This is a genomic window from Streptomyces sp. NPDC001108 (assembly GCF_053598535.1).
The window spans coordinates 56,361-144,452 of record NZ_JBSFKL010000016.1 but is presented as its reverse complement, the minus strand read 5'-3'; the positions used below and the strand labels follow the sequence as shown (position 1 = coordinate 144,452).

The 88,092-nt window shown below is 71.5% G+C and carries 93 protein-coding genes and 1 pseudogene (1 of these 94 cut by a window edge); 56 read left to right on the top strand and 38 right to left on the bottom strand.

The window, feature by feature from the left end:
* Nucleotides 1-116 precede the first annotated feature (116 nt).
* The 8 genes from ACWC97_RS28770 to ACWC97_RS28735 all read left to right on the top strand — a co-directional run bounded on the left by ACWC97_RS28770 (nt 117) and on the right by ACWC97_RS28735 (nt 6,908).
* Nucleotides 117-761: an HAD family hydrolase gene (locus tag ACWC97_RS28770; RefSeq protein WP_352281221.1), complete on the top strand. Its 645-nt coding sequence runs from the start codon at nt 117-119 to the stop codon at nt 759-761.
* A 42-nt stretch (nt 762-803) separates the two neighbouring features.
* Nucleotides 804-2,006, top strand: coding sequence for an MFS transporter (locus ACWC97_RS28765; RefSeq protein ID WP_450652403.1), 1,203 nt, complete (start codon nt 804-806; stop codon nt 2,004-2,006).
* On the top strand, nt 1,975-3,147 hold the full coding sequence (locus ACWC97_RS28760; protein WP_352281224.1) for an acetoin utilization protein AcuC: 1,173 nt from the start codon (nt 1,975-1,977) through the stop codon (nt 3,145-3,147). Before ACWC97_RS28765 ends, ACWC97_RS28760 begins: the two co-directional genes overlap by 32 nt.
* 144 nt (nt 3,148-3,291) lie before the next feature.
* Nucleotides 3,292-4,107, top strand: a complete 816-nt coding sequence (locus ACWC97_RS28755; protein WP_352281226.1) for a phosphatase — start codon at nt 3,292-3,294, stop codon at nt 4,105-4,107.
* Between the two features lie 128 nt (nt 4,108-4,235).
* A complete protein-coding gene (locus tag ACWC97_RS28750) occupies nt 4,236-4,448 on the top strand; it encodes a helix-turn-helix domain-containing protein (protein WP_158070919.1) in 213 nt (70 codons plus the stop codon).
* Nucleotides 4,449-4,558: 110 nt separating this feature from the next.
* Entirely contained in the window at nt 4,559-4,657 is a 99-nt protein-coding gene (locus tag ACWC97_RS28745) for a 30S ribosomal protein bS22 (RefSeq protein WP_003948845.1), read from the top strand.
* Between the two features lie 115 nt (nt 4,658-4,772).
* The gene (locus ACWC97_RS28740) at nt 4,773-5,867 is read left to right on the top strand and encodes an NAD-dependent epimerase/dehydratase family protein (protein ID WP_450652401.1); all 1,095 of its coding nucleotides are present in this window, start codon (nt 4,773-4,775) and stop codon (nt 5,865-5,867) included.
* Nucleotides 5,868-5,882: 15 nt separating this feature from the next.
* Nucleotides 5,883-6,908 (top strand): 1-acyl-sn-glycerol-3-phosphate acyltransferase, encoded by a 1,026-nt coding sequence (locus ACWC97_RS28735; protein WP_450652399.1) that lies wholly within the window; start codon nt 5,883-5,885, stop codon nt 6,906-6,908.
* Nucleotides 6,909-6,994: 86 nt separating this feature from the next.
* Here ACWC97_RS28735 and ACWC97_RS28730 read toward each other — a convergent pair whose 3' ends face one another.
* From ACWC97_RS28730 to ACWC97_RS28720, 3 genes are all read right to left on the bottom strand, one after another.
* Entirely contained in the window at nt 6,995-8,188 is a 1,194-nt protein-coding gene (locus ACWC97_RS28730) for a DUF5667 domain-containing protein (RefSeq protein WP_352278469.1), read from the bottom strand.
* A 251-nt stretch (nt 8,189-8,439) separates the two neighbouring features.
* The gene (locus tag ACWC97_RS28725) at nt 8,440-9,216 is read right to left on the bottom strand and encodes an ECF subfamily RNA polymerase sigma factor, BldN family (RefSeq protein WP_352278471.1); all 777 of its coding nucleotides are present in this window, start codon (nt 9,214-9,216) and stop codon (nt 8,440-8,442) included.
* A 425-nt stretch (nt 9,217-9,641) separates the two neighbouring features.
* On the bottom strand, nt 9,642-10,616 hold the full coding sequence (locus ACWC97_RS28720; RefSeq protein ID WP_450652397.1) for an HAD family hydrolase: 975 nt from the start codon (nt 10,614-10,616) through the stop codon (nt 9,642-9,644).
* A 145-nt stretch (nt 10,617-10,761) separates the two neighbouring features.
* Between ACWC97_RS28720 and ACWC97_RS28715 the strand changes: the two genes are divergently transcribed.
* From ACWC97_RS28715 to hemB, 6 genes are all read left to right on the top strand, one after another.
* The gene (locus ACWC97_RS28715) at nt 10,762-11,037 is read left to right on the top strand and encodes a glutaredoxin family protein (RefSeq protein ID WP_352278473.1); all 276 of its coding nucleotides are present in this window, start codon (nt 10,762-10,764) and stop codon (nt 11,035-11,037) included.
* 271 nt (nt 11,038-11,308) lie between these two features.
* Entirely contained in the window at nt 11,309-12,076 is a 768-nt protein-coding gene (locus tag ACWC97_RS28710) for a redox-sensing transcriptional repressor Rex (RefSeq protein WP_352278474.1), read from the top strand.
* Nucleotides 12,073-13,590 (top strand): glutamyl-tRNA reductase, encoded by a 1,518-nt coding sequence (locus ACWC97_RS28705; protein WP_450652394.1) that lies wholly within the window; start codon nt 12,073-12,075, stop codon nt 13,588-13,590. Before ACWC97_RS28710 ends, ACWC97_RS28705 begins: the two co-directional genes overlap by 4 nt.
* Entirely contained in the window at nt 13,587-14,573 is a 987-nt protein-coding gene (hemC, locus tag ACWC97_RS28700; RefSeq protein WP_352278476.1) for a hydroxymethylbilane synthase, read from the top strand. Before ACWC97_RS28705 ends, hemC begins: the two co-directional genes overlap by 4 nt.
* On the top strand, nt 14,570-16,240 hold the full coding sequence (locus ACWC97_RS28695; protein WP_352278478.1) for a bifunctional uroporphyrinogen-III C-methyltransferase/uroporphyrinogen-III synthase: 1,671 nt from the start codon (nt 14,570-14,572) through the stop codon (nt 16,238-16,240). Before hemC ends, ACWC97_RS28695 begins: the two co-directional genes overlap by 4 nt.
* A gap of 125 nt (nt 16,241-16,365) precedes the next feature.
* Nucleotides 16,366-17,364: a porphobilinogen synthase gene (gene hemB / locus ACWC97_RS28690; RefSeq protein WP_352278480.1), complete on the top strand. Its 999-nt coding sequence runs from the start codon at nt 16,366-16,368 to the stop codon at nt 17,362-17,364.
* A 125-nt stretch (nt 17,365-17,489) separates the two neighbouring features.
* Here the strand turns inward: hemB and ACWC97_RS28685 are convergent, their stop codons facing one another.
* Nucleotides 17,490-18,233, bottom strand: a complete 744-nt coding sequence (locus ACWC97_RS28685) for a helix-turn-helix domain-containing protein (RefSeq protein ID WP_450652413.1) — start codon at nt 18,231-18,233, stop codon at nt 17,490-17,492.
* A gap of 248 nt (nt 18,234-18,481) precedes the next feature.
* Here ACWC97_RS28685 and ACWC97_RS28680 point away from each other — a divergent pair, with 248 nt between their 5' ends.
* Nucleotides 18,482-19,147 (top strand): DUF4097 family beta strand repeat-containing protein, encoded by a 666-nt coding sequence (locus tag ACWC97_RS28680; protein WP_450652392.1) that lies wholly within the window; start codon nt 18,482-18,484, stop codon nt 19,145-19,147.
* 56 nt (nt 19,148-19,203) lie between these two features.
* Nucleotides 19,204-20,082: an alpha/beta fold hydrolase gene (locus ACWC97_RS28675; RefSeq protein WP_450652390.1), complete on the top strand. Its 879-nt coding sequence runs from the start codon at nt 19,204-19,206 to the stop codon at nt 20,080-20,082.
* A 213-nt stretch (nt 20,083-20,295) separates the two neighbouring features.
* Here ACWC97_RS28675 and ACWC97_RS28670 read toward each other — a convergent pair whose 3' ends face one another.
* From ACWC97_RS28670 to ACWC97_RS28655, 4 genes are all read right to left on the bottom strand, one after another.
* On the bottom strand, nt 20,296-20,727 hold the full coding sequence (locus ACWC97_RS28670; protein WP_450652388.1) for a hypothetical protein: 432 nt from the start codon (nt 20,725-20,727) through the stop codon (nt 20,296-20,298).
* 52 nt (nt 20,728-20,779) lie between these two features.
* Complete coding sequence (locus ACWC97_RS28665) at nt 20,780-21,148, bottom strand: hypothetical protein (protein ID WP_450652387.1); 369 nt, start codon at nt 21,146-21,148, stop codon at nt 20,780-20,782.
* Nucleotides 21,149-21,225: 77 nt separating this feature from the next.
* The gene (locus tag ACWC97_RS28660) at nt 21,226-22,017 is read right to left on the bottom strand and encodes a DUF4253 domain-containing protein (RefSeq protein ID WP_450652385.1); all 792 of its coding nucleotides are present in this window, start codon (nt 22,015-22,017) and stop codon (nt 21,226-21,228) included.
* Between the two features lie 93 nt (nt 22,018-22,110).
* Nucleotides 22,111-23,376 (bottom strand): choice-of-anchor A family protein, encoded by a 1,266-nt coding sequence (locus ACWC97_RS28655; RefSeq protein WP_450652384.1) that lies wholly within the window; start codon nt 23,374-23,376, stop codon nt 22,111-22,113.
* A 179-nt stretch (nt 23,377-23,555) separates the two neighbouring features.
* On the opposite strand from ACWC97_RS28655, the gene ACWC97_RS28650 reads away from it, so the two are divergent.
* The gene (locus tag ACWC97_RS28650; protein ID WP_450652382.1) at nt 23,556-24,173 is read left to right on the top strand and encodes a GNAT family N-acetyltransferase; all 618 of its coding nucleotides are present in this window, start codon (nt 23,556-23,558) and stop codon (nt 24,171-24,173) included.
* A gap of 82 nt (nt 24,174-24,255) precedes the next feature.
* On the opposite strand, the gene ACWC97_RS28645 is transcribed toward ACWC97_RS28650, so the two are convergent.
* The 5 genes from ACWC97_RS28645 to ACWC97_RS28625 form a co-directional block, all read right to left on the bottom strand.
* The gene (locus tag ACWC97_RS28645; RefSeq protein ID WP_450652380.1) at nt 24,256-24,930 is read right to left on the bottom strand and encodes a maltokinase N-terminal cap-like domain-containing protein; all 675 of its coding nucleotides are present in this window, start codon (nt 24,928-24,930) and stop codon (nt 24,256-24,258) included.
* A gap of 30 nt (nt 24,931-24,960) precedes the next feature.
* Nucleotides 24,961-25,275: a DUF397 domain-containing protein gene (locus tag ACWC97_RS28640; RefSeq protein ID WP_450652378.1), complete on the bottom strand. Its 315-nt coding sequence runs from the start codon at nt 25,273-25,275 to the stop codon at nt 24,961-24,963.
* Nucleotides 25,272-26,096, bottom strand: a complete 825-nt coding sequence (locus tag ACWC97_RS28635) for a helix-turn-helix domain-containing protein (protein ID WP_450652376.1) — start codon at nt 26,094-26,096, stop codon at nt 25,272-25,274. Before ACWC97_RS28635 ends, ACWC97_RS28640 begins: the two co-directional genes overlap by 4 nt.
* Nucleotides 26,097-26,176: 80 nt before the next feature.
* Nucleotides 26,177-26,977, bottom strand: a complete 801-nt coding sequence (locus ACWC97_RS28630) for a HEAT repeat domain-containing protein (RefSeq protein WP_450652374.1) — start codon at nt 26,975-26,977, stop codon at nt 26,177-26,179.
* A 77-nt stretch (nt 26,978-27,054) separates the two neighbouring features.
* Complete coding sequence (locus tag ACWC97_RS28625) at nt 27,055-27,792, bottom strand: DUF4232 domain-containing protein (RefSeq protein ID WP_352278504.1); 738 nt, start codon at nt 27,790-27,792, stop codon at nt 27,055-27,057.
* A 314-nt stretch (nt 27,793-28,106) separates the two neighbouring features.
* On the opposite strand from ACWC97_RS28625, the gene ACWC97_RS28620 reads away from it, so the two are divergent.
* Nucleotides 28,107-29,471: a helix-turn-helix domain-containing protein gene (locus ACWC97_RS28620; protein ID WP_352278505.1), complete on the top strand. Its 1,365-nt coding sequence runs from the start codon at nt 28,107-28,109 to the stop codon at nt 29,469-29,471.
* 71 nt (nt 29,472-29,542) lie between these two features.
* Here ACWC97_RS28620 and argS read toward each other — a convergent pair whose 3' ends face one another.
* Nucleotides 29,543-31,324, bottom strand: a complete 1,782-nt coding sequence (gene argS, locus ACWC97_RS28615) for an arginine--tRNA ligase (RefSeq protein WP_352278670.1) — start codon at nt 31,322-31,324, stop codon at nt 29,543-29,545.
* 125 nt (nt 31,325-31,449) lie between these two features.
* Here argS and lysS point away from each other — a divergent pair, with 125 nt between their 5' ends.
* Nucleotides 31,450-33,225, top strand: coding sequence for a lysine--tRNA ligase (lysS, locus tag ACWC97_RS28610; protein ID WP_450652372.1), 1,776 nt, complete (start codon nt 31,450-31,452; stop codon nt 33,223-33,225).
* A gap of 106 nt (nt 33,226-33,331) precedes the next feature.
* Here lysS and ACWC97_RS28605 read toward each other — a convergent pair whose 3' ends face one another.
* The 3 genes from ACWC97_RS28605 to ACWC97_RS28595 all read right to left on the bottom strand — a co-directional run bounded on the left by ACWC97_RS28605 (nt 33,332) and on the right by ACWC97_RS28595 (nt 36,796).
* Nucleotides 33,332-34,690: a DUF2637 domain-containing protein gene (locus ACWC97_RS28605; protein WP_352278508.1), complete on the bottom strand. Its 1,359-nt coding sequence runs from the start codon at nt 34,688-34,690 to the stop codon at nt 33,332-33,334.
* 161 nt (nt 34,691-34,851) lie between these two features.
* Nucleotides 34,852-35,751, bottom strand: coding sequence for a DUF3558 domain-containing protein (locus ACWC97_RS28600; protein WP_450652370.1), 900 nt, complete (start codon nt 35,749-35,751; stop codon nt 34,852-34,854).
* Nucleotides 35,752-35,884: 133 nt separating this feature from the next.
* Nucleotides 35,885-36,796 carry a DUF3558 domain-containing protein gene (locus ACWC97_RS28595; RefSeq protein ID WP_450652368.1) on the bottom strand — a complete coding sequence of 304 codons (912 nt, stop codon included), beginning with the start codon at nt 36,794-36,796 and terminating at the stop codon, nt 35,885-35,887.
* Nucleotides 36,797-36,966: 170 nt separating this feature from the next.
* On the opposite strand from ACWC97_RS28595, the gene ACWC97_RS28590 reads away from it, so the two are divergent.
* On the top strand, nt 36,967-38,160 hold the full coding sequence (locus ACWC97_RS28590; protein ID WP_352278513.1) for an RtcB family protein: 1,194 nt from the start codon (nt 36,967-36,969) through the stop codon (nt 38,158-38,160).
* Between the two features lie 245 nt (nt 38,161-38,405).
* On the opposite strand, the gene ACWC97_RS28585 is transcribed toward ACWC97_RS28590, so the two are convergent.
* The 3 genes from ACWC97_RS28585 to ACWC97_RS28575 all read right to left on the bottom strand — a co-directional run bounded on the left by ACWC97_RS28585 (nt 38,406) and on the right by ACWC97_RS28575 (nt 41,354).
* Nucleotides 38,406-39,164: an SDR family NAD(P)-dependent oxidoreductase gene (locus tag ACWC97_RS28585; RefSeq protein ID WP_352278515.1), complete on the bottom strand. Its 759-nt coding sequence runs from the start codon at nt 39,162-39,164 to the stop codon at nt 38,406-38,408.
* A gap of 86 nt (nt 39,165-39,250) precedes the next feature.
* Nucleotides 39,251-39,586: a YnfA family protein gene (locus ACWC97_RS28580; protein ID WP_352278517.1), complete on the bottom strand. Its 336-nt coding sequence runs from the start codon at nt 39,584-39,586 to the stop codon at nt 39,251-39,253.
* 280 nt (nt 39,587-39,866) lie between these two features.
* Nucleotides 39,867-41,354, bottom strand: coding sequence for an FAD-dependent monooxygenase (locus ACWC97_RS28575; protein WP_450652365.1), 1,488 nt, complete (start codon nt 41,352-41,354; stop codon nt 39,867-39,869).
* A gap of 171 nt (nt 41,355-41,525) precedes the next feature.
* On the opposite strand from ACWC97_RS28575, the gene ACWC97_RS28570 reads away from it, so the two are divergent.
* Complete coding sequence (locus tag ACWC97_RS28570; protein ID WP_352278521.1) at nt 41,526-42,098, top strand: TetR/AcrR family transcriptional regulator; 573 nt, start codon at nt 41,526-41,528, stop codon at nt 42,096-42,098.
* 86 nt (nt 42,099-42,184) lie between these two features.
* A complete protein-coding gene (locus ACWC97_RS28565) occupies nt 42,185-42,697 on the top strand; it encodes a MarR family winged helix-turn-helix transcriptional regulator (protein ID WP_450652363.1) in 513 nt (170 codons plus the stop codon).
* A gap of 72 nt (nt 42,698-42,769) precedes the next feature.
* Here the strand turns inward: ACWC97_RS28565 and ACWC97_RS28560 are convergent, their stop codons facing one another.
* The 5 genes from ACWC97_RS28560 to ACWC97_RS28540 all read right to left on the bottom strand — a co-directional run bounded on the left by ACWC97_RS28560 (nt 42,770) and on the right by ACWC97_RS28540 (nt 47,240).
* A complete protein-coding gene (locus ACWC97_RS28560) occupies nt 42,770-43,510 on the bottom strand; it encodes a Mut7-C RNAse domain-containing protein (RefSeq protein WP_352278524.1) in 741 nt (246 codons plus the stop codon).
* Nucleotides 43,511-43,593: 83 nt separating this feature from the next.
* The gene (locus ACWC97_RS28555) at nt 43,594-44,448 is read right to left on the bottom strand and encodes an NAD(P)H-binding protein (protein WP_450652361.1); all 855 of its coding nucleotides are present in this window, start codon (nt 44,446-44,448) and stop codon (nt 43,594-43,596) included.
* A 105-nt stretch (nt 44,449-44,553) separates the two neighbouring features.
* Nucleotides 44,554-45,387 carry a DUF6597 domain-containing transcriptional factor gene (locus ACWC97_RS28550; RefSeq protein ID WP_450652359.1) on the bottom strand — a complete coding sequence of 278 codons (834 nt, stop codon included), beginning with the start codon at nt 45,385-45,387 and terminating at the stop codon, nt 44,554-44,556.
* Between the two features lie 37 nt (nt 45,388-45,424).
* Nucleotides 45,425-46,435: an Acg family FMN-binding oxidoreductase gene (locus ACWC97_RS28545; protein WP_450652358.1), complete on the bottom strand. Its 1,011-nt coding sequence runs from the start codon at nt 46,433-46,435 to the stop codon at nt 45,425-45,427.
* 121 nt (nt 46,436-46,556) lie between these two features.
* Nucleotides 46,557-47,240: a TetR/AcrR family transcriptional regulator gene (locus ACWC97_RS28540; RefSeq protein WP_450652356.1), complete on the bottom strand. Its 684-nt coding sequence runs from the start codon at nt 47,238-47,240 to the stop codon at nt 46,557-46,559.
* 133 nt (nt 47,241-47,373) lie between these two features.
* Between ACWC97_RS28540 and ACWC97_RS28535 the strand changes: the two genes are divergently transcribed.
* On the top strand, nt 47,374-47,928 hold the full coding sequence (locus ACWC97_RS28535; RefSeq protein ID WP_352278532.1) for an NAD(P)H-dependent oxidoreductase: 555 nt from the start codon (nt 47,374-47,376) through the stop codon (nt 47,926-47,928).
* A 129-nt stretch (nt 47,929-48,057) separates the two neighbouring features.
* On the opposite strand, the gene ACWC97_RS28530 is transcribed toward ACWC97_RS28535, so the two are convergent.
* Entirely contained in the window at nt 48,058-48,648 is a 591-nt protein-coding gene (locus tag ACWC97_RS28530; RefSeq protein ID WP_352278533.1) for a hypothetical protein, read from the bottom strand.
* A gap of 146 nt (nt 48,649-48,794) precedes the next feature.
* Here ACWC97_RS28530 and hemL point away from each other — a divergent pair, with 146 nt between their 5' ends.
* From hemL to ACWC97_RS28490, 8 genes are all read left to right on the top strand, one after another.
* Complete coding sequence (gene hemL, locus ACWC97_RS28525) at nt 48,795-50,111, top strand: glutamate-1-semialdehyde 2,1-aminomutase (RefSeq protein WP_450652353.1); 1,317 nt, start codon at nt 48,795-48,797, stop codon at nt 50,109-50,111.
* Complete coding sequence (locus ACWC97_RS28520; protein ID WP_450652351.1) at nt 50,108-50,836, top strand: histidine phosphatase family protein; 729 nt, start codon at nt 50,108-50,110, stop codon at nt 50,834-50,836. Before hemL ends, ACWC97_RS28520 begins: the two co-directional genes overlap by 4 nt.
* Before the next feature lie 312 nt (nt 50,837-51,148).
* A complete protein-coding gene (locus ACWC97_RS28515; protein ID WP_352278537.1) occupies nt 51,149-52,399 on the top strand; it encodes a polysaccharide deacetylase family protein in 1,251 nt (416 codons plus the stop codon).
* 67 nt (nt 52,400-52,466) lie between these two features.
* The gene (locus tag ACWC97_RS28510) at nt 52,467-53,078 is read left to right on the top strand and encodes a TlpA family protein disulfide reductase (RefSeq protein WP_352278539.1); all 612 of its coding nucleotides are present in this window, start codon (nt 52,467-52,469) and stop codon (nt 53,076-53,078) included.
* 4 nt (nt 53,079-53,082) lie between these two features.
* Nucleotides 53,083-53,847 (top strand): cytochrome c biogenesis CcdA family protein, encoded by a 765-nt coding sequence (locus tag ACWC97_RS28505; protein WP_352278540.1) that lies wholly within the window; start codon nt 53,083-53,085, stop codon nt 53,845-53,847.
* Between the two features lie 5 nt (nt 53,848-53,852).
* Nucleotides 53,853-55,661 carry a cytochrome c biogenesis protein ResB gene (resB, locus tag ACWC97_RS28500; RefSeq protein ID WP_450652348.1) on the top strand — a complete coding sequence of 603 codons (1,809 nt, stop codon included), beginning with the start codon at nt 53,853-53,855 and terminating at the stop codon, nt 55,659-55,661.
* Nucleotides 55,658-56,758: a c-type cytochrome biogenesis protein CcsB gene (gene ccsB, locus ACWC97_RS28495; RefSeq protein WP_450652346.1), complete on the top strand. Its 1,101-nt coding sequence runs from the start codon at nt 55,658-55,660 to the stop codon at nt 56,756-56,758. The genes resB and ccsB overlap by 4 nt, the downstream gene beginning before the upstream one ends.
* A gap of 76 nt (nt 56,759-56,834) precedes the next feature.
* Nucleotides 56,835-57,374, top strand: a complete 540-nt coding sequence (locus ACWC97_RS28490) for an SRPBCC domain-containing protein (RefSeq protein ID WP_450652344.1) — start codon at nt 56,835-56,837, stop codon at nt 57,372-57,374.
* Here ACWC97_RS28490 and ACWC97_RS28485 read toward each other — a convergent pair whose 3' ends face one another.
* Entirely contained in the window at nt 57,375-57,770 is a 396-nt protein-coding gene (locus tag ACWC97_RS28485) for a PLD nuclease N-terminal domain-containing protein (protein ID WP_352278546.1), read from the bottom strand. It lies immediately after the preceding gene.
* 201 nt (nt 57,771-57,971) lie between these two features.
* Here ACWC97_RS28485 and ACWC97_RS28480 point away from each other — a divergent pair, with 201 nt between their 5' ends.
* Nucleotides 57,972-59,429: a menaquinone biosynthesis decarboxylase gene (locus ACWC97_RS28480; RefSeq protein ID WP_366297587.1), complete on the top strand. Its 1,458-nt coding sequence runs from the start codon at nt 57,972-57,974 to the stop codon at nt 59,427-59,429.
* On the top strand, nt 59,426-60,343 hold the full coding sequence (gene mqnP / locus ACWC97_RS28475) for a menaquinone biosynthesis prenyltransferase MqnP (protein ID WP_352278555.1): 918 nt from the start codon (nt 59,426-59,428) through the stop codon (nt 60,341-60,343). The genes ACWC97_RS28480 and mqnP overlap by 4 nt, the downstream gene beginning before the upstream one ends.
* A 28-nt stretch (nt 60,344-60,371) precedes the next feature.
* Here the strand turns inward: mqnP and ACWC97_RS28470 are convergent, their stop codons facing one another.
* Complete coding sequence (locus tag ACWC97_RS28470; RefSeq protein ID WP_352278557.1) at nt 60,372-60,965, bottom strand: rhomboid family intramembrane serine protease; 594 nt, start codon at nt 60,963-60,965, stop codon at nt 60,372-60,374.
* Nucleotides 60,966-61,102: 137 nt separating this feature from the next.
* Between ACWC97_RS28470 and ACWC97_RS28465 the strand changes: the two genes are divergently transcribed.
* Complete coding sequence (locus tag ACWC97_RS28465; RefSeq protein WP_352278558.1) at nt 61,103-61,777, top strand: UbiX family flavin prenyltransferase; 675 nt, start codon at nt 61,103-61,105, stop codon at nt 61,775-61,777.
* Nucleotides 61,778-61,794: 17 nt separating this feature from the next.
* Here the strand turns inward: ACWC97_RS28465 and ACWC97_RS28460 are convergent, their stop codons facing one another.
* Nucleotides 61,795-61,929: a hypothetical protein gene (locus tag ACWC97_RS28460; protein ID WP_256260259.1), complete on the bottom strand. Its 135-nt coding sequence runs from the start codon at nt 61,927-61,929 to the stop codon at nt 61,795-61,797.
* 130 nt (nt 61,930-62,059) lie between these two features.
* Between ACWC97_RS28460 and ACWC97_RS28455 the strand changes: the two genes are divergently transcribed.
* The 6 genes from ACWC97_RS28455 (at nt 62,060) to ACWC97_RS28430 (ending at nt 67,474) form a co-directional block, all read left to right on the top strand.
* On the top strand, nt 62,060-62,515 hold the full coding sequence (locus tag ACWC97_RS28455; protein ID WP_352278560.1) for an Lrp/AsnC family transcriptional regulator: 456 nt from the start codon (nt 62,060-62,062) through the stop codon (nt 62,513-62,515).
* A gap of 97 nt (nt 62,516-62,612) precedes the next feature.
* Nucleotides 62,613-63,776, top strand: coding sequence for an aminofutalosine synthase MqnE (mqnE, locus tag ACWC97_RS28450; protein WP_352278562.1), 1,164 nt, complete (start codon nt 62,613-62,615; stop codon nt 63,774-63,776).
* 108 nt (nt 63,777-63,884) lie between these two features.
* The gene (locus ACWC97_RS28445; protein ID WP_352278564.1) at nt 63,885-64,415 is read left to right on the top strand and encodes a GNAT family N-acetyltransferase; all 531 of its coding nucleotides are present in this window, start codon (nt 63,885-63,887) and stop codon (nt 64,413-64,415) included.
* 174 nt (nt 64,416-64,589) lie between these two features.
* On the top strand, nt 64,590-64,844 hold the full coding sequence (locus tag ACWC97_RS28440) for a DUF4229 domain-containing protein (protein WP_385214868.1): 255 nt from the start codon (nt 64,590-64,592) through the stop codon (nt 64,842-64,844).
* Nucleotides 64,845-65,301: 457 nt separating this feature from the next.
* Complete coding sequence (locus tag ACWC97_RS28435) at nt 65,302-66,690, top strand: dicarboxylate/amino acid:cation symporter (RefSeq protein WP_352278566.1); 1,389 nt, start codon at nt 65,302-65,304, stop codon at nt 66,688-66,690.
* Nucleotides 66,691-66,826: 136 nt separating this feature from the next.
* Nucleotides 66,827-67,474 carry a TetR/AcrR family transcriptional regulator gene (locus tag ACWC97_RS28430; RefSeq protein ID WP_450652411.1) on the top strand — a complete coding sequence of 216 codons (648 nt, stop codon included), beginning with the start codon at nt 66,827-66,829 and terminating at the stop codon, nt 67,472-67,474.
* On the opposite strand, the gene ACWC97_RS28425 is transcribed toward ACWC97_RS28430, so the two are convergent.
* Together ACWC97_RS28425 and ACWC97_RS28420 are read right to left on the bottom strand one after the other, a co-directional pair.
* Complete coding sequence (locus ACWC97_RS28425; RefSeq protein WP_450652339.1) at nt 67,410-68,276, bottom strand: MaoC/PaaZ C-terminal domain-containing protein; 867 nt, start codon at nt 68,274-68,276, stop codon at nt 67,410-67,412. The genes ACWC97_RS28430 and ACWC97_RS28425 overlap by 65 nt on opposite strands.
* A 5-nt stretch (nt 68,277-68,281) precedes the next feature.
* Nucleotides 68,282-69,610, bottom strand: coding sequence for a 3-oxoacyl-ACP reductase (locus tag ACWC97_RS28420; RefSeq protein ID WP_352278570.1), 1,329 nt, complete (start codon nt 69,608-69,610; stop codon nt 68,282-68,284).
* A 71-nt stretch (nt 69,611-69,681) separates the two neighbouring features.
* Between ACWC97_RS28420 and ACWC97_RS28415 the strand changes: the two genes are divergently transcribed.
* The gene (locus ACWC97_RS28415) at nt 69,682-70,950 is read left to right on the top strand and encodes an acetyl-CoA C-acetyltransferase (RefSeq protein ID WP_450652337.1); all 1,269 of its coding nucleotides are present in this window, start codon (nt 69,682-69,684) and stop codon (nt 70,948-70,950) included.
* 148 nt (nt 70,951-71,098) lie between these two features.
* Nucleotides 71,099-73,042 carry an AMP-dependent synthetase/ligase gene (locus ACWC97_RS28410; RefSeq protein ID WP_450652335.1) on the top strand — a complete coding sequence of 648 codons (1,944 nt, stop codon included), beginning with the start codon at nt 71,099-71,101 and terminating at the stop codon, nt 73,040-73,042.
* Between the two features lie 54 nt (nt 73,043-73,096).
* Here ACWC97_RS28410 and ACWC97_RS28405 read toward each other — a convergent pair whose 3' ends face one another.
* The gene (locus ACWC97_RS28405; RefSeq protein ID WP_352278574.1) at nt 73,097-73,621 is read right to left on the bottom strand and encodes a hypothetical protein; all 525 of its coding nucleotides are present in this window, start codon (nt 73,619-73,621) and stop codon (nt 73,097-73,099) included.
* 591 nt (nt 73,622-74,212) lie between these two features.
* Between ACWC97_RS28405 and ACWC97_RS28400 the strand changes: the two genes are divergently transcribed.
* Both ACWC97_RS28400 and ACWC97_RS28395 read left to right on the top strand, forming a co-directional pair.
* Complete coding sequence (locus tag ACWC97_RS28400; RefSeq protein WP_352278576.1) at nt 74,213-75,070, top strand: isocitrate lyase/PEP mutase family protein; 858 nt, start codon at nt 74,213-74,215, stop codon at nt 75,068-75,070.
* Between the two features lie 262 nt (nt 75,071-75,332).
* A complete protein-coding gene (locus tag ACWC97_RS28395; protein ID WP_352278577.1) occupies nt 75,333-75,665 on the top strand; it encodes a hypothetical protein in 333 nt (110 codons plus the stop codon).
* A 31-nt stretch (nt 75,666-75,696) separates the two neighbouring features.
* On the opposite strand, the gene ACWC97_RS28390 is transcribed toward ACWC97_RS28395, so the two are convergent.
* Nucleotides 75,697-75,858, bottom strand: a complete 162-nt coding sequence (locus ACWC97_RS28390) for a hypothetical protein (protein ID WP_450652332.1) — start codon at nt 75,856-75,858, stop codon at nt 75,697-75,699.
* Between the two features lie 147 nt (nt 75,859-76,005).
* Between ACWC97_RS28390 and ACWC97_RS28385 the strand changes: the two genes are divergently transcribed.
* Together ACWC97_RS28385 and ACWC97_RS28380 are read left to right on the top strand one after the other, a co-directional pair.
* Nucleotides 76,006-76,479 (top strand): hypothetical protein, encoded by a 474-nt coding sequence (locus tag ACWC97_RS28385; protein ID WP_450652330.1) that lies wholly within the window; start codon nt 76,006-76,008, stop codon nt 76,477-76,479.
* A 168-nt stretch (nt 76,480-76,647) separates the two neighbouring features.
* Nucleotides 76,648-76,911, top strand: a complete 264-nt coding sequence (locus ACWC97_RS28380) for a hypothetical protein (RefSeq protein ID WP_450652329.1) — start codon at nt 76,648-76,650, stop codon at nt 76,909-76,911.
* 14 nt (nt 76,912-76,925) lie between these two features.
* Here ACWC97_RS28380 and ACWC97_RS28375 read toward each other — a convergent pair whose 3' ends face one another.
* Nucleotides 76,926-77,465: a hypothetical protein gene (locus ACWC97_RS28375; RefSeq protein ID WP_352278581.1), complete on the bottom strand. Its 540-nt coding sequence runs from the start codon at nt 77,463-77,465 to the stop codon at nt 76,926-76,928.
* On the bottom strand, nt 77,462-77,878 hold the full coding sequence (locus ACWC97_RS28370; RefSeq protein WP_352278583.1) for an ATP-binding protein: 417 nt from the start codon (nt 77,876-77,878) through the stop codon (nt 77,462-77,464). Before ACWC97_RS28370 ends, ACWC97_RS28375 begins: the two co-directional genes overlap by 4 nt.
* Nucleotides 77,879-78,071: 193 nt before the next feature.
* Between ACWC97_RS28370 and ACWC97_RS28365 the strand changes: the two genes are divergently transcribed.
* The 4 genes and pseudogenes from ACWC97_RS28365 to ACWC97_RS28350 all read left to right on the top strand — a co-directional run.
* Nucleotides 78,072-78,926: a helix-turn-helix domain-containing protein gene (locus tag ACWC97_RS28365; protein ID WP_352278584.1), complete on the top strand. Its 855-nt coding sequence runs from the start codon at nt 78,072-78,074 to the stop codon at nt 78,924-78,926.
* Nucleotides 78,923-79,141, top strand: a complete 219-nt coding sequence (locus tag ACWC97_RS28360) for a DUF397 domain-containing protein (RefSeq protein WP_352278585.1) — start codon at nt 78,923-78,925, stop codon at nt 79,139-79,141. Before ACWC97_RS28365 ends, ACWC97_RS28360 begins: the two co-directional genes overlap by 4 nt.
* 36 nt (nt 79,142-79,177) lie before the next feature.
* On the top strand, nt 79,178-79,843 hold the full coding sequence (locus ACWC97_RS28355; RefSeq protein ID WP_450652326.1) for a nitroreductase: 666 nt from the start codon (nt 79,178-79,180) through the stop codon (nt 79,841-79,843).
* A gap of 482 nt (nt 79,844-80,325) precedes the next feature.
* Nucleotides 80,326-80,727 (top strand): annotated as a pseudogene (locus ACWC97_RS28350) (PP2C family protein-serine/threonine phosphatase); the annotation flags it as partial.
* Nucleotides 80,728-80,754: 27 nt separating this feature from the next.
* Here the strand turns inward: ACWC97_RS28350 and ACWC97_RS28345 are convergent.
* Entirely contained in the window at nt 80,755-81,561 is an 807-nt protein-coding gene (locus tag ACWC97_RS28345) for a hypothetical protein (protein WP_450652324.1), read from the bottom strand.
* A 212-nt stretch (nt 81,562-81,773) separates the two neighbouring features.
* On the opposite strand from ACWC97_RS28345, the gene ACWC97_RS28340 reads away from it, so the two are divergent.
* Nucleotides 81,774-82,142, top strand: coding sequence for a VOC family protein (locus ACWC97_RS28340; protein WP_450652322.1), 369 nt, complete (start codon nt 81,774-81,776; stop codon nt 82,140-82,142).
* 49 nt (nt 82,143-82,191) lie between these two features.
* On the opposite strand, the gene ACWC97_RS28335 is transcribed toward ACWC97_RS28340, so the two are convergent.
* Nucleotides 82,192-82,638: a glutaredoxin domain-containing protein gene (locus tag ACWC97_RS28335; protein WP_352278590.1), complete on the bottom strand. Its 447-nt coding sequence runs from the start codon at nt 82,636-82,638 to the stop codon at nt 82,192-82,194.
* A gap of 53 nt (nt 82,639-82,691) precedes the next feature.
* Between ACWC97_RS28335 and ACWC97_RS28330 the strand changes: the two genes are divergently transcribed.
* Nucleotides 82,692-83,279 carry a hypothetical protein gene (locus ACWC97_RS28330; RefSeq protein ID WP_352278591.1) on the top strand — a complete coding sequence of 196 codons (588 nt, stop codon included), beginning with the start codon at nt 82,692-82,694 and terminating at the stop codon, nt 83,277-83,279.
* Here ACWC97_RS28330 and ACWC97_RS28325 read toward each other — a convergent pair.
* Complete coding sequence (locus tag ACWC97_RS28325; protein ID WP_450652319.1) at nt 83,242-84,408, bottom strand: cytochrome P450; 1,167 nt, start codon at nt 84,406-84,408, stop codon at nt 83,242-83,244. The two genes, ACWC97_RS28330 and ACWC97_RS28325, sit on opposite strands and share 38 nt — an antisense overlap.
* Before the next feature lie 241 nt (nt 84,409-84,649).
* Between ACWC97_RS28325 and ACWC97_RS28320 the strand changes: the two genes are divergently transcribed.
* The 4 genes from ACWC97_RS28320 to ACWC97_RS28305 form a co-directional block, all read left to right on the top strand.
* A complete protein-coding gene (locus ACWC97_RS28320) occupies nt 84,650-85,324 on the top strand; it encodes an NAD(P)H-binding protein (RefSeq protein ID WP_450652317.1) in 675 nt (224 codons plus the stop codon).
* A gap of 396 nt (nt 85,325-85,720) precedes the next feature.
* Nucleotides 85,721-86,665, top strand: a complete 945-nt coding sequence (locus ACWC97_RS28315) for an LLM class F420-dependent oxidoreductase (RefSeq protein ID WP_392280848.1) — start codon at nt 85,721-85,723, stop codon at nt 86,663-86,665.
* Nucleotides 86,666-86,805: 140 nt separating this feature from the next.
* Entirely contained in the window at nt 86,806-87,603 is a 798-nt protein-coding gene (locus ACWC97_RS28310; protein ID WP_352278596.1) for an SDR family NAD(P)-dependent oxidoreductase, read from the top strand.
* A gap of 118 nt (nt 87,604-87,721) precedes the next feature.
* On the top strand, nt 87,722-88,092 hold the start of the coding sequence (locus ACWC97_RS28305; RefSeq protein ID WP_352278597.1) for an LLM class flavin-dependent oxidoreductase. It continues 751 nt past the right edge of the window; only the first 371 of its 1,122 coding nucleotides appear in the window; its start codon is at nt 87,722-87,724; the stop codon falls past the right edge of the window.

Genomic DNA, 88,092 nt, shown 5'->3' with positions numbered 1-88,092 from the left:
CTGCAGGGGGGACCCTGTGGGAGAGTAGGACGCCGCCGAACTTCTTTTACGGGAAAGCCCCGTGTCCTTTGTGGACACGGGGCTTTTCTGCGTTTCCGAGCGTCTAGGCTCGATCCATGCGCTACGAACTGGTCATCTTCGACAACGACGGTGTGCTCGTGGACAGCGAGCCGATCTCCAACACCATCCTGGCCGAGTACCTGACGGAGCTCGGCCACCCCACGTCGTACCAGGAGTGCCTCCGGGACTACATGGGGGCCGCGATGCACCGGGTGCACGAGCTCGTCGAGGAACGGACCGGGGAGAAACTGCCCCCGGACTTCGACGCCGTGTTCCACGAGCGGCTCTTCGCCGCGTACGCGCAGGAGCTGGAACCCGTCGCAGGCGTCGAGGACGTACTGGGGAAGCTGGTCGCCGACGGCGTTCCCTACTGCGTCGCCTCCTCCGGGAGTCACGAGCGGATCCGGGCCGGACACCGCAGGACCGGGCTCGACCAGTGGTTCGAGGAAGAGTGGATCTTCAGCGTGGACGACGTCGAACGGGGAAAGCCGGCCCCCGACCTGTTCCTGCTGGCCGCCGAGCGGATGGGCGTCGCCCCCGAACGGTGCGTCGTCATCGAAGACAGCCCGCTTGGCGTGGAGGCGGCCAGGGCCGCGGGGATGGACGTCTACGGGTTCACGTCGATGATGCCCGCGGACCGGCTCACCGGGGTGACCGGGTACATCTCCGACATGGGACAGCTCCGCGAATTGCTCGCGTGATCCATCTACCCACCGGTAGAAACTGGCCTTACGCTCGCGGCCATGACAAACGGTGGTTTGCGGCACGGCAGGGCCTCCCTCACGCTGAGTTTCTTCGTCCAGGGAGTCACCTTCGCTCTGCTGGTGACGCGGATTCCCGCCATTCAGAACCGGTACGGGATATCCGACGGGCTGCTGCCCGCGTTCCTGGCGGCGGTGCCCATCCTGGCCGGGGTGGGCAGCGTGGTGACCGAGAAGGTGGTCCTGCGGGTACGGCCCAGGATCGTGCTGCGGTGGGCGCAGCCCGTCGTGATGCTCGCGCTGCTCGGCGCCGGCGCCGGGAACGCGATGTGGGAGGCGGCGCTGGCACTCGGGCTGTTCGGGCTCGCCGTCGGGGCGCTCGACGCCTCCATGAACATGATGGGCGTCAGCCTCCAGCGGGCCTACGGGCGCTCCATCATGCTCGGCTTCCACGCCGCGTACAGCCTGGGCGGAATCGCCGGGGCGTCCATGGCGTGGGCCGGGGCGCACTGGGACCTCTCGCTGCTGGTCTCCTACCTCCCGGCGGTCGCCGTCCTGCTGCCGGCCGCGTTCGCCGGAAGCCGGTGGTACTCCGACGGCGCCTCCGCGCAGAGCGGCGCGGAGGACCCGGGCAGGAATGCCGGGTCGGTCTCCTTCAAGCTGCTGATGCCGCTCTGCCTGGTGATGAGCTTCGCGTACATCGGCGACTCCACCGTCTCCAACTGGAGCGCGAAGTACCTCCAGGACGTCCTGGGGAGCTCGGAGCAGATGTCGACCCTGCCGTACAACGTCTACATGGTGACGACGCTGCTCGGACGGGCCGTCGGGGACCTCGGGGTGCGGCGGTTCGGGGCCGTGGCCGTGGTGCGGAGCGGCAGCGTGCTGGCGGCCGCCGGATTCGTGGTGGTGGCGACGGCCGGCGGCGCGTGGACCGGGATGCTCGGGTTCACCCTGCTCGGGCTCGGGCTCTGCGTGATCGTCCCGCAGACCTTCGCCGCCGGCGGGCGACTGTTCCCGGGGGCGAGCGACACCGCGATCGCCCGGCTGAACGTCTTCAACTACGTGGGGTTCCTGGTGGGATCACCGCTGGTCGGTGCGATCGGGGACGCCTGGAGCTACCGGGGCGCGATGCTCGTACCGATGGTGCTGGTGCTCGCGACGCTGGTGTACGCCAAGTCGTTCGGTGCGGAGCCCGCCCGATACGGTGGCGGGCATGAGCGGGCGCGCACAGCTGATGTGGGATGACGCGGTAACGGGATACGACTTCGGGGAGAGCCACCCGATGGACCCCGTCCGGCTGGCCCTGACCATGGGGCTGGTGCGGGCGTTCGGGCTCGACCGTGCGGTGGACGTGGTGGCGGGCAGGCCCGCCGGGGAGTCGACGCTGAGGCTGGTGCACCGCGAGGACTACGTGGCCGCGGTGCGGGCCGCCTCGGCCGATCCGAAGCGGGCCGACCAGCGCTACGGGCTCGGGACGGTGGACGACCCGGCCTTCGCCGGGATGCACGAGGTCTCGACGCTGATCGCCGGCCAGTCGGTGGCGGCGGCCGAGGCCGTGTGGCGCGGGGACACCGCGCACGCGGTGAACTTCACGGGCGGGCTGCACCACGCCATGCCGGGCGGCGCGGCCGGATTCTGCATCTACAACGACCCCGCGCTGGCCATCGCCCGGATGCTGGAGCTGGGCGCCGAGCGGATCGCGTACGTCGATGTGGACGTCCACCACGGCGACGGGGTGCAGGCGGCGTTCTGGGAGGACCCGAGAGTCCTGACGATCTCGCTGCACGAGCACCCGAGGACGCTCTTCCCGCACACCGGCTGGCCCGAGGAGACCGGCTCCGGGGCCGGCGAGGGCGGCGCGGTGAACGTGGGGCTGCCGGCCGGGACCGGGGACGCGGGATGGCTGCGGGCCTTCCACGCGGTGGTGCCCGAGCTGTTGGCGGATTTCCGGCCACAGGTGCTGGTGACCCAGCACGGGGCCGACACGCATTTCGAGGACCCGCTCGCCCATCTCGCGGTCTCGCTGGACGCGCAGCGCGCGGTGATGGCGGCCTGCCACGACCTGGCCCACGCGCATGCGGAGGGCGGTCGGTGGGTGGCGCTCGGCGGGGGCGGTTACGCGGTGGTCGACGTGGTGCCCCGGTCCTGGACGCATCTGGTGGGCATCGCCGCGCACGCCCCGGTGGAGCCGGAGTCGATGATCCCGGAGTCGTGGCGGGCCGAGGTCTACGCCCGTACCCGGCAGTTGGGACCGGCGCGGATGACGGACGGGCGGACGCCGTCCTGGAAGCCGTGGGAGGAGGGGTACGACCCGGCCGACCGGCTCGACCAGGCGGTACTGGCGGCGCGGCGGGCGGCGTTCCCCCTGCGGGGGCTGCTGACCTGACTCCTCGCCAGGAGCCCTCGGGCCCTCCTCGCGTACGGCGGTGTGTGCGCGGGCCCGTGGGCGGTGGCGCGTATTGGTTGCGCCAACGGTGGGGAGTCCTCGGCTTCCGGCCCCCCGTCCGGGCGGGTGGGGCAGCATCGTGGGGTGTTGAGCACCGGAGCGCTGCGCGCGCATCTGCTGGCGGCCCGGCTGGCCGGGCCCGTGGCCACCTCGCGGGAGACGAGTCTGCGGAGTTATCGGCTCTTCGCGGCCGGGGACCCGCGGGTGACGCTCGGTCTGGTCCCCGGCGAGGGCTGGGCGGAGACCGATCTACTGCGGCTGATGGCCGAGAAGTGCGGGGTCTCGGAGGACCCGGCCCATGTCGTGGGACCGGACGTGATCGATCCGGAGCGGACGCTGGCCGGGCTGGACGCCTTCGCGGACCGGCTGTCGTGTGCGGCGGATCGGCGGGCGCCGGTGCTGTTCGGCACGGGCCATCCGCATCGGCTGCTCGGCTTCTACGTCGCGCTGGCAGACGCGATGTCGGCGGCGGGATGCCCCGTACTCACCCCGGCACAGGGGCGACGTATCGACATAACGACCCGGTTCGGCGTACGCACGTGCAGCCTCGACTACGTACGGGGAGTCGCGATGGTGCGTGAGCCCGGCGCGCGCGAGGGCGGTGGTGACACCGGCGCACACACCCATTCCCCGCTGCCGGTCCGGGTCGCCCTGGCGGCGGCCGCGGAGGAGCGCGGGTTGCTTCCGGAACTGGTCGTGGGGGACCACGGCTGGGTCTGCGGGGCAGGTCAGCTGGGCATCGAGGCGATCGGGCTGGCGGACACGGACGATCCCGCGCTGTTCGTCGGGGAGGCCGAGGGACGGGTGTCGGTGGCCGTTCCGGTGGACGACGGGGTGGAGTCGGCCTTCTATCGACCGCTCACTCGATATGTACTCAATCGGGTGTTTCTGTCACGGTAGGCGGTCGATCGTCTCTCCTCTTCCCCACTCGCATCACCCGCCCCTAACCTGGGCAGTGAGCGCACAACGACGAAGAGTCACCGGAGGGGAAGCCGGTGAGCGTCTCGTGCGGAAGGTACAGGTGAGTCATGGCTGCTGACAGCGAGAGGCCTCTCAACGAGGTCAAGTTCCTGACTGTGGCGGAAGTCGCCTCGGTCATGAGAGTGTCGAAGATGACCGTGTACCGCTTGGTGCACAGCGGTCATCTGCCGGCGATCCGGGTGGGCAGGTCTTTCCGGGTACCGGAGCAAGCGGTTCACGAGTATCTCCGCGAGTCCTTCGTGGGGGTGGAGTCCGCCTGAGTTTCACCTCGGATTACGCCCCTCACGCGCTGGCGGGTAGGCTAGGCCGACGTAGGTCGTGTGGGCCCAGACGCCCCGCACCAGTGAAGAAGAAGTGAGCGAGGGTAGTCGTGGGCTCTGTTATCAAGAAGCGGCGTAAGCGGATGGCCAAGAAGAAGCACCGCAAGCTGCTCAAGCGCACGCGCGTTCAGCGTCGCAACAAGAAGTAGGCGAACGCGGTTCGTGTTTCCCGCAGCCCTTCCACCGGTCCGGTGGAAGGGCTGCGGTGCTTTTCACCGGCTACGGTGACGGCCAGGGGAAACCTTTCGACGGAAGGCGCTGATCTTGGGGAAGGTCGTGCTGGTCACGGGAGCGGCCCGGCAGCTGGGGGGCCGTTTCGTGCGGCGGGTCCAGCGGGAGCCGGGCGTGGACCGGGTGATCGCCGTCGACGCGGTCGTGCCGGGGCACGCGCTGGACGAGGCGGTGTTCGTCCGGGCGGACATCCGGCAGCCCGCCATCGCGCGGGTGCTCGCCGAGTACGCGGTGGACACGGTGGTGCATCTGGACGTCTCGGCCAAGGCGGTCGGCACGGGCGGCCGGACGTCGGTCAAGGAGACCAACGTCATCGGCACCATGCAGTTGCTCGGTGCCTGCCAGAAGTCGCCGACCGTGCGGCGGCTGGTGGTGAAGTCCAGTACGAACGTGTACGGCTCGGCGCCGCGCGATCCGGCGGTCTTCACGGAGACCACCCCGCCCAAGTCGCTCCCCAGCGGCGGCTTCGCCAAGGACGTGGTGGAGGTCGAGGGGTACGTGCGCGGGTTCGCGCGCCGGAGGCCGGACGTGGCCGTGTGCGTGCTCCGGTTCGCGAACATCCTGGGGCCCCGGGCCGATTCGCCCCTCGCGGACTATCTGTCGCTGCCGGTGCTGCCGACAGTGTTCGGGTACGACCCGAGGCTCCAGTTCGTGCACGAGGACGATGTCGTCGACGTCCTGGGCGTGGCGTCCGGGGAGCCGGGGCGCGGGACGCTGAACAGCGGCACGTTCAACATCGCCGGGGACGGGGTGCTGCTGCTCTCGCAGTGCTCGCGGCGGCTGGGGCGGCCGACGGCGCCGCTGCTGCTGCCCGCCGTCACCTGGGTCGGCCAGGCGCTGCGCAGGGTCGGGATGACGGATTTCTCGCCGGAGCAGATCCGGCTGCTCACCCACGGCCGGGTGGTCTCGACGGTCCAGATGCGCGAGACGCTGGGCTTCCACCCCCGGTTCAGTACGGCGGAGACGTTCGCGGAGTTCGTCCGCGGCCAGGGGCCGGGGCTGCTGCCGCCCGAGCTGGTGGGTGGCGCGGTCGACCGGCTGGCCGCGCTGCCGTTCGCGCGGGCGGGCGGCGATGTTTCGGGGATCATCGGGGCCGGCGGCACCGCGCCGTCCTCCGGCGGCAGGTAGAGGAGCGCACCGACGATGGCGGATGCCAAGGTCATTCCGTTCGACGACGACCGTTCGCGGGCGGGTGGCGCGGCGCGTCCGGCCCGGCGCCGTGTCCCCGGGGCCGGGCCGGGGCCCGAGGCGGGTACGGCGGCCGTGAGCGCCCTCCCGGGCCGGCAGGGGGCCCCGGAGCCCCGGCCGGAGCCGGAGGACGGGGAGCGCGGCGGCTGGGACCGGCGGATCGCCGGCGGGCTGGCGTTCCTGCGGCGCCGGGTCACTGGTGAGTACGACGTCGACGAGTTCGGGTACGACGAGGAGCTGACCGACCAGGTCCTGATGTCGATGCTCCGGCCGGTGTACGAGAAGTACTTCCGGGTCGAGGTGAAGGGCGTCGAGAACATCCCCGCGGAGGGCGGGGCGCTGATCGTGTCCAACCATTCGGGGACGTTGCCGCTGGACGGGCTGATGCTCCAGGTCGCGGTGCACGACAACCATCCGGCGGGGCGTCATCTGCGGCTGCTCGCCGCCGACCTGGTCTTCATGCTGCCGGTCGTCAACGAGCTGGCCCGCAAGGCCGGGCACACCCTGGCCTGCGCCGAGGACGCGGAGCGGCTGCTGCGGCGGGGTGAGTTGGTGGGGGTGATGCCGGAGGGGTTCAAGGGCATCGGGAAGCCGTTCGGGGAGCGGTACAAGCTCCAGCGGTTCGGGCGGGGCGGTTTCGTGTCCACGGCGCTGCGGGCCGGGGTGCCGATCGTGCCGTGCTCGATCGTGGGGGCGGAGGAGATCTACCCGATGGTCGGCAACTCGAAGACGCTGGCGCGGCTGCTGGGCTTCCCGTACTTCCCGATCACGCCGACGTTCCCCTGGTTGGGGCCGCTCGGGGCGGTGCCGCTGCCGACGAAGTGGACGATCCAGTTCGGCGAGCCGATCTCCACGAGCGGCTATCCGGTGGAGGCGGCGGAGGATCCGATGCTGATGTTCAACCTGACGGATCAGGTGCGGGAGCAGATCCAGCACACGCTGTACCGGCTGCTGGTGCGGCGCAGGTCGGTGTTCTTCTGACGAATTCCGGGCTCTTCGGCAGGCGTACGTGGCCGGGGGGGCGGGCCCGAGTGGGCCCGCCCCCCCGACCACGTGGTCCGCGCGGGTCAGTCGCCCGCGTCCTGGCCGTGCAGGCCCAGGCCGGGGAGGAGACCGGGGAGGATCGGGGGAAGGGTGATGTCCGGGGCGGGCGGGCCGCCCGGCCGGTCGTCGGCGGACGGGGTGGAGCCCGGGGACGGGTCGGAGCCGAGGAGCCCGCCGGTGGAGCCGCCGATCAGGCCGCCCTCGGCCGGGGAGCTGTCCGGCCCCGAGGGGCGGGGTGAGCTCTCGGCCTCGGAGTGGTCCCGGGAGGCTTCGGGGGAGGTGCGTGCCGAGGGGGTGGTGTGCGTGGGGCCGGTGCCCCGCTCCGCGGTGCCGGACCGCCGGGCGCCGTCGCTGTCCGGGGTGCGGGGGAAGAGCGACTGGAGCGGGCCGACCTCTTCGTCTATGGCGTCGAAGACCGAGCTGACCTGGTCGCCGACGTCCGTGAGCTGCAGGGGCAGCCGGTCGCGGAGGCTGCTCCAGGTCTCGCGGTGCGAACGGGAGAAGGAGTCCAGCGTCTGGATGGGGCCGATGGCCCCGTTGCGCTGGTAGGCGGAGCGGAGGAGGCGGTGGCCCTCGCTGGCGTCGTGGCTCATGCCGTTGAGCGTGCGCCGGACCTCGCCGAGCTGTTCGTGGTCCAGGGCGCCGGAGCGGGCACGCTCCAGGAGGCGGCGGGCTTCGCTGAGCCGGGTCGACGCCTGGTCGAGGTATACCTCGCCGCGGTCCGTGTCGCCGCTGGCCAAGCCCAGGTGGATGTCCTCCATGCCGCGTTTGAGCCCGTACAGCGAGTCACCCGGCAGGGCGTCGGAACTGGCAGCGGCCACGCCGCCGAAGGCTCCCGCCGCCACACCGACGGTGAGGCCGCCGGCCGCGAGACCCTTCGTCCACCGTGAACGCGGACGCAACTTCCGGAGCGGGGAGGCCCGGTGGGCCCCCTTGGCGCGCTGCTCGGGCACCGTAGGGCCCACGGACGCGCCGCCCTCGCTGAACATGGCCTCCATGGCGGCGACGAGCTGGGCTCGCTGCGCCACTTTGACCTCGGGGTCCAACTCCGGCCGCGGTACCTCACCGAGGCCGTTCGCCAGGGCCAACAGCGGTCCGTGGTCGGCCGGTCCGGCCGGGTCCTCGGGCTGTCCGGCCGCCGCACCGTGGAGCGACTGCTCCTCCAGGGCCTGGGCGAAGGCGTTCGCCCGCCGGTGTGCCGAAACGTTTGCGATCACTGGCGGCACCTCCTCTCAATCATGACGGTCGACTCCCCTGGGGGTACGGAGGGTTGCACACCTTGAGCGCTTTCACACGATTGAGTGAGTGTCGGCGGACATGGGGTGACTACAGGGGGCCTGCAACCGGCACAACGAGGGGCGCGGCACTTGGGTTACGCACTAAGGATGATCGGACCAGTCCGTGACAGGGACGTCGCGGAGCGTTGCTCCGCACGGGAGTTGGGGACGGGGCGGAGCGGGTCGAGGGGTCAGCGGGCGTCGTCGGGGAGGAGCCGGGCCAGGGTGCGGACGGCGCGGTACTGGAGGGTCTTGATCGCGCCTTCGTTCTTGCCCATGACCCGGGCGGTCTCGGCGACCGAGAGGCCCTGGAGGAAGCGGAGGGTGACGCACTCCTGCTGCTGGGGGTTGAGCCGCCGCACGGCCTGCAGCAGCGCGGCGTTGGAGAGGGATTCCAGGACGGAGTCCTCGGGGCTGCGCTCCACCTCGTTGGCGTCGAGCATCTCGCCGGTGGTCACCTCCAGCCGGAAGCGGCTGGACTTGAAGTGGTCGGCGACCAGGTTGCGGGCGATGGTGACGAGCCAGGCGCCGAAGTCGCGGCCCTGCCAGGTGAAGGTGGAGATGCGGCGCAGGGCGCGCAGGAAGGTCTCGCTGGTGAGGTCCTCCGCGGTCGCCTTGCCGCCCACGCGGTAGTAGATGTACCGGTAGACGGTGTCGCTGTACTGGTCGTAGAGGCGGCCGAAGGCGTCGGCCTCGCCGGCCTGGGCGCGCTCGACGAGCTCCATCATGCGGGCGCTGTCGCTGTCGGCGGTCGGCCGGCGGACGGTGGAGGTGGCGCCCGAGCCGCGGTTGCCGCGTCTTCCGACCGCCGCACTCCGTTCGGCCAGGGCATAGCAGGGGCCGACAGGTGCAGGGGCGGCGAATGCGGGTACGGCGTACGCGGTGGGGACGAAGCCGCGCAAGAGGTCGGTGACCGTTGCGCGCAGCGTAGCCAGGCCCGAGGCGTCAACCCCGACGTGTGGGTACACGGGACTCCCAGAGGCAGAGCTTCCATCACGTTCAGTGCGAAACCTTCACTCGTCGTAGTGAGTGGGGGGTTCCGGAATGCGTCTGAGGAGAATAACGCTTCGTACAGGCGGCACTACGCCCAGTTGCTCAAATCATCGATTACGTCGCTTCTGTGACGACTAGACGACCCATCGAGCAGCAGTTCGTGATCGCTTATTGATCGAATTACTTCGAGATCTGTCTGTCGGGGCGACGAGTTGTGCCCGTGCGAGGGCAGGTCGGCAGGTCGTGCGGGCCTGCGGGTGAGGAGTTCGACCGGTTGTGCGCCACTGGTCGGCCGTACGTCACCGATCGCTTGTGCGGGCGATCGGTTGTGCGAGGCGGCGCGGTCGTTCCGGGCCGGGCGGAGGGGCGTACGGATGTACGGGGCGGCAGCGCCCGCGGGTCAGCGGCGGCGGCGGTGGAGGGCGACGGCGGCGGCGGTGCCGCCCGCGAGCGCGCCGACCCCGGCGGCGGCCGGGATGCCTACGCGGGCGGCCTTGCGGCCGGTGCGGTAGTCCCGCAGCCGCCATTCGCGGGCGCGGGCGTGCTTGCGGAGCTTGGCGTCGGGGTTGATCGCGTACGGGTGCCCGACCAGGGAGAGCATCGGGATGTCGTTGTGCGAGTCGCTGTACGCGGCGCAGCGGTCGAGGTCGAGGCCCTCGGCTGCGGCCAGGGCGCGGACCGCCTCGGCCTTCGCGGGGCCGTGCAGCGGTTCGCCGACCAGGCGGCCGGTGTAGACGCCGCCGACGGACTCGGCGACGGTGCCGAGCGCGCCGGTCAGGCCGAGCCGGCGGGCGATGATGGTGGCGGTCTCGACCGGGGCGGCGGTGACCAGCCAGACGCGCTGGCCCGCGTCGAGGTGGGCCTGGGCGAGGGCGCGGGTGCCGGGCCAGATGCGGTCGGCCATGTACTCGTCGTAGATCTCCTCGCCGATGGACATCAGCTCGGAGACCCGGTGGCCCTTGACGATGGACAGGGCGCTGTCGCGGGCGTCCTGCATGTGGCCGGGGTCCTCGACGCCGGCCAGCCGGAACCACGCCTGCTGCCAGGCGAACCGGACGAGTTCGCGGCGCTGGAAGAACTTCCGCTTGTACAGGCCGCGGCCGAAGTGGAAGAGGGCGGCGCCCTGCATGACGGTGTTGTCCAGGTCGAAGAAGGCGGCGGCCAGGTCGTCGCCGACGACGGGGAACGGGACCTCCTCGGCCTCCGCCGTTTTCGCGGACTCCGAGGTCTCGGAGGATTCCGGGGTCTCTGCGGCTTCCGTGAGGTCGTCGGTGAGGGAGGTCTTGCGCGCTGCCTCGGCTGCCGCCTCGCCGGCCAGCACACTCCGTGCTGTCGCGGGGCGCCTACGGGGGGTGAGCCATCCAAAAGCGGCCATGCGGTGAGCATAGCCAGTCGGCCGGGCCCTTCCCGAGCTGCCGGTATGCCATGGCGTGAACTCTTGACCGGAGGTTTGTCGAACGGGTGAAGCGGCCGCCGGGCCCGCGGGGGGAGCTGGTGTGGGCGCGGCGCAGAATGAGGGCATGAGCCCCTTGTTGCGACGTACGAAGAAGAAGCCCGAGGAGCGGGTGGTGACCCTGGTGGGGAAGCCCGGGTGCCATCTCTGCGACGACGCGAGGCAGGTGGTGCGGGAGGTGTGCGAGGAGACCGGGGCGTCCTGGGAGGAGAAGGACATCACCCTGGACGAGCGGCTGTACCGGGAGTACTGGGAGCAGATCCCGGTCGTGCTCGTCGACGGCGAGCAGCACACGTTCTGGCGGGTGGACGCGGCGCGGTTGCGCGGGGCGCTGCTTTCCTGAGCGAAGCCGGTTACCATCGTGGGCGTTTTGAGTGGTCTCGGGGGAGTGGTTGTGAGGAGTGTGTGCCGCTTTGCCCCCTTCGGGCCTGCAACGGGCTGATGCGGTCCTTGGTTCCGGGATCGCGCGACGAATGTGCGTGACCCCGGTCACTTTGACCGGACAAAACGGACACTATCTTTGTGCACGCGTTCACAAAGACATAGCCTGCATTCGACGGGGCGGTCATGGGAAATACGGCCGCCTGCAGCCCCGCTCATCCCGCAGGAGCACCGTGGCAACTGGCCGAAATCACCGACCGGCGACCCGTAGCCGAGGAATTCCCGAGGCCACCGTCGCCCGTCTTCCGCTGTATCTGCGCGCGTTGACCGCGCTCTCCGAGCGCTCGGTACCCACGGTCTCCTCCGAGGAACTCGCCGCGGCGGCCGGGGTCAATTCCGCGAAGCTGCGGAAGGACTTCAGCTACCTCGGTTCGTACGGGACGCGCGGCGTCGGGTACGACGTCGAGTATCTCGTGTACCAGATCTCCCGCGAACTGGGGCTCACCCAGGACTGGCCGGTCGTGATCGTCGGCATCGGCAACCTCGGCGCCGCGCTCGCCAACTACGGCGGTTTCGCCTCCCGTGGTTTCCGGGTCGCCGCGCTGATCGACGCCGATCCCGCGATGGCCGGGACGCCGGTCGCCGGTATCCCCGTGCAGCACGCCGACGACCTGGAGCGGATCGTCGGGGACAACGGTGTGTCGATCGGTGTCATCTCGACCCCGGCCGGGGCCGCGCAGCAGGTCTGCGACCGGCTCGTCGCCGCGGGCGTCACCTCCATCCTGAACTTCGCGCCGACCGTGCTCTCCGTGCCCGACGGTGTCGACGTCCGCAAGGTCGACCTCTCCATCGAGCTCCAGATCCTCGCCTTCCACGAGCAGCGCAAGGCCGTCGAGGACACCGCCAGCGGCGCCGGGGACCCGGCCGCGCCCCCGGTGCGGGCCGCCGCCACCGACCGCAAGGGACCTGACGGGGACATGCCCGCCGTGATGCCGGCATGAGCCTTCTCGTCGTAGGACTGAGCCACCGCAGCGCTCCGGTGTCCGTGCTGGAGCGTGCCTCGCTGTCCGCCGATACCCGGGACAAGCTGCTCCAGGACACGTTGGCCGCCGAGCCCGCGGCCGAGGCCGCCGTCCTCGCCACCTGCAACCGCATCGAGCTCTACGCCGACGTGGACAAGTTCCACGCGGGCGTCGCCGAGCTGTCCACGCTCCTCGCCCGGCACAGCGGTGTCGGCCTGGACGAGCTGACCCCGTACCTCTACGTGCACTACGAGGACCGGGCCGTCCACCACCTCTTCTCGGTGGCGTGCGGGCTGGACTCGATGGTCGTGGGCGAGGGCCAGATCCTCGGCCAGATCAAGGACACGCTGGCGGTGGGGCAGGAACTGCACACCGCGGGCCGCCTGCTGAACGACCTCTTCCAGCAGGCGCTGCGGGTCGGTAAGCGGGCGCACAGCGAGACCGGGATCGACCGGGCCGGGCAGTCGCTCGTCACCTTCGGGCTCGAACAGCTCGCCGTCGGCGGGGACGTCGCCGACTGGGCCGGGGGCAAGCGCGCCCTGGTGATCGGCGCGGGCTCGATGTCCTCGCTCGCCGCCGCCACCCTGGCCCGTACCGGGGTCGCCGAGATCGTCGTCGCCAACCGGACCCGGGCCCGCGCGGACCGGCTCGTCGAGATCCTGGCCCAGCCCGGGGGCACCGGAGTGGTCGCCCGGGCCGTGGAGATGGCCGATGTCTGCGACGAACTGACACGTGCCGACATCGTCGTGTCGTGCACCGGCGCCACCGGTCTCGTGCTGACCGCCGAGGCCGTCGCCGGCGCGCTCGGCCTGGAGGCCGCGCCCGCCGTGGAGACCCCCGCCGTCGAGATCCCCGCCGTGTCCGTGGTGCCCGCGTCCGCCGACGTCGACCGGCACGCCGCCTGGGTCGAGAACGCCGCGGGGAGCGGTGCCGGAACGGTCCGCCAGGCCGTCCGCCGGGCCACCGTGCCCGCCCAGGGCGCCGGCCCCGTGCGCCTGGCGCTGCTGGACCTCGCCATGCCGCGCGACATCGACGGAGAGGCGGCCCGGCTCGACGGGGTGCGTCTCGTCGACATCGAGTCGCTGGCCGAGGCGTCGGCCGACGCCCCGATGGCCGCCGACGTGGACCAGGTGCGCACCATCGTCTCCGACGAGGTCGCCGCCTTCGGCGCTGCCCAGCGCGCCGCCCACATCACCCCGACCGTCGTCGCGCTGCGCACGATGGCCGCCGGAGTGGTCGCGGGCGAGATCGCGCGGCTCGACGGGCGCCTCCCCGACCTGGACGAGAAGCAGCGCGCGGAGATCACCCAGACCGTGCGCCGCGTCGTCGACAAGCTCCTGCACGCGCCCACCGTGCGGGTCAAGCAGCTCGCCAGCGAGCCCGGCGGCGCCGGGTACGCCGACGCGCTGAGAGAACTCTTCGACCTTGACCCGCAGACGGTCGCCGCCGTCTCCCGGGCAGACCTGAACGACCCGAATCGAGGGCGGTCATGACCGACAACTCATCCCTGGGCACGGCAGCCGACAAGCCGCTGAGGCTGGGTACCCGCCGCAGCCAGCTCGCCATGGCGCAGTCCGGCCATGTGGCGGAGGCGGTGCGCGAGGTGACCGGTCGGGCCGTCGAGCTCGTCGAGATCACCACGTACGGCGACATCTCGCGCGAGCACCTGGCGCAGATCGGCGGCACCGGTGTGTTCGTCGCCGCGCTGCGCGAGGCGCTGCTCCGCGGCGAGGTGGACTTCGCCGTCCACTCGCTGAAGGACCTGCCGACCGCCCAGCCCGAGGGCCTGCTGCTGGCCGCCGTGCCGGTGCGCGAGGACCCGCGCGACGTGCTGGTGGCGCGGGACGGGCTGACCTTCGGGGAGCTGCCGCCCGGCGCCCGCGTCGGCACCGGCTCGCCGCGCCGCATGGCGCAGCTCAACGCGTACGCCCGCAGCCACGGGCTCGACATCGAGACGGTGCCGATCCGGGGCAACGTCGATACGCGTATCGGACTCGTCCGGAGCGGTGAACTGGACGCGGTGGTACTCGCCGCGGCCGGGCTCAGCCGCCTCGGCCGGAGCGGTGAGGTGACCGACTTCCTGTCGGTCGACACCGTTCTGCCCGCTCCCGGCCAGGGAGCACTGGCGATCGAGTGCGCTGCGAGCAGCGCCGACCTCGCCGCCGCGCTCGCCGAGCTCGACGACCCGTACACCCGGGCCGCCGTGACGGCGGAGCGTGCCCTGCTCGCCGCCCTGGAGGCCGGTTGCTCCGCACCTGTGGGTGCGCTGGCCGACCTCCTGGTCGACGGACAGGCTGTCAACGAACTGCGCCTGCGCGGAGTCGTCGGTTCCACCGACGGTTCCTCGCTGGTGCAGCTGTCCACCACCGGTCCCGTTCCCACGTCGCAGGACGACGCGGCGGCGCTCGGTCGCGAGCTCGCGGCCGAGATGCTTGCCAAGGGTGCGGCCGGTCTTATGGGGGAGCGAGCACTTTGAGCCCCACCGGCCCCGCCGCATCCGACTTTCCGGCCCTGTCCGCACAAGGGCACGTCACCTTCCTCGGCGCCGGTCCCGGCGATCCGGGACTGCTGACGCTGCGCGCCGTCGAGGCGCTCGCGAGCGCGGACGTCCTTGTCGCCGAGCCGGACGTCCTCGGCGTCGTTCGCTGCCATGCGCGGGCAGGCGTAAGCACGCCCGAGCTGACGGTTGTTGACGCGCAGTCAGCAGCCGCCGGCGTCCCCGTCCTGAGGGATGCGGTCAATCTTGTCATGGAGGCGGTGAAGGGCGGCAGGCGGGTCGTCCGTGCCGTTTCCGGCGACCCCGGGCTGGACGGGAGCGCGGGCTCCGAGATGCTCGCCTGCGCCGCCGCGGGCATCCCCTTCGAGGTGGTTCCGGGGGTGGCGAACGCGGTGGGCGTGCCGGCGTACGCCGGTGTGCCGCTCCGGGACGAGCAGGGCGCGGACGTCCGGTTCGTCGACGCCCGTACGGCGTCCGACCGGTGCTGGGCGGAGGTCGGGGCGAGCGATGCCACGGCCGTCGTCTCGACGACGCTCGACTCGGTGGCCGCGGCCGCCGGTGAGCTGGTCTCGGCGGGCCGCAAGCCCGACACCCCGCTGACCGTGACGGTCGCGGGGACGACGACCCGCCAGCGGACCTGGACGGCCACGCTGGGGACGATCGCGCAGGTGCTGAAGCAGGCGAAGGTGCTGCCGTCGCCGGAGGGCCACCGCCCCGTCATAGCCGTGGTCGGTGAGCGCACCTCCGCCGCCCGTCGCGACCAGCTCTCGTGGTTCGAGTCCAAGCCGATGTTCGGCTGGAAGGTGCTGGTGCCGCGGACGAAGGAACAGGCGGCGTCGCTCTCCGACCAGCTCCGTTCGTACGGCGCCGTGCCGCACGAGGTCCCCACGATCGCCGTGGAGCCGCCCCGTACGCCCCAGCAGATGGAGCGCGCGGTCAAGGGTCTGGTGACCGGCCGCTACGAGTGGATCGCCTTCACCAGCGTCAACGCCGTGAAGGCCGTCCGGGAGAAGTTCGAGGAGTACGGGCTCGACGCCCGTGCCTTCGCCGGGATCAAGGTCGCGGCGGTCGGCGAGCAGACCGCCGCCGCGCTGGTCGACTTCGGCGTGAAGCCGGACCTGGTGCCGTCCGGTGAGCAGTCCGCCGCCGGTCTGCTGGAGGACTGGCCGCCCTACGACCCGGTCTTCGACCCGATCGACCGGGTGTTCCTGCCGCGCGCCGACATCGCGACGGAGACGCTGGTGGCCGGGCTGATCGAGCTGGGCTGGGAGGTCGACGACGTGACCGCGTACCGCACGGTCCGCGCCTCGCCGCCGCCGGCCGAGACCCGTGAGGCGATCAAGGGCGGTGGCTTCGACGCGGTGCTCTTCACCTCCTCGTCGACGGTGCGGAACCTGGTCGGGATCGCGGGCAAGCCGCACAACGTGACGGTGATCGCGTGTATCGGGCCGGCGACGGCGAAGACCGCGGAGGAGCACGGGCTGCGGGTCGACGTCCTGTCGCCGGAGCCCTCGGTGCACAAGCTGGCCGAGGCGCTGGCCGAGTTCGGCGCGCGGCGCCGGGAGGCCGCGAAGGAGGCCGGCGACCCGGTGACGCGGCCGAGCGAGCGGCGCCCGGGGGCGCGTCGTAGGCGGACGACGACCTGACGGGTCGCGATACGCGGTGGGGGAAGGCCCGGTTGCCTCGGCGACCGGGCCTCCGCCCTTTTCGCGCGGTTTTTCCGGCACGGGTGTCGGTAAACCGGTGATGTGTGCGGGTCTAGTCTCGAACCATGACGGTGTACGGAAACTTCCCTGGCTCCCGCCCCCGGCGGCTGCGGACGACCCCGGCGATGCGCCGGATGGTCGCCGAGACGCGGCTGGACGCGGCGGATCTGATCCTGCCCGCGTTCGTGCGCGAGGGCATCGACGCCCCGGTCGCGATCTCGACCATGCCCGGTGTGGTGCAGCACACCCTGGACACCCTGCGGAAGGCCGCGGTGGACGCGGTGTCGGCGGGGGTCTCCGGGATCATGCTGTTCGGGGTTCCGGCGGACGAGAAGAAGGACGGCCGGGGCACGGCGGGCACCGACCCGGACGGCATCCTCCAGGCGGGGCTGCGGGCGGTGCGCGAGGAGGTCGGTGACGACCTCGTCGTGATGTCGGACCTGTGCCTGGACGAGTACACCGACCACGGGCACTGCGGGGTGCTGACCGAGGACGGCCGGGTCGACAACGACGCGACGCTGGAGCGGTACGCGGAGATGGCCCAGGTCCAGGCCGACGCGGGCGCCCACGTGGTGGGGCCGAGCGGGATGATGGACGGCCAGGTCGGCGTCATCCGGGATGCGCTGGACCAGACGGGCCACGAGGACGTGTCGATCCTCGCGTACACCGTGAAGTACGCCTCGGCGTTCTACGGGCCGTTCCGCGAGGCGGTGGGCTCCTCGCTCAGGGGCGACCGCAGGACGTACCAGCAGGATCCGGCGAACGCCCGGGAGTCGATGCGGGAGCTGGCGCTGGACCTGGCGGAGGGCGCGGACATGGTCATGGTCAAGCCGGCCGGTCCGTACCTCGACATCCTGGCGAAGGTCGCCGACGCGGTGGACGTGCCGGTGGCCGCGTACCAGATCAGCGGTGAGTACGCGATGGTCGAGGCGGCCGCGGAGAAGGGCTGGATCGACCGGGACGCGGCGATCATGGAGAGCCTGACGGGGATCCGGCGCGCGGGCGCGCAGATGATCCTGACGTACTGGGCGACGGAGGTCGCGCAGCGGCTGGCCCGGGGCTGACCCGAGGCTGATCCCGGGAGTGGTGACGGCCGGGGGCCGTCGCGGTACGGGGGTGCCGCGGCGGCCCCCGGCCGCGTGTGGTCCCCGTGCGCGTGCGTGGGTCTTGGTGTGGTCCGGTCCGGGGGTCAGTCGGCCGGGTCCTGCCGGGCCGGGGGCGGTGCGGGGGTGGTGCGGAGGACCTCGCGGGCCTGTTCGGCGGCGCGGGTGATGCTCTCGCTGATGAAGTCGAGGAAACGGGCGATGTTCTCCAGGCGGGCGGCGGCGGGGGTGTCGGCGCCGAGGACGGCGGCGCCCCGGCGCGCGGTCTCGACGAGCTGGTCGTTGGCGCGGGCGCTGGCGATCGTCGCCTGGTAGAAGAGGTCGTCGTCGACGACGTAGCGGTCGCGGCGGCGGTCGTCGCGTTCCCGCCGGACGAGGCTCTGGCCCTCCAGGAAGGCGATCGCCTTGGAGACGGAGGCGGGGCTGACCCGGAGGCGCTGGACCAGCTCGGAGGCGGTGAGGCTGCCCGAGTCGGTGGTGTACAGGCAGGTCAGGACGCGGGCCGCCATCCTGTTCAGGCCGGAGCCCATGAGGACGGTGGTGAACGCCTCCTCGTAGGCGGCCACGGCTCCGGTGTCGCGGCCGTCCGGGTGGGGGGTGGACTCCGGCCTCCGTGCGGTGCCGGGCCTGCGTCGGTGGGCGCGGTGTTCGGTGGCGCGGTGGGCCAGGTCGGCGCGGTAGGCGGTGGGGCCGCCGTTGCGCATCACCTCGCGCGTGACCGTCGAGGTCGGGCGGCCGAGGCGACGGGCGATCTCGGCGTAGGGGAGGCTGTCGGCCAGCCCCAGCGCGATCTGCTGGCGCTCCTGCTGGGTGAGTCTTCCTCCCGGCATCGCGGTCTCCTCGTTGGTATCGGTGGTCACGGGGCGGTCCCTCTCCTGACCGTCCGACCTTAGCGTTCACCTCCTTTCCATTGCAACGAGTCGGGTCGCTTCGTTGCGTTGTTGTTCAGGATCGTTGCAACAATTACACCGCTATGAGCTGTGCAAATGCCGATCCATCGCAATGAATGTGTTGTCGTGATCTGGAAAGCAACGTAGCGTTTCTGTTGTCGGAAACGAAACGAGCACAGGAGAGCACGATGCAGAAGTTCGACACTCCCGCCCCGGTCTCCGCCGTCCTGGACATTCCCGCCGGGAGCGTCCGGTTCATCGCCGCGGACCGCGCCGACACCACCGTCGAGATCCGGCCCGCCGACGCCTCCAAGGGCCGCGACGCCAAGGCCGTCGAGCGGATCGAGGTCTCGTACGCCGACGGTGTCCTGCGGATCGCGGCCGACGCCCCCGGCGGTCGGCTCTCCGGGCCCTCGGGGGCAGTGGAGATCACCGTCCGGCTGCCCGCCGACTCCCGCGTGGAGGGGCGGGCCGACAGCGCCGAGCTCCGGGGCGTCGGCCGTCTCGGCGACGTCGTCTTCGAGGGCGCGTACCGCCGGATCAGGATCGACGAGGCCGCGAGCCTGCGCCTCACCGCGATCGACGGGGACGTCGAGGTCGGCCGACTGGGCGGCCCCGCGGAGATCAGCACCGAGCGGGGCCGCATCGAGGTCGCCGAGGCCGTACGCGGCACGGTCGTACTCCGTACCCGGTCCGGTGACATCTCGGTCGGCGCCGCCGCCGGGGTCTCGGCCACCCTGGACGCCGGTACGGACCACGGCCGCGTCGACAACGCCCTGCGGAACGACGGCACCGCCGGACTCGACATCCGCGCCACCACCTCGCACGGCGACATCACCGCCCGCAGCCTCTGACGACCCGCTCCGACGACCAGCACCGACGACCGGACCCATGTGACCAGGGGGAACCCATGAGGGAAGACGGCACGCACGCCAACCGCACGCCCACGAACAGCACACCCACGAACAGCACACCCGCGAACGGCGCGGCCGGGAACCGCGCACCGTGGACCGGAATGGTCCCGGTCGACGACACGGCCCTGGCCGTCACCGACACCGGCGGCCCAGGAACCCCCGTGATCTACCTCAACGGCCAGTTCGCCACCCAGGGCTACTGGCGCCGGGTCCTCGCCGAACTGGGCACCGAATGGCGCCACATCACCTACGACGAACGGGCGCGCGGCAGGAAGTCGAAGCGCTCGGCGGACTACTCCTTCGAGGCGGCCGTCCGGGACGTCGACGCCGTTCTGGAGGCCCGGGGCGTGGACCGGGCACTGGTGGTGGGCTGGTCCTACGGGGCGTTCGTCGGGGCGCACTGGGCGGCGCGCAATCCGGAGCGCGCGCTGGGCGCGGTCCTGGTCGACGGTGCGTTCCCGTCCGACTGGCTCGACGAGGCGATGGAGCTGCGCATACGGAAGATGTTCCGGCGGATGAGCTGGTTCCTGCCGCTGCTGCGCCCGACCGGCCTGGCCCCGCGCATGTCCGCCGAGCAGCAGGCCGAGAGCAACATCGAGCTGGGCCGCATCTCCCGCGCGAACGAACTGGGCCCCGTGCTCGACGGCATCGCCGTTCCGGTGCGCTATGTGGTCGCCTCCGGCACGTCGCTCGGAAGCCGGGACGACGAGCAGGAGCGGATACGCACCAGTCTCGACGGGGTGACCGCCCGCAACCCGCGCATCCGGGTCGGCGCGAAGGTCCCCAGCAACCACGGTGCGATCCTCCGGAAGGACTTCCGGGCGATCGCCGGGTCCGTGCGCGAGATCGCCGCCCTGGACGGCGGGGGAAGCTGAACCGGCGACGGCGACGGCGACGATGACGGGGCCGGCGACGGCGACGATGACGGGGCCGGTGATGGCAACGGTGACAGGGCCGGCCGGTATGGCTGGTACCCCGTCACCGTCCTCGTTCCGCCCCGGTGGTCAGCGGGCGTCCTCGGTGAAGAAGTCGAGCAGGATCTGCCGGCTGGTCTGGGAGGCGAGGCTGCCGTACGCGTCGTCGACGGGCTACGGCGCGCCGTCCGGGCCCGCCTCGGCGAGGGCGCTGCGGGCCGCGGCGCGTACGAGGGGGTCGTCGCCCGCCTCCGCGGCGGCGGTCAGCGCCCGGCGGACCGCCGGGGCGTCGGCGTAGGGGCCGAGGGCCATGGCGGCGTACTGGCGGACCAGGTCCTCCTCCGGGTCGTCGAGCGCGGCGAGCAGGGCCCGGCCGGCTTCGCGGCGGACCTCGGGGTCGGCCGGGGGCCACAGGCGCAGCAGGGTGGCGGCCTCCGTACGGGCGAGGTCGTACTCCTCGGGGTCGGCGACGACGCCGATCAGGAACGGTTCGGCACCCGGGTCGCCGTCCAGCTCGGCGATGATCGCGCGTCTGCGGTCGTCGTCGGCGGGCAGGGCGCGGAACTCGGCCACGAGGGCGGCGAGTTCGCCGGGGGTCCGGGTCATGGTGCGCCTTTCGGTCAGGGTGCGGTGGATCGCGGTGGCGGGTGGTGCCCGGTCAGGGCCAGTCGATCATGGCCGTGAACACGACCCAGGCGACGAACACCGTGACGGGCGCGAGCACGGCGAGGACCGTCCCCGCCGCCGGTCTGCTGAAGGCGCCCACCCAGCTCGCCACCGGCAGGACACCGGCGAGCCCCAGCAGGACGCAGAGCGCCGTCCAGGCGGGCCCGAAGCTGGCGTCGAACCGGTGGGCGACCGTTTCCGTGCAGGAGTCGCAGGCCATGGGGGAGAGACCCCCGTAGACCAGGACGAGCAGGCCGAGCGGGAGCGTCGCGAGCGTTGAGATCAGCGAGCCGATCCAGACGCGCGAGGGGCGCTCGGGCGCGGCGGCGCCGGCCGTGGATGTGGTCACGTCTTCGGTCATGTGTACGAGTCAACTCCGTGGCCCGGTACGCCGCATGAGTGCGCGTACTCAGTCCGCCGGTGAGTCTGGCGGGTCGGTCAGTCCCACCAGAAGGACCAGATCTCCTGCCCGAGCACGGACTTCTCCGCGTAGGTGTCGAGGTCGTACGGCGGGTTCTGGTCGATGTTGTCGGGGCAGAAGGCGTAGTGCTCGGCGGCGACCGCCCGCGCCTCGGCGAGGGTGGTGGGCGGGCGGGAGACCGTGACGGTCAGGGTGTCGAAGCCGAGCACGACGACGCGGATGCCGTAGCGGTCCTCCCAGGAGCGGAGCACGGCGCTGATCCGGCCGGTGTCCTCCTCGTAGTTGAGCGGGCCGGACCAGCCGATGGCCGCCGGGATGTCCGCGCTGCGGCGGGCCGGGACGAGCGCGGCCCGCGATCCGGGGTACCAGCCGTCCGGGCCGACGCACTCCTCCGCGATGGCCGCCGCCAGGTTGTCGGGGGTGTCGAGCCCCTCGGCGGCCGGTACGGGGGCCAGGCCCGGCCAGTCGCCCTCGGCGGCGTCGATCTCCTCGGGGGCGTTGTCCTGCCAGTACCCGGCGAGGATCTCCTCCGCGTCGTGGTCGCCGGGGTAGGAGGTGTCCTCCGGCATCAGGTCCCACTCGGCGGGCCACTGGTCGCGCCGCCCGCCGTCGATCAGGACCGGGAGCAGTCCCACGGGCCGCCCGGCCGCCCGCAGTTCCCGCCAGTCGCCGTGGGCGGCGGGCTCGTCGGCGCACCAGAGCAGGGGCTCGTGCCAGGTGCCGTCGCAGGTGGTGTCGATCGTCGAGCCGGGCGGGAGCCGGAGCCCCGAATCGGCCGGGGACACCAGCGGGTTGGGAAGGTTCGCCATGGTGGTGAGCGTACGGGGCCCCACTGACAGCCGGCCGCCCGGAGCGGCGCGTCGGGGTCTCACCCCGGACGCCCCGCCCCGGACGGCCCGGGATCAGGCGCGCTTCGAGCGGCGGCGGGCGGCGACGGTCAGGCCCGCACCCGCGGCGAGGACGACGACGGTGCCGATGACCAGCGGGATCGTGCCGCTGCTGCCGGTGGAGGCGAGGTTACCGTCCGCCTTGCCGCCCGGGGCGCTGTCCGAGGGGGCCGGGGTGCCCGGGACCGCGGGGCTGGACGTGCCCGGGGTCGGGGTGCCGCTCGCGGGCGGGGTGGCCGGGGCGGACGGCGTCGAGGTGGTGGGCGGAGTGGTGGAGGGGGTGGTGCTCGGGGTGGCGGGCGGCGGGGTCTCGCCGGTCTCCGGGAGGCAGCCGCTGAACGGGAAGTGGTGGGTCTCGGCGCCGCCGGTGCCGTGCAGCGAGGCGACCCAGACGGAGCCGTTGACCGGGGCGCCGCTGCCCAGCTCCAGGTGCGCGTTGGGGGCGAGGACGCTGCCCGGCCAGGCGGCGCCGCTGTGCTTGGTGACGGTGCGGGCGTCCGGGAAGTTCCACAGGAGGCGGGCGCGGACCTTGCCGCCGGAGGCGCTCTGGAGCTTGTCGTCGAGGACGAAGTCCTGGCCGCCGGAGAGGAAGAACCCGGTGGTGCCGGCCTGCGCCATGTCGTAGTCGCGGCCGCTGACGTTGACGACGCTGGTGGCGCCCGCCGGAACCTTCAGGAAGACCTCCTTGGCCTTCTCCAGCTGGGCGGTGGTCACCTTGAAGATGTTGCGGGAGGAGTTGGTGCCCTCCAGGGTGAGGCGGTTGCCGCTGGCCTCCACGCGGGTGCCGTCGGTGGCGGCCTCGGAGCCCAGCGCGGTGGAGTAGGCGCGGAGCTTGCCGAACTCGGCGTCGAAGTCGATGAGTCCGGCGTTCTTGCTGACGCTGCCCGCGTGCATTTCGAGGGCGCGGTCGCGGATGTCGCCGCCGACGACGGCGTTGCCCTTCATCACGGCGGTGACGGAGTTGCCGTTGAGCAGGTCGCCCCGGACGACCAGCGATGCGCGGCCCGGCAGGGCGTCGACCTCGGCGGCGGAGAGCTCGTTGGCGACGCTGAAGCCGCCCCGGAAGTCGGCGTTGCCGCCCACGGCCACCGCGCCCTCGGCGTCGGGGGTGTGGACGTCGTCGCCGAGGACGAACTCGCCGTACTTCCCGGCGACGGAGAAGGCGTCGTTGGTGCACGAGGCCGAATCGGCCGGGGCGGCCTGGACGGCCGGGGCGACCGTCAGACCGAGGACAAGGGCTCCGCCGAGCGTGGCTGCTGCGGCGGCTGCGGATATGCGCATGGGGGTTCGTTCTCCCGCGAAGGTGGTCGTATGGCCATCTGTGACGACTTTGGCCATGCTTTTCATACCTCGAAAGATTGGTCAAGACCAATGCGGGTAACGGTACGGATCACCCGGCGTCGAGGGCGAACTCGCCGAGCAGCGGGGGAAGCTGATCCTGTCGCGGGCGGCGGTGCAGAATGCCCCGTATGCCGATACAGAACGATGTGCGACCGGCCGTGGCCGAGGACGCCGAGCGGATCGCCGCCACTCTGACGCGTGCCTTCGACGACGACCCGATGATGGGCTGGTTCTTCCCCGACGAGCGGTCCCGGGCGGCGGGCCTGGCCCGGTACTTCACCACGATCTTCACCCGGCAGTACGGCCCGTACGGGATGTGTGAGCGCACCGACGACGCGGCGGCGTTCTGGGTGCCACCGGAGGCGCAGGACAAGGTCGTTCCGGACGCGACGACGCTGGGCGAGCTGGCCGACGTCCTCGGCGACCGGGCCGAACTGTTCCGCGAGGCCGTCGCCCTGGCGGCCGAACACGGGCCGAAGGAACCGCACTGGTACCTCGCGGTGGTCGGCGCCGATCCGGCGGCCCGGGGGAAGGGGCACGGCGCGGCCCTGCTGCGGTCCGGGCTGGAGCGGGCGGACGCGGCGGGCCTGCCCGTCTACCTGGAGTCGTCCAAGGAGGCCAACGTCCCCTTCTACGAGCACTTCGGCTTCACCGTGCTCGCGGAGGCCGGGCTTCCGCACGGCGGCCCGCCGGTCTGGGCGATGCGCCGGGCGCCCCGCCCCGCGTCCGCCGTCTGACACGGAGTACGGGACGGGACGCCACGGACCGGGCCCGGCCGACCGGGCCCGGGTTCGGCCGGTCGGAACCGGCGTCGGTGGGTTACGGCTGTGCGTGGGCGGTGACGAAGACGGCGCGTGCCGGGGTGCCGTCCGGTTGGGGCGCGTCGGCGGTGACCTCGCCGAGCGCCTCCGTGTCGCTCTCCTCGCCGGGGCCGAGCACACGCTGGACGCGCAGGATCAGCGGACCGCCGCCGGAGGCGGTGGTGAGGGTGATGTCCGTGCCGTGCGGGGCGTCGGTGACGGACGTGACGGAGGTGACGGTGGGCCCGGCCGCGTCGCGCTGTCCGGTGAACCGGGCGGTGACGGACGGGTCGGGGGTGTCGCTGACGCGCTGCATCTGCGGTTCGGCCTCGCCGAGCAGGAGCGCGCACAACTGGGCGGCCACGACCGGGTCGTGCGCCCCGTCGTAGACCCAGCGGTCGCCGAGGACACCGTGCTCGGTGGTGCCGATGAGGGCGTGCTCGGCGCCGGGAAGCGGCGCGCCCCGGTAGGTCAGCGGCACGTGGTACGAGACCGGCTCGGGCCCCGAGGTGTCGGTGACCACCATGAACTCGATCCCCACCTCGCCCGCCGGGTCGTCGAGCCGGAATCCTCCGGTCCTGTCCAGCTCGGGCCGCTGTCCCTCGGCACCGGCGTACCAGGGCTGCGCGGGCAGCCAGGGGGTGAGGAGTTCGAGCTTGGTGGGCTTCAGGGTGGTGCGGTGGATCACTGACATCGTGGCGCCGTCTCTCCCTCGGGGATGGTCTCAGCCAGTGTGCTGCTCGGCGGCGGCGTATCCGGCGAAGGATGTCCAGGCGGTGGGGCCGACGGTGAAGGTGGGGCCGTCGGGGTTCTTGGAGTCGCGGATGTGGACGGCGGCGGTGCACGCGGCGACCTCGACGCACTGGCCGCCTTCGTCACTGCTGTGGCTCGACTTCTGCCAGTGGTAGCCGACCTCGACGCACTGGCCGCCCTCGTCGCCGCTGTAGCTCGACTTACGCCATTCGTAGGCGACTTCGAGGCACTGGCCACCCTCGCTGCCGCTGTAGCTGGACTTGAACCACTCAAGTGCGGTGCTCATTGCTCTCCCAGCAAGCGTTTCAACAGGCGCCTGGTGTCTTCGGGGGTGAGCGCCTGGGTTCGCAGCATCGCATATTTCTGGGCGAGGATGCTGACCTCGTCGGGGTCGGAGACCAGCAGGCTGCCGCGCTGGGATTCGAAGTAGGCCACGCGTTGGAAGTCCGGTGTTTCCATGAGCGTGAAGGGGCCGGCGAGGCCCGCGTGGGTGCGGTGGGCCAAGGGCAGAACCTGGAGGCAGATGTTGGGGAGCTCGGCGCACTCCAGGAGATGCCGCAGTTGCTCCGCATGCGCTGCGTCGTCAGTGAGTTGGAGGCTCAGAACGGGCTCCCAGATGACGAAACTGGTGGTCGGCGGCGACGGCCGGTGCAGGATCTCCCGACGCTTCAGCCGGGTCTCCGTGTGGAACGCCACCGCCTCCTCGCTGTAGGCCGGGACCCGGTTGCGGAAGAGGGTCTCCGCGTACCGCGCCGTCTGGAGGATCCCGGGCACGACCTGGTTGTCGTACCAGGACAGGGTCAGCGCATCCAGCTCCAGTTCCAGGTACTCGTCCGCCCACTGCGGGATGAGGTCGATCTCCGGCAGCTCCTCAAGAGCAACCTCCAACGCGCCGCCCGTCCCCAGTACTTCGTCGACCTTGACGGCCAGCGAACGCAACAGGACGCGCCGCCCCTGCTCGATGGAGGAGATCGTCTCCGGATGGTGGCCGGTCATCTCGGCCAACTGGACCTGCGTGACGTCGATCCGGTCACGGTAGAAGGCCATCAGCCGTCCCACCATCTTCATGGCCGACGCGTTCTTGCGCTTCCGCTTACTGGGGTGCATACCGAGCGAACTTCCACCCGCGCGCCCGCGTCACGCGCGCACGACCCGTACAAAAAATCTGTACGGGTCCGGGCACAGGCTCAGGAGCGCTCGGACAGGTTCCAGGCGGCGGCCTCCCGGACCGACTCGTCCCGGTCCCCGGCGAGGCGTTGGAGCAGGTCGGCGGTGCCGGGGGTGGTCCATCTCGCGACGGCCCAGACGAGGGCCCGGCGCACCTCCCGGTCCGGGTGGTCCGCGAGGTGGGCCAGTTGGTCGACCGGGCCGCGTCGCCGCAGCCCGAACCAGTCGAGGGTCCGGGTGAGCTGTTCCGGGTCGCCCGGGGTGCCCGCCGCGGCGATCTGCCGGAGGAGGACCGGGGCGGCGGGCGGCGGGCCGTCCAGGGGGTGCGGGCGGCGCTCCCGCAGGCGCCGCGACCCGTACTCGCCCCGTACCCGGCAACCGGCGCAGGTGCAGGGGGTCGTGCCGTGCGCGTCCGGGAAGTACCGCCAGCCGGTGACCTGGCGGACCGGGCGGACGCTGTGCACCTCGCCCTTGGCGGCCGACCGGGGGACGAACACCTCCCAGCCGCGCGGATCGTCCAGCGCGCCGATCCGGCGTACCGCCTCGGCGGCCGTGACGTGCCTGGGCTCCTGGTGGTAGCGGCCCACCGTCACCGGCTCGTCGTCCGGGAGCCGCAGATGCACGGCGACCAGCCTCCTCGGCCCACTGCGCCGCGACAGCTCGCGCAACCACTGGTGCGTGAGGGTGTACGAGGGGAGTACGGGAAAGCAGTAGAGGCCCCGCGACCGGTCCGCGTCGCGTCCGTGGCTGACGGCCCTCACCCCGGAGCGGCGGATGCGCGCCGCGTTCGCGGAGGCTGTCAGGTGCACGAACATCGCCATGCGGCCGATGTTAGCTCCCGTGTTCGACGGGTGCGGGGCCTTTGCTGCGTTGCCGTTTCCCCTGCTTCTCCGGCGGGTCAGAAGGTGAGGGCGTCCGCCATGTCGGCCTGCCAGTAGGTGACGAAGCCGTTGTCGGCCCAGGTGGTGCCCGCGGGGAGGGTCAGCTCGGCGGGGGAGCCGACGGAGCCCTGGTTGGCCCGGCCGGTGAAGTAGACCGAGAGGTGGTTGGACTTGTGCTGCTCCTGGCCGTCGGGCTCCCCGGCCAGACCGATGGCGGCGTACCCGGACTGGCCCGGCGCGAGGGTCACCACGGCCTGCGGCTTGCTGCTCTCCAGCACCGGGAACGCCGACTGGGCGTTGTCGAAGCGGAGGCCCGGCGCGTAGTACGCGAAGCAGGGCGCGGTGCCGGTGTTGGTGGCGGTGAGCAGCAGGTGGTTGATGGGCCGGCTCACCTGGGTGACGGTGACCTTGGTGTTGGCGCCGGTGCAGGTGACGGGGGACTTGCTGGTGGAGCCTCCGCCGTTGCCGCCGCCCTTGGACGAGGCGTTCCCGGCCGACGAGTTGGAGGTGCCGTTGGAGTTGCCCTCGGAGCTTCCCTTGGCGGCGCCCTCGGAGCTTCCTTCGGAGGCGCCCTTGGCGCCCTCGGTGTCCTGGTCGGTCTTCGGGGCGCCGGTGTTGCTCTCGGACGCGGCCGGGGCGGACTCGCCCGCCTTCTTGCCGTTGTCCGTGACGTCGTCCGCGTTGCAGGCGGTGAGCGAGAGGGCGGCCAGGAGGGCGGTCGCGGCGAGGGTGGTGGTGCGGAGGTGCTTGCGCATGGTGGTGGTACTCCCCGTGTGTACAGGTGCGGTTTCTGGGTCAGTTGCGGCAGATCAGGACCATGACGATCGCGGTGGACACGATCACCACGCCGATGGCCACGGCATCGACGATCTCGATGCGGAAGTTCATTCGCACTGCGTCGTCCCTGGTGGTCGCTGCGGTGTGTCATCAGGTTGCGGGGCGGCGGATTCCGGCCGCAACGCCGAACGGGCCATTGGGGATGCTGGAACGGCTGCGCGTACTGTGACCTGGGCAGATTCCACGTCCCTGGAACGGCGTTCCGGGACGGACCAGGAGGGGGAACGCCGGGATGGCGACGCCGGAAGCCGAGGAATTCGCGGCTCTGCTGAAGGAACTGAAGGATCGTTCGGGGCGCAGCTACGGGGTTCTCGCCGGAAGACTGCACGTCTCCACGTCGACCCTGCACAGGTACTGCAACGGGGACGCGGTGCCGAACGAGTACGCGCCGGTGGAGCGGCTGGGGCGGTTGTGCGGGGCGAGCCCCGAGGAGCTGGTGGAACTGCACCGGCGGTGGATCGTGGCGGACGCGGCGCGTCGGCGCCCGGCCGCGTCGGGCGAACCCGCGCCCGCACCCGCGCCTGTGCCCGTTTCCGTACCCGAGCCGGAGCTGGAGTCGGCCCCCGAGCCGGAGCCCGAGGCAAAGGCCGAACCCACCGCCGTATCCGCGTCCGATGACGCACTCGTGACCGGGGGCCCGGCGCCCGTCCGGCCGCGCAGGGTGTTCCCGGCCTCCCGGCGGACCCGGGTGCTGCTCGCCGCCGCCGCTGTCGTCGCGCTGACCGTGCCCACCTCGATCGTGGTGAGCAAGCTGACCGCCGACCGCTCCGACGAGTGGAGCAACGCTCCCGCCGTGGCGGCCAAGGACGGGGACGAGCCCGAGGAGACCACTGCGGGCACCACCGCCTCGCCGGACCGGGCGAAGAAGTCGGCGAGCTCCTCCCCGTCCGGCTCGGCCGACGCTTCGTCACCGGCGCCGGGCGGTTCCGCGAGCGCGACGGCCGGACGTGGCGGGTCCAAGCCGGCGGTCGTCGGCACCCCGCTGACCGCCACGATCAGCTCGTACAACTGGGAGGAGCCCTGCGGCCAGTACTACGTCCTCGACCAGAAACCGGAGGACGTGCCTCCGCCGCCCGCGCCGCAGAGCACCCGGGGCTGGGCGAGGGCGCTGGGCGGGGTGGGCGGCGGCAGCATGCAGCTCGAAGTCACCGTGCAGGGGAAGTCGGAGCAGGCCGTCGTGATCAAGCGCATCCATGTGCGGACGGTCTCCCGGAAGGCGCCTCTGCCCTGGTCCGCGTACTCGATGGGGGAGGGCTGCGGAAGCGGCATCACCCCGCAGTCCTTCGACGTCGACCTCGACGACAACCTGCCGGTGCTGCGGCCGGTCGCCGGGGAGAAGGAGGGCGAGCGGGTACCGCCGAAGAACTTCCCGTTCCGGGTGTCCTCCACCGATGTGGAGGTCTTCGACCTCAAGGTCCACGTCGAGGGCCACGACGTCGGCTGGTTCCTGGAGCTGGAGTGGAGCAGCGGCGGCCGCACGGGACTGCTCCGCATCGACGACGCCGGCAAGCCGTTCCGGACCAGCAGCATCCAGGCCCGGCCGACGTACATGTACCGGTACGACACGGCCCAGTGGGTGACCAAGGAGAAGGAGTAGGACCTTAGGGCCGGGGTCCTTCCCTGGTCACGGTCACCGGGCCGGGACGTACGCGGGTGCGACGGGTGTGATCAGAGGCGCTCGGGCGTCCGGATGCCGAGCAGCTCCATGCCCTGGTGGAGGGTGCGGGCGGTGAGGTCCGAGAGGAAGAGGCGGTTCTCGGCGACATCGCCGGGGACCTCGGCCTTCAGGACCGGGCACTGGTCGTAGAACGTCGTGAACAGCGAGGAGAGCTGGTAGAGGTACGAGGCCAGCTTGTGCGGCTCGTACGCGGCGGCGACCTCGGACACGAGTTCGGCGAACTGGTCCAGGTGCAGGGCCAGGGCGCGCTCGGCCGGGGCCAGCTCCAGCTCCGGGTGGGGCCGGGAGGCCAGCTCGCCCGCCTTGCGCTTGATCGAGCGGGACCGGGCGTGCGCGTACTGGATGTACACGCTGGTGTCGCCGGTGAGCGAGACCATCTGGTCCAGGTCGAACTTGTAGTCGCGGGCGGCGGACGTCGACAGGTCCGCGTACTTGACCGCGCCGATGCCGACCTGGGTGGCGCGCTCGGTGATCTCGTCCTCGGTGAGGTCCTTGGCCTTCTCGCGGACGACGGTGGAGGCGCGGTCGATCGCCTCGTCCAGCAGGTCCGCCAGCCGGACCGTCTCGCCCTCACGGGTCTTGAACGGCTTGCCGTCCTTGCCGAGCACGGTGCCGAAGGCGAGGTGCACGGCCTTGACGTCGTCGTTCAGCCAGCCGGCCCGGCGGGCGGTCTCGAAGACCATCTTGAAGTGCAGGGCCTGCCGGGCGTCGACCACGTACAGCAGGGTGGACGCCTTGAGGTGCTGGACCCGGTCGCGGATCGCGGAGAGGTCGGTGGCCGCGTAGCCGAAGCCGCCGTTGGACTTCTGCACGATCAGCGGCACCGGCTCGCCGTCCGCGCCCTTCACGTCGTCGAAGAAGACGCAGAGCGCGCCCTCGGAGCGGACGGCGACCCCCGACTCCTCCAGCAGGCGGGCGGTCTCCTCCAGCATGTCGTTGTAGCCGGACTCGCCGACGATGTCGGGGTCGCTGATCTCCATGTCGAGCTTGTGGAAGACCGAGTAGAAGTAGATCTTCGACTCGTCGACGAACCGCTGCCACATGGCGAGGGTCTCGGCGTCGCCCGCCTGGAGCGCGACGACGCGGTCCCGGGAGCGGGCCTTGAACTCCTCGTCGGAGTCGAAGAGCGCCCGGGACGCCTTGTAGAGCCGGTTCAGCGAGGACATGGCGGCCTCGCCGTCCTCCGTGCCGTCGGTGGTCCGGTGGGACAGCTCGTCGGGGTGCTCGACCAGGTACTGGATGAGCATGCCGAACTGGGTGCCCCAGTCGCCGATGTGGTGCCTGCGGACCACGGACTCGCCGCTGAACTCCAGGATCCGGGCCATCGCGTCGCCGATCACGGCGGACCGGAGGTGGCCGACGTGCATCTCCTTGGCCACGTTGGGCTGGGCGTAGTCGATGACGGTGGTGCCGGCGGCGGCGTTGTACGGCACGCCGAGCCGGTCCGTGTCGTCGGCGGCGCGCGCGGCGAGGGTCTCGATGATCGCCCGGTCGCTGAGCGTGATGTTCAGGAAGCCGGGGCCGGAGACCTCGATCTCCTTGATCAGGCCGCCGTCCGGGCCGGACGGGAGCTCGGCCGTGACCTTGGAGGCCAGCTCGCGGGGGTTGCCCTTGAGCTTCTTGGCGAGGGCCAGGATGCCGTTGGCCTGGAAGTCGGCCCGGTCGCTTCGTCGCAGCAGCGGGTCCGCGGTGCCGGCATCCGGCAGGGCTGCCGTCAGGGCGTCCGCCAGCTGCTGCTGGAGCGAGGAAGCGAGGGAATTGACCGAGGCCATGAGCTGGCTGCCGTTTCCGTAGGAGTACAAGGGATCACAACCAGTATTCCACGGGTGGTAAAGCCGTTTTCGCGCTCCCGGGGGGACCTGGGAGAATGGGCGCAGCCCCTACCAGAGAGAAGGACGTGCAGACCGTGGCTCAGAGTCAGAGCAGCACCGAGGCCGACTGGGTCTCCCGCTTCGCGGACGAGGTCATCGCCGAATCGGAGCGTCGTGCGCCTGGCAAACCGGTCGTCGTCGCGTCCGGCCTCTCCCCGTCGGGCCCGATCCACCTGGGCAACCTCCGCGAGGTCATGACCCCGCACCTGGTCGCCGACGAGATCCGCCGCCGTGGGTACACGGTCCGCCACCTGATCTCCTGGGACGACTACGACCGCTACCGCAAGGTGCCGAACGGCGTCCCCGGGGTCGACGAGACCTGGGCCGAGCACATCGGCAAGCCGCTGACCTCGGTGCCCGCCCCCGCCGGGTCCGCGTACCCGAACTGGGCGGAGCACTTCAAGGCCGCGATGACGGCCTCGCTGGACGAGCTGGGCGTCGAGTACGACGGCATCAGCCAGACGGAGCAGTACACGGCCGGTGCCTACCGCGAGCAGATCCTGCACGCGATGAAGCACCGCACCGACATCGACGCCGTCCTCGACCGGTACCGGACGAAGAAGGACCCGGCCGAGGCCGGTGCCAAGGGCGCCAAGGGCGGTAAGAAGCCGCAGCAGCAGAAGAAGGTCGACGAGGCCGAGCTGGAGGCCGAGGCCGGTTCCGGCGCGGCGAGCGAGGACGACGGCAGCGGCGGCTCGGCCGGCTACTTCCCGTACAAGCCGTACTGCGGCAACTGCGAGAAGGACCTCACCACCGTCACGTCGTACGACGACGACAGCACCGAGCTGAACTACACCTGCACGGCCTGCGGCTTCGCCGAGACGGTCCGGCTGAGCGAGTTCAACCGGGGCAAGCTGGTCTGGAAGGTCGACTGGCCGATGCGCTGGGCCTACGAGGGCGTGATCTTCGAGCCGAGCGGCGTGGACCACTCCTCGCCGGGCTCGTCGTTCGTCGTCGGCGGCCAGATCGTCCGCGAGATCTTCGACGGGGTGCAGCCCATCGGCCCGATGTACGCCTTCGTCGGCATCTCCGGCATGGCGAAGATGTCCTCCAGCAAGGGCGGCGTGCCGACCCCGGCCGACGCGCTGAAGATCATGGAGGCGCCGCTGCTGCGCTGGCTGTACGCGCGCCGTCGGCCCAACCAGTCCTTCAAGATCGCCTTCGACCAGGAGATCCAGCGGCTCTACGACGAGTGGGACTCGCTGACCCGCAAGGTCGCCGACGGCTCGGTGCTGCCGGCCGACGCCGCCGCGTACGCGCGCGCCATCGGCACGGCCGCCGGTGAGCTGCCGAGCACGCCGCGCCCGCTGCCGTACCGCACGCTCGCCTCGGTCGTGGACATCACGGGCGGGCACGACGAGCAGACGCTGCGCATCCTGAGCGAGCTGGACCCGGAGAACCCGCTGACCTCGCTCGACGAGGCCCGGCCCCGGCTGGACCGCGCGGAGAACTGGATCACCACCCAGGTCCCGGCCGACGCCCGCACGATCGTGCGCGCGGAGCCGGACAAGGAGCTGCTCGGCTCCCTGGACGAACAGGGCAGCGAGTCGCTGCGGCTGCTGCTGGAGGGGCTGGACACGCACTGGTCGCTGGACGGGCTGACCACGCTCGTCTACGGCGTGCCGAAGGTGCTGGCGGGCCTGGAGCCGGACGCCAAGCCGACGCCGGAGCTGAAGGTCGCGCAGCGGGCGTTCTTCGCCCTGCTGTACCGGCTGTTGGTGAGCCGGGAGACCGGGCCGCGGCTGCCCACGCTGCTGCTGGCGGTCGGCGCGGACCGGGTGCGCACGCTGCTGGGCGCGTGACGGAGGGCCCGTCAGGGCTGTTGACGGAGAGCAGTTGACGGAGGGCCGTCGTCCGGGAGTTCCGGGCGGCGGCCCTCCGTCGTCGTACGGTCCGGCACATCGCGGTCTACGCGATGTGGTCCTCCATCAGCTCGTTGTTGAAACGGGCGGAGAACCGGTCCATGTACTGGTTGAGCTTGCGGGACTGGAGGCGCAGCCCGTACGTGGCCTCGACGTTCGCGGCGAAGGCGCCGGGGGTGGGCATGCCCTCGCCGGCGATCGAGTACCGGAACACCTCGTACAGCTCCTCGTCCGAGGGGGTCGCCGCCGGGGTGCCCTCGCCCAGCGGCCGGGTGCCGCCCGCGCCGTTCGGCACCTGGACGTGCGGCTCGGGTTCCGGCTGGGGTTCCTGGGGCGGCTGCTGTTCCTGGACCGGTTCCGGTGCGGGCTCGGGCTCGGCGGCGCGGGGGTGTGGGATCTGCGGTGCCTGAGGCGGTTGGGACTGCTGCGAGGCCGGGTCGTAGTTCGGGTCGTACCCGCCCTGGTACGGCGTGTTCCGGGGCGCGGAGAACCACTGGCTCTGCCCCTCCTGGGCGGGCGGCACCGGCACCGGTACCGGCGCCTGTACCGGCGCCTGGGCGGCGGCAACCGGTACGGGTTCCTGCGCGGCCACGGCCGGTACGGGCTCCTGCGCGGCCACGGCCGGTGCGGGCGCCACCGCCTGGACGGGCTTGGCCTCCAGTTCCAGCCCCAGCTGCGGCCCCAGCTCCGGGGCGGCGGTCAGGGGCTGCGGGGGCAGCAGTTGCGGTTCGACGCCGGCGGCGGCCAGACCCGCCGCGGCGGTCTCGGCCAGCGGCACCCCGTACTTCGCCAGGCGCAGCGGCATCAGCGATTCGACGGGTGCCCTGCGGCGCCAGTTGCGGCCGAAGCGGGCCTGGAGGCGGGCCTGGTAGACGAGCCGGTCCTGTTCGAGCTTGATGACCTGCTCGTAACTGCGGAGCTCCCAGAGCTTCATCCGCCGCCAGAGCCGGAAGGTCGGTACGGGGGAGAGCAGCCAGCGGGTGAGGCGGACGCCCTCCATGTGCTTGTCGGCGGTGATGTCGGCGATCCGGCCCACCGCGTGGCGGGCGGCCTCGACGGAGACGACGAAGAGCACCGGGATGACGGCGTGCATGCCGACGCCGAGCGGGTCGGGCCAGGCGGCGGCGCCGTTGAAGGCGATCGTCGCGGCGGTCAGCATCCAGGCGGTCTGGCGCAGCAGCGGGAACGGGATGCGCAGCCAGGTCAGCAGCAGGTCGAGGGCGAGCAGGACACAGATACCCGCGTCGATGCCGATCGGGAAGACCAGGGAGAAGTCGCCGAAACCTTTCTTCTCGGCGAGCTCGCGCACCGCCGCGTACGATCCCGCGAACCCGATCGCGGCGATCAGCACCGCACCGGCGACCACGAGACCGATGAGTATGCGGTGGGTGCGTGTCAGCTGCATCGCGGCCACCCGCGTTCCCCTCTCCTGACGCCCGATCCGGCGTCCTGCTGCGACTTCCGGCGGGCACAGCCTGGCACATGGGGGTGGGGCGCGTTGCGCGGGGAGGGGCGAAGCCCGGTACTCGCGGGGAGCACCGGGCTTCGTCGTACGGGCGATATCGCCTAGTTGGTCGTCTTCTCCAGCGAGGCGCCGCTGCCGGACTTCTTGGTGTCGTCCGACTTGGCCGCGTCCTTGTCCTCGGCCGTGTCCTTGTCCGTGGACTTGTCCGCGTCCTTGGACTTGTCGCCGCTCTTGTCGTCGGCCTTCTCGCTCGGCTTGTCCGTGCCCGTGCCCGCGTCCGTACCGGCGGCGATGGCGGCCACCGCGTCCTTGGCGGCCCGCTCGGCGCCCTTGGCGATGTCGTCGGCGGCGGGGGTCTTCGCGCCCGCGTACCCGGCACCGTTGTAGGTGAGGGTGATGACGACGTTGCCGGTCCGGGCCACGACCGTCGCGTACTTGAAGTCTTCCTTCGTCTTGGTGAGGTCGTAGGTGACCAGGGTCGCCTGTTCACCGATGCCGCTGACGGACTTCTCGGCGACCTTCTTGGCGCCCTCGGCCGTCTTCGTCTTGGTGACCTGCTTGGTGAAGTCCTGCTGGGCGCGGTCGGCGCCGCTGCCGAGGGCCTGGTCGGAGTCGAAGCGGGTGAGGCCGATGTCGAGCCAGCGGTACTGGGAGCCCTTCACCCCGTTGTCGTCCAGGCCGTTCCAGGAGCATCCGGCGCGGGACGAGGTGTCGCTGGAGGTGGCGGCGGTGCCGTTCTTGCTCTTCGCCGAGGGGACCAGCGACGTGATCGTCTTCTTGGTGACCGTCTTGCACGGGTTGGGCAGCGAGGCGAACTTGGCGGGTTCGACGGTCGGCTCCGCCTTCTCGCTCCCGCCCGGCGACGCGGAAGCGGACGAACCTGCCCCCTCCTTGTCCTTGTCCTTGTCGCCGGAGTCCGACGAGCAGCCGGCGACGACGAGCATCACCGGAACGGCGGCGCAGGCGAGTATGCGGGCGAGTCGCGGAGCTGAACGGTGCATGGTTCCTTCACTGGGATGACGCGGGTGCGGGCGGTCCGGAGGGCCACGGTACGACGGACCGGGGCCGGGCGGAGTCCGGACCGGAGGTCCCGGCGGCCCGGACCGGCGGATGCCGGGGGCGCCGGGGGCGGGGTCATTCGCTGAACTTCTCGACCAGGTTCCGGGCCAGTGCCTGGGCCTTCTCCTGCAGTTCCGCGCTGTCGGGGACGACGGTGGAGACGGTCGGCTGCTCGGTGTACTCGATCGTCACGACGACGTTCGATGTGCGAAATACCACGCTCACGGTGCGGTGCTGGGCGGCGGAGCCGGAGTGGGTGAGCCGGTCGTTCAGGAACGCGCTGTCGCCGAGGCCGTCGAGGAGCCGGGGACGGAGGTCCGTATCGGTTCCGTCCGCGTCGGTCCCGTCGGTGCCGGCCCCGTCCGTGGCGGTGGAGTCCGGGTCGGCGCTCGCGGTCGCGGAGGTGGCCAGGGCGTGCGAGGAGGGGCCCGAGCCGGTGTCGGAGTCCTCGGCGTCGGAGCCCTTGGCGCCGCCCTTGGAGCCCGGCTTGTCCGTGTCCTTCGTGTCGTCGCCCGTGCCGTCGTCCTCCGCGCTGTCGGGGCTCGCGGAGGAGGAGGCGGGGGAGAGTCCCGCCGCGTTCTCCTTCTTCGTGTACACCTCCAGGGCGCGGTCGTCGTCGCTCACCGCGGGGTCGTAGGACACGACCCGCTCGAAGTCGATCTTCAGCGTGTGCGCTGCGGTGGAGGTGTCCGACTTCCAGCTGCAGCCGACCCGGCGTTCGGTGTTGTAGGTGACGGCGGCGGTGCCCGCGTACACCTTCTTCTGCTGGTCCTCGGGGAGGTCGGCGGTGCCCGGGAGGAGGTCCTTCAGCGCGGACACCGTGACGGAGCCGCATGCCTCGGGGAGAGTGCGGTACTTGCCGGGGGCCGCGGCGGCGACGGTGGTCTCGCCGGACTTGCCGTCGGCCGCGGAACCATCGGCTCCGGAGTCGGCGCTGCAGCCGACGACGAGCGCTGCCAGCAGCGCGGTGCCGGTCGCGTAGGCCATTCGTCGCACGGTCCTGGGCTCCCTTCGTGCGAAAAACGGTTGCCGCCCGATGGCGGCCGATGGAGACAATGTGTATCGCACGCGCCGCCGTGGATGCCGGTTGGCCGACTCATTTGCCGACCTTGGCACCGGTTTTGCGCTATCAGACTTTTCGGGGGAATCGAGGGACTATGTCGTATGTGGAGATGGAGGGGGCCCAGGTCCCCATCCGTATGTGGGCGGACCCGGCCTCGGTCGAGGACGCGGCGATGCGGCAGCTGCGCAATGTGGCGACGCTGCCGTGGATCAAGGGCCTCGCCGTCATGCCGGACGTGCACTTCGGCAAGGGGGCGACGGTCGGTTCGGTCATCGCGATGCACGGCGCGGTCTGCCCGGCGGCGGTCGGGGTGGACATCGGCTGCGGGATGTCGGCGGTGAAGACCTCGCTGACCGCCAACGACCTGCCGGGCGACCTGTCCCGGCTCCGGTCGCAGATCGAGCAGGCGATCCCGGTGGGCCGCGGCATGCACGACGACGCCGTGGACCCCGACCGGCTGTACGGCTTCCGGGCGCCCGGCTGGGACGACTTCTGGGCACGGTTCGACGGGGTCGCCGAAGCGGTCCGGTTCCGTCAGGAACGTGCCACGAAGCAGATGGGAACGCTCGGCTCGGGCAACCACTTCATCGAGTTCTGCCTCGACGAGTCGGGCTCGGTCTGGCTGATGCTGCACTCCGGATCGCGGAACATCGGCAAGGAACTGGCCGACTTCCACATCGGGGAGGCGCAGAGGCTGCCGCACAACCAGGACCTGATCGACCGCGACCTCGCCGTCTTCATCGCGGACACCCCGCAGATGGCGGCGTACCGGAACGATCTGTTCTGGGCGCAGGAGTACGCGAAGCACAACCGGGCGATCATGATGGCGCTCTTCCAGAACGTGGTCCGCAAGGAGTTCAGGAAGGCGAAGGTCACCTTCGATCCGGTCATCTCCTGCCACCACAACTACGTGTCGGAGGAGCGGTACGACGGCATGGACCTGCTGGTCACGCGGAAGGGCGCGATCCGCGCCGGTTCCGGGGACTTCGGGATCATCCCGGGCTCGATGGGCACCGGCTCGTACATCGTGAAGGGGCTCGGGAACGAGAAGTCGTTCAACTCGGCCTCGCACGGCGCCGGGCGCCGGATGAGCCGGAACGCGGCGAAGCGGCGTTTCTCGACGAAGGACCTGGAGGACCAGACGCGGGGCGTGGAGTGCCGCAAGGACTCCGGTGTCGTGGACGAGATCCCGGCGGCGTACAAGCCGATCGAGCAGGTCATCGAGCAGCAGCGGGACCTGGTGGAGGTCGTCGCCAAGCTCAAGCAGATCGTGTGCGTGAAGGGCTGAGGCCGAGGCGGAGCGTCCGGTGGACCTCTTGGACCTCTTGGACCTCTTGGACCTCTTGGACCTCTTGCCTCCTTCGCGCACGGCTGGACGGAAGGGCCCTGGACCACGGGTGGTGTGTCCGGGGCCCTTCCCGCTGCTCGTTTTCGGCCGCCTGCCCGTTCCCGTTCCCGCTTGCTTGGCCGTTTCCGGTCGCCTGCCCGTTTTCGGTGGCCTGCCCGTCGAGGGTGAGTCCGGCGGTCAGGTGATCAGGCGGTGCGGTGGACCTTGGAGTTGGAAGCCTGGGCCCGGGGGCGGACCACCAGGAGGTCGATGTTGACGTGGCTGGGCCGGGTGACCGCCCAGGTGATGGTGTCGGCCACGTCGTCGGCGGTGAGCGGGGCGTCGACGCCCGCGTACACCTTGGCGGCCTTCTCGGTGTCGCCGCGGAAGCGGGTGGTGGCGAACTCCTCGGTCCTGACCATGCCGGGGGCGACCTCGATGACGCGGACCGGGGTGCCGACGATCTCCAGGCGGAGCGTCTCGGCCAGGACGTGCTCCCCGTGCTTGGCGGCCACGTACCCGCCGCCGCCCTCGTACGTGCCGAGGCCCGCGGTGGACGAGAGGATCACGACCGTGCCGTCCCCGCTCGCGGTGAGGGAGGGCAGCAGGGCCTGGGTGACGTTGAGCGTGCCGATGACGTTGGTCTCGTACATCTGACGCCAGTCGGCGGGGTCGCCGGTGGCGACCGGGTCGGCCCCGAGCGCGCCGCCCGCGTTGTTGACGAGCACGGCGAGCGAACGGAACGCCGTCGCGAACTCGTCGACCGCGGCGCGGTCCGTGACATCCAGCGGGTAGGCCGTCGCCTGGTGCCCCGCTTCGTTGATCTCGGCGGCGAGCGCCTCGATGCGGTCCTTGCGGCGCGCGGTCAGCACGACGCGGTAACCGGCCGCGGCCAGCTGCCGGGCGGTCGCGGCGCCGATGCCGCTGCTCGCTCCGGTGACGACGGCGATCGGGGTGGCGGCCATGACGGGACTCCTCGGGCAGCTGGTCGGTACGGGCCCAGGATAGGCAGGCGGGGGTACGCGCCACCCCGGGGCGTGCCCCGGCCCGTTCAGTGGTCGCGCGGGGCGTACATGATCACGGCCATTCCGGCCAGGCAGACCAGCGCGCCGATCACGTCCCACCGGTCGGGGCGGTAGCCGTCGGCGACCATGCCCCAGGCGATCGATCCGGCCACGAACACACCGCCGTAGGCGGCCAGGATGCGGCCGAAATCACCGTCCGGCTGGAGCGTGGCGACGAAGCCGTACGCGCCCAGCGCCAGCACGCCCGCCCCGATCCAGATCCATCCCCGGTGCTCACGCACGCCCTGCCAGACCAGCCAGGCGCCCCCGATCTCGAAGAGCGCGGCGACGACGAAGAGGGCGACGGATCGGGTCACGGTCATGGGGCCAGCGTTTCACGGCCCCGGCGCGGCCCCGCCTGCAAGGCCCTGGCTCGGACCTCTGCTCCGGCGCGGGCCCCGGGTCCGGGTGCGGGCCTGCTCGCGCGGGCCCGGTTCCCGATGCGGACGCGCCCGGAACGGCCCCGGCACGGACCCGCGCCCACGCTCCGGCCCCCGGCGCGGGCGCCGCCCCCGGCACGGATCGACCCGACCCCGCCCCCGGCACGGATCGACCCGGTCCCGCCCTGGCGCGGATCCGCGCGGCCCCGCCCCCGGCGCGGGCTCATCGGGCGACCGCGGCCCGGAGTGCCGCCGGGTCGGGACGGTCGCTCGCCCACGCGATGTAGCCGTCGGGGCGGACGAGCAGGTCGGTGGTGCGCCCGTCGCGCCAGTGGGCGCGCACCAGGGGGACCGGCGACCCGGCCGGGGTGTCCGTACCGGCGGGGGCGACCAGGACGAAGGAGCCCTCGCGCAGCAGCTCGTACAGGCGGCCCTCCCGCAGCCCCAAATCCGGGGCGCGCTTCCCGGTGAGGGGGTGCGCTCCGAGCGGGGCCCGGTAGGAGATCGCGATGCCCGAGACCATCCCTATGGTCCTGTCGGCGGCGGGCCGGCACCGGGACAGCGTCTTCGCGGCGACGTTTCTGACCGAGCGCTGGAGCGGGCTGCGGGCCATGGCGAGCCGGACGAGCGCGCCGCTGGAGCGGAGCACGGCCGTGCCGACCGGGTGCCGTTCGGCGTGGTAGCTGTCGAGGAGGGCCTCCGGGGCGGTGGTGTGGCCCTGGAGCACGGCGGCGAGCTTCCAGGAGAGGTTGGCCGCGTCCTGGAGGCCGGTGTTCATGCCCTGGCCGCCCGCGGGGGAGTGGACATGCGCGGCGTCCCCGGCGAGGAAGACCCGGCCGGTCCGGTACGACGGCACCTGGCGCTCGTCGCTGTGGAAGCGGGAGACCCAGCGGGCGTCGTGCATGCCGTAGTCGGTGCCGACGGCGGCACGCGTGATCGCGCGCACCTCTTCGAGGTCGATCGGCTCGCTGTCGGCCGCCTGGTGGGTGCGGCTCCACGCCATCACGCGGTACCAGCCGTCGCCGAAGGGGGCGAAGAAGGCGAAGGCGTCCCCCTCGCCGTAGACCGCGAGGAGGTTGGGCGGCTCGCCCGTGAGCCGGACGTCGGCGAGCGCCATCGACCGGATCACGGACTTCCCCGGGAAGGGAAGCCCGAGCTCCCGGCGCACCGCGCTGCGCATCCCGTCCGCACCGACGAGAAAGCGGGCCGTGAGGGACGAACGGGCGCCGTCCGCCCCGCGCAGCTCGGCCGTGACGGACTCCCCGGCGGGATCCTGCCGGAGGCCGGTCAGCTCCTCCCCGTAGCGGAAGTCGACACCGGCCTCGCGGGCCCGGCGCTCCAGCACCCGCTCCACCTCGTACTGCGGCGTGATCAGGATGTAGGGGAAGCGGGTGCGCAGCCGCCCGAGGTCGAGCGAGAGCGCGCCGAAGAAGTCCAGTGAGGCCCGCGTGGTGCCCGTGACGAGCAGTTCGTCGGCCAGGCCCCGGCCGTCGAGCAGTTCGAGCGTGCGGGCGTGCACCCCGAAGGCGCGGGTGAGGTTGCTCGTCCGGCGCGGGCGGCGCTCCACGAGCGTGACGGAGACGCCCCGGGCGGCGAGATCCCCCGCGAGCAGCAGGCCGGTGGGGCCCGCGCCCACGACGATCACGCCGATGGTGCCGGTGGTCTCGGGGGTGGGTGCTGCTGCGGGTGCGGTGCTCGGGGTGGTGGTCATGACTGCCTCCTGGGCCCGTACGGCGGCATCGGCCTCCGGCGCCGGGCGCCGAGGTGGGACGCCGACCGACCGGGAACCGCGTGCCAACAAACGTTGGTCAACACCTGTTGGCATCAACGGTAGAACCGCGGCCTCTGGCATGTCAACGCTTGTTGGCCTACATTTGTTGGCATGACAGAACCCGCCACCGCGCTCCGGCGCTCGGACGCCACCAAGGCCGCGATCCTGCGGGCCGCGAGAGAGCGGTTCGCCGCCGACGGGTACGAGCGCGCCACCATCCGGGCCATCGCCCGGGACGCGAGCATCGACCCGTCGATGGTCATGCGCTACTTCGGCAACAAGGAGGCGCTGTTCGTCGCCGCCTCCGCGATCGAGTTGCGGCTGCCCCCGCTCGGATCGCTGCCGGCCAAGCACGTCGGCGCCGTCCTCGTCGGCCATTTCCTGGACCGCTGGGAGGGCGACGAGGTGCTCACGGCCATGCTCCGCGTCGGGGTGACCAACGAGGCGGGCGCGGAGCGGGTGAGACAGATCTTCACCGAGCAGATCGGTACGGTCACGGCCGGGGTCTGCCCCGTCCCGGCCGAGGCGGAGGGCCGTGCCGCGCTCGTCGCCTCGCAGATACTGGGGATGGCGCTCACACGGTACGTGCTGCGCATCGCCCCCGCCGTCGAGATGTCGCGCGAGGAGGTGATCGCCTGGCTCGCGCCCACCGTCCAGCGCTACCTCACCGCCGAATCGCCGTGACGGAACGCGGGCAGGGCGGCGCGGGAGCGGGGAAGGGCGCGCGGCGGGATGCCGGACGGGGTCCGTCCGCTTCGTACACTCTCCGCATGCCGCAGAAGTCCCGGCCCGGTCGCAGTGCGCTGATGGCCGAGCTGACCGTCGAGTCGCGCCGCTACATGGCCGCGTACGCGCTCTTCAACCAGGCCGTCGCCGACCATCTGCGGCTCCATCCGACCGACCTCCAGTGCCTCAACCTGCTCGGCCTGGAAGCGGCGCCGGTCACCACCGGCCGGATCGCGGAGCTGACCGGTCTGACCACGGGCTCGGCAACCCGGCTGGTCGACCGCCTGGAGCGCGGCGGGTACGTCACGCGCGCGCGGGACACCGTCGACCGCCGACGGGTGCTCGTCACGCCCGTGCCGGAGCGGATGGCGGAGGTCGGCGCGGTGTGGCGGCGGCTGAGCGGCGCGTGGGCGGCCATGTTCGACGCGTACGACGACGACGAACTGGCGCTCCTCATCACGCACATGCGGCGCACGGTCGAGCTGAGCGCCGACCAGGTCGAGGCCCTGCGCGCGGACGACGGCGCGCGGGACGCCACGACGACCCACCGCCCCTGAAGCCGGGCCCCGAAGTGGCGCCCCTGAAGCTCAGACCCTCAACTTCAGCCTCTGAACGCCAGTCCCTGAAGCTCAGCTCTGGAGCCGCCCGGGGCCGAACTCGGCCATCGCCTCCGTGACGATCGCCTCCAGGCGGGAGTGGTGGGCGCCCCGCCAGTAGACCCGTTCGCACTCGGTGCACTGCGCGAAGACGTCGTACGAGCTTCGCGTGCCGTGCTCCAGCCGGCCGCTGACCGAGTCCTTGTCGGCGGACTTCAGCGGGCCGTTGCAGGCGGTGCACCTGGTCCACGGGGCGAGGTGCGGCGCGAACCGGCCGAGCACGTCGCGGAGTTGGTCGTCCGGCCGGTCGCTGTACACGTACGCCCCGGCCCAGATCTCCCGCCGGTGCAGCAGTCCGCGGTCCCGGGAGAGCAGGACGCGCCGTTCCCGCGCGGAGCGGGCGGCCAGCGCCGGATCGCCGATGTCCTCGCTCTCGTACGCCGCGTCGACGCCCAGCAGCCGCAGCCGCCGGGCCAGCGTGCCGAGATGGACGTCGAGCAGGAAGCGCAGCGGGGCGCCCGGGACCCGCTGGGGGCGCTCCACGGCGCGGACCTCGACCGTCTCGCCCGCCGCCGGGATGTGCGAGACGGGCGTGGGCCGGCCGTCGACCAGGATCTGCCCGGCCTCGGTGAGCGGGATGCCGAGCGATTCCACGACATGGCCGAGCGTGGAGGCGCCGTCGGTCGTCACGGCCGTGCGCCCGAGGCGGCGTTCGTGCGCGACGAACAGCCGCAGTTCAGGAGCTACTTCGAGGTGGATCTCGGGTCCGTTCACCAGGTCAGGATGTCATCGGCGGGTCCGGGACGGCCAACGGATTCGCCCCCGGCGGACCGGGGGGCGCGGGGGCGTGCGGGAGCTCAGGGGCGGAAGGCGGCGGCGTGCTTCGCGGCCCAGGCGGCGAAGGTGCGGGCGGGGTGCCCGGTCAGCCGCTCGACCCCGTCGGTCACCGCGGCCGGGACACCGTCCGAGGCGGCCGCGTACGCGAGCAGCGCATCGGCGAACGGCGCGGGCAGATGGGCCGACAGGGCCTTCTTCCAGTCCGCCGGGGACACGGTGTTGACCGTGACGGGACGCCCGGCCGCCGCCGCCACCAGGCCGACCTGCTCGGCGGCGGTGAGCGATGCGGGGCCGGTCAGGTGGTACGCGCTGCCCCGCAGCCGGGCGTCGGTGAGGACGGCGAGGGCGGCCTCGGCGATGTCCTCGCTGTCGATGGGGCTGCTGTGGCTGCCGGGGTACGGGAGGTCGACGGAGCCGTGGGCCCGTACCGACTCCGCCCACTGGTACGCGTTGCTGGCGAAGGCGTCGGGGCGGAGCAGGGTCGCGGTGATCGGCGAGGCGAGCAGGGCCTGCTCCACGGCGTGGTGGGAGGCGGCGATCGGGTTCCCCTCCGGGTCCGGGGCGAGGACGGAGCCGGAGGAGAGCAGCACGATGTGGCCGACCCCGGCGGCCCGTGCCGCGTCGAGGAAGGCGTCGATCTCGGCCGGCTCGGCGTACAGGAACACGGAGTCGACCCCGTCGAGCGCGGCCTCGAAGGTGGCCGGATCGGAGAGGTCGCAGGTGACGACCGGGACGCCCTCGGGCAGCGCGGCGGCCGTGGCCGTGAGCCCCTCGGGGGTGCGGGAGGCCGCGCGGACGGTGTGGCCGTCGCGGAGCAGCAGCGGGACGAGCGCGGAGCCGACACGGCCGCGGCATCCGGTGACCAGGGTGTGCATGGGGAACTCCTTCGGCGGTGTGCGCATTTCGAGGGCGCGCACATATCTTCTTCGCTGAATAATCTGCGTGACGCAGATGAATGTTCCGCAGGGGGTACGGGGCCGTCAACCCGGTTTCAGGAGGGGCGCGGGGGCGAAGGCGGTCGGCGGCGCGCCCACGGTGGAGGTGAAGTCCCTGATCAGATGGGCCTGGTCGCTGTAGCCGAGCTCGGCGGCGAGCGCCGCCCAGTCCACCTGCCGGTCCGTCGTGGCCCGCTCCAGCGCCTCGTGGATGCGGTAGCGGAGGATCACCCACTTGGGGCCGACGCCCACGTGCGTGGCGAAGAGCCGCTGGAGCGAGCGGGGCGAGAGCCCCTCGGCGCGGGCCAGTTCGCCGACCCGGCGCACCGTCCGGTCCGTACGGACCAGGTCCACCAGCGCCATCGCGCGCCCGGCCTGAGGGTCCGGCTCCGGGCCGAGCGCCAGAAGGTACCGGTCGAGCGCCGCGACCCGCGCGTCCTCCTCCGCCGGGTCCAGGACCGCCGACGCCGGGTCGGGCGGGTCGAACACCTCGGCGACGGGAAGCCGCAGCCCCGTCCACCGCGAGACCGGCCGCCCCGGCGCGAACGGCCGGAACCCGCCGGGCCGGAACTGCACCCCGCAGACCCGCCCCCGGCCCGCCAGCTTCTGGGTGAAGAGCCCCAGCCCGATCCCCGAGACCTCCGCGAACTCCGGGCCCTGCTCCCCGGCGTCGTCGGAGTACCGCTGGAAGACCAGGTTGACGGACGGGTGCGGCACGAGGTGGGAGGCGTACGGCTCGGACAGGTCCCAGTCCATCAGCCAGTAGTGCTCCAGATAGGGGCGCAGCTCGACGGCGGGTTCGCGGCGGCGGAAACGCACCTGGGCGAAGAGTTCGGGGGCGTCGACGATGCCCCGGGTGTCGCGTCGGGGAGCTGCCATGGCGGCGATCCTAGGCTGTTCCGAAGCGAGGCACGGGCTACGACTCGAACGTGAGTACCCGTTCCAGTGCGCGGCGCGGGGTGCGCGGGCCGGTGGGTCCGTAGCCCAGGCGGATGATCATCTGGGGGTTGCCCGAACCGTGCACCGGATCGCGCAGGACCCAGCGCAGATCCGGCCATTCGAGGGGCTGGTTGGCGAAGGAGGTGGACACCTCGTCGAGCGTGGCGACGAGCAGGACCCGCTCCAGCGCCTGACCGGCCCGGAGCCAGTCCGCCGGGTGGTCGTCCGACGTGCTCAGCAGGGCCAACTGGGGGTTGCGCTCGAACAGGACGCGGGCCCGGCCGGGGGTGGGCCTGCTGCCCGCGAAGTCGCGGTTGGTGGCCCGCTCGGTGGCGTCGCGGGGGCCGAAGGCGTAGTCGGGGACGCCGTCGACCGGCGCGTCGGTCTTCGAGAACCGGGCCCAGTGCTCCTGCTCGGCCTCCCGCGCGGGGTCGCCCCGGTCGTAGCCCTCGGCGTCCCGGATCAGGTCGAGCACGGTCTCCAGATGGGGCTCGCCCAGGAAGACGAGCTCGGCGCCCTCGGCGCGGGCCGCGTCGACGAGGCGGGCGCGGACGTCGTCCGGTACCGGCTGGTCGTCGAAGGGATACCGGCTGGTGTGCCGCTTCGCGACGGCCGGATACAGCGCCCCGAGCGCGGCGCCGTCCGGATCACCGGGAGCGCCGTCGTGCGCCGGGCGCACGGAGAGGCGTACGGAGGCGAGCAGCGTCGGGTCCGCCGGCTCCGGCAGCAGGGTGACGGCCGCGTCCAGTCCGTGGTGGGCGGCGGAGACCCGCAGGTTCAGCAGGGCGGAGCCGCAGCCCACGTGCAGGGCGCGGTTGGCGGGGTCGGCCTCCGGGAGCCGCCGCTCGAAGTCGGCGTACAGGCCGAGGGTGCCGCTGCCGCGCCCGTAGCGGAAACGCCAGGGCTGGGCGTTGTGCATGGACGGCGCGGTGGTGGCGTCGGCCACCAGGTCGGTCACTGTCGCGTCGGTGGGCGTCTGGACGGTCATCGGACCCCCGGGGCTCGGGAACTGTCGATGTCCCTCCAGCATGGATCAACTCCGGCCAGGGCGATATCCGGCCCTCGACCCGAAGGCGTGGCTTGCGCGCCACTGCCCGGCCGGTCCCGGTCTACGCCCGCGCGGTGAGCCGGTCGACCAGGTGGTGCCAGCCGTCCTCCAGGTGCTCCGGCGGCAGGCCCCGGTCGACCGTGAAGTGGTGGACGAGGGCCGCCTCGACGGAGCCGAGCAGGGTGTGGGCGAGCAGCTCCGGATCGCCGGGCGCCTGCGCCTGTCGCAGCAGCATGGCGACGTGGTTGACGCGCAGCCGGTAGGCCGGGACGGCGTAGGCGCGCAGCGGGTCGGTCCGGCTGGCCAGGATCAGCGGGTGGTGGTCGCGCTCGTGGTGCAGCACGGCGGGGCCGAAGGCGTGCAGCCGCTGCACCGCGGGGGCGCCGGGGCCCAGCGGGGGCGGGCCGGAGAGGAACGCGGCCTGGAACTGCTTCTCCCGGTGGTCCAGGAGGGCGATCAGGAGGCCGGCCCGGTCGCCGAAGCGCCGGAAGACGGTCCCCTTGCCCACGCCCGCCTCGGCGGCCACCGAATCCATGGTCAGCTCCGCCGCCCCGCAGCAGGACAGCAGCCGGGAGGCGGCGTCGAGCAGCAGGGTGCGGTTGCGCGCGGCGTCGGCCCGCAGCGGGGGCTCGTCCGCGATCAGGAGGTTCCTCCGGGTCCCGTCCGGCGCGTCCGAGAGGAGGGGCGGGAGGGCCGGGAGGGCGGGGTCGGGCGGCTGGGGGAGAGGCTCAACGGGGCCGTTCATGAACTCAGCGTAACGCCAGATGAAGGAAAATGGACCACGGTCCGGTTCGGTGGTACAACTTTAAACGGACCTCGGTCCGCTCTACTGAGTTCTTCTTTTCATGCCCGTCACTACTCCGCCCCGGGAGTTCCTCATGTCCGTACGCATCCTCGCTCTCGTCGGCAGCCTCCGCGCCGGCTCGCACAACCGCCAGCTCGCCGAGGCCGCGGCCAAGCACGCCCCCGAGGGCGCCTCGATCGAGATCTACGAGGGCCTCGCCGACGTGCCCTTCTACAACGAGGACATCGACGTCGAGGGCGGCGTTCCGGCCGCGGCGGCCCGGCTGCGCGAGGCGGCCGCGGGCGCCGACGCGTTCCTGCTCTTCTCGCCCGAGTACAACGGCACCATGCCCGCCGTGCTGAAGAACGCCATCGACTGGCTGTCCCGCCCGTTCGGCGCCGGCGCCCTCTCCGGCAAGCCGGTCGCCGTGGTCGGCACCGCCTTCGGCCAGTACGGCGGCGTCTGGGCGCAGGACGACGCCCGCAAGTCGGCCGGTATCGCCGGTGCCGTGGTCCTGGAGGACGTCAAGCTGTCCATCCCCGGCTCCGTGACCCGCTTCGCCGAGATCCACCCGGCCGACGACGCCGAGGTCGCCACCGCGATCGCCGAGGTCATCGCGAAGGTCGGCGCGGCCACCACCGCCGCCTGATCCCGGGGGCGCACCCGGCCGGACGAGGCCGGGACCGTACGCGCGAAGGCGGCGCGGGCACCAGGCCCGCGCCGCCTTCGGCATGTCCGGGGACCCGCCGCCCCCGTACCGGGTCGCGACGGGGCGGGATCAGGGCCAGACCAGGCAGTACGCCTGATGGCCCGCGTCGTGCAGCCGGTGCGAGAAGTCCTGCCACTCGTGGAGCAGCCGGTAGACGTTGAACGCGTCGCGCGGGCCGCCGCGGTCCGGGACCGTGGACCAGATGAACGCCGCCGCGCCCACCGACTCCTCGCCGACGCCGCGCAGCGGGTCGACCACCGTCATCGGAAGCTTGACCACCGCGTAGTCGGGGTGCAGCACCACCAGTTCGAGCGGGGGGACCTTGTGCAGCGGTATGCCCTGTATGCCGGTGAGGACCATCGCCGCCACCGTCTCGGGCTTGATCTTGGTGAACATGCCGCCCATGCCCAGCTCGTCGCCGCCCAGCTCCTCGGGGCGCATCGAAATGGGCACCCGCGCCGCGGTCGCCCCGTCCGGCGCGCCGAAGTACTTGTAGGTCACCCCCATCCGGCCACCACTCCCGATCCCGGACTCGCCGCTCTGCGCACCCCCGGCTCGTACGCCCTTCTCGCGCCCCGCCTCACGCCGGTGCCGACCCCGCCGGGCAGGCTCGGACCCCGGGCCGCCGGTCCCCTCGCCCGCTCCGCCACCGCGATGCATATCTCATCCACCCGACTACTACTGAGGAGCAACGGCCGCTGAGCAGCCGCGGCGCCCGCCGCGCAACCCGATCATCGTGTCAGTGACCTCCCCCGCGGGCGTCCGGTGAAACACCTGTCCGCGAGTCCGTCCGAGGCTCTGACACCATGGCTTGTGTGAGCTTTCCCTATGACGCCCCAGTTTCGCAGACGCTTTTCGACCGCGCGTCCCTCGTGACGCCCGGAGGCGTGAACTCTCCCGTACGCGCTTTCCGGGCCGTGGGCGGTACGCCCCGCTTCATGGTGTCCGGCCGCGGCCCGTACCTCACCGACGCCGACGGACGCGAGTACGTCGACCTCGTGTGCTCGTGGGGGCCGATGATCCTCGGCCACTCCCACCCCGAGGTCATCGCCGCGGTGCAGGAGGCGGTGGCCCGCGGCACCTCGTTCGGTACGCCGGGGGAGGGCGAGGTCGCGCTCGCCGAGGAGATCGTGGCCCGGATCGAGCCGGTGGAGCAGGTGCGGCTGGTGTCGTCCGGCACCGAGGCGACCATGTCGGCGATCCGGCTCGCCCGCGGGTTCACCGGCCGGGCCAAGGTGGTGAAGTTCGCCGGCTGCTACCACGGCCATGTGGACGCGCTGCTGGCCGCCGCCGGGTCCGGGGTCGCCACCTTCGGCCTCCCGGACACGCCGGGGGTCACCGGCGCCCAGGCCGGCGACACGATCGTGCTGCCGTACAACGACCTGGACGCGGTCCGCGAGGCGTTCGCCGCGCACCCCGGCGAGATCGCCTGTGTGATCACCGAGGCGTCGCCGGGCAACATGGGCGTCGTACCGCCGCTGGACGGCTTCAACGCCGGGCTCAAGGAGCTCTGCTCCGCCAACGGCGCGCTGTACATCTCCGATGAGGTCATGACCGGTTTCCGTACCTCGAAGGCCGGCTGGTACGGCGTCGACGGGGTGCGGCCCGACCTGATGACCTTCGGCAAGGTCATGGGCGGCGGCTTCCCGGCCGCGGCCTTCGGCGGGCGCGCCGACGTGATGGCGCACCTCGCCCCGGCCGGCCCCGTCTACCAGGCGGGCACCCTCTCCGGGAACCCGATCGCCACCTCCGCCGGCCTCGCCCAGCTCCGGCTGCTGGACGACGCGGCGTACGCCAAGGTCGACGCGGTCTCCGCGGAGATCCGAGCCCTGGTCGGCGAGGCGCTGACCAAGGAGGGCGTGGCGCACACCGTGCAGGCGGCGAGCAACATGTTCTCCGTCTTCTTCACCGACCGCCCGGTGCGGAACTACGACGAGGCGAAGCAGCAGGAAGCTTTCCGCTTCACCGCCTTCTTCCATTCGATGCTGTCCCAGGGCGTCTACCTGCCGCCCTCGGCCTTCGAGTCCTGGTTCGTCTCCACCGCCCACGACACGCAGGCCGTCGAGCGGATCGCCGCCGCCCTGCCCGCCGCCGCCCGCGCCGCCTCGGAGGCCACCGCATGAGCGAGACCAGCGGGAACACCGGCCCCGCCGAGGGCCGCAAGGACAAGGACGGCGCGGACATCACCGTCGTCCACCTGATGCGCCACGGCGAGGTGCACAATCCGGAGGGCGTGCTCTACGGGCGCCGCCCCGGCTACCACCTCTCCGAGCTCGGCCGCCGGATGGCCGACCGGGTCGCCGAGCACCTGGCGGGCCGCGACATCACCCATGTCGTCGCCTCCCCGCTGGAGCGCGCCCAGGAGACGGCCACGCCGATCGCCAAGACGCACGACCTGGAGCTGGCCACCGACGAGCGGCTGATCGAGGCCGCCAACGTCTTCGAGGGCAAGACCTTCGGCGTCGGAGACGGCGCGCTGCGCAAGCCGGACAACTGGAAGCACCTGACCAACCCGTTCCGGCCGTCCTGGGGCGAGCCGTACATCGAGCAGGTCGTCCGGATGATGGGCGCGCTGGACGCGGCGCGCGACGCCGCGCGCGGCCACGAGGCGGTCTGCGTCAGCCACCAGCTGCCGATCTGGATCGTCCGGAGCTTCGTCGAGCGGCGGCGGCTCTGGCACGACCCGCGCAAGCGGCAGTGCACCCTGGCCTCGCTGACCAGCTTCACGTACCGGGGCGACAAGATCGTCTCGGTCGGCTACACGGAACCGGCGCGCGACCTGGTGCCGGCCCATCTGCTGGCGGGCGCGAAGCCGGTGAAGGGCAAGTCGAAGGCGTTCGGCGCCTGAGACCTCTCCCGGGACGGGAGCAGTCGAACCGAGGGCTCTCCCCGGAGCAGTCGGACCGAGGACCGTACCCGGAACGGTCGGATCGCCGGACGGTGTGGTTCATCCACCCGTCCGGCGATCGTCTTTTTCCCCTGTCCGCGTGGTGGTCGTAAACGCCGCCATCACCTGCTAGGACTTGAGTTCGAGCACATCCGGAGTCTGGTCGTGCGCAGAAATATGTGCTAGCTCGCGGAACCCCCGTGCCGTTTTCCTCATCTAAGACTTCGCCAGTTTGTATGGACATGAGGCAAAACGACCGCAAATGGGGTAGTTATGCGTGACATCAGCCGAAGGGGGCTGCTCGGGGCGGGCCTCGGGGCCGCCGCAGCCGTCGGGGTGGCGGGGTGCGGAACCTTCGGTTCTTCGGGCGGCAGCCGTTCGGGGGGCACGGGGAAACAGGGCACGGGCGGAGACGGGCGGGGCACCGGACCCGCGAAGAAGGACGTCCGGAAGATCGGCGACGGTTCCACCGCCGACACCGGGAAGCAGCCGCACCAGCCCGCCAAGCCCGTCCCGCTCGAACCCGGGCAGACGCCCCCGCAGTTCGTGGTCTTCTCCTGGGACGGGGCGGGCGAGGTCGGCAACGGGCTCTTCCCGCGCTTTCTGGAACTCGCCAGGAACCACGGTGCGGCGATGACCTTCTTCCTGTCCGGCCTCTATCTGCTGCCCGAGTCGAAGAAGTCCCTGTACCGGCCGCCGAACAATCGGGTCGGCGCCTCGGACATCGGATATCTCAATGACGACCACATCAAGGACACGCTGAACAACGTCCGTCAGGCATGGCTCGACGGGCATGAGATCGGCACCCATTTCAACGGTCATTTCTGCGGCGGTTCCGGATCGGTGGCGAACTGGACCCCCGCCCAATGGCAGAGTGAAATCGACCAGGCGGTCTCCTTCGTCACCGAATGGCGGACGAACACCGGCTGGACCGACCTCGAACCGCTGCCTTTCGACTACCGCAAGGAACTGATCGGCGGCCGTACCCCCTGCCTGCTCGGACAGGAGAACCTGCTGCCCACCGCGCGCCGGCTCGGCTGGCGCTACGACGCCAGCTCCCCGGGCGGCACCCAGGTCTGGCCCCGGAAGCGGGACGGCGTATGGGATCTGCCGCTCCAGGCGATGCCGTTCCCCGGGCACACCTTCGAGGTCCTCTCGATGGACTACAACATCCTCGCCAACCAGTCGCTCAATACGACCAAGGGAATGCCGTCGCGCTATCCCGCCTGGCGCGAACAGGCCACCGGGTCGTACCTCGCCGGATTCAATCGCGCATACACCACGAATCGCGCCCCCTTCTTCATCGGAAACCACTTCGAGGAGTGGAACGGCGGTATCTACATGGACGCCGTCGAAGAAGTGCTGAAGAAAATCGCCGGAAAGCCGGACGTGCGGCTGGTCTCGTTCCGTCAGTTCGTCGACTGGCTCGACGTACAGACCCCCGAAGTCCTCGACAAGCTCCGTACGCTGGGGGTCGGGGAGGAGCCCTCGGGCGGCTGGAACGGCTTCTTTAAACAAGCCTGACAACGGGCTTTACGGGCACCGAGGGGGGTGCCAGAGATCATCGAATGCGCCATGCGAAACTTTTCACATGAGCCATGGCCGCGCACCCCGACGCCGCTTCACCCTGCTCGCCGCCCCCGCGGCGGTCGCCGCCCTCGCCCTCACGCTGACGGCGTGCGGCGGTGACGGCGCCCAGGCCGGCGGCGGCGGCAACACGAACTTCGTCACCGGCACCGGCGGCATCTCGACCGTGGCCAAGGGAGAGCGCAAGGACGCCCCGAAGCTCGACGGAGAGACCCTCGACGGCAAGCAGCTCGACGTGTCCGACTACAAGGGCAAGGTCGTCGTGCTCAACATGTGGGGCTCCTGGTGCGGGCCGTGCCGTCTGGAGGCGCAGTACTTCTCCCGGGTCGCGAAGGAGACCGCCGACAAGGGCGTCCAGTTCGTCGGCATCAACACGCGCGACGCCCAGAAGGGCCCCGCGATCAGCTTCGAGAAGGACTACGGCGTCACCTACCCGAGCCTCTTCGACCCGGTCGGGAAGCTCCTGCTCCGTTTCCCCAAGGGCACGCTCCGGCCGCAGGCCATCCCGTCGACCGTGGTCCTGGACCGGGACGGGAAGATCGCCGCGCGCTCGCTGGTCGCGCTCGACGCCGAGGGCCTGCACAAGATGATCGACCCGCTGATCGCGGAGAAGTGATCCCGTGCACACCCTTGCCGCGCTCGTGGGCGAGAACGAGACCGTGAAGAGCGGGGCGCTTCTCGTCGCCCTGCCGGTCGCCGTGCTCGGCGGGCTGGTCTCGTTCTTCTCGCCGTGCGTGCTGCCGCTCGTACCCGGTTACCTCAGCTACGTCACCGGCGTCAGCGGCACCGACCTGGCGCGGGCCCGGCGCGGCCGGATGGTCGCGGGCGCCTCGCTCTTCGTGCTCGGCTTCACCGCCGTCTTCGTCTCCGGCGGCGCGCTCTTCGGCTTCTTCGGCCAGACCCTCCAGGAGCACGGCGACATCCTCACCAAGATCCTCGGCGTGCTGATGATCCTGATGGGCGTGTTCTTCATGGGGCTGATGCCCTGGATGACCCAGCGCGAGTTCCGCATCCACAGACGGCCGGTCACCGGACTGGCGGGCGCCCCCGTGCTGGGCGCCCTCTTCGGGATCGGCTGGACCCCGTGCCTGGGCCCGACGCTCAGCTCGGTGAGCCTCCTCGCGATGGACCAGGGCACCGCCGGACGCGGGGCGATACTGACCGTCGCGTACTGCCTCGGCCTCGGCATCCCCTTCGTCCTCACCGCCATCGCCTTCCGCAAGGCGCTCGGCGCGTTCGGCTGGGTCAAGAAGCACTACGCCTGGGTGATGCGGATCGGCGGAGGAATGATGATCGTGACCGGTCTGCTGCTGCTCACCGGGGTCTGGGACACGATGATGCAGCAGGTACAGAGCTGGTCCAGCGGTTTCACGGTGGGGATCTGAGTTCCATGAGCAACACCAAGTCCACTCCCTCCGCCCCCGGGCGCGAGCGGCCCGACGACGCGGAGGACACCCCCGCCGAGCTGGGCGCCGCCGGTTCCCGGCTCTCCACCGCCCCCAGCGAGGAGAGTCCGGCGAGCCTGCCCGCGATGGGCGTCGTCGGCTGGATCCGCTGGTTCTGGCGCCAGCTCACCTCGATGCGGGTCGCGCTGATCCTGCTGTTCCTGCTGTCGCTCGGCGCCATCCCCGGCTCGCTGATCCCGCAGAACAGCGTGGACCAGCTGAAGGTGGAGAACTTCAAGAGGCTCCACACCACCGTCTCGCCGATCTACGAGAAGCTGCAGTTCTTCGACGTCTACAGCTCGGTGTGGTTCTCCGCGATCTACATCCTGCTGTTCGTCTCGCTCATCGGCTGCATCGTGCCGCGCACCGGCCAGTTCGTCGGCCAGCTCCGCGGCCGCCCGCCCGGCGCCCCCAAGCGGCTGAACCGGCTGCCCGCGTACACCACCTGGCGCACCGCGGCCGAGCCCGAGGAGGTCCGCGCGGCCGCCCTCGCGGCGATGCGGAAGCGCCGCTTCCGTGCGCACACGGTGGGCGACGCGGTCGCCGCGGAGAAGGGCTATCTGCGCGAGGCCGGGAACCTGGTCTTCCACGTCGCCCTGATCGTGATGCTGGTCGCCTTCGCGTACGGGCAGCTCTTCAAGTCCGAGGGCGCCAAGCTGATCGTCCAGGGCGACGGCTTCGCCAACACGAAACCGCAGTACGACGACTTCAAGTCCGGCTCGCTCTTCGACGAGGACTCGCTCACCCCGTTCAGCTTCACGCTCGACAAGTTCATCGGCACGTACGAGCGCAGCGGTCCCCAGCGCGGCACGCCCCGTACCTACGAGGCCCATGTGACGTACGAGGAAGGCGCGTACGGCAAGCCGAAGAAGACGGTCATCCGGGTCAACGAGCCCCTGGAGATCGACGGCACCAAGGTCTACCTCAACGCGCACGGCTACGCGCCCGTCGTCTCCGTGAAGGACTCCTCCGGCAAGGAGGTCTACCGCAACGCGGTGCCGCTGCTGCCGATGGACGCCAACGTGACCTCGTCCGGTGCGATCAAGGTGATGGACGGGTACCGCGACCAGAACGGCAAGAAGATCCAGCTGGGCTTCCAGGCGTTCTTCGTGCCGACCTTCGCGGGGGCCGGCAAGGGCACGATGTTCTCGCAGTTCCCGGCCCCCGACTTCCCCGTGCTCGCCCTCAACGGCTTCTACGGCAGCCTGGGCGTGGACTCGGGGCTGCCGCAGAACGTGTACCAGCTCGACAAGTCCAAGATGACTGCCTTCAAGGGCGCCGACGGCAAGCCGCTCAAGCAGCGGCTGCTGGCCGGCGAGACGATGAAGCTCCCCGACGGGGGCTCCATCACCTTCGAGGGCGTCGACGAGTGGGCCAGCTTCCAGATCTCGAAGCAGCCGGCCAGCGGCTGGGCGCTCACCGGGGCCGTCGCCGCGATCGCCGGTCTCGCGGGTTCGCTGTTCATCCAGCGGCGCCGGGTCTGGGTGCGGGCGGTCACCGGTGCCGACGGCGTCACGGTCGTCGAGATGGCGGGGCTCGGCCGCAGCGAGTCCGCCAGGCTCCCCGAGGAACTGGCCGACCTCGCGGTCACCCTCGTCGGGTCGGCACCGACCGTGCCCGATCCGTCCCCGGATGTTGACCCGTCCCCCGATTCCGATGCCGACCCGTCCGCCGATGCCGGTTCGGACGCCGCCGGGAAGACCGACGCGTCCGAAGAACCCCCCGTAGAACCTGCCGAAGGGGCTGAGAAGTGAATCTCGCCGCCGCTGCCACCAACGAGAACCTGGCGCACACCAGCAATGTGCTGATCTATTCGTCCATGGCCGTCTACACCCTGGCCTTCTTCGCGCACATCGCGGAGTGGGTGTTCGGCAGCCGCAGCAAGGTGGGCCGCACGGCCGCCGCGCTGACCGGGGCCGGAGCCGGGGCCGGTGCCGATGCCGCCGGTTCGGTGAAGGTGCAGGTCGCTCAGAAGGGCGGCGGCACCGCCGTACTCGACCACCCGAAGATCGTCACGCGCGCGGCGGCCGGTTCCCGCGACGTGCCGGACGGGCCCGGAGCGGCCGGCGGCACGTTCAAGGGCGACCTGTACGGGCGGATCGCGGTCGCCCTGACCATGGTCGCCTTCCTGGTGGAGGCCGGCGGGGTGCTCACCCGCGCGCTCTCCGTCCAGCGGGCCCCCTGGGGCAACATGTACGAGTTCTCCATCACCTTCTCCACGGTGGCGGTCGGCACGTACCTGGTCCTGCTCGCGCTGAAGAAGAACGTCCGCTGGATGGGGCTGGCGCTGGTCACCACCGTCCTGCTGGACCTCGGCATCGCGACCACGGTGCTCTACACTGCCAGCGACCAGCTGGTGCCCGCGCTGCACTCGTACTGGCTGTGGATCCACGTCTCCACCGCCATCCTCTGCGGTGCCGTCTTCTACATCGGCGCGGTCGGCACCCTGCTCTACCTGTTCCGCGACAGCTACGAGAGCAAGCTCGCGCGCGGCGAGGAGCCCGGCTCCTTCGCCCATTCGGTGCTGTCCCGGCTGCCCGCCGCCTCCTCGCTCGACAAGTTCTCGTACCGGATCAACGCGGCCGTCTTCCCGCTCTGGACGTTCACGATCATCGCGGGCGCCATCTGGGCCGGTGACGCCTGGGGCCGCTACTGGGGCTGGGACCCCAAGGAGGTCTGGTCCTTCATCACCTGGGTCGCGTACGCCTGCTACCTGCACGCCCGCGCCACCGCCGGCTGGAAGGGCCGCAAGGCCGCCTACCTGGCGCTGATCGCCTTCGGCTGCTGGCTCTTCAACTACTACGGCGTGAACATCTTCGTCACCGGCAAGCACTCCTACGCCGGGGTCTGACCCGCCGCACGGCCCGATCCGTACGGCCCCGATCCGCACGGGTGCGGATCGGGCACCGCCGGGTCACGCTGGAACCATGACCGATGCCACCCCCGTCATCGAGCCCGGTACCAGCGAGACCTGCGGCGACGACCAGCACGTCCTGAGGTTCACGCTCCGGCTGCCCCACCCCGTTCCCCGGGTGTGGGCAGCCGTTGCCAGTTCCGAGGGGCTGCCGGGCTGGCTGGCCGCCGCCGACCCCTTCGAGCCCCGGGTGGGCGGCGCGATCACGCTCCACCGGCTCACCCCCGACGTCCCAGGCCGGGCCCCGGCCGTCTCCGGCACGGTCACCGCCTGGGACGTCGAGCGCGTCGCCGAGTACACCTTCGAGGGGCGGCCGGGCCGCATCCGCTTCCATCTGGAGCCGCCGCGCGGCGACCACGTCCTGCTCCGCTTCACCCACGAGTTCGCCGGCGACGACGAACTCGTCCTGGACCGGCTGGCGAGCTGGCACGACCACTTCCGCTACCTGGCCGACGCCCTGGACGGCTCCCCGGCCGACTGGTCGAAATGGACCCCGGTGCGCTGGGCCGGCCTCCGCGAGGAGTACGCGACCGGGGCCGCCGCCCGGCGGTGACTACTCGGCGGACGGGCTCGGGCTGCCGCCGTTCTCCCGGCGCTTCAGCTCCTCCTCGCGGCGGCGCAGGTCCGCCTCCCAGTCCTTGAGGAGCGACTCGTCCTTCTTGTTCTCCTCGCGCAGCGTCTGGAGGAACTCGGGGTTGTCGTCCGGTGCGACCCACTGCGAGCGGTGGTTGCGGTGCCACTCGGAGGGCGTACGGCCCCCGGCGGGCGCGGTGCGCATCTTGCCGGCGGCCAGCCAGACGATCGGGCCGACGATCCAGAACAGCAGGATGATGAAGACCCACGCGATCTTCGGCAGGTGCTTGGCCTCGTCCTCGGGGGTGTTGAGGCAGTCGATGAAGGCGTAGATCGTCAGCGCCAGCGGCAGGAGATAGATCAGGGCCCGGAGCATGGTGGAGGTCCCCCTGCGGAGATTTGGCGGGGCATGTCCCGCCCCGGTGTGGGGCCAGGGTAGCCGGTACCTCTGACATGCAGCGGCGAACGGAGTGGAACCGTTCGGTGACGCGCCCGGCCCCGCCCGCGAGGGCTACCCGCCCCGGTGTCGGACGGGGTGCCCCGTGTGATCGTCGGGGGTGGTGACAGACTGGACGGCATGGCTTACGACGATCTTCGTTCCCTCCTCCGGGCCCTGGAGCGCGAGGGCGATCTCAAGCGCATCAAGGCCGAGGTCGACCCCTACCTGGAGGTCGGCGAGATCGTCGACCGGGTCAACAAGGCGGGCGGACCCGCCCTGCTCTTCGAGAACGTCAAGGGGTCCTCGATGCCCCTGGCCATGAACGTCTTCGGGACCGACCGGCGGCTGCTGAAGGCGCTCGGGCTGAAGTCCTACGCCGACATCAGCGACAAGATCGGCGGGCTGCTCAGGCCGGAGCTGCCGCACGGCTTCGTCGGCGTCCGCGAGGCCTTCGGCAAGCTCGGCTCGATGGTCCACGTGCCGCCGAAGAAGGTGAAGCAGGAGAGCGCCCCGGTCCAGGAGGTGGTCCTGACCGGCGACGACGTGGACCTGGACCAGCTGCCCGCGCTCTTCACCTGGCCCGGGGACGGCGGCTCCTTCTTCAACCTGGGCCTCACCCACACCAAGGACCCGGAGACCGGGATCCGCAACCTGGGGCTGTACCGGCTCCAGCGCCACGACCGCCGCACGATCGGCATGCACTGGCAGATCCACAAGGACAGCCGCAACCACTACCAGGTCGCCGCCCGGCGCGGGGAGCGGCTGCCGGTCGCCATCGCCTTCGGGGCGCCGCCCTCGGTGACGTACGCCTCCACCGCGCCGCTGCCCGGGGACATCGACGAGTACCTCTTCGCCGGGTTCGTCCAGGGCAAGCGGATCGAGATGGTCGACTGCAAGACCGTGCCGCTCCAGGTGCCCGCGCAGGCGGAGGTCGTCCTGGAGGGGTGGCTGGAGCCCGGGAAGACGCTGCCCGAGGGGCCGTTCGGCGACCACACCGGCTTCTACACCCCGCAGGAGCCGTTCCCCGCGCTGACCATCGACTGCGTGACCATGCGGCGGCGCCCGCTGCTCCAGTCGATCGTGGTGGGCCGGCCGCCGACCGAGGACGGGCCGCTGGGGCGGGCCACCGAGCGGTTCTTCCTGCCGCTCCTCAAGATCATCGTGCCGGACATCGTGGACTACCACCTGCCGGAGGCGGGCGGCTTCCACAACTGCGCGATCGTCTCGATCGACAAGAAGTACCCGAAGCACGCCCAGAAGGTGATGAGCGCGATCTGGGGCGCGCACATGATGTCGCTGACCAAGCTGATCGTGGTGGTGGACTCCGACTGCGACGTCCACGACCTGCACGAGGTGGCCTGGCGGGCGCTGGGCAACACGGACTACGCGCGCGACCTCACGGTCACCGAGGGCCCCGTCGACCACCTCGACCACGCCTCCTACCAGCAGTTCTGGGGCGGCAAGGCGGGCATCGACGCGACGCGCAAGTGGCCCGAGGAGGGCTACACCCGGGACGGGGGCTGGCCGGAGATGGTCGAGTCCGACCCGGAGACGGCGGCGAAGGTCGACCGCCGGTGGAAGGAATACGGACTGTGAGCGCCGCCGAAGCAGCACTGGGCACCGGGCCCGTACGGCCGAACAGCAAGGTCAAGGCGTTCCTGCGGCTGGTGATGATCGAGCACTCGGTCTTCGCGCTGCCCTTCGCGTACATCGCCGCGCTGACCGCGATGTTCCTGGACGACGGGTCGATCCACTGGGTGACGCTGCTCCTGGTCACCGTCGCGATGGTGGGGCTGCGGACCTTCGCGATGGCCGCCAACCGGATCATCGACCGGGAGATCGACGCGCGCAACCCGCGCACGGCCGGCCGGGAGCTGGTCACCGGCGCGGTCTCGGTCCGGTCGGCGTGGACGGGGGCGCTCGTCGCCGTCGTCTTCTTCCTGGGCGCGGCGGCGCTGCTCAACCCGCTCTGTCTGGCGCTGGCGCCGGTCGCGGTGGTGCCGATGGTGGTCTATCCGTACGGGAAGCGGTTCACCCACTACCCGCACGCCATCCTCGGGATCGCGCAAGCGATGGGGCCGATCGGTGCCTGGCTGGCGGTGACCGGCAGTTGGTCGTGGGAGGCGGTGATCCTCGGGCTCGCGGTCGGTGTCTGGATCGGCGGCTTCGACCTGATCTTCGCCTGCCAGGACGTCCAGGCCGACCGGGCGCACGGGGTGCTCTCGGTGCCGGCCCGGTTCGGCGTCCCGGCGGCGCTGTGGGGCGCCCGGGTCTGCCATGTGATCACGACCGGGCTGCTGGTCTGGTTCGGGCTGGCCAGCGGGGCCGGGCTGTTCTACTGGATCGGCATGGCGGTCGTGGCCGTCGCCTTCGTCTACGAGCACCGGGTGGTGCGCCCGCACGATCTGTCCCGGCTGAACCGGGCGTTCTTCTCGGTCAACGGTTTCATCGGGATCGCGCTCTTCGCCTGCGCGCTGCTGGACCTGGTGGTGCGGGGCCTGGTGGTCTGACCGTGCCGGGCCGGCCGTTCGACGGTTCTCAGGGACGGCGGCGGAAGACGAACGCCGCCGCCACCCCCGCCACCAGGCCGAACAGATGCCCCTGCCAGCTCACCGAGGTGTTGGCCGGGGAGAGCCCCAGCAGGATCGTCGAGCCCCAGATCGCGCCGACGACCAGCCCGACGACCATGTCGAGCACTCTGCGGTCCACGAATCCGCGGACGAGCAGATAGCCGAAGAGCCCGAAGACCAGCCCGGACGCGCCCGCCGTGTTGGAGTACTCCGGCGCGACCAGCCAGACGCCCAGTCCGTCGACCACCATGATCGTGGCGGCCACGGCGAGGAACCGGCGGATGCCGCCGAGCGCGGCGAGGAAGCCGAAGACCAGCAGCGGCACGCTGTTGGACGCGACATGGCCGAAGCCGAAGTGGATGAAGGACGCGGGCACGACGTCCACCAGCTCGGCGGCCCGGCGCGGCTCGATCCCGAAGCCGTCCAGCGCGTGGCCGGTCGCCGTGTCGACGATTTCGAGCAGCCAGAGGAGCGCCACCCAGCCCGCCATGAGCTTGGCCGCGGCCCGCGCCCGGTCGCCGGCGGGCCGCTCCGGTGCCGTGTACCCGGTGAGTGCGCTCATCGTGGCCCCCTGCTCGTTCCGTGTCCTTGGGGGCGGCCGCGCCGTTCCCGTTCCCCCACCGGGAACGCCGGGGCACCGTCGACGGTTCCGTTCCGGTGCGGCCGGATAGGCTCATGCGTGTGGAATCCGGGACTTCAGTGAGCCAACAGCAGCGCCGGCCTTGGATTGTCGGGGTTTCGGGCGCCTCGGGCACCCCATTCGCCGCCTCGGTGCTGCGCGGTCTGCTGGCCGCGGGGGAGAGCGTCGATCTGGTGGTGAGCCGGGCCTCCCGGCTGACGCTGCTGGACGAGACGGGGATCGCGTTCCGCGACGCGCACTGGCAGGAGGACCTGCGCAGCTGGCTGGCGCGCGGTGCGGACGGCAAACCGCACACCTTCGACGTGGACGTCGAGGGCGTGCGGTACTGGGCGGCCGGTGATCTCGCGGCCGGGCCGTCCTCGGGCTCGTACCCGGCGAAGGGGATGCTGATCGTTCCGGCCTCGACGGCCTGTGTGGCCGGGGTGGCGCTCGGGCTCTCGAAGGATCTGCTCCAGCGGGCGGCGAGCGTGACGCTCAAGGAGCGGCGGACGCTGGTCGTCGCGGTGCGCGAGACGCCGCTGAACGGGCAGACGCTGAAACATCTGGTGAGCCTGGACGAGGCGGGCGCCGTGGTGCTGCCCGCCTCTCCGGCGTTCTACGCGGGGGCGACGCACATCCAGGATCTGGTGGACTTCGTCGCCGGTCGGGTACTGGACGCGGCAGGGGTGCCGCACGGCCTGTACCGCCGGTGGGAGGGAGAGCTCGGTGGCGGCTCCCGTGACTCCCGTGGCTGACCCGGAAGGGCCTGTGGTCAGCGCTTCTTCATGGCGCGCGGCTTACGGGTCCGGTCGACCCGGTGCGCGGCGGCGGGCTGGTGGGCACGCGAGCGGTTGGCCAGGTCCTGAAGCTCGCGCATCCGGGCGTAGGCCATCTCGATCGTGTACACGGTCTCACTCCTGAAGATTCGAAAGTATTTATGCGGATGCTCGGGAAGATTTGCAGGCAATGAAGCCTGCATGCCTTAGATTCTACACGTAAACTCGCGATACTGCTGAACAATGGAAGGTTTCAGTCATATGGACGCGGTGGACAGGCAGCTCATCCAGGCACTCCGGGAGAACGGCAGGGCCTCGTACGCCGAGCTGGGACGGCTCGTCGGGCTCTCCGGGCCCAGCGTCACCGACCGCATCAACCGGCTGGAATCCGCCGGTGTCATCACCGGCTACCGCGCCACCGTCGACTCCGCGTCCCTCGGGCTCGGCGTCACGGCCCTGATCGGCATCTCGCTCTCCGACGCGGCCGACCACGAGGACGTCGCGCGGCGGCTGAAGGACCTGGCGGAGATCGAGGACGCCTGGTTCATCGCGGGCGACGACTCGTACATGCTCAAGGTGCGGGTCGGCGACGTGGACGGGCTGGAGCGCACCATCCGCCGGCTCAGTGGGACGAAGGGCGTCTCGCGCACCCGTACCACGATCGTGCTCTCCACCAAGTGGGAGAACCGGGTCGGCGAACTGCCCGAGCAGCCGTAGGCGTACCGTGGTGGAACCCCCGGACGGCCGGGGGTTTCGCCCGGTATCAGCCATCGCCGGGACACGCACCGCACATCGACAACTGGGAGGCAGCCGCATGGACGTCGGGCTCAAGCGCGAGCTGGAGGAGAAGGTCCGCGCGGGTGAGCGCCTGACCCGTGAGGACGGCATCGCGCTCTACGAGTCGGACGACCTGGCCTGGCTCGGCGGCCTCGCGCACCAGGTGCGCACCCGGCTGAACGGCGATGTCGTGCACTTCAACGTCAACCGCCACCTCAACATGACCAATGTGTGCACGGCGTCGTGCGCCTACTGCTCGTTCCAGCGCAAGCCGGGCGAGAAGGACGCGTACACCATGCGCATCGAGGAGGCCGTCCGCCTGGCGAAGGCCATGGAGGGCGAGAACCTCACCGAGCTGCACATCGTCAACGGCCTCCACCCCACCCTGCCGTGGCGCTACTACCCGCGCTCGCTCAGCGCGCTGAAGGAAGCCCTGCCGCAGGTCTCCCTCAAGGCGTTCACCGCCACCGAGATCCACCACTTCGAGACGATCTCCGGGCTCTCCGCCTCCGAGATCCTCGACGAGCTGATCGAGGCCGGTCTGGAGTCGCTGACCGGCGGCGGCGCGGAGATCTTCGACTGGGAGGTCCGCCAGCACATCGTGGACCACAACACCCACTGGGAGGACTGGTCGCGCATCCACCGGCTGGCCCACGAGAAGGGGCTCAAGACCCCGGCGACCATGCTGTACGGGCACATCGAGGAGCCCCGGCACCGCGTCGACCACGTGCTGCGGCTGCGTGAGCTCCAGGACGAGACCGGCGGTTTCCAGGTCTTCATCCCGCTGCGCTACCAGCACGACTTCGTGGACATGCAGGACGGCAAGATCCGCAACAAGCTCCAGGCGCGGACGACGATGGCGACCGGCGCCGAGGCGCTGAAGACCTTCGCGGTCTCCCGGCTGCTCTTCGACAACGTCCCGCACGTCAAGGTCTTCTGGGTGATGCACGGGGTGCAGACCGCCCAGCTCGCGCTCCAGCACGGCGCGGACGACATGGACGGCTCGGTCGTCGAGTACAAGATCACCCATGACGCGGACAACTTCGGCACGCCGAACAAGCTCGGCCGCGACGACCTGCTGGATCTGATCCGCGACGCGGGCTTCCGGCCGGTCGAGCGCAACACGCGCTACGAGATCATCCGCGAGTACCCGGGCCCGGACGCCGACCGGCGCGAGTCGCCGCAGCCGATGCGCGTCTGACCCGCCGACCGCCCCGCACGCGAGAAAGCCCTGACCCCTGTGGCCAGGGCTTTCTCGCGTTCCGGACAGACTTTGAGCGCGATGGTGGGTAAGGGTTACTCTGCCGCTATGGCTCTTACGTTCGAACTGGACCCGAAGGTCGACCGCGCGCTCCGCGAGGGCGTTGTCGCGCTGTGGACCGATGTCTCCAACGCGGGCGGCGCGGTGGGCTTCGTACCGCCCGTGACGGCCGACGAGATCCGGCCCGAGATGGCCAAGCACCTGGCCGCGATGGGGGAGGGGCACACCCGTCTGCTGGTCGGCCGGGACGCGGACGGGGCGGTCGCCGCCACCGCCTTCCTCGCCCTCAACACCCACCGGCTGATGACCCACTGGCTCTGGCTCTACACGGTGATGGTCCACCCCCGCCACCAGGGCAAGGGGTACGGGCGCGACCTGATGGCCGCCGCGGCCGATGCCGCCCGTTCCCTCGACGGCATCGAGGCGATCCGGCTCACCTGCCGGGGCGGCACCGGCGTCGACCGCTTCTACGGATCCTGCGGCTACAAGGAGGTCGGTCGGGTGCCCGACGCGATCCGGGTGGCCGAGGGGGACGACCGGGACGACATCATCATGCTGCTGCCGCTGGGAACCGTCTGACCGGCGGGGACCGTCCGGGCGGTGCGACGCGGGGCCTCCTTTGGCGGAGCCCTCCGAACTGATCGATTCCGGGGCATGCTTCACTGGTCGGGCAGGACCGAAGGACGTCATACGCTGAGAGAGAGGCCAACTGTGTCCGCTGCCAAGCCGAGCGCGACAATTCGGTACACCGCGATGCGCCTCAGCATCTTCGTCGGCTGCTTCCTCGTCGCGGCCGTCGCCGTCCACTTCGGTCTGCTGCCCTCCGGGACGAACGGTTCGAACGTCGTCTGGGTGATTCTGCTCGCCCTGGTCCTGTCCGCGCCGCTCAGCTACGTGCTGCTGCGCAAGCAGCGCGACGAGATGTCCGAGCAGATCGTCGGCAAGGTCGACCGCGCCAAGCGGCGCCTGGAGTCGAACCGCACCCGCGAGGACCACGTCACCTCGTGAACGAAGGCCCCCGGAACGGCGTGAGGGACGGGTAAGTTTCCTCACACCCCCGCGGCGCGCACGCGTACTTCACGAAACCCCGGCCCCGGAGCACCCCGCTCCGTGACGCCGGGGTTTCTGTCGTTCCCGGGCGGAACGGGACGGGCCGGGGTGGAACGGGCCCAGGCATGGCGGATGCGCGAAGAGGGAAGAGTCAAAGAAGGCCTTTGAGGTTCCCAAAGTTCAAGTGTTAACGTGTTGGGCATGAAGACAGCAGTGCGCCCTCGACACGCCATGAGCATCCCGCTCGTGGTGCGCCTGCATGTCGATCTCTGCCGCTGTATGTCCGCGGTCTGTTGCCGCGCAGTCTGAACGGCACCATGCAGCGGCGCCACCCCTGACGCGGGCGCCGCACCCACCCCCGTCCCACGAATCCCTGCCCCTGTGCGCCCCGATGCGTCACATCTGGAGTGTGTCCGTGTCCGCGAATCCCGCGTCCACCGCTGCCGAGACCCCGTCCGGCTCCGGTTTCCGGCTTCCCAAGGTCCCGTTCTGGGCCCAGATAGTCGCCGGTCTCGTCCTCGGTGTCGTCCTGGGCTGGCTGGCCCGCAGCTACGACATCGGCTGGCTGTACACCACGCTCGACAAGGTCGGCCACATCTTCGTCCAGCTGCTGAAGCTGGCCGTCGCGCCGCTCGTCTTCTTCGCGATCCTGGTGTCGATCACCAACCTGCGGAAGGTCAACAACGCCGCCCGGCTGGCCACCCGCACCCTGCTCTGGTTCATGATCACCTCACTGATCGCGGTCGCCATCGGCCTCGCGATCGGTCTGATCACCAACCCGGGCGCGGGCACCGGACTCACGCCGAAGGACGGCAAGCTGCCGGAGCACGCCGGCTCCTGGCTCGACTTCCTGACCGGGATCATCCCGGACAACGTGATCACGCCGTTCACCGAGCTGAACGTGCTCCAGATCGTCTTCATGGCCGCCGTCGCCGGTATCGCCGCCCTCCAGCTCGGCGAGAAGGCCCAACCGATCCTCACCCTCAGCGAGTCCGTCCTGGAGCTGCTCCAGAAGGCCCTGTGGTGGGTCATCCGCCTCGCCCCGATCGGCACCGTCGGCCTCATCGGCTACGCCATCGCCGACTACGGCTGGGACCTGATCGGCAAGTACGCCACGTTCACCGCCGACATCTACATCGGCTGCGCCCTGGTGCTGTTCGGCGTGTACCCGCTGCTCCTCGCGACGGCCGCCAAGCTCAGCCCGGTCCAGTTCTACAAGGGTGCCTGGCCGGCCATCCAGCTGGCCTTCGTCTCCCGCTCCTCGGTCGGCACCATGCCGGTCACCCAGAAGGTCACCGAGCGCCTCGGCGTCCCGAAGGAGTACGCCTCCTTCTCGGTCCCGTTCGGCGCCACCACCAAGATGGACGGCTGCGCCGCGATCTACCCGGCGCTGGCGGCGATCTTCATCGCGCAGATCTTCGATGTGCAGCTCGGTGTCGGCGACTACATCCTGATCGCCTTCGTCTCGGTGATCGGTTCGGCGGCCACCGCCGGTCTCACCGGTGCGACGGTCATGCTGACCCTCACGCTGTCGACGCTGGGCCTCCCGCTGGAGGGCGTCGGCCTGCTGATGGCGATCGACCCGATCCTCGACATGATGCGTACGGCCACCAACGTGGCGGGCCAGGCGCTGGTCCCGGTGATCGTCGCGGCCCGCGAGAAGATCCTCGACCACGACGCGTACAACTCGGCCTCCTCCTCGCCGGTCGACGACACGCCGCGTGAGACCGAGGCGCCGGCCGGCGCGGCCGGTGACGCCGAGGTGCGCGACGCCGAGCCGGAGCGGGTTCCGGCCACCGCGTAGCCGGTGCGCGTACGACAGCACGGGACGCCCCCGGTCCGCGAGCGCGGACCGGGGGCGTCCTCGTACCCTTACCGGGGGAGAGCGGTGCGACCGGGGGCGGAAGGGATTCGACGTGGGTGCGGTGAAGAACAAACGGATGCCGCGTGCCGTGCGCGAGCGGCAGATGATGGAGGCCGCCGTGCGGACCTTCGGGCAGCGGGGGTACCGGGCCGCCTCGATGGACGAGATCGCCGAGCTGGCGGGGGTCTCCAAGCCGCTCGTCTACCTGTACCTCCACTCCAAGGAGGAGCTGTTCACCGCCTGCATCAGGCGTGAGGCGAAGGCGCTGGTCGACGCGGTACGGGCCGGGGCGGAACCGGGGCTTCCGGCGGACCGGCAGCTCTGGTCCGGGCTGCGGGCGTTCTTCACGCACACGGCCGAGAACCCGGACGGCTGGGCGGTGCTGCACCGCCAGGCGCGTACGCACGGGGAGCCGTTCGCCGACGAGGTGGCGGTGATGCGCGACGAGATCGTCGCGTTCGTGACGGAGCTGATCGGGGCCGCGGCCCGCGAGGCGCACCGCGACCCGGAGCTGCCCGACCGCGATGTGGCCGGGCTCGCGCAGGCGCTGGTGGGGGCCGCGGAGTCGCTCGCCGGCTGGGCCAACGAGACCCCGGGCGTCTCGGCGAAGGAGGCCGCGGCCACCCTGATGAACTTCTCCTGGGCGGGGCTGGAGAACCTTATGAACGGCCGCCCCTGGCAGCCTCCTGCCCCGGACCGGGAGCACGCCGCGTCCGCCCGGTGAGGTGGACGCGGCCGGTGGCGGAGCGGAGCTGGAATCCGGTGTCGTCGGCCGCGTAGGTGACGGTGGCGGGCAGCAGGACCGGGGCCCTGAAGTCGGCCCGTACGTGGTGGACCTCGTCCGGGCGCGGGATCTCGGCCAGGCAGTGGGCGACGGTCCACATGCCGTGGGCGATGGCCCGGGGGAAGCCGAAGAGCCGGGCGGTCAGCGGGTACAGGTGGATGGGGTTCCGGTCGCCGGAGGCGGCGCCGTACCGCCGTCCCAGGTCGCCGGGGAGCCGCCATTCGGCGACGGCGGGAAGCTCCTCGGCGGTGGCGGGAGCCCGGGGTGTCCCGGGGACGGGGGTGTCCCGGTCGTGCCGGGACAGGTAGCCGCTGCGGGACTCCCAGACCAGGGTGTCCGCACGCCGCGCCTCGGTGACCATCGTGACCTCGGTCCCGCGCCGGTGCGGGGTCAACTCCTCTGCGTACACGGTGAGTTCGAGCGCGTCGGCGGGGTGCACGGGCTGGTGGCGGGTGATCTCGATCCAGGTGTGGACGAGGCCGAGCACCGGCAGTGGGAAGGCCCGGTCCGCCATCAGCCCCATGGTGAGCGGGAAGCCCAGCACCTGCGGATAGGTGAGCGGCAGCGCGGTGTCCGGCCCGGTGAAGCCGCACACCTCGCGGTACGCGGCGAGCGGGCCGGGCGGGGGCGGCGCGGCCGGGCGGACGGCCCGTTCGGCGGGGAGCACGGCGCCGGGGGCACCCGCCCTCTTGAAGAAAGAGGTGACAGTCGCTCGGGCGAGTGTCACGTTCATCTTCGCCATGGGGGTCACGCTCCCAGCAGGCTCTGGCCGCAGACCCGCACGACCTGGCCGTTGACGGCCGCCGATCCGGGCTGGGCGAACCAGGCGGCCGTCTCGGCGACGTCGACCGGGAGTCCGCCCTGTGCCAGGGAGTTCATCCGGCGGCCCGCCTCCCGGATGAACAGCGGCACGGCCGCGGTCATCCTCGTCTCGATGAAGCCGGGCGCCACCGCGTTGACCGTGATGCCGTGCTCGGCGGCGGCGCGCGGGGCCAGCGAGCGGACCAGCCCGATGATGCCCGCCTTGCTCGCCGCGTAGTTGGTCTGGCCGTTGTTGCCCGCGATCCCGGCGATGGACGCGGTGGCGACGATCCGGCCGCCGTGGTTGAGGGTGCCCGCCTTCAGCAGGGCGTCCGTGGTGCGCAGCACCGAGTCCAGGTTCACGTCGACGACCGATGCCCAGCGTTCGGCGGGCATGTTGGCGAGGCGGCGGTCCCGGGTGATGCCCGCGTTGTGGACGAGTACGTCGAGGCCGTCCGGGACCGCGTCGGCGATCCGCTCGGCGGCTTCGTCGGCGGTGATGTCCAGCGGCAGCGCGGTGGCGCCGAGCCGCTCGGCGGTGGCGGCCAGTTCGTCGCGGACGGCCGGCACGTCCAGGACGAGCACCCGGGCGCCGTCCCGGACCAGCACCTCGGCGACCGAGGCGCCGATGCCGCGCGCCGCGCCGGTGACCAGGGCGGTGCGCCCGGCGAGCGGGGCCGCCGGATCGGCGACGGGGCCGGGCTCGGCGGCGGTCAGCTCGATCACCTGGCCGCTGACGTACGCGGACCGGGGCGAGAGCAGGAAACGCAGGGTGGAGCCGGCCGCCCCGACGCCTTCCGGGACGATCCGGAGCAGCTGTACGGTGGCGCCCCGGCCGACCTCCTTGCCCAGGGAGCGCACGAACCCCTCCAGCGCCTGCTGGGCGGCGGCCTGGTGGTGGTCGTCGGCGGACGGGCGCACCCCCAGCACCACGACGCGCCCGCCCGGGGCGAGGGAGCGGATCACCGGATGCAGCGCCGCGTGGACCTCGGCGAGCCCGCCCGGGGTGACGACCCCCGTCGCGTCCAGCACGATCCCGGCGGGGCGCTCCGCGGTGCCGCCGGGGCCGGTGACGTCGAGTCCGGTCGACGCGAGGAGCGCCCCGAGCCGGTCGGTCACCGCGGAGTCCCCGGCGGTGAGGTGGAGCAGCGGGCCGTCCAGCGTCGGCGTCCCGGGCGACCACCGGCGCAGCGCGGCGGGCTGCGGCAGCCCGAGCCGCCGGGTCAGGAAACGGCCGGGTGCGGTGCCGGTGAAGCGCAGATAGCGGTCGGCCATTGTCCAGACTCCCTGCTCGGTCGTAGATTTACTCCAGAGTAAGGTTACTCAAGAGTCAGGAGCTGGTCGAGATGATCCCCCTCGCACTCCCGCAGCCCCGCAGGGTCGCGGTCGTCGGCGGCAGCCGCGTTCCGTTCGCGCGCTCCGACGGCCCGTACGCGCGAGTCTCCAACCAGCGGCTGCTGACGGCCGCGCTGGACGGTCTGGTCGAGCGGTTCGGGCTCCAGGGGCAGCGGGTCGGCGAGTTCGTCGCGGGCGCGGTGCTCAAGCACAGCCGCGACTTCAACCTCGCCCGGGAGACCGTGCTCGGCTCGGCCCTCGACCCGCGCACCCCCGCGTACGACATCCAGCAGGCGTGCGGCACCGGGCTCCAGGCGGTCGTCGCCGCCGCGAACAAGATCATGCTCGGGGCGGTCGACTCGGCGATCGCGGGCGGCACGGACACGGCCAGCGACGCACCGCTCGGCGTCAACGACGAACTGCGGCGCATCCTGCTGGCCGCCCGCCGGGCGAAGTCGACGGGCGGCCGGCTCAAGGCGCTCGCCGGGGTGCGCCCCCGCCACCTCGTCCCGGAGATCCCGCGCAACGCGGAGCCCCGCACCGGCCTCTCGATGGGGGAGCACGCGGCGATCACCGCCCGCCGCTGGGGGATCGGCCGAGAGGAGCAGGACCTGCTAGCCGCCACCAGCCACCAGCGGCTCGCGGCGGCGTACGAACGCGGCTTCCTGGACGACCTGGTGGTGCCGTTCCAGGGGCTGGAGCGCGACCAGAACCTGCGCCCCGGTTCCACGGTGGAGAAACTCGCCACGCTGAAGCCGGTGTTCGGCACCGACCACCCCGACGCCACGATGACCGCGGGCAATTCGACCCCGCTCACCGACGGCGCCGCGGCCGTGCTGCTGGCGAGCGAGGAGTGGGCCCGCGAGCGCGGACTGGAACCGCTCGCCTACCTCTCCCTGTACGAGACGGCCGCCGTCGACCATGTGCACGGCGAGGACGGTCTGCTGATGGCCCCGGCGTACGCCGTGCCGCGCATGCTGGAGCGGGCCGGGCTGACCATCAAGGACTTCGACCTGTTCGAGATCCACGAGGCGTTCGCCTCGCAGGTGCTGGCCACCCTGGCGGCCTGGGAGAAGCAGGGGCTGGCCCCGGTGGACCGGGACCGGCTCAACGTCGCCGGCTCCTCGCTCGCCACCGGCCACCCGTTCGCCGCGACCGGCGCCAGGATCGTCGCGACGCTGGCGAAGCTGCTGGCGGAGCGGGACGGGCCGTCGCGGGGGCTCATCTCGATCTGCGCGGCGGGCGGCCAGGGCGTCACGGCCATCCTCGAACGTCCCTGAGCGCTCCGGGTCCGTGTGAAGGCCCTGGAGTCATGACGCGGCCATTCGTAGCGGAACAGCACGTAGAGCACGTAGAGCACGTTCAGCACCGCACCGGACGCCGGACGGACCCGGCGCCACCGCCCGCCACCACGCCGAGGAGCCGCACGTGTCCACGCCACCCACGCCATCCACCGCGTCCGCCCCCGTGCTGGTCGAACCGACCCTCACCCGGGGCGCGGACGGCACCGTCCGGCAGGCCGCCGTACCGCCCGCCGCCCCGCAGGTGCGCCGCGGCTCGCTCGCCGAGATCCCGTTCGACAACGCCCGCGAGGCCCCCACCGAGGCCGTCCTCAGCCGCAAACAGCCCCGCGGCAGCGGCAAGGACAGCGACGACGACGGCGGCGGCGGGTGGCGGGACGTGACGGCGGCGAAGTTCGCCGAGGAGGTCCTGGCCGTCGCCAAGGGGCTGATCGCGGAAGGGCTCGGCCCCGGCGACCGGATCGCGATCATGGCGCGTACGACGTACGAGTGGACCCTGCTGGACTTCGCGGCCTGGGCCGCCGGGCTCGTCACCGTCCCCGTCTACCCGACCTCCTCCGCCCTCCAGGCCCGCTGGATCCTCCAGGACTCCGGCGCCGCCGCCTGCGCCGTCGAGACCACGGAACAGGCCCGGCTGATCAGCCAGGAACGCAAGGGGCTCGGCGGCCTCGTCCACCTCTGGCAGTTCGACACCGGCGCCCTCGACCGGCTGAGGGAGGCGGGCCGCGACGTCCCCGACGACGCCGTCACCGCCCGCCGCGCCGCCCTGACCCCGCAGACCCCCGCCACCCTCATCTACACCTCCGGCACCACCGGCCGCCCCAAGGGCTGCGTGCTCAGCCACGGCAACTTCTTCGCCGAGGTGGACAACGCGATCGAACTGCTCCACCCGGTCTTCAAGTCGGTCAGCAAGTACCCCGCCTCCACCCTGCTCTTCCTGCCGCTCTCGCACGTCTTCGGGCGGATGGTCGCGATCGGCTGCCTGCGCGCCCGGGTCAGGCTCGGCCACGCCCCGTCGATCAGGACGGAGGACCTCCTCGACGACCTGGCCGGCTTCCGGCCGTCGTTCCTGCTGGCCATTCCGTACGTGCTGGAGAAGGTGTACAACACCGGCCGGGCCACCGCCGAGAAGATGGGCCGCGCCGCCTCCTTCGACCGGGCCGCCCGGATCGCCCAGCGCTACGGGGAGGCCGTCGAGGCCGCCGAACACGGCACCGGCCCCGGACCGGGGGTCGGCCTCAGGGCCGCCCGCGCCCTGTACGAACCGCTGGTCTACCGCCGCATCCGGGCCGCGCTCGGCGGCCACGTCCGGCACGTGATCTGCGGCGGCTCCCCGCTGGGCCGCCGCCTCGCCGCGTTCTACGCGGGCGCCGGCGTCGAGATCTACGAGGGCTACGGCCTCACCGAGACCACCGCCGCCGCCACCGTCACCCCGCCGCTCAAACCCCGCCTGGGCACCGTCGGCTGGCCGCTGCCCGGCACCGCCGTACGGATCGCGGACGACGGCGAGGTGCTGCTCGGCGGCGGCCAGGTGTTCCAGGGGTACTGGAACGGGGAGCGGGGACAGGTGACGCCCGCCGGGCAGGGCGGCTGGTTCGCCACCGGCGACCTCGGCGCGCTCGACGACGAGGGCTACCTCACGATCACCGGCCGCAAGAAGGACATCATCATCACCTCCGGCGGCAAGAACGTCACCCCGGCCCCGCTGGAGGACCGGCTGCGCGCCCACCCCCTGATCAGCCAGTGCATGGTGGTCGGCGACAACCGCTCCTTCGTCGCCGCGCTGATCACCCTGGACCCGGAGGGGCTCGCGCACTGGCGCAGGATGACGAAGAAGCAGGACGTCCCGATCCGGGAACTGGTCGACGACGACGAGCTGCGCACCGCCCTGCAACGCGCCGTCGACGAGGCCAACCAACTGGTCTCGCGGGCGGAGTCGATCCGCAGGTTCACCGTCCTGACGGTCGACTTCACCGAGGAGGCCGGGCAGTTGACCCCGTCCCTGAAGCTGAAACGCGCCGCGATCGCCCGTGACTTCGAGGCGGAGATCGAGGCGCTGTACCGGAAGTGAACGCGGGCGGGCGGAGGCGGTCGGTGCCCCGGGCTGGCCGGGGCACCGCCGTTCCTACACCTTGCCGTTGTAGTGCGTGATGTCCCAGTGGCTGCCCTCGTTGGCGTAGACGTTCCCCGCGGCGGACTTGTACAGCACGGCCCCGTCGCCGCGCTTGCCCGCCTTGGCGAGCTTGCCCTTGATGTAGGTGTTGACGCAGGCGACCTTGGTGGAGATGTCGGTCTTGTAGCCGTTGCTGTGGCTGTACGTGCCGGGGGAGTGGCCCGCCTCGGTGCCGCCGGTGATGACCACCTTGCAGCCGCTGGCCTTCTTGAACGCGATGACACCGTCGACGGACGCCTTGTTGATCCCGGTGAACGACGTGCACGTCTTTTTGCTCCGGTCGGAGCACTTGCCGCTGGACGTCCAGGTCACCCCCGCCTTCGTGAGCACGGCGGCGGCGTCCTCGTGCTTGGCGTACTTCGCCGGGGCGGCGGCCGGGACGACGGCCTGCGCGGCCCCGGCCGCCATCAGGGCCGACGCGGCGGCGAGGGCGGCGACGACCGCGCGGGCGGAGAGCGGACCGATACGTCGTGTCATGTGAGGCACTCCTTGTCCATCCTTCGGAGATCCTTCGGAAGGTCGGCCGAGGCTTCGAGGCTTTCGGCTGCGGCGATCCTGCCCGGCCCGGACCCGTTCCGAGGGTCGCCCATCGTGTGAAAGACGGTCGCCGAGGTTGACCCGGGGCTTTCATCGGACGGCCGAAGGCGCGCGGCGCGGTAGTCGAACAGTTCGACGGTACGGCCTCGCTCCGGCGCCTTTCGGAGTGCCATTGCAGCGGATGATCGGAAGAATTTTCCTCCCGCAACTCCCTTGCCCCGCAAGTGTTCTGCGGATGCTCCGTGAACGCTCCGGCGTGCGCCCGGTGGTTTCGTACGCAAGGTCAAAAGCGGCGTGTCCGAAGGTAAAGGGAGAGTCACGTGGGTATAGGTATTCTCGTCTTCGCAGGAGGACGGCCCCGTGCCGGTATGGCGCGGGAACACCGCCGTTCCCCCCACGCGTCAGCGCGCCGCAGGAGCCCACGTCAATGGCATCCAGGGCGGCGGAAAACTTCTCAACTGCCTTTCATGTCCAACGAATTCGCCGGGCCATCGGTCCGGTGGATCGACGACTCATCGGTAAGGAGACGCCATGCGTTACGGAACTGCGCTGAGGGAAGAAGTCCGGGCCCCGGGAACGACCCCTCTCATCGGTATCTACGACATGTACTCGGCCTCGGTCGTGGCCCGTCATTACGACGGGTTCTTCGTGTCCGGATTCGGCTTCGCGGCCTCCCACTACGGGCTGCCGGACATCGGATTCATCGCCTGGCCGGACATGGTGGCCTTCGTGGAGCGGCTGCGGCTGGCCTTCCCGGCGCACCACCTGCTGGTCGACATCGACGACGGTTACGTGGACCCCGAGGTCGCCTGCCACGTGGTTCAGCGGCTGGAGCGGATCGGCGCCTCCGGGATCATCCTGGAGGACCAGAAGCGCCCGCGCCGCTGCGGGCATGCGGACGGCAAGCAGGTGCTGCCGCTGGAGGAGTACCTGGAGAAGCTGGACCTGGTACTGAAGAGTCGGCGCGACCTGCTCGTCGTGGCCCGCACGGACGCCACGGAGGAGGCCGACATCCTGCGCCGGGCCGAGGCGCTGGCGGCGACGGAGGCGGACGTGGTGCTGGTCGACGGGGTGCGCAGCGTCGAGTGGATCCGCCGCGTCCGTGAGGTGACCGGGGACAAGCCGCTGCTCTTCAACCAGATCGCGGGCGGCAAGTCGCCCCGGCTCTCGCTCTCCGAACTGGACGATCTGGGCTGCCAGGTGGCGATCTACAGCACCCCGTGCCTGTTCGCCGCGCACGCCGCGATCGACTCCGCGCTGTCGGAGCTGAAGGCGTCGGACGGCCGGCTCCCGGAGTTCGTGGCCTCGGAGGGAATCGGGGTGCAGCGCTCGACCGAACTGCTGGAACGCAACATCAGCCGCCACCACCCGGTCCCCGCGTCCGCCTGACCCGTACGCACCAGGGCGCGCCCACAAGCTCCGTACGGTCCCCGCTCCGCGCATCGGCGGGGACCGTACGGACGGCAGAAGCGCGCCCTCGACCCCCGAGCCCCACCTCGAGAGACCGGAGCCACTCGTGCCACGAACACCACGAGCACCACGAATCCCCCTCCCTTCCGCAGCCTCGCGTGCCGCCCTCCTGATCACCCTCGGCGCCCTCTGTCAGGCCGCCGTCACCGGCACGGCGTGGGCGGACGCCCCGGACGGCGGGATGGAGACGCACCACGGACCGTCCCTGATCACCATCGACAACTCCAACGCCGACTCCTGGCTGGAGGTGGACCGCACCCTGAACGTATTGGGCCCCTTCAGCAAGGGCACGGCGGGCAGCGACCACGACGGCGGTGGCGGCGCGATCGACCAGCACGTCTCGTCGTCCCAGGCGGTGGGCGTCCAGGCGGCCCCGGACGAACAGGCCGACGAGGACGACGAGGAGGAGGACGCCCCGCTCCCGCCGCCCGCACCGGCGGAGTCCGCGGCGACCGGCGGCGACGACCCGGAGGGCGACGCCGACCACGACACTGGCGCCCGGCCGCTCGCCTGAACCCCTGACCCCTGAGCACTGAGGTCCGGACTCAGCCCGGGTCTGTGGTGTGCGTGCGCTCGTCGCCGTGCGCCACGCCGAGGACGGAGCCGGTCAGGAGGACGGCGACGGAATCCACCGTGGGCGCGCCGGTGAACATGGCGGGACGGTGGCCCACACCCTCAAGGAGGTCCATTAAGCGCGCTTCGTCCATGCGGCGATCGAATGCGGCCCGCCCGACCGGTGACGCCGGTCGGGCGGGTGGGCCCCGTACTGCCGTGGACGCCGGACCGTCCGGGGAATCCCGGGCGGTGATGGTGGAGTTCGGCGTCACGGGCGGGCAACAGGACTGGGGTGTGGGGTGGGGACGATCCTCAAGGGCATGGACCGCGTCCGGTGGCATGAGCTGACACATGCGTACGGATCGGCGGCGGAGGTTCCGGGGCGACTGTCGCGCGTGGCGTGGGGTGACGCCCGTACCGGCGGTTCGGCCTTGAGCGATCTGGGTCTGTGGCTCGGTGAGCTGGCTGTCTTCGACGCGACGGTGGAGGCGGTTCCGTATCTCTGGGAACTCGCCGCGACCGACTCGGTCACCAGCCGACCCGGTGTGATCGAGTTGCTGCGGACGATCCTCGAACACGCCAACCCTCCCAGGATCGAGGTGCAGCGGGCGGCCCACCGGGCTGTGCTCGACGGCAGGGGCGTGGCGGAAGTTCTGATCCGTGACGAGGACGCTGTCGTGCGGGCGGCTGCCCGTGGCCTGGTGAGGGAGATCGACGGCCACGTCTGCGATTCCTGCCCTGTCGTCCGTCGGGAGAAGAGGGTGGGGCGGTGATGGTGGGAATGCCGAGCGTTCGTCCCTCTGCCCCTACGGCTTCCGTCGCACGTCTCGCCGGGGTCGCTGCCGCAGCCGCGCTGGTCGCGTTGACCGGGTGCGACAGTGGTCGGGAGGGGTCGGTGGCGGCCGCCTCGGCCGGTCGGCGACGGCCCGGTCCTGCTGTCCGTGGCATCCAGGCAGGGGAACGCGGAGCTTCCACTGGCCGGGCGGATCGGCACCGGAACGCTGGCCGTCCAGGTCAACTGCCAGGGCGAGGGCACCCTCGACGTCACGGTCACGGGCGTCGCGCTCTCGTTTCCCCTGGACTGTGTGAAGGGCGAGGTCAGCAGCGCCTACAACGAGGTCCACCTGAAGAAGGCGCGTGGCGAGGGCGCCGTGCGGATCACGGCCCCGGCGGGCGTCCGCTGGGCCGTCACGGTCGAGAGGTAGGCCGAGGGCCGGGTTCAGAACCGGAGGGCCGTGACCAGGCGCTGTGCCGCCGTCGCATCGATGGAGCCGAGAGCCAACTCCGTTTCCCCGTCCACCGTTTCCCGTACGTGGACGTCGAGCGCGTCCCCGCCCGTGGTGGCGGCGACAGCGTCGCGCAGCCGCTCGGCGACCCGGGCCGCGTCGAGCGGGGCGGGCGGGGTGTCCGGATCGGGGCGGGCGGCGCCGAGCAGCCGGGCCAGGCGTTCGGCGGTGGCCGGCGAGGCGGTGCCGAGCGCGATGCGCCCGGCCCGGACCTGGATGCCCGAGAGGTCGAGGCGGTAGGCGTCGAGCACGTCGCGCAGGACCCGCGCGGCCTTGAGCGTGCGCTTCGTGCCCGTACGGAGCAGCTGGGCCAACCGGCGCGCCTCGGCGGGGGACAGTGACCCCAACCCGACCACACCGGAACGCGGTTCGGGCCCGCCCCTCTGGACCGGGACGCGGATGCCCGCCTCCCGGAGCGCCGAGGCCAGCTCGGCCGCCGCGTGCCGGGGCGCGAGGGCGTCGGGCCGCCTCACGTGATGCTCCTCTGCCGCGAACTGCGCAGGTCGGCCCAGACGTTCTTGCCGCACGGCGCGGGTTCGGAGCCCCAGTCGAAGGCCAGCCCGCCGATGAGCGCCAGCCCCCGCCCGCTCTCGGCCACCCAGTCCGGGGTGCGCGGGGTGGGAGGCGTCGGGCTGGAGTCGCCGACCGTGATCCGTACGCCGTCCGTACGGCGTTGCAGCGTCAACGTGCAGCGGGGGGAGGGGGTGTGGCGATCGACGTTGGTCAGGAGTTCGTGCGCGCAGAGTGCGGCGGTGTGCGTCAACTCCTGGAAGTCCCACAGGTCCACCAGACAGCTGACGATGCGCCGCATATGGGCGAGCGACTGCGGGTGGACGAACAACTCGTGTCGGTAGTGCGGCGGTTCGATCTCCGTCGTCACGGTCATGGCTCCTCCTGCATGGAGTGAGAGCGCGCCAGTGGATCAACGCACAGCGATGGGCCGATTGCTCTCGGCAGTGCGATGGATCGTGCCGTGAGAACGATCCCGTAGGCAAGTATTCCTTGTCGTGTTCATTCGTTCGGGTGTGTCTTGTTGAAGGCAGTTGTCGGCCTTGGAAGGGCGTGACCATCATGTGGCCATGGCTCAGAGCGATATGCCCACCATGCGCAGCCGCCGACTCGGCGGGGAACTTCGTCGGCTCAGACTGGAAGCCGGCCTCAAGGTTCAGGACGCCTCGGATGCCCTGGAATGCGGGCAGCCCAAGATCAGTCAGATCGAAAACGGCAAGCGCGGCATCCGGCCGCTGGACCTGACGACGCTGTTCAACCTCTACGGAGTCGAGGACGATCGGCACCGGGCGAACCTGCGGCGTCTGGCGAAGGAGATCCACAAGGTCGACTGGTGGAGCGGACACGGCCCGCTTCTCTACGACGCGCTCAAGGACTACCTGACGCTGGAAGCCGACTCCCAGGCGGTCCGCACGTTCGAGCCCATGCTTGTGCCCGGGCTTCTGCAGACCGAGGCGTACGCGCGTCAGGTGTTCGGAGTCGTGCCGTCTGCGGAGAAGGCCGAGAGCCTGGTGCAGACACGCATGAAGCGAAAGGAACTCCTCAACAACACGGAAGGGTTTCTGCTTCGTGCCGTCGTCGACGCACCGGCTCTGCATCGGATCAGCGGCGGCCCCAATGTCGTGCGCGAGCAGTTGCAGCACCTGCTGACGGAGGGATCCCGTCCGAATGTCACCATCCAGGTTCTTCCGCTGGATTCCGTGCTGCCCATGGAGCAGTACATGTCCTTCGCGGCCTTGAGTCTGATGCCCGAACCCCCGGTCGAAGTGGTGTGGTTGGAGCATCTGACCGGTGGTACGTTGCTTGAGCAGCGCGGGGACGTCCAGAGGTATGCGAAGGCATGGGACGAGTTGACCGCTGCCGCACTTTCCCCGAGCGCTTCCCGCCGCTACATCCGCGACCTCATCGAGGAAAGCAGCACATGAACGAGAACCTGAACCATCCGGCTGGCGAGCTGGCGACCGCGAGCTGGCACACGAGCAGCTACAGCGGTGTGAACAACAACTGCGTGGAGCATGCCGTTCTGGCCTCCGGTCGTCAGGCCGTGCGGGACACGAAGGACCGGGGTCGGGGAGCCCAGGTGTTCGGGGCCGTTTCGTGGCAGGCGTTCGTCGCCGCCGTGCGCGAGGGCGCGATCTGAGGCGGGCGCGGGCCGGCTGGTAGGGGGAACGGATTCATGGACGTGTACGAGGCCGTGGACAGCCGGCGGGCCGTCCGGGCGTTCAGTGACAAGCCGGTGCCGGTGGACGTGCTCCGGCGCGTGCTGGCCGCCGCGACGCGGGCCCCGTCGAGCGGGAACCTCCAGCCGTGGCACCTGTACGTCGTGACCGGCGAGCCCCTGGCCGAGCTGAAGCGCCGCGCGACTGCCAGGGCGGAGGCGGGGGACCTGGGGGACGACCGGGAGTACCCGATGTACCCGGCCGACATGGCCTCCCCCTACGCGGACCGGTTCGCCGCCGCTGCCGCCCAGCGGTACGCCGCACTGGGGATCGAGCGCGGCGACCCCGACCGCCCCCGGAAGATCGCCACCTTGAACGCGGGGGCGTTCGGTGCGCCGGTCGTGCTGTTCTGCTACCTCGACCGGGCGATGGGGTCCGCGCAGTGGTCGGACCTGGGGATGTACCTCCAGACGGTCATGCTGCTGCTGAGGGCGGAGGGGCTGCACAGCTGCCCGCAGATCATGTGGTCGATGTACCGGACGACCGTCGGTGAGGCGGTCGGGGCCGACGACGGGCAGATGCTGTTCTGCGGGGTCTCGGTCGGGTACGAGGACGAGAGCGTGCCCCCGCTGCGTACCGACCGGGCGGACCTGGCGGAGACGGTGCGCTTCATCGGGGGGTGAGCGGGCGGGGAAGCCGCGACGCGCAGCCGCTGAGCAGCGTTCTGCTGCGGCAGTTCCGGCGGCTTCGGCTCCTTCCTGGGCGGCCCCAAGAGGCATCACTGCCTGCTTGCCACCGTCGATCGGCCGCCGAGGAGGGGTCCAGCGCTGTCCGCCCAGGCCGGGGCGACACCCCACTGCCGTACACCGTCACACGCTGCGACCGGTGTGGGTCGACGGCATCCGGAGGCGGAGGCCGCGTAAATCCGACATGGTGTAGGTGGGATCTGACCGTGTCCAGGCGGGACAGTCATGAAGCAACCAGAGATCGATTACCGGGCGGTGTTCCAGGCGCTTCCGGGGGCGGTGGCCCTCCTGACCCCGGAGCTGTACTTCGCGGACGTCAACGAGGAGTGGCTGCGCGTGATCAACCGCAGCCGTGGGGACGTCATCGGCCACTACATGCCCGACGACTACGCCGACCGGCCGAACCATCTCAACGCGGCACGACGGTGGCCAGCGCGGTCGTCGACTGGGACGCCCGCCGCATCACGTACAGCGTCGCCGGTCATCTGCCGCCGGCGCTGCTGCGGGGCGACGGCACCGTGGAGTTCCTGGACCGGGCCACCGATCCGCCGCTCGGCGCCCGCTGTGACCTGGGGCCCTGGCCGCAGGCGACGGTGCTCTTCACCGAGGGCGCCTTCCTCGTGCTGTACACCGACGGCCTGGTCGAGCGCCGGAACGAGGACATCGACGCCGGCCTCGCCCGGCTCGCCGCCGCCCTGACCCGCCACCACGGGGCCGGGGGCGGCGGCGGGGCCGAGGCGCTGGCCGACGTCCTGCTGGCGGAGCTGCTGCCGGGGGCGGGCGCCGACGACGACACGGCCCTCGTCATCGTCGCCTTGTAGCCGATCGCCCGCGCCCCGGAACGCGGTCTACTCGGGCGCCTCGATCGTCACCGGCTTGCCCAGGTCGTAGAAGTGCTGGGTGGACGTGCTCATCACGCCGCCCGCCTCGGACTCGGCCTGCCCGCCGTAGGGCGTGAAGTCGTCCCCGAACCAGAGGATGTGCTCCCGTACGGCCGCGCCCATGAACGTGTACGGCTTCTTGTTCACGATCCGCCACGCCGTGACGTCCTCCCCGTTCTCCAGGGAGAGTACGGGCCGCTCCTGCTCGACGGTCCACTCCGGCGCCGACGCGATCATCTGGGCCGTCATCTGCGGATCGGCGAGCGCGCGGTAGAGCTTCCCCGTGGCGGCCACGATCTGCTCCTGCGGGTCACTGCTGTTCTTGTCCCCCTTGACCCACTTGCCGAGCCCCGGCGTTTTGATCCACTCCTCCTCGCCCTTGAAGACGTACGACTTCTCCCCCTCCGGCCCCGTCATCGACCCGGCCAGCGCGGACTCGTCCCCGAAGAGGAACCGCGACGTCCCCGACTCGTCCCCCGACTGCACGGCCTCCGTCCCCGATCCGTACGCCTTCAGGGCGGCCACCAGACACTTCGACAGGGCCGAACCGGCCAGGGTCGTACCGCCCTTGAGCTGGAGGCCGTCGCACTCGGACGGGGTGGCGAAGGCCGGTGCCGACGCCTTCGGGCTCTCGCTCCCGCCCCCGGGCTGGTCGGACGACGATTCCGAACGCGTCGGCTCGGCCGACCCGTCCGACGAGGAGCAGCCGGCCAGGAGGCCGACGGCGAGGAGGGTTCCTATGCACACGGAGGGGCGCAGACGTACAGGTCTCATGTTGTTCGAACTCCACTGGTCACGGACGGCCCGCGACCGCGGACCGTCTTATGGGCTCTCGCAAGTGAATCCACAGCCCCGCACCACCGGTCGTGAAGCTGTTCGCCTCACGGGCCGCGGGTGCGGGCCCTCGGATCCTACCGACCGGGTCAGACAGCCTATTTCGCCCGCAGGACCGGCCATGGCGGCCGGTGATCCGTCAGAATCGGCGCATGTTGAGAGTCGGTTCGGTTGTGCTGGGTGTTTCGGATGTGCGGCGTGCGGTGGCGTTCTGGACGGAGGCCCTGGGGTACGTCCCGCGCGGGGAGGTGACGGACGACTGGGTGGTGCTGGTCCCGGCGGACGGGCCCGGGGTGCAGGTGGCACTCGGGCTCAGCGAGTCGCCGGCCCAGGAACACCCGCGCGTCCACCTGGACCTGTACGCCGCGGACGCGGCCGACCAGGCCGCCGAGGTCGAGCGGCTGGTCTCTCTGGGCGCCCGGCACGTCGACTGGGAGCTGTACCCGGACGACCCCGACTTCGTCGTACTCGCCGACCCTGACGGCAACCGGTTCTGCGTCATCGATACGTCGCGTAACTGAGGCTCTGACGGGGGTCGTTGGGCGGCAGTCAGCGGTCAGCGGTCAGCGGTCAGCGCTCCAGGGCCTTCTTGACCTCGGCGGGCGGTGGGTTGGTCAGGGTCGACCGTTCGCCGTTCGTGCCGAGGACGACGACCGTGGGGACGGTCTCGTTGCCGTTGTTGGCGGCCCGTACCGTGGCGGCTCCGGCCGGGTCGTGCCAGATGTTGACCCAGTGCATGCGGTGGGCGCTGCGGCCGAGCCGGAGGCGCAGGCGCATGCAGTACGTGCAGCCGGGGCGCCAGAAGACGATCGGGCGGCCGTCTGCCTCGGCGCGGCGTTCCGCCTCCTGCGCGCCGATCGATCCGGGGAAGACCAGCGGCGAGTTCATGGCCGCGAGCGCCAGGAAGACCAGCAGGACCACGGCGGCCGTGACGGGGCTCCCCTTGGACGCGGGCCCGGCCGCGGCGAGCGCGCCGCAGAGGGCGAGGAGGGTCGGCAGGGTCCATACGCGCATCATGGTGCCGCAGGTTATCGGCGGGCCGGGACGGGCCTGGAGGCGGGAGGGCGGACGTGGGTGTGCGGGGCGGGGCGGCGGAGGCCGGTGGGCGGTTCGTGCTGCGGCGGTTCAACGGGGACGAGGCGTACGGCCTCGCCGAGGCCACGGTGTGCGTGATCCGGTCGTACGACGGGGGCGGGGACGGGGACGGAAGCGGGTACGGAGGCGGGGGCGACGGCGTGACCGTGTGGTTCGAGGCGCTGGCCGCTTCGGAGGGCGCCCGGCGCTGCGCCGACACGGCGGAGGCGGGCATGGTGCCGTCCGCCGAGGTGGGCGTCGGGATGACGGAGGCCGAGGCGGACATCGACCGGCTGGTCGGGCGTACGTTCCTCATGCCCGGCGTGCCCGAGGGCGAGGATTCCGCGTCGTCCCTCCTCTACTACTTCGAGCACGAGCCGCTGCGCGACAACCGGATCACCGTGGTCGCGCGCGACGGCGACCGTCTGCGGCTGCGCTGGACGGCGGAGTGCGACGACGTGAACTTCTACGACGGGAGCAAGCCTCCGACCCGGATCGAGATCGAGGGCGTCTTCCTCTACCGGGACTCCCGGGACCCGGCCGCCCCTACCAGGCCGCGGGAAGGTGCAGAGGGCTCCGGGTGAGGGCGCTGCCGCGCCATTCGACGGCGTCGACCGGCACGGTCAGGCGCAGGGCGGGCAGCCGGGCGGCCAGTCGGTGCAGGGCGAGGCGGACTTCCGCGCGGGCCAGGGAGGCGCCCAGGCAGTAGTGGTGTCCGCCGCCGAAGGCGAGGGTGGGGTGCTCCAACGGGGCGAACAGGTCGGCGAAGGGGTCGCCGGGGAAGGCCGCGGGGTCCCGGTTGGCCGCGCCGCGGTCGAGGGTGACGAGGTCCCCGGCCCGTACGGCTGCTCCGGCGATCTCCACGTCCTCCGTGGCGCGCAGCGGGTTGGTGTGTTTGCCGGGGTCGTTGAGCGGGAGCAGGTGGATCAGGCGCTCGGTCAGCCGGTCCGCGGCCGCCTCGTCGGAGCCCAGGCGGGCCCAGTCCTGCCGCCGTTCGCCCAGGAGGCAGAGGAGGCTGTTGCCCAGCATGGTCATGGTGGTGTCGTAGCCGGCCACGACGAGGGTGGTCACGAGGTTGGCGAGGTGCGTCTCGGGGATGTCGCCCTCGCGGTCGGCGGCCTGCACGAGGGTGCTGATCAGGTCCGGCCCGGGGGTGCGGCGGCGGTCGGCCATGAGGCGGGTGGTGAAATCGGTGAACTCCCGGGCGGCCTGCGCCGTTTCGTCCTCCGTCACGGAGGCGTCGGGGAAGGCGCGTTCGGTCCAGTGCAGCAGCCGGGTGTCGTCCAGGTCGTGGATTCCCAGCAGCTTGTTCATGACGGCGATGGGGAGGGGCCGGGTGTAGTGGTCGACGAGGTCGACGGGCGGGCCGTGGCGGACGAGGTCCTCGACCAACCGGTCGGCGATCCCGGCGATGGCCGGTGCGAGGTGGTCGACCGCGCGAGGGGTGAAGACCCCCTTGGCGGCGTGGCGCAGTCGGGTGTGCGGGGAGCCGTCCTGCTTGGCCATGGCGTCGGTGGTGTCGGAGAGGGGCGAGGCGGCCGCGGCGGGCAGCACGGGGCGGACGAACCGGTCGTCGGCCAGTACCGCGCGGACGTCGTCGTACCGGGTGAAGTGCCAGGCGGGGCTGGAGTCGGGCAGGGTCGTGCGCCGGGGCGGGCCGGGGGTGTCGAACGGCAGCCGGTGCAGGGGGAGGGGCTTCTCGTCGACGGTCATGATCCTCCTCGACAGGTGGTGACGCGTGACGCCGGGGCGGCGGCGTTCCGGTTCCCCCGCTGCGAACGGGTGCGGCGGGCGTCGGGCCGTGCGGCCGGGCGGTATGGCTACGGGCGGGTGTGGCGGGGGCCGGGGGACGAGTCGGAGGCGGCGCGGGAGGGAGACGCCGGGCCCGCGCCCGCGCACCAGCACCACCGCACCGGCTTGGACATAGAGTGCTGAGATCGTTACTGTACGTGCCGTGCATGTGGTTATCGCTGGTGGTCATGGCCAAGTCGCTCGCGCCGCAACCCGTCTGCTCGCGGCTCGGGGGTGGCGGGTCACCGGGCTCATCCGCCGTCCGGAGCAGGCCGACGACGTTCGTGCCGCCGGAGCGGCCCCGGTGCTCCTGGACCTGGCCACGGCGCCGGCGGAGGCGTTCGCGGAACGGATCGAGGGCGCGGACGCGGTGCTCTACGCGGCCGGTGCGGGGCTGGGGGACGCGCCCGGCCGGGCGAACCCCGTCGATCGTGACGCCGCCCTGGCCCTCGCGGACGCCGCACAGTCGGTCGGCGTCCGGCGCTACGTCATGCTCTCGTCCATGGGGGCCGCCCGGGACGCCCGGTACCCGCAGAACCCGCTCGTCGAGACCTATCTCAGGGCCAAGGGCGAGGCGGACGACGACCTGCTCTCCCGGCCCTTCCTGCACTGCACCGTGCTGCGGCCCGCATGGTTCCGCGACAGCCCGGCCACCGGCCTCGTCCAGCTCGCCGAGTCCACCGGGGTCGGCGAGGTGAGCCGGGCCGACGCGGCCGCCGTCCTCGCGGCCCTGCTCGCCGCCCCCGACACCGCGGGACTGACGCTGGAGCTCATCTCCGGCCGTACGCCCGTGGACGAGGCCGTCGCCGCCGTCGCCCGCCAGGTGGATCCCGCGTGATCGTCCGGCGTACCTGATCGTCCCCACGCCCGACTGCCCCCACGCCCGACTGCCCCCACGCCTGACCGTCCCGCGCGTCCGACCGCTGACGGCCCCGCGCGTCCGGCCGTCCCCGTGTTCTCGACCGTCCCCCGCGTCCGGCGGGGCCCTTGCCGTGGCGCCGGCCGCTCCCGGGCCCGACCTCCGGGGGCGCCCGCCGCCCGCCACGCCCCTGATCGGCCCGACGCACCCGACCCGCCTCGGCGTCCCGCGCCTGAAGGCAGGCCGCGCGCCCTCGGCCCGGCGTGACCGGGCTTCCCCGTCCCACCCCTTGTCTGATGCAGCGTCAGGTACGACGATGGCCCCGCGCCCCGTCATGTGACGGTGTGTCAGATTCGCTCGGGAGGAGGCCGTACGGTGCCGATATCGACCGCCGGGCCGCTGTCGTACGGGATGCAGCTGCCGATCCAGTCGCAGAGCACCATCTACGCCGAGGGGTGGGAGGCGGCGGCCACAGTGGCCGATCTCGTCGAGATCGCCCGGACCGCCGACCGTACCGGCTTCGCCTATCTGGCGAGCTGCGACCACGTCGCGATCCCCCGGCGGCTCGCCGGGGTGATGGGCACCGTCTGGTACGACCCGGTCGCCACGCTCGCCTTCCTCGCCGGGGTCACCGAGCGGGTGCTGCTGATGAGCCATGTCGCGGTGGTCGGGCTGCGGCATCCGCTGGCCACCGCGAAGCAGTACGCCACCCTCGACCACCTCAGTGGTGGCCGGCTGGTCCTCGGGGTCGGGGCCGGGCACGTGAAGGAGGAGTTCGAGGTGCTCGGGGCGGACTTCGAGGGGCGGGGCCGGGTGCTCGACGAGGCGGTCGACGCGCTGAAGGCGGCGCTCGGGCCCGAGGAGTACCCGGAGTTCGCGGGGGAGCGGTTCGCCTTCTCCGGGCTCGGCCAGTTGCCGCGCCCGGCGCAGGGGCGGGTGCCGGTCTGGGTGGGCGGTTCCTCGCCGGCCGCCGTGCGCCGGGCGGCCGTACGGGGCGACGGCTGGCTGCCGCAGGGCGACCCGAGGGAGAAGCTGCCCGCCCAGATCGCCCGGCTGAAGGAGCTGCGCGAGGCCGCCGGGGTCGAGGAGCCGATCGTCGTCGGCGCGATCACCGAGCCGCTGTACGTCGGTGAGCCGGGCTGGTCCGTCGGGCGGCGCACCCTCACCGGCGAGCCGGAGGCCCTCGCCGAGTCGCTGCGCGCGTACGCCGCGATGGGTGTCCACCAGATCCAGGTGCGGTTCCGCAGCCGGAGCAGTGCCGAACTCACCGACCAGATGGCGGCGTTCGCCGCCGAGGTGGCACCCCACCTCGACAAGTAGGCGCGCGGCGACCCGGTGAGCGGCCGCGACCCGGCCCGGCTCGTCGCGTCGTCGCGCTTCATCCGACACATGGACGCACTCCGTCCCGACGAGGAGTCGCACCCCCCATCTCGACATCTCGACAAGCAGGAGGGCCGGTCATGGGCAAGCTGGACGGGCGGACCGTGGTCATCAGCGGCGCGGCGCGCGGGCAGGGCGAGCAGGAGGCGCGGCTGTTCGCCGCCGAGGGGGCCAGGGTGGTGATCGCCGACGTGCTCGACGAGCAGGGCGAGGCGCTGGCCGAGGAGCTGCGGGGCGAGCTGGGCAAGGACGCCGCCCGCTTCGTCCACCTGGACGTGAGCCGGGAGGAGGACTGGCAGTCCGCGGTGGCCGTCGCGAAGGACGCGTACGGGAGGATCGACGGGCTGGTCAACAACGCGGGCATCCTGCGCTTCAACGAACTGGTGGACACGCCGCTGGCGGAGTTCCAGCAGGTGGTGCAGGTCAACCAGGTGGGAGCGTTCCTCGGGATCCGGAACGTGGCGCCCGAGATCGCGGCAGCCGGCGGCGGGACCATCGTCAACACCGCCTCGTACACCGGGCTGACCGGCATGGCCTACGTGGGCGCGTACGCCGCCACCAAGCACGCCGTGCTCGGGCTGACCCGGGTGGCGGCGATGGAGCTGGCGCCGAAGGGGATCCGGGTCAACGCCGTCTGCCCCGGGGCGGTGGACACCGCGATGACCAACCCGGCGGCGCTGGACCCGTCCGCCGACCCGGAGGCGTCGAAGGAGGCGGTGGCCGAGCTGTACCGCAAGCTCGTGCCGCTGGGCCGGATCGGGCGGCCGGAGGAGGTGGCGACCCTGGCCCTCTTCCTGACCTCGGAGGACTCCTCGTACATCACCGGACAGCCCTTCGTCATCGACGGCGGCTGGCTGGCGGGGGTCAGCCTGTTCTGACCGCCCGGCAGCGTATCTGACGCAGTGTCAGGTATTGACGGGTACGGGTGCCGGTGGAACAGTCGGACGCATCACGATCTGACGGAGCGTCAGAAACGATTGAGGACGGTGAACTCCCTTGGAATTCGGACTCTTTGTACAGGGGTACGTGCCTGCCGCGCGGGCCAGGGTCGACCCGGAGGCGGAGCACAAGGCGCTGATCGAGGAGACCGAGTACGTCATCCAGGCGGACAAGTCCGGCTTCAAGTACGCCTGGGCCTCCGAGCACCACTTCCTGGAGGAGTACTCGCACATCTCGGCCAACGACGTGTACCTGGGCTACCTCGCCCACGCCACCGACCGCATCCACCTCGGCTCGGGCATCTTCAACCCGCTCGCCCCGGTCAACCACCCGGTGAAGGTGGCCGAGAAGGTCGCCATGCTCGACCACCTCTCCGAGGGCCGCTTCGAGTTCGGCTCCGGGCGCGGGGCCGGGAGCCACGAGATCCT

Coding starts and splice junctions, on each gene's coding strand:
- ACWC97_RS28770 (WP_352281221.1), top strand. CDS start 117: ATGCGCTACGAACTGGTCATCTTCGACAACGACGGTGTGCTCGTGGAC.
- ACWC97_RS28765 (WP_450652403.1), top strand. CDS start 804: ATGACAAACGGTGGTTTGCGGCACGGCAGGGCCTCCCTCACGCTGAGT.
- ACWC97_RS28760 (WP_352281224.1), top strand. CDS start 1,975: ATGAGCGGGCGCGCACAGCTGATGTGGGATGACGCGGTAACGGGATAC.
- ACWC97_RS28750 (WP_158070919.1), top strand. CDS start 4,236: ATGGCTGCTGACAGCGAGAGGCCTCTCAACGAGGTCAAGTTCCTGACT.
- ACWC97_RS28735 (WP_450652399.1), top strand. CDS start 5,883: ATGGCGGATGCCAAGGTCATTCCGTTCGACGACGACCGTTCGCGGGCG.
- ACWC97_RS28720 (WP_450652397.1), bottom strand. CDS start 10,616: ATGGCCGCTTTTGGATGGCTCACCCCCCGTAGGCGCCCCGCGACAGCA.
- ACWC97_RS28715 (WP_352278473.1), top strand. CDS start 10,762: ATGAGCCCCTTGTTGCGACGTACGAAGAAGAAGCCCGAGGAGCGGGTG.
- ACWC97_RS28705 (WP_450652394.1), top strand. CDS start 12,073: ATGAGCCTTCTCGTCGTAGGACTGAGCCACCGCAGCGCTCCGGTGTCC.
- hemC (WP_352278476.1), top strand. CDS start 13,587: ATGACCGACAACTCATCCCTGGGCACGGCAGCCGACAAGCCGCTGAGG.
- hemB (WP_352278480.1), top strand. CDS start 16,366: ATGACGGTGTACGGAAACTTCCCTGGCTCCCGCCCCCGGCGGCTGCGG.
- ACWC97_RS28685 (WP_450652413.1), bottom strand. CDS start 18,233: ATGCCGGGAGGAAGACTCACCCAGCAGGAGCGCCAGCAGATCGCGCTG.
- ACWC97_RS28680 (WP_450652392.1), top strand. CDS start 18,482: ATGCAGAAGTTCGACACTCCCGCCCCGGTCTCCGCCGTCCTGGACATT.
- ACWC97_RS28675 (WP_450652390.1), top strand. CDS start 19,204: ATGAGGGAAGACGGCACGCACGCCAACCGCACGCCCACGAACAGCACA.
- ACWC97_RS28670 (WP_450652388.1), bottom strand. CDS start 20,727: ATGACCCGGACCCCCGGCGAACTCGCCGCCCTCGTGGCCGAGTTCCGC.
- ACWC97_RS28665 (WP_450652387.1), bottom strand. CDS start 21,148: ATGACCGAAGACGTGACCACATCCACGGCCGGCGCCGCCGCGCCCGAG.
- ACWC97_RS28660 (WP_450652385.1), bottom strand. CDS start 22,017: ATGGCGAACCTTCCCAACCCGCTGGTGTCCCCGGCCGATTCGGGGCTC.
- ACWC97_RS28655 (WP_450652384.1), bottom strand. CDS start 23,376: ATGCGCATATCCGCAGCCGCCGCAGCAGCCACGCTCGGCGGAGCCCTT.
- ACWC97_RS28650 (WP_450652382.1), top strand. CDS start 23,556: ATGCCCCGTATGCCGATACAGAACGATGTGCGACCGGCCGTGGCCGAG.
- ACWC97_RS28645 (WP_450652380.1), bottom strand. CDS start 24,930: ATGTCAGTGATCCACCGCACCACCCTGAAGCCCACCAAGCTCGAACTC.
- ACWC97_RS28640 (WP_450652378.1), bottom strand. CDS start 25,275: ATGAGCACCGCACTTGAGTGGTTCAAGTCCAGCTACAGCGGCAGCGAG.
- ACWC97_RS28635 (WP_450652376.1), bottom strand. CDS start 26,096: ATGCACCCCAGTAAGCGGAAGCGCAAGAACGCGTCGGCCATGAAGATG.
- ACWC97_RS28630 (WP_450652374.1), bottom strand. CDS start 26,977: ATGGCGATGTTCGTGCACCTGACAGCCTCCGCGAACGCGGCGCGCATC.
- ACWC97_RS28625 (WP_352278504.1), bottom strand. CDS start 27,792: ATGCGCAAGCACCTCCGCACCACCACCCTCGCCGCGACCGCCCTCCTG.
- ACWC97_RS28620 (WP_352278505.1), top strand. CDS start 28,107: ATGGCGACGCCGGAAGCCGAGGAATTCGCGGCTCTGCTGAAGGAACTG.
- argS (WP_352278670.1), bottom strand. CDS start 31,324: ATGGCCTCGGTCAATTCCCTCGCTTCCTCGCTCCAGCAGCAGCTGGCG.
- ACWC97_RS28605 (WP_352278508.1), bottom strand. CDS start 34,690: ATGCAGCTGACACGCACCCACCGCATACTCATCGGTCTCGTGGTCGCC.
- ACWC97_RS28600 (WP_450652370.1), bottom strand. CDS start 35,751: ATGCACCGTTCAGCTCCGCGACTCGCCCGCATACTCGCCTGCGCCGCC.
- ACWC97_RS28595 (WP_450652368.1), bottom strand. CDS start 36,796: ATGGCCTACGCGACCGGCACCGCGCTGCTGGCAGCGCTCGTCGTCGGC.
- ACWC97_RS28590 (WP_352278513.1), top strand. CDS start 36,967: ATGTCGTATGTGGAGATGGAGGGGGCCCAGGTCCCCATCCGTATGTGG.
- ACWC97_RS28585 (WP_352278515.1), bottom strand. CDS start 39,164: ATGGCCGCCACCCCGATCGCCGTCGTCACCGGAGCGAGCAGCGGCATC.
- ACWC97_RS28580 (WP_352278517.1), bottom strand. CDS start 39,586: ATGACCGTGACCCGATCCGTCGCCCTCTTCGTCGTCGCCGCGCTCTTC.
- ACWC97_RS28575 (WP_450652365.1), bottom strand. CDS start 41,354: ATGACCACCACCCCGAGCACCGCACCCGCAGCAGCACCCACCCCCGAG.
- ACWC97_RS28570 (WP_352278521.1), top strand. CDS start 41,526: ATGACAGAACCCGCCACCGCGCTCCGGCGCTCGGACGCCACCAAGGCC.
- ACWC97_RS28565 (WP_450652363.1), top strand. CDS start 42,185: ATGCCGCAGAAGTCCCGGCCCGGTCGCAGTGCGCTGATGGCCGAGCTG.
- ACWC97_RS28555 (WP_450652361.1), bottom strand. CDS start 44,448: ATGCACACCCTGGTCACCGGATGCCGCGGCCGTGTCGGCTCCGCGCTC.
- ACWC97_RS28550 (WP_450652359.1), bottom strand. CDS start 45,387: ATGGCAGCTCCCCGACGCGACACCCGGGGCATCGTCGACGCCCCCGAA.
- ACWC97_RS28545 (WP_450652358.1), bottom strand. CDS start 46,435: ATGACCGTCCAGACGCCCACCGACGCGACAGTGACCGACCTGGTGGCC.
- ACWC97_RS28540 (WP_450652356.1), bottom strand. CDS start 47,240: ATGAACGGCCCCGTTGAGCCTCTCCCCCAGCCGCCCGACCCCGCCCTC.
- ACWC97_RS28535 (WP_352278532.1), top strand. CDS start 47,374: ATGTCCGTACGCATCCTCGCTCTCGTCGGCAGCCTCCGCGCCGGCTCG.
- ACWC97_RS28530 (WP_352278533.1), bottom strand. CDS start 48,648: ATGCATCGCGGTGGCGGAGCGGGCGAGGGGACCGGCGGCCCGGGGTCC.
- hemL (WP_450652353.1), top strand. CDS start 48,795: ATGGCTTGTGTGAGCTTTCCCTATGACGCCCCAGTTTCGCAGACGCTT.
- ACWC97_RS28520 (WP_450652351.1), top strand. CDS start 50,108: ATGAGCGAGACCAGCGGGAACACCGGCCCCGCCGAGGGCCGCAAGGAC.
- ACWC97_RS28515 (WP_352278537.1), top strand. CDS start 51,149: ATGCGTGACATCAGCCGAAGGGGGCTGCTCGGGGCGGGCCTCGGGGCC.
- ACWC97_RS28510 (WP_352278539.1), top strand. CDS start 52,467: ATGAGCCATGGCCGCGCACCCCGACGCCGCTTCACCCTGCTCGCCGCC.
- resB (WP_450652348.1), top strand. CDS start 53,853: ATGAGCAACACCAAGTCCACTCCCTCCGCCCCCGGGCGCGAGCGGCCC.
- ACWC97_RS28490 (WP_450652344.1), top strand. CDS start 56,835: ATGACCGATGCCACCCCCGTCATCGAGCCCGGTACCAGCGAGACCTGC.
- ACWC97_RS28485 (WP_352278546.1), bottom strand. CDS start 57,770: ATGCTCCGGGCCCTGATCTATCTCCTGCCGCTGGCGCTGACGATCTAC.
- ACWC97_RS28480 (WP_366297587.1), top strand. CDS start 57,972: ATGGCTTACGACGATCTTCGTTCCCTCCTCCGGGCCCTGGAGCGCGAG.
- ACWC97_RS28470 (WP_352278557.1), bottom strand. CDS start 60,965: ATGAGCGCACTCACCGGGTACACGGCACCGGAGCGGCCCGCCGGCGAC.
- ACWC97_RS28455 (WP_352278560.1), top strand. CDS start 62,060: ATGGACGCGGTGGACAGGCAGCTCATCCAGGCACTCCGGGAGAACGGC.
- mqnE (WP_352278562.1), top strand. CDS start 62,613: ATGGACGTCGGGCTCAAGCGCGAGCTGGAGGAGAAGGTCCGCGCGGGT.
- ACWC97_RS28445 (WP_352278564.1), top strand. CDS start 63,885: ATGGCTCTTACGTTCGAACTGGACCCGAAGGTCGACCGCGCGCTCCGC.
- ACWC97_RS28440 (WP_385214868.1), top strand. CDS start 64,590: ATGCGCCTCAGCATCTTCGTCGGCTGCTTCCTCGTCGCGGCCGTCGCC.
- ACWC97_RS28430 (WP_450652411.1), top strand. CDS start 66,827: ATGCCGCGTGCCGTGCGCGAGCGGCAGATGATGGAGGCCGCCGTGCGG.
- ACWC97_RS28425 (WP_450652339.1), bottom strand. CDS start 68,276: ATGGCGAAGATGAACGTGACACTCGCCCGAGCGACTGTCACCTCTTTC.
- ACWC97_RS28420 (WP_352278570.1), bottom strand. CDS start 69,610: ATGGCCGACCGCTATCTGCGCTTCACCGGCACCGCACCCGGCCGTTTC.
- ACWC97_RS28415 (WP_450652337.1), top strand. CDS start 69,682: ATGATCCCCCTCGCACTCCCGCAGCCCCGCAGGGTCGCGGTCGTCGGC.
- ACWC97_RS28405 (WP_352278574.1), bottom strand. CDS start 73,621: ATGACACGACGTATCGGTCCGCTCTCCGCCCGCGCGGTCGTCGCCGCC.
- ACWC97_RS28400 (WP_352278576.1), top strand. CDS start 74,213: ATGCGTTACGGAACTGCGCTGAGGGAAGAAGTCCGGGCCCCGGGAACG.
- ACWC97_RS28395 (WP_352278577.1), top strand. CDS start 75,333: ATGGAGACGCACCACGGACCGTCCCTGATCACCATCGACAACTCCAAC.
- ACWC97_RS28390 (WP_450652332.1), bottom strand. CDS start 75,858: ATGGACGAAGCGCGCTTAATGGACCTCCTTGAGGGTGTGGGCCACCGT.
- ACWC97_RS28370 (WP_352278583.1), bottom strand. CDS start 77,878: ATGACCGTGACGACGGAGATCGAACCGCCGCACTACCGACACGAGTTG.
- ACWC97_RS28365 (WP_352278584.1), top strand. CDS start 78,072: ATGGCTCAGAGCGATATGCCCACCATGCGCAGCCGCCGACTCGGCGGG.
- ACWC97_RS28360 (WP_352278585.1), top strand. CDS start 78,923: ATGAACGAGAACCTGAACCATCCGGCTGGCGAGCTGGCGACCGCGAGC.
- ACWC97_RS28355 (WP_450652326.1), top strand. CDS start 79,178: ATGGACGTGTACGAGGCCGTGGACAGCCGGCGGGCCGTCCGGGCGTTC.
- ACWC97_RS28345 (WP_450652324.1), bottom strand. CDS start 81,561: ATGAGACCTGTACGTCTGCGCCCCTCCGTGTGCATAGGAACCCTCCTC.
- ACWC97_RS28340 (WP_450652322.1), top strand. CDS start 81,774: ATGTTGAGAGTCGGTTCGGTTGTGCTGGGTGTTTCGGATGTGCGGCGT.
- ACWC97_RS28335 (WP_352278590.1), bottom strand. CDS start 82,638: ATGATGCGCGTATGGACCCTGCCGACCCTCCTCGCCCTCTGCGGCGCG.
- ACWC97_RS28325 (WP_450652319.1), bottom strand. CDS start 84,408: ATGACCGTCGACGAGAAGCCCCTCCCCCTGCACCGGCTGCCGTTCGAC.
- ACWC97_RS28310 (WP_352278596.1), top strand. CDS start 86,806: ATGGGCAAGCTGGACGGGCGGACCGTGGTCATCAGCGGCGCGGCGCGC.